This is a genomic window from Lichenicola cladoniae (genome assembly GCF_013201075.1).
GTDB classification, from domain to species: domain Bacteria; phylum Pseudomonadota; class Alphaproteobacteria; order Acetobacterales; family Acetobacteraceae; genus Lichenicola; species Lichenicola cladoniae.
In genome coordinates, this window is record NZ_CP053708.1 from 1717257 (window position 1) to 1829717 (window position 112461).

A 112461-nucleotide genomic window follows, 5' to 3' on the forward strand; every position below is an offset into this window, starting at 1 on the left:
GCGTGGACATGATCTCGATCGGCTGGCTCACCCACTCGGTGTCGGTGCTGGATATCGGGCTCGACTACGCGGCCTGAGCGCCGCTGACGGCCTGGGCAGGATGATCCTGCAGCAGCAGCGCCTGACTGATCAGCGCAACCTGCGTGAAGGCCTGCGGGAAGTTGCCGCGCTGCTCGCCGGTGGCTTCGTCGATCTCCTCGGCATACAGGCCGAGATCGTTGCCGCGCCTCAGCAACCGCTCGAACAGCTCGGTCGCCTCCCGGGTGCGGCCCATCATCGCCAGCACGCCCACCCGCCAGAACGAGCAGGCGGAAAAGGTCGCCTCCTCGCCGCGCAGTCCGTCATCCTTGCGATAGCGATAGATCAGGTCGCCATCGGCCAGCTCGCGTTCGATGGTCCGCAGGGTCAGGACCATCCTCGGATCATGCGGATCGATCGCCTTGAACAGCACCAACCGAAGCACCGAGGCATCCAGCGTGCTGCTGCCGTAGGCCATCGTGTAGGCCTGCCGTTCCTCGTTCCAGCTCCGGTCGAGATAGTCCGCCCTGACATCGTCCGCCGCCTGGTCCCAGCGCTCCAGCATCGCCGGGTCCATCGTGCCGATACGGCGTCCCATCGAGGCGGCGCAGCTGAGTGCGACCCAGATCATCGCCTGGCTGTGCAGCATGACCTCCTGGCCATCGCGCATCTCCCAGATCCCCTGGTCCGGTTTCCCGCGCAATGACAGGGCCTGGTTCACCAGGTTGGCCAGCGTTTCCGGCAACCTGTCATTGGTCTTCTGCGGCGGATCGAAGTCGACCGCGTTCAGGAAGTCGTGCAATGCCGCCATCAGCTCGCCGTAGATGTCGGTCTGCTGCTGGCCGGATGCGGCGTTGCCGATCCGCACCGGGTCGACGCCCCGCCAGCCTTCGAGGTGGGACAGCTCTTCCTCGTCCGGCGTATCCCCGGCGATTCCGTACATCAGGCCGAGATCGTTGCCGTGGGTCGGATCGGCATTCCGGAGGAACCGGAGGAATTCCGCTGCCTCCCGTGTGTAGCCGAGCCGCGCGAACGAGGACACGGTAAAGCTGGCATCCCGAAGCCAGGTCAGCCGGTAGTCGAAGTTGCGGTCGCCGGGCACCGCCTCCGGCAGGGACGTGGTCGGTGCCGCGATGATCGCCCCGGTCGGTGAATAGGTCAGCAGCTTCAGGCACAGCACGCTTCGAAGGACGGCCTCGCGATAGGGCCCGTCGTAGCGGCATCGGGCGCTCCACTGCTCCCAGTAGCGCTGCGTGTGCTCGAGACGGCCGATCGCATCGTCGACGCTGTCGAGCGGTGGCCGTTCGCCTTCGCCGTGGGTCAGCACCACCACGGCACGCTCGCCGGCCTGCAGCCGGAACGGCATGCGCGCCGACCGGCCCTCGATGGCCGCTCGCAGCGAACCGGCGGCACGGAGCTGGTCACTCCCGCCCTGGAACACCGCGCTGTCGCCCTGGAGCGAGACGGTGCACTCGACGCGCGCATAGTCGAAAGTCGGGCTGACCACGAAGCTGCCGGAGATCGATCCTTCCCTGCACACCAGGATGCGGATGATCCGGCTTTCGGTCTCACCATCCGGCCCCTCGTCGGGCAACGTCTCGGGCGGCTGCACCGGCATCAGGTCGGTCAGCACCCCGATGCCGGTCTCGGTCGGGAACCGGCTCTCCAGGATGTTGGTGCCGGGCAGGTAGCGACGCGACCGTCCGGTCCGGCCATCGAGCTCGATACGGCAGGCACCGCCCTTCTCCTGGTCGAGCAGCCGCAGGAACAGGGCGGGACTGTCATGACGGGGCCAGCACAACCAGTCCACCGACCCGTCGCGATCGATCAGGGCAGTGCTATGCGTGTCGCCTATCAGGCCGTAATCGGAGATTTGACTATACACGAAGGGTTCCTGACGGCAGCGATGGGGCGGAGGGGCGCCGGGTCCACGGTTGCGACAACGAGGTATCTGCGCACGTGGTCGAGCCGATCGCGTTCTCGTGATGCTGCCATCATAGGAAGGTCGCCCCGCTGCCACGGGTCTGCCTTAATCCAACCGTTGCATCTATCAGGCGGCTACAGCTGACGCGTGCATCCGTATCTGTAGCCGCCGCCGGCTTGTCGAATACCCGGTGGTTGCAACCTCGACGTCACGACCACGAGTTCGTTCAGTGGCTCCCGTCTAACCTGCTTGGGAATGCCCTGACACACGGCGCATCGACCAGGCCCGTGCTGGTGAGGGCAACCTCTCGCAGAGAGACATTCGAGCTCTCGGTAACGAACGGCGGCGAACCGATCCCGCCCGGGGCGCTGGCGACGCTGTTTCAGCCCTTCTTCCGTGTCATCGTGACGCCGAACCAGGGGCGCTTCGGTCTCGGCTTCTATATCGCCAAGGCGGATCGCGGCACGCTCGACGCGGCCTCGAGCCCACAGGAAACGCGGTTCACCTTCAGCATGCCGGCCGGCGTGTGACGAGCGGGGATTGCGCGATCGGGCCGGGTCGCGTCAGGAAGGCGGACTGCGCCGGTCGTCCAGGCGACGACCCCAAGGCCTGGCGCAGCATCAGGCCCGCTACGGCGGCAGTCGCGATCCGCGGCAGAAGGTTCGGCTGAGCCCGCAGGGCGGTGAGATCCCGCTCAACCGGTTTCGACATAGGCGCCGGCGTAGACCACGGCCGCGCAGCCCCCGACCGGTTTCAGCTCGCCGGACCGGACCAGTTCGTACCCCACGACGAAACTGCCATCCGACAGCGACAGCCGGACCGTCCCGTTCCCGGCCTCGAGTGCGCCGGCGGTGAGGCAGGCCGGAATACGCACCGTGGCCTGGATGAAACAGCTTCCCGGCTGGCTGCGGGCCACCGGACGGGTCGACCAGGCGACGCCACCGACCACGTCGAAGTCGAGATTATTGACGCTGAGGACGCCCGTCGACGATGCCATGCGCGGTCCGGACCGCAGCTTCAGGCGCATGGCATCCGCCCCGGCCTAGGCCGTCGTCATCAGGATGCGGATCCCTGGATGATGCCCTGGCGCACAGCCTGCAGCGCCTCTTCGGCGCGTCCGGCATCCGGGCCCCCTGCCTGGGCGAGCTCACGCCGGCCACCACCGCCCTTGCCGCCGACCGCGGCGCTGGCCTCGCGCACCAGCGTCACCGCGTCGAGACGCGCGGTCAGGTCGGGCGAAACCCACACCACCACGCTCGCCTTGCCGTCCGCCGTCGAGATCAGCGCCACCACACCGGATTCAAGCCCGCGTCCGATCTCCTCGGCGAGGCCCTTGAGCTCCTTCGCCGGGATCTCGCCCAGATTGCGGCCGGAGAAGGCGACGTCGCCGACCTGTTCGATCGTGGCCGCGCCCGCCGCGCCGGTGGCGATCTTGCGCTGCAGCTCCGAGATCTGCCGCTCGAGACCGCGGCGTTCCTCCAGCAGCACCGAGAGGCGGTCGACCGCTTCGGCCGCCGGCACGCGGAGCAGCCCGGCCACCTGGTTCAGACGGGCTTCGGTCAGCAGGGCCGCATGCTCGGCAGCACGGCCGGTGACCGCCTCGATCCGGCGCACGCCGGCCGAGACTCCACTTTCCGAGGTGATCCGGAACAGGCCGATATCGCCGGTGCGGCGGACATGGGTGCCGCCGCAGAGCTCGATCGAATAGGCATTCTTGCCAGCGTCGATCGGCTCGCCCATCGAGATGACCCGCACCTCGTCGCCGTATTTTTCGCCGAACAGCGCCATCGCGCCCTGGGCGACCGCCTGCTCCGGAGTCATCAGCCGGGTGGTGACCTCGCTGTTCTCGCGGATCTTCTCGTTCACCTCGGTCTCGACCAGGGCGAGTTCCTCGGCGGTGATCGGACGCGGCTGAGCCACGTCGAAGCGCAGGCGGTCGGGCGCGTTCAGGCTGCCCTTCTGGTTCACATGCGTGCCGAGCCGGCGCCGCAGCGCCTCGTGCAGCAGGTGGGTGGCCGAATGATGGGCACGTATGTCCCCGCGCCGCGCGTGATCCACCAGTGCGGTCACCGCCGCGCCGACCATGGCCGTTCCGTGCGTGACCCGGCCGACATGCACGAACAGCTCGCCCAGCTTCTTCTGGGTGTCGGTGACGGCGATGGTGAAGTCCTGGCCCGAGATTATCCCGGCATCGCCGACCTGTCCGCCGCTCTCGGCATAGAACGGGGTCTGGTTGAGCAGCACCATGACCTCATCGCCTTCGCCGGCCTGGGTGACCGACGTACCGCCGGCGACCAGGGCGAGGATCTGCGCATCGGCCTGCTCGGTGGCGTAGCCCAGGAACTCGGCGTTGCCGACCTGCTCGCGCAGCTCGAACCAGACCTGTTCGGTGGCGGCATCGCCCGATCCGGCCCAGGCGGCGCGGGCGCGGGTGCGCTGTGCATGCATTGCCGTCTCGAACCCGGCCAGATCCACCGACCGGCCGCGCTCCCGCAAGGCGTCCTGGGTCAGGTCGAGCGGGAAGCCGAAGGTGTCGTAGAGCTTGAAGGCGACGTCGCCGGGAAGCGCCTGGTCTTCGCCAAGGCGTTCGGTCTCGTCGGTGAGCAGCGACAGGCCGCGCTCCAGCAGCGCCTTGAACCGGTCCTCCTCGAGCCGCATCGTCTCGCGGATGAGCTGTTCGGTCTGCACCAGCTCGGGATAGGCGGCACCCATCTGGCGTATCAGCGTCGGCACCAGCTTGTAGAAGACCGGCTCGGTGGTGCCCATCATGTGCAGATGGCGCATGGCCCGGCGCATGATCCGGCGCAGCACGTAGCCGCGTCCGTCCTTGGCCGGCAGCACCCCGTCGGCGATCAGGAACGAGGATGAACGCAGATGGTCCGCGACCACGCGGTGGCTGGTCTTGAACGGCCCGTCGGGATCCTGTCCGGTCGCCTCGGCGGATGCCAGGATCAGCGAGCGCAGTGTGTCGGTGTCGTAGTTGTCGTGCTTGCCCTGCAGGATCGCCGCGAAGCGCTCGAGCCCCAGGCCGGTATCGATCGAGGGGCGCGGCAGCGGCGTGCGGGTGCCCGGCGGGTCCTCGAAATACTGCATGAAGACCAGGTTCCAGATCTCCACGAACCGGTCGCCATCCTCGTCGGGGCTGCCCGGCGGGCCGCCCGGGATATGGTCGCCATGGTCGAAGAAGATCTCGGAGCAGGGACCGCACGGGCCGGTATCGCCCATGCGCCAGAAATTGTCGGAGGTGGGAATGCGGATGATCCGGCTGTCGGGCAGTCCGGCGATGCGTTTCCACAGCAGGGCGGCCTCGTCGTCCTCGGAATACACCGTCACCAGCAGCCGGTCCGCCGGCAGGGCGAACTCCCGGGTCAGCAGGTTCCAGGCGAACTCGATGGCAAGCGGCTTGAAGTAGTCGCCGAACGAGAAATTCCCGAGCATTTCGAAGAAGGTATGATGCCGGGCGGTGTAGCCGACATTGTCCAGGTCGTTATGCTTGCCGCCGGCGCGGACCACCTTCTGTGCCGTCGCGGCACGATTGTACGACCGGGTTTCCTGGCCGGTAAAGACGTTCTTGAACTGGACCATGCCTGCGTTGGTGAACAGCAGGGTCGGGTCGTTGCGCGGCACCAACGGACTGCTCGGCACCACCTGATGGTCGTGGCGCGCGAAGTAGTCGAGGAAGGTGGCGCGAATGTCGTTGCTGGAAGCCATGGCGGGCGGTGAACGATCCTGGACGTGACACCGACCACTAACCCAGGCGCCGCCCGCGCGGAAGGCCGGCGTTCTCGTACCACGAGATTACCGGGACCAGCTGGTGGTCCTACTCCGGTTCGACTAACCCCCAATGGCGCCGCACCTCTAGGACTCCGCCGATGCAATTCGCCTACTGGATGCTGCTGCTCGCGGCGTTGCTACCCTACATCCTGACCGGCATCGCCAAGGCCGGGACGGCCAGCGACAACTCGGCGCCGCGGCTCGATGCCGAGCGCCTGAAAGGATGGCGGCAACGCGCGGAGTGGGCACACCGCAACCATTTCGAGGCATTCCCGGCCTTCGCCGCCGCGGTGCTGGTCGCCGAACTCGCCCATGCCGCCCAGAACCGGATCGACTGGCTGGCCGGTATCTTCGTCCTGCTCCGGATCGGATACAGCGTGGCCTACATCGCGAACCGGGCGTCGCTGCGATCGGCCTGCTGGGCCGGCGGCATCGTCTGCGTGATCGCGCTGTTCTGCATCGGCGCCTGAACCGTCTTCGTTCGGTCTGAATGCGATCCCGACCTCGATCGATCACCGGCGGACCGCCGCCGTATCCGAGCAGCCGTCGCCGGCCGAGGTGCCGTTCCTGCGCGTCCGGATCTCGATGCCGGAAGATGACCGCCCCGCTTCCATCCTGAGCGCGCGCGGCATCCTGCGCATGCGCGCGTTCACCCTCGGGCTTCGTTCCCGGTCCTTGAGCGTTGGTCGTTGCGAGGCCCAGACTTCGGCCGCCAGACTTCGGCCGCCAGACTTCGGCCGCGAGACTTCAGCTGGGTGACGGCCACGGCCTATGGCGTTCAGGAGGGTGTTCCGCATGATTGAACCGGGAGAGGCACTGGCGGCGATCGGCATGCTGCCCGACGTCGAGATCGATCCCGGCCCTGCGGCGATACAGCTGGCCCGGCTCGACGCATCGGGCAGCGACTGGCATGCGGCGTCCGAGCATCTGTCCGTCCTGGCGCGCGACGCGGTCGCTGTCGGGGCCGTCATGTCGGGTCGTTCCCAGGAGGCTCGCATCGGCGCCCTGGCCGGGCTCATCCATGCGCATCATGGCTACCGTGGCGACATCGAGCATTATGACGACCTGGACAATGCCAATCTGGTCAAGGTCATCGAGCGGCGTCGCGGGCTGCCGGTGGCACTCGGCGTGCTCTGGCTGCACTGCATCCGCGCTGCCGGCTGGGACGGGCACGGCATCGATTTCCCCGGCCACTTCCTGGTCGCTTTGGTCGCCGGCTCGGATCGTGGTGCGGACGGACGCCACGATTCCGGGACCGCCACGCGGCATTCACGCCAGCAGAGGCGCATGCTGATCGATCCCTTCGGCAACGGGGCCTCGATCGGTAGCGTCCAGCTCCTGTCGATGCTGCCGCAGAGTGGCGGCGAGGACATCCCGCTCCAGCCGGGAATGACCAGGGCGATGGCGACCCGCGACGTGCTGCTCAGGCTGCAGCGCAACCTGGTGCAGCGCCGCCTACTGGCAGGCGACCTGAAGGCGGCCCTCCGCTCGCTCGAGGGCATGCTGCTGATCGCCCCGGACGTCATGTCGAGCTGGCTCGACGCGGCCGAGCTCAACCATGGGCTGGGTCGGGTTTCGGAAGCCCGGAACTGCCTGGAACGGGTAGTCGACAAGGTGCCGGGGAGCGATGCGGCCCGCCATGCCCAGGCCCGGCTCGATGCGTGGAGACGGTCCGGGGATTGATCGGCCAAACCGTGTCCGGGGCCTTGGCCAGGTGGCTCCGACGCCCGACATAAGGCTGCATGCCAACCGACCGAAACTGGATCCCGAAGCGCGTGCTGGTGACGCCGGCAGCCCTCCGGTTCGCGCATGGCGATGCCATGGTGGAACGTGCCGCCGCCGCCGGTGCCGAGATCGTCCGGCTGTCAGCCGATCGCCTGTCCGGACTGCCCGACAGCTACCGCGATGCCAAGAGCACCATGGCGGTGGTGGTGGCCTCGCCGAGCCGTCGCAAGCCGCAGCCGATCCCGCCCAGCGCCGACTGGCGCTTCGACTTGGCGGAAGGCTGCCCGGCTCATTGCCAGTACTGCTATCTCGCCGGCTCGCTCAGTGGCCCGCCGATCATCCGCGCCTATGCCAACCTGCCGGAAATCCTGGCCGAGCTGACGCCGCTGCTCGGCGCCGGCACCATCACGTCCCGGTCGGAGCATCGTGCCGCCGAGGGCACGACGTTCGAGTGCTCCTGCTACACCGATCCGCTCGGCATCGAGCATCTGACCGGTAGCTTGGCTGCCTGCATCGGTCATTTCGGCATGTGGGACTCGCCGGTGCAGCTCCGCTTCACCACCAAGTTCGATGCGGTCGCGCCGCTGCTGTCGCTGCCGCATCGCGGCCGCACCCGGATCAGGTTTTCCCTGAACTCGAAGGGCGGCGAGCGATACGAGGGCGGGGCGCCACGCATGGACCGTCGCCTGGCGGCGCTGCGCGCGGTGGCGCAGGCGGGCTACCCGGTCGGGCTCACGATCGCGCCGATCCTACCGCTTCCGGGCTGGCGCCTGGAATACGACCAGCTGCTGGCGGACGTGGCGGCGGCGCTCGACGGGATCCCGACCTCCGACCTGACCGTCGAGCTGATCACCCACCGGTTCACCGACAAGTCGAAGTCGGTGCTGACAGGCTGGTATCCCGGCACCAGCCTGCCGCTAGACGAGGCCGACCGGACCCGGAAGCTGACCAAGTTCGGCACCGGCAAGTGGGTGCTGCCGCGTGCCGAGATGACCACGATGCGCGGCGTGATTACCGATGCGCTGGCGCAACGCCTGCCGGAAGCGCGAACGCTCTACTGGACCTGAGCGCCCGGCTACGACGCAGCCGTTTCCAGGGTCGCCAGCGCCTGCGTCAGGTCGGCGATCAGGTCGTCCGGATGCTCGATGCCGATGCTGAGCCGGATCAGCCCGTCGCTGACCCCGGCACTGCGGCGGATCTCCGCGGGAACACCGGAATGGGTGGTCGAGGCGGGATGGCTGACCAGCGACTCGGTGCCGCCGAGGCTGACCGCAAGCTTGAAGATCACCAGCGCGTTCAGCACCCGGAAAGCCTCCGCCTGGCCGCCGGCGATCTCGATGCTGAAGGTCGAGCCCGGGCCGCTGCATTGCCTCGCATAGAGTTCGGCCGCCGGATCGCCGGCGCGGGCCATGCCCAGCGCGAACACGTGCTCGACTCGCGGGTGCCGGTCCAGGAATGCCGCGACCTTGTCCGCATTGCGCGCGGCCTGGTGCATCCGCAGCGCAAGGGTTTCCAGCGACCGGCCGATCATCCAGCAACTATGGGGATCGAGCTGGGTGCCGATCGCGCCGCGCAGCAGCCTGACCGGGCGAAGCATCTCCAGCGAGCCGACCGCGGCGCCGCCGATCAGGTCGCTGTGCCCGCCGACATACTTGGTGAGCGAATAGATGACGATATCCACGCCGTGCAGCAGCGGCGCCTGGAAGATCGGCCCCATCATGGTGTTGTCGCACATCAGGACGGGACGATGGCCCTGCCGCTCGGCGATCAGGTCGCGCACCGAGGCGACCAGGGCCAGGTCGACCAGGGTGTTGAGCGGGTTGGAAGGCGTCTCGACCATGATCGCCGACACCCGGCCGGCCTGCATCGCACGTTCGGCGGCCTCCTCGATCGAGGCGCGATCCAGCCCGTTGAGGAAGCCGATGGTCCCGATGCCCCAGGCCTTGAAGGTGCGGGTCAGCAGGGTCTCGGTGCCGCCATAAAGCGGCTGGCTGTGCAAAATTACGTCGCCCGGACGCGTCGTCGCGAGCAGGCAGGTGGAGATCGCAGCCATGCCGGCGCTGAACAGGAGTGCGGCCTCGGCGCCTTCCTGGATCGCCATCCGGTTCTCGACGATCTCGCTGTTGGGATGGTTGAAGCGGGAATAGACCAGCCCCGCCCCGCCCGAAGGAGCGGGCTTGCGACCGGCAACCACATCGAAATAGTCACGGCCTTCCTCGGCGGACCTGAATACGAAGGTCGAGGTCAGGAACACCGGCGGCTTCACCGCACCCTCCGAAAGGGCAGGGTCGTAGCCATAGCCAAGCATCAGCGTTTCGGGATGCAGTACGTGACTGCCGATCGTACGCTGGCGGCTGCGGTCGTCGCTCATGATGGTCTCCAGGACGCGCAGACGCGTCGCGACGTCCATTCCTGCGCGTCGGGCTAGCGGAACACCAGTCTGCGCGACAGGGTGAAGTTCGCGCACATGCCGGCCAGCGACCCGGCGGCCAGGGCGACGACCGGATAGGCCAGGCAGAACGGGATCGACCAGGCGAGCGCGAATACCGTGCTTCGGTTCAGTACGAAGCCGAAACCGTTGGCGCCGAGGAAGTTCAGCCACTGCCTGAACAGGCTGTCCTGGCTGCCGCGGCCGCGGAAGGTCCAGAGCCGGTTGAGGACCCAGTTCATCGTCGCCGCAATGAAGTATGCGGCGAAGGTGGCTGCGACGAAGCCGATGAACGGTCGCAGCGCATACACGGTCGACGCATCCCACAGGAACCCGAATGCCCCGACGGTCCCGAACTTCAGGAACTGTGTCGCGATCGGAAGCAGCCCGCCCTTTTCGGGAAGGCTCGCAGCGAGCACCGCATCGACCGACACCGCGTCGGGCGCCGGAGGCTCGCCCGGCAGGGATGGCTCGAACAGGTTCAGGACGGTCTCGCTCACGGCGTTTCGCTAAGCTTGGCGGTTGGGACAATACCGGAAACGTCCACACAACAAAAAAAGGGTGCCCTGAGGCACCCTTTTCCGAAGTCTGTCCGAGGAGACGGGATCAATAAAGGCTGGTCCCGTCTCGACGTTATCGAAATCAGTGAAGGATGATTTCGACGCGACGGTTCTGCGGCTCGCGGGTGTTCGGTCCGGTCGCAACCAGCGGATGGCTCTCGCCGTAGCCGTGGATGTCGATCGCCGTGCCGGGCACGCCGTCGCGGATCAGTTCGGCCTTCACGCTGGTGGCGCGACGGACGGAGAGGCCCTGGTTGTAGCGAGCGCCACGAGCGCCGCCATGGATGGACGAGGTGTCCGTGTAGCCGTTGACTTCGATGCGGGTGGTCTGCACGTGGGTCGACGCCTGCGCGGCCTGGGCAACGATCTCGCGAGCGCGGCCGGTCAGCTCAGAACGATCCCAGTCGAAGAAGACCAGGTAGGTGCGTGCCTCGGCCGGCGGAGCTGCCGGGACGACCGGAGCAGGCGGCGGCGGCGGCGGCGGGGCGGTGTTGAATGCGTAACGAACACCCAGCATGAAGCTGTGGTTGAACTGGTCGTTGAAGTCCGCATTGCCCTTGTGGATGCCACGCGGCGTGTAGGACGTCGACTGATAGGCCTCCTGATCGAGCTGGCCGAGGAAGCGATACTCGGCGGTCAGCGCCAGGCCGGGGACCGGGGCGATGTTGTAAGCCGCACCGACGATACCCTGGTAGGCGAACGAACCGTTGGTGCCACCGGTACGATCAATGTTGCCATTGGCATACTGGGTGGTGAACGGCGACAGGTGGTTCCACATGTAGCCGGCGCCGACGCCGACATACGGGGTGATCGGAACAGCCAGGCCGAAGCGGGCCAGATCGATGTCGTACAGCACGTTCACGAGGGCGCCGTAGCTCTCGGCGTGACCGGTGGTGGTGCCTGGAGCGACGGTGCCGCTGCGGTGGTTCACGTTGTTCATGTAGTAGGCGCCCTGAAGCTCGGCGCGGAGGCCGTTGCCGAAGCCCCAGCCAGCTGAACCGGAACCATCGAAGCCGTCACCGAAACGGAACGTCGACTTGGAGCCGCCGGCGCGGCCGTTCGAACCGTCGGCAACCGTGCCCGGGCTGTAATGAGCGCCCTGGCTCTGGCGCAGGTTGTAGCCGGCGCCGAGGCTGACATACGGGCCGACGATCGGCTGAGCCATCGCGGCGACGGAGCTCGCCGCCAGTAGTGTTGTTGCAAGTAGTGCAGTGCGCAGACGCATTGTCTCGTCCTTCTAGATCCGTTCGACCCGCCACCAACCATCGGCGGCACAGGCTCATCGGGAGGCATAAGCACCGTATAGTTCCTTCGGTTGCTGTTGGAGAGAGGAACAGCAGCACCGCAAGACATTCGACGAGTTAACCGTGTTCTGGAAGACACAGTTCGATCCGTTTTGCTAACGACATCGTCGGAAGTATATAAATTCCAATGATTTAGGCACCACAAGCCAATTTTCGACGGTCACTGAGAAGAGTCGCGCTGATGGTTGTGGCCGATTGGTTACGGTTTTTTTAACCTAAGTGACATGTTTTCAACAATACAGCCTTGCGACTGCAACAACTCTATTACCGCTGATGACGCAATGTCGCGCGAGGTGAATGCCTGTCCAATTCTATGGACAAGAACGAACGATATCCGGCCGTCGCGCATCTTTTTGTCACGCTGCATATGCGCTGCGAGCGCCGACGCCGAGAGGGCGCAGCCGCAATCGTCGATGGTCGTTTTCATGCCGAGCCGGCGCAGATGCGCCTCGACCCGGTCCGCATCCGCTGCAGGACACAGGCCCAGCCGCACCGAGAGCCTGAATGCCAACAGCAAGCCGATCCCGACCGCCTCGCCATGCAGCAGGCGGCCGTCGAACCGCATTTCCGCTTCCAGCGCATGCGCGAAGGTGTGCCCGAGATTGAGCAGGGCCCGGCCGTTATCCGGTTTCTCCTCGCGCTCGTCGTCGCCGACCACGCCGGCCTTGAAGCGGCAGGCCCGGCGGACCGCGTCCGCCTGGATCGCCGGATCGCCTGCCAGTACTGCGGCACCGTTCGCCTCGCACCACTCGAACAGGTCCGGATCGGCGATCAGCCCGGCCTTGAGGATCTCGGCGTAGCCGGCACGCAACTCGCGAATCGGCAGGGTGGCGAGCATGTCGGTGTCGGCCACGACCGCGATCGGCTGGTGGAACGCACCGAGCAGGTTCTTGCCGGCACTCGTGTTGATCCCGGTCTTGCCGCCGACGCTCGAATCGACCTGGGCCAGCAAAGTGGTCGGAATCTGCACGAACGGCAGACCGCGCATCACCGAAGCGGCCGCGAATCCCGCGAGATCGCCGATGACGCCGCCGCCGAGCGCGATCACGGCGGTTCGCCGCTCGATGCCCAGAGCAAGCAGGCGATCGGTCACCATGCCGAAGCAGGCGAGGCTCTTCGACCCCTCCCCAGGCGGGACGATGATCGACTCCGCGTCGATCCCGGTCTCGGCGAGGGAGGCCAGCAACGTCGGCAGGTGGAGTGCAGCGACAGTCTCGTCGGTCACCACCACGACGCGCTTCTGCGGCAGCACTGGCGTCAGGAGCGCGCCTGCCCGTGCCACCAGCCCGGCTCCGACCATCACGTCGTAGCGCGCGTGCGACAGCGAAACCTCGACCCGTTCCGGCGGCACCCGGCCGGTGACCGCCCGGTGTACGAGGTCGGTAGTGCGTTCAACGCCGTCGTCGTTGCAATCCACGATCAGGTCAGCCTCGGCATAAACGGGGTGGCGGCGCTCGATCAGCGCCGAAAGGATCTCGCGTGGGCGGCCTTCAGCCAGCAGCGGACGGTGGCCGCGACCGCTGACCCGGCGCACCAGCACCTCCAGCGGGCAGCGCAGCCAGACGCTGACTGCGTCTCGGCGGATGGCATGGCGGGTGACCGGATCCATGAAGGCGCCGCCGCCGGTCGCCAGCACGATCGGCGGTCCGCTCAGCAGGCGGCGGATCACGCCCTGCTCGCCGCGGCGGAACTCGGCCTCGCCGTAACGCGCGAACAACTCGGCAATGGTGAACCCGGCAGCCAGCTCGACTTCGGCATCGGCATCACGGAACGGCAGCCCGAGCCGGCTGGCCAGCCGGCGTCCGACAGTGGTCTTGCCCGCACCCATCAGCCCGACCAGGACGATCGATCGTTGGGGTGCCGCCGGGCCCGAACTGTCGGGCGGTTGCGGCAATTCACCCGGCCGGGCCGCAAGGCAGCCGGCCTCGACGCCGGACGGCCAGGTGACGTCCGCGGCAGGCGAAGGCAGCGTTTCGAGCGGGCGTGACATGGTCGTCAACCTAACATACAGGCAGCAGAGCAGCCATGCCGCCGCTGCCTGAGTGGCGGGCACGGCACTGTAAAGGGAGTAGGCATGCGCCTGGTATTTGGCATCATCTTGGGGCTTGCGGTCGTCGTGCTCGGAGGCGGTTTCCTGTCGCTCGGCGCGTTCCCGCCGAAGCCGCCGCAGCACGCGATCCATCAGGTGCTGGCCGCCGACAAGCTGGGCGCCCAGCCCCAGTAATTTCTTGGGGGGCGGGCGGCGATGACCCGGGCCGGACTATCCTCGGACGGACGTCACCATGAAGCGTTTCTCGAGATGCTGTCGGCCGAACGCGGCGCTGCGCCGAACACCCTGAAGGCCTACCACGCCGACCTGACCGACTTCGCGGCGCACGCCACTGCAGCCGGCGAGAGCGCGTCGGGCGCATCGGCAAGCACGCTGGCCTCCTATATGGCAGGACTCGCCCGGGCCGGGCTTTCGGCACGGACGGCGGCCCGGAGATTGTCCTGCCTGCGACAGTTCCACCGCTTCCTGGCGCGCGAGGGACTGCGGGAGGATGATCCGACCGCGAAGCTGGAAGCGCCGCGGGCCGGCCAGACCCTGCCGCGCTTCCTGAGCGAAGCCGAGGTGGCGGCCTTGCTGCGCGCCGCCGGTCCGTCCGGCGGCCTGCCCGAGCGGCGGCAGAAACTGGCCCTGGCGGCACTCGAGATCCTTTACGCGACCGGGCTGCGTATCTCGGAGATGCTGGCGCTCCGCCGCGACGCGCTCTCCGGCGATGGGCAGGTGCTGCTGGTGCGCGGCAAGGGCGGGCGCGAACGGATCGTGCCGTTGTCCGACGAGGCGCGGAAGGCGGCGCAGGAGCTGGTCGCGAGTCGCGTTCCTTCGGCGCCGGGCCGGGTCGATAGACCGTACCTGTTCGCCGGCCGCGACCCGAAACGGGCGATGACGCGACAGGGGTTCGACCTGGTCCTGCACGAGACGGCGATCAGGGCCGGGCTGGATCCGCTCCATCTGTCGCCGCATGTGCTGCGACACTCGTTCGCCAGCCACATGCTGGCGCATGGCGCCGACCTGCGCAGCCTGCAACGGCTGCTGGGTCATGCGGACATCGCGACCACGCAGATCTATACGCATGTGCTGGCGGAACGACTGCAGCGCCTGGTCGAGCTGCATCATCCGCTCGCGGTGGCCGCACGGAGCCAGGCTTCGAATGGCGGCGCTTCCACGGGTGGGACTTCGCAACCACCGGAACTGTGCTAAAGCCCGGCGGCAATGCGCCAATTCCTCGATTTCGAAAAGCCCATCGCCGAGCTCGAGAACAAGATCAACGAGCTTCGGCAGATGTCCCTGTCCTCCACCGATCCGGATCACCCGCAGGGTGAAGCTGGCGGCCTGTCGATCGCCGACGAGGTCACCAAGCTCGAGGAAAAGGCCGAGAAGCAGCTTCGGGCAACGTACGTGAAGCTGACCCCTTGGCAGAAGGTCCAGGTGGCGCGCCATGCGCAGCGGCCGCATGCGCTCGACTACATCAGCGCCCTGATCACCGACTACATGCCGCTGGCCGGCGACCGCGCCTTCGCCGAGGACGAGGCCGTGGTCGGCGGGCTGGGCCGGTTCGAAGGCCGTTCGGTGGTGGTCATCGGCACCGAGCGCGGGTCCGACCTCGACACCAGGCTGCGGCATAATTTCGGCATGGCCCGGCCGGAGGGTTACCGCAAGGCGGTCAGGCTGATCGATCTCGCCAGCCGGTTCCGGCTGCCGATCCTGACCTTCATCGACACGCCCGGCGCGTTCCCCGGAATCGATGCCGAGGCGCGCGGCCAGGCCGAGGCGATCGCCCGGTCGATCGATGCCTGCCTGTCCGCACCGGTGCCGATCCTGGCGACGGTGATCGGCGAGGGCGGTTCCGGCGGCGCCATCGCGCTGGCAGCCGGCGACCGGGTGTTCATGCTGGAACATGCGATCTACTCGGTGATCACGCCCGAGGCATGCTCCTCGATTCTCTGGCGCGACACCACGCAGGCAACGGTGGCAGCGGAAGCGCTGCGGCTGACCGCGCAGGACCTCAAGCAGTTCAAGCTGATCGACGAGATCATCCAGGAGCCGCTCGGCGGCGCCCAACGTGACCCCAAGCTCGCCATCGAGTCTGTCCGTCATGCGCTCGCGGCCGCACTGCCGGGCCTGTGCCTGCTCGATCCGGCGGCCCTCAAGGTGCAGCGCCGGGACAAGTATCTGGCGATGGGGCGGCTGGGGTCGAACTGACCCCTCCCGCCCGGCCTGCTACGGAATGAAGTAGAACGGGTTCGGCAGCAGGAAGCCGCGCATCGCGTGGCCGCCGAGCAGGTCCGAACGCTGGTCTCCGACAGTCGCGAGTATGGTGTAGCCGCGCGCCTCGATCGTGGCCCGGACCGGCGCCTTGAAGTCGACCGCGGACGCGAAATGGCTACCTTCCGGTTCGAGCGACAGGCCGGCCCAGTCATGATAGCCGGCGCGCAGCAGGTTCGCGGCAGTATCGGCCTTGGCCGGATCGTGACGCCCGGTGATGAAGAACACGGCGACCCCGAGTGTGCGGGCGATCGCGACCAGGTCCAGCGTCGGAGCCAGTGCCGTTGCCCTGCTCTCGCGCTGCCAGGCGGTGAAGCCGCACGGACCCTGCGGCAGATGGTCGCAACTGCCGCCGGAAAAGAAGCCGAACCCGTTCGCCTTGATTTCCTCCCAGTTGGACAAGGCGGTTTCGTCGATGTCGAGCACCAGCGCGGGCTTCGAGACGCGCGGCGCCTGGGCCCGGAGCCACGCGGCGACCTGGTCGTCGACAGCGGCGAAGTCTCGCAGGTAGGCGCCATCGTGATAGGCGGTCGCCTGCAGTTCGAGCCGGCCGATGTTCGCGGGCTGGGTCCAGCTTGCCGGCGAGGGCGCGATCACCGTCCGTGCCGGATCGGCGTGAGCAGCCTGGATGCCGAACAGGCCCGCGACGAGAAGCGCCGCGAGTCCGCATTTCACCGTTGCGCGGCTCATTGGGTACGGGGCGGCGTGTAGGTGGTTCCGGCGGAGATCCGGGTCACGTTCGGGCTCGTCCAATCTCGTTCGAAAATGCGGGTCAGGGTCGCGGCCGGGCCTTTGCCGTGCACGAACACCGAGGCGTCCACGGTCGTGGCGAAGTAGCTCCATTCCCAGTTGCCGGTGCCGACATAGACGCTGTCATCGTCCGCCACGGCATACTTGCAGTGCTCGACCCGCGCATACGGGATGAAGCCGGACGGCGCCTGCGGAATGCTGCTGAACTTCACGGTGATGCCGGGAAAGACCGCCAGGCTCTTCAGGTAGGACTGCATCGGCTCGTGCAGCGCCCAGTCGGCGACGATGATCTCCACCGACACGCCCCGTGCTGCCGCGTCGCGGAATGCGGTGTCCAGTCCGGGCCAGAAGCCTTTCGGCCCGTACGAGTGGATCGCGCTGAGCGTCATCACCTGAATACGCACGGTGTGACGCGCGGCATGGATCATCTCGATCAGCGCCGGTTCCTCCGATGTCAGCCAGGCGGGGACCATCGGCGGCGGGCTGAACGCCGGGAAGGCGACCAGCGGATCGTCGCCGGCGCGATCGAGAACGACCGGATCGGCGCTGGTGACCGGCGCGAAGTCGGGCGGCAGCACGGACCGTTTCTGCGCCTTCGGCAGGTCGGGATCGGCGCCGAGTGTCCAGAGCTCCTCGAACGCCGCCTCGAAGCTGCGGGCAAACCGCGCGTCGGTGATCTCGGCACCGATCTCATGGATTTCCTCGAGCGCGCGCCAATCCCAGTTCTGGCTGCCGACGAACACCTGGGTCGCATCGACGATCATGTATTTGGCATGCAGCACCCCGCCGGTGAGCTGGCCGGTCGGCAGGATCTCGATGGTGAGGTTCGGCACGCCCTGCAGTCGCGCGGTGCTGGGGCCGGTATCCTTCATGAAGGATTTCTCGACCAGCAGCCTGACCGCCACGCCGGCGCGGGCCCGCTCGACCAGCGCATCGAGCACCGGTGCCAGCGCATGACCCGGTTTGTCGGCGACGTAGAAGGCCGCGATGTCGATCGAATGCCGGGCATGCCGGATCATCTCGAGCCATACGTCCTGGGTCCGCGCCACGCCGGGTTCGCCGTAGATGCTGGCCTCCGGAACGCTCTCGACGATCCGGAACGACGGCGACGTGTCGGCGGCGGCCCGGGTGCCGGCCAGCAGCGGCGCCACCAGCAGCAGGGCCCGTGCGGTCCGGCTCAAGCGGGCGGTTCTCCATCGATCGGCGTGCGGTCGAGACTGACGATCAGCGCCACGATCTCCGCCCTCGCTGCCGACAGCGACGCGTCGTCGGTGCCCTTGGCGAGCAGGGCGACGCCGCGTCGTCCGTCCGGGCGCTCGTAGGGATAGGACCCGACATCGAGGTCCGGGTGGGCGTCCTGGATCCGCTCCAGGCCCGCGGCCAGCGCGCCCTCGGCCAGTCGCTCGGCATGCACCGTCGTCGAGCGGACCGGGGTGCCTCCGCCGAGGCTCGGCGCCAGGCTGTCGAACATGGCGCGCATGATGCGCGGCACGCCGGCCATGACGTGCACGTTGCCGATCGAGAAGCCGGGCGCCACCGAGATCGGATTCTCGATCGGAACCGCGCCCCGTGGCAGCGTCGCCATGCGCTGGCGGGCGGCGTTGAACTGGCCCGGTTCGAAGTGAGCGGCGAGAAGCGTCATGCTCGGCTCATGCTGCTCCCACGGCACGCCGAACGCCTCGGCGACGCAGGAGCTGGTGATGTCGTCATGGGTCGGCCCGATGCCGCCGGTGGTGAAGACGTGGTCGAAGCGGGCGCGAAGCTCGTTCACCGTCTCGATGATGGTGCGGGCGATGTCGGGAATCACCCTGACCTCGCGCAGCCCGATCCCCATCGAGCCCAGCCGCGTCGCCAGGAACTGGACGTTCACGTCCTGGGTCCGTCCGGACAGGATCTCGTTTCCGATGACAATGATACAGGCGGTGGGGTTCGTCATGCTGTGGCGGCTCCGGTCGGCACCTGCTGCAGTAGGCAGAGGTGCGCCGGCGTGCAACAGCTTGGACCATGAGCATGTTTCCCAAGCCCGACTGTAACTGGAACCTCAAGGCTGGACTGGGCGAGGGACCGGTCTGGTCCGAGGCCGAGCAGGCGCTGTATTTCGTGGATATCGTCGGCTGCCTGATCCATCGCCTGAAGCCCGGTGGCAGTGGCGATGCGCAGACGAGCTGGGTGGCGCCGGCGCGCGTCACCTTCATCGTGCCGGTCGAGGGCGGCGGCTTCCTCTGCGGCTGCGAGGATGGGCTCCGGATGTTCGCACCGGAGACCGGCCTGTTCGGTCCATTGCATCAGGTCGAGGCCGATCTCGGCGAGAACCGGCTCAACGACGGTTATGTGGACGAGGCCGGACGCCTCTGGTTCGGCACCATGCACGATCCCGAACAGGCCGAGACCGGCGCGCTGTACAGGCTGCAGGGGTTCGGCGACCACCCGATGCCGGTGCTGATGGATGACGGCTATACCGTCAGCAACGGCCCGACCATCGATCCCGCGCTGAAGCGCCTCTACCACAGCGACTCCTCGAAACGGCGGATCTACGCGTTCGATATCGATGCCGATGGCGGACTTGGGAAGCGGCGGCTGTTCGCCCAGCTCGAGCACGGCTATCCGGACGGCATGGCGGTGGATGTCGAAGGCACGCTGTGGGTGGCGTTGTATGCCGGTGGCGGGATCGCCCGGTTCCGTGCTGACGGCACCAGGGACGGAACGATCGACATGCCTTGCGACAACATCACCAAGATCGTGTTCGGCGACGATGATCGCCGGACCGCCTACGTGACGACCGCGCGCAAGGGTGTTGCTGAGGACGTGCTCGCGGCGAAACCACTGGCGGGCAGGTTGTTCCGGTTCCGGGTGGAGGTACCGGGCCTGAAGCAGAACCTGTTCAGGGCGTAGCGCCTGATTGACGGATCAGCTGGCCCGGTTTCACAGGATTGTCATCCTCAGCGACAGCATGCCATGTAACTAAATATTTCTCGATGTCGGCCGACTGATTACGGTGGGGAGCCGGGTGCCACACGGCGATCGCGGCAGACACCGAAAGATATTGCATGACATTCAAATCCGCATCACTCGATAGAGCCCGTCGTCTGCTGTTCGGTTCCTGCGCGGCGGTATCGCTCGCAGGCTTTGCCATGCCGGCATTTGCAGCCGCACAGCCGCCGTTGCTGCTTCCGTCGCCCGACCCGACTGCGAACGGTAACTATCAAGTTGCGGAAAGCGAGTATCGTCTTCCTGCCGCAGTCGATCCCCTCGTCGATACGACGGTCGTCACCGAGATCTGGGCCGAGGTTTACCGTCCGGTCGACACCGCCGGCAAGCCGCACCCCCTGCTCGTGCTGCTGCATGGCAACCACGCGACCTGCGGCCATTATGTTGCCGGCACCATCGGACGCGTGGACAACAACTCGCAATATACCACCACCGGAACCTGTCCGGACGGCTATGTCGTCGTGCCCAATCATCTCGGGTACGAATACGTCGCAACGAAGCTCGCCTCGCTCGGCTACACGGTGGTGTCGATCAACGCCAACCGCGGCATCAATGCCGGTGCCGGCGTCACCGACGACCGCGGGCTCAACCTCAGGCGTGGTCGCCTGGTATTGCGCCACCTGCAACTGCTCGCGCAATGGAACCAGAGCGGCGGTGCCCCGAACTCCCTGGGCTACGACGTGAAAGGCACGATCGACTTCAACCATGTCGGCCTGATGGGTCATTCGCGCGGCGGCGAGGGCATGCTCGCGGCCTATAATTTCTATAATGATCCAGGCAGCACCTGGCCGGCCCTGATCGGCACCAAGGTCAATTTCGAAGCATTGTTCGAACTGGCGCCGGTCGATGGACAGACCAGCCGGACTTTCGTTGCGAACAATATTCCCTGGACGGTCCTGCTGCCGGCCTGTGACGGCGACGTCTCCGACCTTCAGGGCATGAAGGTCTATGATCGGACCCTCGAATCATACAGCGAGACTGTTCCGAGAAAGAAGTCGATCTATACAGTCTGGGGCGCGAACCACGACTTCTTCAACACCCAGTGGCAGACCTCGGACTCGATGGGTTGCAGCGGTGCCGACAACACCCCGATCTTCGATCTTCCTGCCGCCAACTCGACCGCGCAGCAGACCGCGTCGACGTATGCGATGATGGCGATGTTCCGTGCCTATGTCGGGCCGAATGCCAACCCGTACTGGGCGGGGCTGCTCAACCCGGCGTTCGCGCTGCCCAAGCCGCTGGCAGCCGTGACGAGCTTCGAACGTGCCTCGAGCGACTCCGCCAATCTCGGCGAGACCCTGCCGCTGGACGACTTCAACACGCCGGGGACCAGCGCCGCCGGATTTCCCGACGTGATCAGCGGCGCGACCGTGTCGTTCGGGCTGGTCCCCAATCATGACACCACGCTGCAGGCCGCGCAGATCAACTGGACCCGGCCTGTCGCCAACGGCGTGGCCCCTTATGCGGAGATCAACTTCGCAAGCAGCGGCAACGGCTATGACCTGCTCTCCAGCTACAAGACGCTCGAGTTCCGGATTGCCCAGCATTGCGTCACCGCAGCCGGGGTCACCTTCACCTGCGCCGCACCGGATCCGCTCAACACAGCAGCGGCGACCGATCTGTCCGTTGCCTTCGTGCGGCCCGATGGCACCCTGACCCGATCGCTGCCGCTGTCGGCGTTCGCCAACGTGCATGCGCCGGTGGGCGGGTTTGGACAGAACCTGCATCCGATTCTCCAGACGGTGCGCCTGCCCGGCGTATTATTCGCCGACTACCCGGGCGAGATGGTGCGAGGCGTCCGCTTCATCTTCGATCGCAGCACATCCGGGGCCATCTGGGTCACCAATGTCCGGGTGGCGAAGAACCTCGATGCACTGCTGCCGTTTTCGGCCAGCGGTGGCGGCTTCACGCTGGCATCGGACCGGCACTCCTATCAGACGAGCGCCGCGTCGGCCGCCGCGTTGCCAGCCCTCGCGGCCGGGCGCATCGCGTCGATCCGTCGCGCTGCGAGCGAGACGTCCAGCGTTGCTGGTCGTGTGGCTGCGACGGATGTGGCAACAGCGGCGACCGATGTCGAGATCGAGGTTGCCAGCAGCCAGCCGATCCCGGTCAGGGATGCGTTGCTAACGCTCGACGTCGGTGGCACTCCGCTGACCCAGAGCCGTTTTACGAGCGATGGCACGACGAGCCATGCCGTCTTCACCATGCCTCGCGCGCAGTTCGACGCCCTGCACGATGGTGCCGCATTGACCCTGGTGGATGGCGCTGAGTCGCAGGGTTTCGGAAGCCTGGACAAGAGCGTGATGCAGTAACCTCGGTCCGAAATGAAGGGGAGCGTGGGCAGTCCGCCCGCGCTCCCGGTTGACTGCACAGGAGACGACCGCGATGCGTATCAACAAACTGGGCCGGACCGGCCTGTTCGTTTCCGAACTCTGCCTCGGCACCATGACCTTCGGCGGCGGCGAGGGAATATGGAGCAAGATCGGGGCACTTCAGCAGTCGGATGCCGATCGCCTGGTCGGTCGGTCGCTCGATGCCGGCATCAACTTTCTGGACACCGCCGACGTGTATTCCGATGGCGTGTCGGAACAGATCACCGGCCAGGCACTGCGCAACCTCAATATCGCGCGCGACGATGTCGTGGTGGCGACCAAGGCCTACGGCAAGACCGGAAACGGCCCCAACGGCGGCGGCAACTCGCGGCTGCATATCCTGAGTGCGGTCAAGGCGAGTCTGAAGCGGCTGCAACTCGACCATATCGACCTGTACCAGATCCATGGCTTCGATCCGGCGACGCCGATCGAGGAAACCGTGCGGGCACTCGATATTCTCGTGCAGCACGGCCACGTGCGCTATGTCGGGGTGTCGAACTGGGCGGCGTGGCAGATCGTCAAGGCGCTGGGCATTTCCGAGCGTCATGGACTGGCCCGGTTCGAGAGCCTGCAGGCCTATTACACGGTTGCAGGCCGGGATCTCGAGCGCGAGATCGTGCCGATGCTGCGCAGCGAGGATGTCGGGCTGATGGTCTGGAGTCCGCTCGCCGGCGGACTGCTGAGCGGCAAGTATGAGCGTGACGACAGGACGGCCGGCGAGGGCAGGCGGGTCGAGTTCGATTTCCCGCCGGTCGAGCGCGACCGGGCGTTCGACTGTATCGACGTGATGCGGCCGATCGCCGAGCAGCGCGGCGTATCCGTGGCCCAGATTGCGTTGTCCTGGCTGCTGCACCGGCGCGTGGTCAGCAGCGTGATCATCGGCGCCAAGCGCATCGAGCAGCTCGACGACAATATCGCAGCGACCGCGATCGAGCTGACCGAGCCGGAAATGGACGCACTCGACAAGGTCAGCATCCTGCCCGCGGAGTATCCAGGCTGGATGTTCGAGAGACAGGCTATGCGCGCCACGCAACTTGCCGGAGCCGGCCGCAAGACCGCCCGCTAGCACGTGCAGTCCCGCCGATAGCCGGGAACGCGCCTGGCCGCAGGTCAGGCGCATCATGGCTCCGTTTCGGAGGGCGATCGTTCGGATCATGGCGACAAGCCAGCGTTTCGGGAGCGGTCGGCGATGTTCGGACAGCTTCGATAATCCGCCCGGGCCCGTATTCAGTTGCGTGGGCGGCTCATGAAGCGCCAACTGCGCGCCGAGCCGGGCATCGCTGCAGGCCTTCTACACGCGGCTTCGGACTGGCACTGACTGTCACTGGTCCGGGCCAGGGTATTTCGAACCGAAAATTGTGATTTCGTCGCCGCGTAGCAAAACCACCCGGCACCACTTGCACATGCTGCCAACTGCGCCATTATCATACCGATCGGTATAATAAGGAGCTGACATGAGCAAGCTTGATGGTAGAGTGGCGATCGTCACCGGGGCGTCCAAAGGCATCGGCGCGGGGATCGCGCTGCGGCTGGCCGCCGACGGTGCGAGCGTCGTCGTCAATTACGCGCGGAGCGCGGATGCCGCCGAACGGATCGTGACGACGATCACCGAAGCTGGCGGCCATGCCACGGCGATACAGGCCGACGTGTCCCAGCCGGACGAGATCAAGGCGCTGTTCGCCAAGGCGATCGCAGCGTTCGGACATGTCGACATTCTCGTCAACAATGCCGGCATCTACGAATTCGGCGATCTGGCCGGCATCACGCCGGACTCGATCGACAGGCAGTTCGGGCTGAACGTCAAAGGCCTGATCCTCGCCACGCAGGCTGCGGCGGAGGCTTTCCCGGCGACTGGCGGCGTCGTGGTCAACATATCGTCGGGCGCCGGCGTCACGCCGATCGCGCAGGCGCAGGTCTACAGCGCGACCAAAGGCGCCGTCGACAGCCTGACGCGCTCGCTGGCGCTGGAGCTTGGGCCACGCAAGATCAGGGTGGTCGGGATTGCCCCTGGCCTCGTCGCCACGGAGGGCACAAGCGGCATGGGCGAGGAAGGGGCTGCCCCGTTCGTCGCCCGCACACCGCTCGGCCGTATCGGCCAGCCCGCCGATATCGCTGCCACGGTCTCGTTCATCGTGTCCGAGGACGCCGGTTGGGTCACCGGCGAAACACTGCAGGTCGGCGGCGGCCTGCGGCTCTAGCACGCCGATGGGCTCCGGCACCCGGAGCCCATCGCTCTACGGCTTTATCGGACTAAGAGGCTCGCCGGCATCATCCGGCCGGCCCCAACCCGATCGCTTTGCCAGTCAGGCCCGGGCGACGACTTCGCCGCACGAGGCATGGATCCGCGTCTCGCCGCCATCGAATTCCAGGAACGGCGGCTCGAACCCGGCCTGAACCAGGGCGGCAACGGTCAGGTCGATGAAATGACGCTCTCCGGCCGGGCTGGCGATCACGATCCTGCCGTGGTGGTCGAGCGAGCGGATCGCCTGGTTGATCACCGGGTTTATGGTCGCCAGCGTCACGTGCGGCACCAGCACCAGGTCGGCGGACTGTGTCTCGGCATGCGCATCGGGTGTCCGGGCCTCGGCCTTGCGGCATTCGGTGTGCATCAGGGCACAGAGCGTGTCGGCAGCGGATGTTCCGAGAACCAGGACGCGCAACCCCTCCAGGTCGGACGTCTCGCCCACCAGGGCGATCGAGCATTGCCGGGATTGCAGGATCGTCCTTGCATAACGCAAACGGCGATCGCGAAGTGTACCACTCATTGCCATCGGTCTCCACCAGGGACATGGACTGTCACCGGATGCCGAACAGTGAGCCGAACCCGCATAAAGGATCGATGCGTTTCAGGGGGCCGCGGGATAAAATCTAGCTAAATGCGGGTTCGCTGCACCGGTCTTTATGCGGTTTTTATGCGTGCAGCTGATTTCGCCATCGAGACTTTATGCCGGTCGTCTCCAGGGTGCCGCCGATACAGCTTGGATACCGTTCAGTGATCAGGACACGAGTTTCTATTTTCCTCGCAGGCGCCTCCTTGCTTGCGACGGGCGCGTCGGCGCGCGCCCAGACTGCCGCACAGGCCCTCTCGACCGGCACGCCCCCCGCCTCGGCGAGCGTGAACGGGACGGCCGCGACCGCCACTCCCGCCGCTGCGGCGCCGCCGAAGACCTGGGCCGAGGGCATCACCTATGGTGCGCAGGTCGAGGGTGGCGTCACAGGCAACTTCGACCGTCCCGCGGACGGGCTGAATTATGGCCGCCTGTTCGACGACAAGGCCAATACCGCGCTGCTGAACTCGGTGCAGCTGACCGCCACGCGCGCCATCGATCCCACGCTGTCGACCTTCGATTTCGGCTTCATGCTGCAGGGCACCTACGGTTCCGACGCCCGCTACACCCACTATCTCGGCGAGTTCGGCCACGTCACCAACGATCGCAACCAGTTCAGCATCCTGCAGGCCAACGTCACCATGCATGCGCCGGTGCTGTTCAAGGGCGGCATCGACTTCAAGCTCGGCCAGTTCGCCACTCTGATCGGCTACGAGACCATCGATCCCAGCACCAACCCGTTCTACTCGCACTCGTACAACTTCAACTTCGGGCCGTTCGAGCATACCGGCCTGATCGCCGAGGCGCATATCAGCCCGACCGTGGACCTGTATGGCGAGATCGATACCGGCGAGAGCACCACCTTCGGCAGCGGCGACAACAATGCCGAGCCGGCTGGGCTGGTCGGCGTCGGGCTGAACAGCCTGGCCGGCGGCAAGCTGACCGTGCTGGCGTTCCTGCATCTCGGTCCGGAGGACGCCACCAACGCGATCGGCGGCGCGGCCAACAGCTCGATGCGCTACGAGGGCGACGTGGTCGCCACCTACAAGGCGACCGACAAGCTGACCCTGGTGGCCGAAGCCCAGTGGCAGCACGACGATTTCTACGGCGCGGACTCCTATGGCCTCGCCGGCTACGCGTCCTACGCGCTGACCCCGACGCTCACCGCCAACTTCCGCGGCGAGGTGTATCGCGACAATGCCGGCTTCTTCGTCGCGGCCTTCCCGGGCAACACCGATGCGTATCGCGGCCTGAACGGGCTGAGCACCACCGCGTTCGGCGCCGGGCGGCAGACCTACAGCGAGTGGACCTGGGGGGTCAGCTACAAGCCGGTGATCCCGCACGTGGCGCTGCTGGCGTTCCGGCCCGAGATCCGCTGGGACAAGTCGTTCAGCGGCGGCCACCCGTATAACGCCCTCACCAACACCGGAAACTTCACCCTCGCAGCCGACGTCATCCTCGGGTTCTAGAGGATAAAGTCTGCAGCTACTTTTTGCGGGTTGGTTGGTGAGGTTCCGGGTCGGGGTAGGCGGTGCCAAGGCGCCGCTACCACCGATCTTCCAGCAATGCATCGGACGACCTGCTTGGATCGTGTAGATCCGCGAATCACGCACCGATATGGTCGTGTTCCCTGAGTTATAGATCCTGTCAAAAACGTTTTGCGTGAGCGCCGCGTTCTCGACGCCGGTCGTCGTCCACTGCCTCCGGTGAGCCTTGGTGACGGTGATCGGCGCCTGCGACTGACAGCAGAACAACGCGATCCATTATCGGCAGGCGGCCCGAGTTCGGGCGCGCGACTGGTCGCCATACGCCGCCACGGCATTTTTTATGGCTTCTTTATGCCGGAGCACGAACCACGAATGTCTTCTTTATGCGCACTCGCAGTAGATCGGCGCATCACGCAACGAGGCGTATCATGCTTGACATTCTCCTGCTTTTCGCAGGCGTCGCGACCATCCTGATGATGGATGGCTACGCCGCGCTGTGCGCACGGATCTAGACAATGACGCTCGATCTGATCCTCGCCGGGGCCGTTTCGGTCGGCCTCCTGATCTATCTCGGATGGGCGCTGATTCGCCCTGAAGATTTCTGAGGAGGTATCCGCCATGACCTCATTCGGCATCCTGGAAATCGTGCTCATCCTGGCTGCGACGTGCATCTTCGCCGTTCCGGTCGGGAATTATCTCGCCGCCGTGATGGAGGGCCGATCCACGCTCCTGGCACCCGTGCTTGCTCCGGTCGAGCGCGGCTTCTATCGCCTGTCCGGCATCGATCCGTTCCACGGCATGAGCTGGCGCAGTTATGCGACTGCATTGCTGCTGCTGAACGCGCTGCATTTCGCCATGCTGTACGCGATCCTGCGGCTGCAATTCTACCTGCCGTTCAATCCGCAGGCGGTCGTCGGCATGCCGCCGTCGATCGCCTTCAATACCGCGATCTCGTTCGTGACCAACACCAACTGGCAGGCGTACGTGCCGGAAAGCGGGATCTCGAACGGCGCGCAGATGTTCGGCCTGACCGTGCATAACTTCCTGTCCGCGGCGACCGGTATTGCCGTGGCGGTTGCCGTGATGCGGGCGCTGGCCGCCGGCGGTCTCAAGACGCTGGGCAATTTCTGGTCGGACCTGACGCGGGCGACGCTCTATGTGTTGCTGCCGCTCACCTGCGTGTTCACCATCCTGCTGATGGCGAGCGGTGTTCCGGACACGCTCCACGCCTTCGCTCAGGTGACCACTCTGGAGGGCATCAAACAGACCATTGCGCTTGGCCCGGTCGCCTTCCAGGAAGCGATCAAGGAACTCGGCACCAACGGCGGCGGCTTCTTCAACACCAACAGTTCCCACCCGTTCGAAAATCCAACCGCGCTCACCTGCGGGCTCGAGACGTTCATGCTTCTGCTGATCCCGTTCGCGCTGCCGATCGCCTTCGGGCGGATCGTCAAGGAGCCTGCTCAGGGCCGCGTGCTCCTGGCGACGATGGTCGGCATCCTGGTGATCGGCGTGTTTTGTGCGTATGGCGCGGAATCCGGCGGAAACCCGATCCTGCATGCGCTGGGCGTCAACCAGGCTCAGGGAAACCTGGAGGGCAAGGAAGTCCGGTTCGGTACCGCGCTGACCGCGCTGCTCAATGTCGGTGCCACGGGAACCTCGACCGGCGCCATCGCCGGTGCCACCGACAGCTTCATGCCGCTCGGCGGGCTGGTGCCGCTGTTTCTCATGCAGCTCGGAGAAGTCACTCCCGGCGGCATCGGCTCCGGGTTCTACTTCATCATCGTGTTCGCCCTGCTCTCGGTGTTCGTGGCCGGGCTGATGGTCGGCCGTACGCCGGAATATCTCGGCAAGAAGGTCCAGGCCCGGGAGATCAAGCTCGCCATGCTGGCGTTGCTGATCCTGACCCTGTGGATCCTGTGTGGCGCCGGGCTGGCACTCGTCCTTCCTGCCGGTCTGGCGGCTCTCGCCAATGCCGGTCCGCACGGTCTGACCGAGATGCTCTACGCCTGGACCTCGGCGACGCAAAATAACGGCAGCGCCATGGCCGGCATCACCGCCACCGGGCCGCTGATGGCCTACGGGCAGGGCTTTGCGATGCTGTTCGGTCGTTTCGCCGTGCTTATCCCGGTTCTCGCGATAGCCGGATCCCTGGCCGCCAAGCCGAAGCTCAAGATGACGGCTGGCACCTTCCCGACCACCGGCCTGCTGTTCTGCGGCCTGCTGGCGGGGGTGATCGTCATCCTGGGCGGGCTGCAATTCCTGCCGGCCGATGCGCTCGGACCGATCGCTGAACATTTCGTGCTCCTTAGCGGCACGACATACTGAGGACCCTGATGATGTCCGCAACAACCAACAACTCGGGTGAGGGCGCTTCGGCGCTCTCACTCTTCGACTCCCGGATTGCATCGCGCGCCGCCCGGGACGCCTTCACCAAGCTCAACCCGCGCCGGCTGATGCGCAATCCGGTCATCTTCGTGACCGAGATCGTCGCGATCCTGACCACGTTCATCGGCGTGGAAGACCTGTTCACGCATGGAGCCCACCCGGCCTTCGCACTCGCGATCGCGGTGTGGCTGTGGATGACCGTGCTGTTCGCGACCTTCGCCGAAGCCATGGCGGAAGGCCGCGGCCGTGCCCGCGCCGAAAGCCTGCGCCGCGCCCGCAACGAGATGATGGCCAAGCGCGTGCCGAATCCCGACGACCCGGCGCTGTACGGCACCGTGTCCTCGACCGACCTGCGCCTCGGCGACGTGGTGCTGGTCGAGACCGGCGACCTGGTCCCGCTCGACGGCGAGATCATCAAGGGCATCGCTTCGATCAACGAAAGCGCCATCACCGGTGAATCCGCACCGGTGATCCGCGAGGCCGGCGGCGATCGCTCGGCCGTCACCGGCGGCACCATGGTGGTGTCCGACAGCCTGCTGGTCCGTATCACCGCCGAGCCCGGCCATACCTTCATCGACCGGATGATCGCGCTGGTCGAAGGTGCCTCACGCTCGAAAACCCCGAACGAGATCGCGCTCGACATCCTGCTCGCCGGCCTGACCATCATCTTCCTGGTCGCCGTCGCCACGCTGGTCGGCTTTGCGCACTACTCCGGCACGACGCTTTCGGTGCCGGTGCTGGCCGCCCTGCTGGTCACGCTGATCCCGACCACGATCGGCGGCCTGCTGTCGGCGATCGGCATCGCCGGCATGGACCGGTTGGTGCGCTTCAACGTGGTGGCCACGTCCGGCCGCGCGGTCGAGGCCGCCGGCGACGTCGATACGCTGCTGCTCGACAAGACCGGCACCATCACCTTCGGCAACCGCATGGCCGCCGCCTTCTACCCGGTGCCGGGCATCGACGAAGCCCGCCTGGCGGAGGCCGCCGCGATGGCTTCGCTCGGCGACGAGACGCCCGAGGGTCGCTCGGTGCATGTGCTGGCACGCGAGAAGTTCGGCGTGCTGCCGGTGGCGCCCGCCGGTTCGATGCCGGTGCCGTTCTCGGCCAACACCCGCCTGTCCGGCCTCGATGCCGGCGAGCACTCGTGGCGCAAGGGCGCGGTGGATTCCCTGCTCGCCGCCGTCGGTGAAGCCAGGCCGCCGCTCGCCTTCACCGCCGCGGTGGAACGTATCGCCCGTTCCGGCGGCACCCCGCTGGCTGTGGCCGAGGATGGCCGCCTGCTCGGGGTGATCGAGCTCAAGGACGTGGTCAAGCCGGGCATACGCGACCGGTTCGCCGCACTCCGTCGCATGGGCATCCGCACCGTCATGGTGACCGGCGACAACCGGATCACCGCGGCGGCGATCGCCAGCGAGGCCGGCGTCGATGATTTCGTGGCCGAGGCCACGCCGCAGGACAAGCTCGACTATATCCGCGCCGCCCAGGCCGAGGGACGACTGGTGGCGATGTGCGGCGACGGCACCAACGATGCGCCGGCGCTGGCGCAGGCCGATGTCGGCGTGGCGATGCAGACCGGCACGCAGGCTGCACGCGAAGCCGCTAACATGGTCGATCTGGACAGCGACCCGACCAAGCTGATCGAGATCGTCGAGATCGGCAAGCAACTGCTGATTACCCGTGGCGCACTCACCACCTTTTCGATCGCCAACGACATTGCCAAGTATTTCGCGATCCTGCCGGCGATCTTCGTGGTGGCCTATCCCGGCCTGTCGGCGCTGAACGTCATGCATCTGTCGACACCGCAGAGCGCCATTCTGTCGGCGGTGATCTTCAATGCCGTGGTGATCATCGCGCTGGTGCCGCTGGCACTGAAGGGCGTGGCCTTCAAGGCGATCAGCGCGGCCTCGCTGCTGCGCCGGAACCTGCTGATCTATGGCCTCGGTGGCATCCTGGTGCCGTTCGCCGGCATCAAGATCATCGACATGCTGCTCACCGCCTTCCACATCTTCGCGTAGAGGAACCGCGTCATGCTCACCCATCTGCGTCCCGCGTTTTCACTCGTCGTCCTGTTCACGCTGCTGCTCGGGCTGGTGTTCCCGCTCGGCTTCGTGGGTGTCGGTGCGGTCGTGTTCCCGTTCCAGGCGAACGGCAGCCTGATCGTGCGTGACGGCAAGCAGGTCGGCTCCGCCCTGATCGGCGAGAACTTTACCAGCGACCGCTTTTTCCACGGCCGGGAGTCGGCGATTTCCGGCACCGATCCGAAAGATGCATCCAAGACCGTGCCCACCCCCTACGATGCCAGCACGTCCACAGCGTCCAACCTCGCCCCGACCTCGAAGGCGCTGCATGATCGCGTTGCCGGCGATGTCGCGACGCTGGTGAAACAGGGCGCAACCGCAGGTACCATTCCCATGGATTCCGTCACCAGTTCCGGTTCGGGCCTCGATCCCGACATCTCGCCGGACTATGCCGCCCTGCAGGCGCCGGTGGTCGCGGCCGCGCGCCATGTGCCGGTCGAGACGGTGCGCCAGCTGCTCGCAGCCCACACGCAGGGCCGCATGCTCGGCGTGTTCGGCGAGCCGAGGGTCAACGTGCTGCGGCTGAACCTGGCACTGGAATCACTGTCGCGCTCAGGCGCTGCGCCGGGCAGTGCCAACAAGGTGCAGACGAGCAGCAACTGATGCGAAACGAGCCGGATCGTCGGCCTGATCCGGACGCACTTCTGGCGGCGCAGGCGAAGGCATCGCGTGCGCCGCTGAAGATATTCCTCGGCGCGGCGCCGGGTGTCGGCAAGACGTTCGAGATGCTGGCCCAGGCGCGCCGCCTGCAGGCCGAGGGCAAGACCGGCATCCTGGCCGGGCTGATCGAGACGCACGGGCGGGCCGAGACCGAGGCTCAGCTCGGCGACCTGCCGGTGCTGCCGCGCCTGCAGATCCCGTATCGCGGGCAGATGCTGGAGGAGTTCGACCTCGAGGAGGCGCTGGCGCTGCGCCCGTCGCTGCTGCTGGTGGACGAACTGGCGCACAGCAACGCGCCCGGCAGCCGTCACGCCCGACGCTGGGAGGATGTGGCGGAGCTGCTGGTCGCCGGCATCCCGGTCTGGACCACGCTCAACGTCCAGCATCTGGAGAGCCTGAACGACACCGTGCTGCGCATCACCGGCATCCGGGTCAGCGAGACGCTGCCGGACCATGTGCTGGAGCTGGCCGATGAGATCGAGCTGATCGACCTGTCGCCGAACGACCTGCGCGCCCGCCTGGTGCAGGGGCGGATCTACCGTCCCGACGTGGCGACCCGGGCGCTGGGCGGGTTCTTCCGCGAAGGCAACCTGCAGGCGTTGCGCGAGATCGCGCTGCGTCGTGCCGCCCAGCACGTCGATGCCGGCCTGCTCGACTACATGCGGCTGAACGCGATCGACGGACCCTGGCCGGCCGGCGACCGCGTGCTGGCCCTGGTTGGGCCGGAGGCCGGAGAACCGGTGCTCCGCGAGGCCAAGCGTCTTGCCGACGCGCTGCATGCGCCGTGGCTGGCGCTGCATGTGGAGCCGGCCGGCGAGGTACCGCAATCGACGCAGGCGGTGTCGCGCATCATGGCGCTGGCAGCCGAGCTTGGCGCGGAGACCGAAATCCGCGCGGTCCGGAGCGCGCGGGAAGGGATCGTCGGCATCGCCCTGGACGTGGCGCACGACCGCAACGTGACGCAGATCGTGGTCGGCCGCATGCAGCAGCGCACCCTGCTGCGCCGGATGGTGGCTGGACGCTGCCTGCGTGGAAACCTCGCGGCCACGCTGCTGTCCCGGGCTCCCGAGCACGCGGTGCATGTGGTGCCGACCGGCGCACCCGCCCTGCGCCGTTTCGGCCTCCGGGCAAGCCTGCCGGACGGATGGCAGCCATGGGTGGTGTCCTCCCTGCTGGTGGCGTGCACCCTGGTTCTGGCCGAGATGCTGCGTGGCCTGATCGAGCCGGACGCGCTCGGGATGCTTTTCCTGGCCTCGGTGGTCGGCGCGGCGGCGCTCTATGGGCTGGCGGTGGCGCTCTGCACCGCGCTGGTGTCGTTCCTGGCGTGGAACTTCTTTTTCATCCGGCCCCTGTACCAGTTCACCATCGACGAGCCGCGCGACCTGATGGCGATCGTCGTGTTCGGTACGGTCGCCGGCGCCACCGGCCTGGTCGCCAGCCGCCTTGGCGCCTCGGCCCGCGCGGCGCAGGGCCGGATCGAGGGATTGCGGCGGATCGGGGCGTTCTCGCGTGCTCTCGGCGGTCCGGTCACCGAGAACGAGCTGCAGGACGAGATTGCGCGTCAGGCAGCCTCGATCGCGGCCCGCGCCATGGTCCTGGCCGGACGGGACATCGATGGCGAGCTGGATATCCGGGCCGCGGTACCGCCGGCGGACACCATGGACGAGGGGTCCTGGGCCGCGGCGCTCTGGGCCTGGCGCCATGGCGAACCGGCCGGCCGCGGCACCGCGACGCTGCCCTCGGCTCCCTGGCGTTTCCTGCCGATCGGGATCGCCGGTGCCGGCCCTGAAGCGGGCACCAGCGGATTGCGTGGATTGCTGGCGGTGCAGCCGGCCACGGCGCTCGATGCGCCGGCCCTCCAGGCGCTGCAGGCCCTGGCCGACCAGGCGGCGGTGGCGCTGGAGCGGGTGCGGCTGGTGCGTGGAGCCGCGGACGCGACGGCGCGCAACGAGACCCAGAAGCTACGGACCGCGCTGCTGAACTCGCTGTCGCACGACCTGCGCACCCCGCTGACCGGCATACGCGGCTCGGCCGAGACACTTCGCACCGCGTGGAGCCGTCTGACCCCCGACACGCGCGACGACCTGCTGCTGGCAATCGAGGAGGATACGCTGCGGATGACCCGCTTCCTGGCCAATATCACCGACATGACCCGGCTCGAAAGCGGGGCCGTGGTGCCGAAGCTGGTTCGCGTGGACCCACAGGGCGTGGTGCAGGATGCGATCGCGCGCTTCGAAGGTCCGGGCCTGGTTGCGATCAGCAAGCTCGGCATGGTGCCGGCGGTGCTGGCCGATCCGCTGCTGCTGGAACAGGTCGTGTTCAACGTGCTGGACAACGCGCTGAAATATTCCCCTACGCCGGCGCCGGGGCCCGCACCGGGCACCGCCTCGGTCCAGGTCGTGCTGGCACTGGAGGCGGGCAACGTCGTCATCCGGATCGCCGACGCCGGGTCGGGTATTCCGGAAGCCGACCTGCCGAATGTATTCGACAGCTTCTACCGGTCCCAGCACGGCGACCGGGTGGTGCCGGGCACCGGGCTCGGGCTTGCGATCGCGCGCGGCCTGATCGAGGTGATGGGCGGGAGCATCTCGGCAAGCAGCCCGGTGCCGGCGGGCGTGCCGGGCATCGTGTCCGGCATCGGGCGCGGCACGCTGGTCTCCATCGTCATGCCGGCGATACGATGAACGCCAACGATACCGCGCTGGTGCTGATCGTCGATGACGAGAAGCAGATCCACCGCTTCCTGCGGCCTGCCCTCGAGGCGGTCGGCTATCGCACCCTGTCGGCATTCGACGGAGCGGAAGGGCTGCGTCTCGCAGCTTCGCAGACACCCGATATCGTCCTGCTCGATCTCGGGCTGCCGGACATGGACGGCAGGATCTTGCTCGTCCGGCTACGCGCCTTCTCGCAGGTGCCGATCATCGTCCTGTCGGCGCGCGATCGCGAGGCGGAGAAGGTGGCATCGCTGGATGCGGGTGCCGACGACTATGTCGAAAAGCCGTTCGGCCTCGGAGAGCTGCTGGCGCGGCTGCGGGTGGTGCTGCGGCGGCATGAACAGCCGCCGGATACCAGGCAGGACGAAACGCTCGCCTGCGGGCCCATCACGCTCGACCCGGGCCGTCACGAAGTGCGGGTGGATGGCGAGAAGGTCACGCTCAGTCCGCGCGAATACCAATTGCTGGCGATGATGATGCGCCATGCCGACAAGGTGCTGACCCACCGGCAATTGCTGACCGCGTTATGGGGACCGGCGCACGGCGCCAACGTGCAGTATCTTCGCGTCTATATCGGCCAGCTCAGGCACAAGCTCGGATCGGCGGTCGCCAAGATGATCGCGACGGAACCCAATGTCGGCTACCGGCTGATCTGCGTGCCGGCCTGAACCAGGCGACGGGCACGACGGAGACTGTGCAGAGCCTATCGAGCGGTCTGTCCTCCGGCGCCGTCGATGCTGAACCGCGGGCGTCCCTTGTCGATCGACAGGCCCAGCCCGCGGTATCTGACCAGGTAGCGGATGCAGACCATCGCGGCGCCCAGCCCGGACGCGGCACCGATTGCCAAAGCCCAGCGCGGACCGAAGCGGTCGGCCACCCAGCCGACGATCGGCGCCCCGATCGGTGTGCCGCCGAGTGCCACCGCAAGCAGGATCGCCATCACCCGGCCGCGCATGGCGGGTTCGGTCGCGAGCTGGACGGTGCTGCTCGCGGTGGTGGTGAGAGTTTGTGCGGATATCCCGATGATCAGCAAAGCGAGGCCGAACAGCCAGTAGCTCGGCATGCACGCGGCCAATACGAAACCGAGGCCGAACACCGCAGCGCCGACGAACAGGAACGCCACATGCGGTTGCGCGCGTTTCGCGGCGAGCAATGCGCCGATCACCGATCCGACCGCCATCATCGAGGTGAGCAGGCCGTAACGGCCGGCGCCGACATGAAACACCGTGACCGACATCGTTGAAATGAAGATCGGAAAATTCAGCCCGAACGTTCCGATCAGGAACAGCATCAGCAGGATCGCGCGCAGATCGTGCCGTTTCCAGACGTAGCGGAACCCCTCGGTGAAGCTCCCGGGCGTACGGGCCGCTCTGATGTTGGCGTGCAGGCCAGCGGTCCGGATGATGCCGAGCGACGCCAGCACGGCGATGTACGTGGCTGCGTTGATCACGAAGATCCAGCCGGAGCCGACGACCGCGATCAGCAGGCCGGCGATGGCCGGGCCGATCATTCGCGCCGCGTTGAACGACGTCGAGTTCAGCGCCACCGCGTTCGGCAGGTCGGTGTCGCCGACGAGCTCGGATACGAACGTCTGGCGCGCCGGCAGGTCGATCGCCGTCACGCAGCCGAGCAGGAACGCGAAGACATACACGTGCCACAGCCGGACCAGCCCGGTCACGGTGAGGATGCCGAGCCCGAGTGCCAGCAGTCCCAGGGTCGCCTGGGTCACCATCAGCAGCCGTCGACGATCGAAATGATCGGCGGCGAACCCGGACAGCGGCAGCAGGAGCAGTTGCGGCCCGAACTGCAGCGCCATGACGATGCCGACCGCGGTCGCGTTCCTGTGCGTCAGCTGGGTGAGCACCAGCCAGTCCTGTGCGGTGCGCTGCATCCACGTCCCGATGTTGGACACCAGTGCGCCACCGGCCCAGACCCGGTAGTTGAAGCCCGCCAGCGAGCGGAACATGCCTGTCGGCGTCGTCTCCGGCGGGCCCTTCGCCTTTGCAGCCGGCGTGGTCACACGGCAACCTTGTCGAGCAGGGCGATGATCTCGGCGGCGGTGCCGGTCTCGCCGAGCCGCGGGAAGATCCGGGTGACGCTGTTATCGTGCGCGTCGATGTTCCGGTCGGTCATCGCGTCGACCGCGAGCGTGACGTTGAAGCCGTTCTCGCTGGCATGACGTGCGGTCGATTCCACTCCGATGCTGGTGGCAACGCCGGCGATCACCAGTTGGGTGACGCCGAGGCCGTTCAGGTAGTCGGCAAGTCCCGTGCCGGTAAAGGCACCCCAGGTCCGCTTGGTCACCAGGTGATCGCCCGGTTGCCGGTTCAGTTCCGGAACAAGCTCGGTCCACCCGGCCGGAAGCTGTCCGATCCGCGGCGGCTGTTCGGTGCGGCCCGGTGCCCCTCCGGCGACATTCACCAGTACGACCGGCCGGCCGTGACGGCGGAAAGCGGCAGCCAATGCGGCGGCCCGCTCGATGACCGGGCCGACCGGATGGGCCGCGGGAAGGCTGACGATGCCTGTCTGGAGGTCGATGACGATCAGTGCGCAAGCGAGGTCGAGTGTCGTTACGGGCATCGGATGCTTGGCCTCCATTGGAACAACGGTCGATCAGGAATCGACGATCCTGTTGAGCAGCACGACGACCTTTGCGAGGTCCTGCTGTTCGTGCGCGGTGAGGGTGTTCCGGATGGCGCCGGCGAGCCAGTCCTGCCGCGCCGCCCGGTCCGCCTCGATCCACTCGATGCAGGCGGGCGTGGCGGACAGGATCGTCTGCCGGCGGTCATTCGGGTCCGGCGTTCCGCTGATCAGCCCCGCCACCTCCAGGACCGAGATGTTGGCGCCCATCGATTGGGGCCGCATGCCCTCGGCTCGGGCGAGGGTGGTTACCGTTGCCGGGCCGTCACGTTCCAGTCGGCTGAGCACCAGCGCCTGCGAGACAGTCAGGTCGCCGAAATGCGTCTGCCCCCGCAGGCGCCGCTTCATCCGGCCGACCAGCACACGAAGCTCGGTCGCCAGCCTGCCGGCGCTCTGGATGTCCGGATCGCCCGGCTGCTCGTTCATGCACGCAGCCTAGCAGATCTGAAGGTGAACTACCAAGTCTTTCTTCGTATCTGGACGCGGGACTGTGCCGGTCGCGCCCTTGTTGCGGGGCCAGAGGCGCCGATCAGGGAGCCGCTTCCCGCGTGATGAGGGCGCGCTTGCGCTCGATGCCCCACGCATAACCTGACAGGGCCCCATCGCTGCGCACCACCCGGTGGCAGGGAATGGCGACCGCGATGGCGTTTGCGGCACATGCGCCCGCCACTGCGCGGACGGACCCGGGCGATCCGATCTTCGCAGCAAGTTCGGTGTAGGAGATCGTGCATCCCGCCGGGATCCCGCGCAGCGCCTGCCAGACACGCTGCTGAAAGGCGGTTCCTCGCACATCGAGCGGAAGACCGAGACCCAGGCTGGGCATTTCCACAAAGCCCACCACCTGCGCCACGAGCTGCTCGTAATCCCGGTCATCACCGATAAGGCGCGCATTGGGAAAGCGATCCTGCAGATTCTCGGCCAGCGCATCGGGTTCGTCCCCGAGCAGGATCGAGACGACGCCCTGTTTGCTGGACGCCACCAGGACGGCGCCGAGCGAGGACTGACCGATCGCGAAACAAATGTCCTCGTGCTGTCCTCCCGCTTTATAACGCGCCGGCGTCATGCCGATCATGCTCGTCGACTGCGCGTAGAACCGCCCGCTCGAGTTGAAGCCGGAACCATGGATCGCCTCGGTGATGCTGCGATCGCCGTGCAGCCCTTCGCGAACCCGGCTGGCCCGGTGGCCGACAGCATAGGCCTTGGGGGTCAGGCCGGTGAGCGTCTTGAAGAGCCGATGGAAATAGCCGGCGCTGAGGCCGACCGCGCCGGCCAGTTCTGTGAGCGAGGGAAGCTCGTCGCTCTGCTCGATCAGACGGCAGGCCTTGGCGACGATCGCCGCATTCCCCGCCTCGGCCGACGGGCCGTCGGGATTGCAGCGCCTGCAGGCACGACACCCGGTCGCGCGTGCGGCGTCGAGTGTGTCGTGCAAACCGACATTCTCGGGCTTGGCCGCACGCGACGGGCAGGACGGGCGGCAGTAGATGCCGGTGGTGGCCACCGAATACCAGAACTCGCCATCGGCGGTCCTGTCGCGCGCCAGCACGCGTCGCCAGCGCGGGTCGGTCGTCGTTTCCACGGTCATGTCCATGATCGGTCCCTCATCGGCCAGCATGTCACGACCCTGGCCGACATGTCCTGACAGGACATCCCGGTTCCTGCTTTCAAATCCAATTACCCCGGCGTGGAGACGATGGTGAACGGACCGGCGGATAATCCGGTCGTCTATTTTGCAGAACATCGGCCGGCACACTGGATGATCGGATTGCCGACGGGGGATGGCGATTACGACGTCGATACCTGAACATGACCATCATCCGGATCGATCCCGGCGGCGCTCCCAAAGCTGCTTTCGGCATCTTCCTGCCGGCAAAGCCGTTCCTGGCTCTGCGGGCCTTGATGCGATCCTTACGTGAAGGTCCCCTGATCCATATCGAAGTTTTACGTGGCACGCGCGACGTTCGGCTGTGCGGCGTCCAGTCCGGACTCCGCACAGGCTATCGAGGGTGCTCATGCTCATTCAAGGCAAGTTTCGTCCGCCGGTCCCGCGTCCGGCCGTGTCTCCGGATGAAGCGGCCCACGCGTATGACGTGGCAGGGCGGAGCTACCGCGACTACGCCGACGGCGATACCGACGGACTCTTCGACTTCTCCAGCCGCTACAGCTTCGCCGACCGGCAGATCTGGCATCGTCTCGACGCCGTGCTGGTGGGCATGGCGGCCGAGGGGCGTCGGAGCGTCAGTATTCTGGATGTCGGCTGCGGGCCGGGAACCTGGCTGCAGCGGATCATCATCCGGGCCGGCAATCTCGGGTTTACGCGGATCACCGCCCGGGGCTTCGACATATCGCCGGCGATGATCGAACTGGCGCTCTCCGGGACTAGGGCCGCCGCATCGACCCTGGCACCGGGCCAGGTGCGCCTGTCGATCCAGCTCGGTGACGCGTGCCGGGAGCTGCAGGAGCCGGACCGTTCCGCCGATCTCTGCCTGTGCCTGTATGGCGTTCTCAATCACCTCCCGCGCGAGGCGCTGCCCGAGCTTGCATCCGAACTGGTCCGGGTCACGGCGCGCGAACTCTTCGTGACGGTGCGTGCAGCGGGCAGCCTGCCGACGATCTACGTCGACAGTCTCGATCGGGCCCGCGACTTCCGGCAGGACAACGACGCCGACCGCATGGAAATCGACCTGCTCGACGGGCGGCATCTGAGTTTCCGCTCGCACCTGTTCCGGGCCGCCGACCTGCGGGCGCTGTTCGCACCGCATGTTCCGGCCCCGTGCCTGACCGGCCTGGACCTGTTCCACAGCCGGTTTGCAACCGATCCGAGATGGAACCCCGACGCGCTGGCGACCGAGCCGGTGTTCGCGGAGCGACTCGCGCGGCTGGAGCAGTTCTGTTCGTCGGATCCGGGTTTCATCGACCGCGCCGCCCACATCATGCTGCAGGCGAGCATCGGGGCGGTTCAGCCCAGCAGCCGGCCGATGACGCGGGCGGTATAATCAACGACGGGGATGATCCGCCCGTAATTCAGCCGTTGCGGGCCGATCACCCCGATCGCACCGACGATGCGATTGGCCTCGTTGCGGGCAGGGGCCACCACCATAGAGATGCCGGACGCACCGAACAGCCCGCTCTCGGCGCCGATGAAGATGCGCACCCCGTCGCTCTGCTCGGCGAGGTCCAGCAGCCGCAGCATGGTCTCCTGCGTCTCCAGCCGGTCGAACAGCGCCTGGATCGTCGAGAGCCGCTCGATCTGCGTCACGTCCGACAGCAGCTTGGACTGCCCGCGCAGGAACAGCGCGCCACCGCGACCCTCGCCGCCCCATATGGCGAGGCCGGATTCGACGACACCCGCGGCGACCTGGTCCAGCTCGGTCTGGTTGGCGGCCATCTCGTCATCGACGTTCCGGCGCAACTCGGCGAGCGACAGCCCGCGCAGCCTGGCATTGAGGTAGTTGCCGGCTTCCACCAGCGACGAGGGCAGGATGCCGGCCGGGGTCTCGATCACCCGGTTCTCGACTTGGCCGTCGGTGCCGACAAGGATCACCAGGGCACGCCCCGAACCCAGCGCCACGAACTCGATATGCTTGATCTGGCCGTCGCTCTTCGGCGCGAGCACCAGGCCGGCGGCCGAGGACAGGCCGGACAGCATCGCCGATGCATCGGCCAGCGTGTCCTGCAGCGAGCGACCGCGCGTTTCAAGCGTGCGGACGATCGTCTCGCGCTCGTCGTCGGTCAGGCTGCCGAACTGCAGCAGTCCGTCGACGAACAGGCGCATGCCCTTCTCGGTCGGCATCCGTCCGGCGGAGGTATGCGGCGCGAACAGCAGGCCCGCTTCGGTCAGGTCGGCCATCACGTTGCGGATGGTCGCCGGCGAGAGCGGCTGGGGCAGGCGCCGTGACAGGGTGCGGCTGCCGACCGGATCACCGGTCTCGACATATTGCTCGACGATCTCGCGCAGAATTGATGCCGCACGCGGGTCAAGTCCGGGTGGCAGCGGCGACCGCGGCGGTATCAGTCGATCGATCATGCAAGCTCCACGCCGTACAAGGTAGGAACCTGGGTGCTGCAACACAACAGAAACCGGCTCCGGCCGGTCTGGCGCGTGCGAGGCCGGCCGGGCTATCAGCCGGCACCAGTTGAGAAGGACACCTCCCGCATGCGCCCATCAGGCCGCGCACCCGACGCGATCCGCAGCGTCTCGATCGAGCCCGGTTTTTCATATCATGCCGAGGGCTCGGTGCTCATCCGGATGGGACGCACCGAGGTGCTGTGCGCAGCCAGTGTCGAATCACGCGTGCCGCCGTTCATGCGCGGCCAGGGGCTGGGCTGGGTCACCGCCGAATACGGCATGCTGCCGCGTGCCACCCATTCCCGTGGCGAGCGCGAGGCGGCGCGTGGCAAGCAGTCCGGCCGCACCCAGGAGATCCAGCGGCTGATCGGCCGGTCGTTGCGGGCGGTGGTCGACCGCAAGGCGATGGGCGAGATGAGCATCACCGTCGATTGCGACGTCCTGAATGCCGATGGCGGCACACGCTGCGCCGCGATCACCGGCGCCTGGGTTGCCCTCAGCCTGGCCTTCAACACCCTGGTGGCCAAGCGCGTCATGGCGACGGTACCGCTCACCGGGCAGGTAGCGGGCATTTCCTGTGGCCTGACCGACCTGGGTGCCGTGCTCGACCTGGATTATGCCGAGGACCGCAACGCCCATGCCGACGCCAACTTCGTGCTGACCGAGACCGGCGGCATCGTCGAGATCCAGGCCACCGCGGAGCAGGCGCCGTTCAGCGAAGCCCAGCTGCACGAACTCATGCGCCTGGCCCGGCTTGGAACCGGGACGCTGTTCGAAGCTCAACGCGCTGCAATTAGCGGCGCCCTTGCGAAGGTTGCCAGCCGATGAACGAGACCTTGCCGACACTCTCGAAGGGCGACCGGCTGGTGCTGGCCAGCCACAACCGGGGCAAGCTTGCCGAGTTCGACGCGATGCTCGCCGGCCACGGCATTACCCTGGTGTCGGCGGCGGACCTGGACCTGCCCGAGCCGGAGGAGACCGAGGACAGCTTCGAGGGCAATGCGCGGCTCAAGGCCCATGCCGCCGCGCGTGCGTCGGGCCTGCCCGCCCTGGCGGACGATTCCGGCTTCTGCGTCACCGCCCTCGATGGCGCGCCCGGGATCTATTCCGCGCGCTGGGCCGGGCCGGCTAAGGATTTCGGGGTGGCGATGCAGCGGGTCCATGACGAGGGCGGTGCCGCCCTGCTCACCGATCCGCATGCCTGGTTCGTGTCGGTGCTGTGCCTGGCGATGCCGGACGGGCGCGAGGCGGTGTTCGAGGGACACATCAACGGACAGTTCGTCTGGCCGCCGCGTGGCACCGGTGGGCATGGCTACGATCCGGTGTTCATGCCGAACGGCGATGGCCGCAGCTTCGCCGAGATGCTGGAGGCCGAAAAGAACGCGATCAGCCACCGTGCGCGGGCATTCGCGCTGTTCAGCGACGCCTGCCTCCCACCCGCCTGAACGGGTGCTCGCCGGTCGCCTCAGCGACCGGTGAGGATCCGCTCCATCAACTGCTTCACGGTCGGGATGAAGCCGTTCGAGTAGAATGGGTCGGTGCCGAAGCGATAGGCATTGTGGCCGCTGAACATCAGGTTCTGCTCGGTCGCCTCGATGTCGTCGTCGGCGGCGTGGCTGATGCTCTGCAGCGTCTTCTGGATGCAGAACGAGCGCGGGTCGGCCTTGTGCCCGTTGCTGTAGCTCGGAGCCTTCTGGCTCCAGCTCGAGAACCGGCACTCGGACAGGCACCCCATGCAGGCCGCCTGGTCGGCGGTGATCTGCGCCGTCTGGGCCTTGGTATCGAAAACCAGGGTCGAGTCCGGTGTGCGGAGCGCCTCGACATAGCCTTCGTGCTCCCAGGCCTGGGCTCGGACCAGATCCGGCTGGGTCAGGTAGACCAGCCGGCGGCCACCGATATAGTAAGGCGCCACGTGATCGCCGACCGGGTCGGCACTGAACGCCACCTGGCGCTCGCTGCGGCCACGCAGCTCCCGCAGGAAGTCGTTGCTGACCGCGGACGAATAGAAACCGGTCGGGCTGAACTTGTTGAGGTAGATGTCGCCTTCCTGGAGATGCAGCAGCCGCTGCTTCCAGGCGCTCGGGATCGGGCTTTCCCGGGTCAGCAGCGGGCGGGTTCCGAACTGGAACGCGATCGGGCCGAGATCGGGATTGTCGATCCAGTCCTCCCACTCCTCGAGCCACCAGACGCCGCCCGCCATGATGATCGGGGTGTCGTTGAGGCCGAAGGTGCGCATCAGCCGGCGCAATTCGAGCACGCGGGCGAACGGCGCTTCCGGCTTGTCCGGCGATTCGCTGTTCGACAGGCCGTTATGGCCGCCGGCGAGCCAGGGATCCTCGTAGACGACGGCGCCGAGCAGTTCCGCGGTCTTGGAATAGGCCCGCTTCCACAACGCGCTGAAGGCGCGGGCGGAGGACACGATCGGGTAGTAGTGGATGCCGTAGCGCGCCGCGATGTCGGACAGGCGATAGGGCATGCCGGCGCCGCAGGTGAGGCCCTGGATCAGTCCGCGCGCTCCTTCGAGCACCCCGGTGATGACCCGTTCGGCGGCACCCATCTCCCACAGGATGTTGGCGTGTACCCGGCCCTGGCCGTCGGCGAGCTCGTGCGCCTGCTGGGCCTGGCTGATGCCGCCGGCGATGGCGAAGTTCACCATCTCTTCATGGCGGTCGCGACGCGTCCGGCCGGTATAGATCTGGGGGACGACACGGCCGTCGGAATCGTAGCTGTCGGCGTTGACGACGCTGATGGTGCCGGCACCTCCGGACGCCGCCCAGTGACCGGAACAGATCCCGGTGGAGACCGAAACGCCCTTGCCGCCTTCGACCAGTGGGAGGAGCTCGGTTCCGCCCATCCGGATCGCATTGATCGTCTTCATCGCCAGCCGTCGTCGCCTTCAACGCTTGATCCGGCACCAAGACGATGCCGTGTCGTTGCTCAGATTGCAGGCCCGGCCCGAACTCGCAAGAGCCGGACCGGTATGCTCGTCAGTCCGCCGCGTCAGTGCGACGTTCCGGACGCGGGCCACGCGGCCTGTCCTCACGCCGACCTTCGGGACGACCACCGCCCTCGTCGTCACGTCCGCCGCTCTTGCCGCCGACCGCATCGGTGATGTCCGCACCGGTTGCCTGGTCGACCACACGCATGGACAGCTTCACTTTGCCACGATCGTCGAAGCCCATGACCTTCACCTTCACGGCATCGCCGACCGAGACCACGTCTGCGGTCTTGGCAACTCGGCCCTGGGCCAGCTCGGAGATGTGCACGAGACCGTCGCGGGCGCCGAGGAAGTTCACGAACGCACCGAAATCGGCGGTCTTGACCACCTTGCCGACATAGATCGCACCGAGCTCCGGCTCGGCCACGATACCGCGGATGCGGTCGATCGCCTTCTGCGCCTGCTCGTCGGACGAGGCGGCGATCTTGATGGTGCCGTCGTCGCCGATGTCGATCTTGGCGCCGGAGAACTCGACGATCTCGCGGATCACCTTGCCGCCGGTGCCGATGACGTCGCGGATCTTTTCCTTCGGCACGTTGATCACGGTGATCTTCGGGGCCGTGGCGGACACGCCGGTACGGTTCTCGGTCAGCGCCTTGGCCATCTCGCCGAGGATGTGCAGGCGGCCGTCACGCGCCTGCTCGAGCGCGATCTTCATGATCTCGGGCGTGATCGAGGTGATCTTGATGTCCATCTGCAGGGCGGTGATGCCCGCTTCCGAACCGGCCACCTTGAAGTCCATGTCGCCCAGGTGATCCTCGTCGCCGAGGATGTCGGACAGCACCGCGAAGCCGCGATCTTCCTTGATCAGGCCCATGGCGATGCCGGCCACCGGACGGACGAGCGGAACGCCCGCATCCATCAGCGCCAGGCTGGTGCCGCAGACCGTCGCCATCGAGGACGAGCCGTTGCTCTCGGTGATCTCGGACACGACGCGAACCGTGTACGGGAACACTTCCTTGGTGGGCAGCAGCGGATGGATGGCACGCCATGCCAGCTTGCCATGGCCGATCTCGCGACGACCCGGGGACCCCATGCGCCCAGCTTCGCCAACCGAGTAGGGAGGGAAGTTGTAGTGCAGCATGAAGTTGGAGCGGTACTCGCCCTCGAGCGCGTCGATGATCTGCTCGTCCTGGCCGGTGCCGAGCGTGGTGACGACCAGCGCCTGGGTCTCGCCGCGGGTGAACAGCGCCGAGCCGTGCGCGCGCGGCAGGATGCCGACCTCGGACACGATCGGGCGCACGGTCTTGGTGTCGCGGCCATCGATGCGCAGGCCGGTGTCGAGCACGGAGCCGCGGACGATGTCGGCCTCGAGCTCCTTCAGCAGCGGCTTGGCCTTGTCGGCATCCAGGCCCTCGGCCTTCAGCGCGTCGAGAACGACCTTCTTGGCAGCGCCGACCTTCTCGGTGCGGGCCTGCTTGACGCGCTCCAGGTAGGCGCTGGCGATGCTCTCGCGGCCCAGCGTGTCGATGCGGGCCTTGAGGGTGGTCTCGGCCTCGGTCGGCTCGGCGAGCGTCCAGGGCGTCTTCGCGGAATGCTCGGCAAGCGCGATGATGGCCTCGATGACCGGCTGGAACGCGGCATGGCCGAACGTCACGGCGCCGAGCATGACTTCCTCGGACAGCTCGTGCGCCTCGCTCTCGACCATCAGCACGCCTTCGGTGGTGCCGGCGAGCACCAGGTCGAGCTGGCCTTCCTTGGCTTCCGCCAGGGTCGGGTTCAGCACGTAATGGCCGTTGGCATAGCCGACGCGGCAACCGGCGATCGGGCCGAAGAAGGGAATGCCGGACAGGGTCAGGGCGGCCGAACAGCCGATCATGGCGACGATCGCCGGATCGTTCTCGAGGTCATGGCTGAGCACGGTCGCCACGACCTGGACCTCGTTGCGGAAATTATGCGGGAACAGCGGGCGCAGCGGCCTGTCGATCAGGCGCGAATTCAGTACCTCCGCCTCGGACGGACGGCCCTCGCGCTTGAAGAAGCCGCCCGGGATCTTGCCGGCGGCGAACGCCTTTTCCTGGTAGTTCACGGTGAGCGGGAAGAAGTCCTGGCCCGGCTTCACCGACTTGGCGCCGACCGCGGTGCACAGGACGATGGTGTCGCCGTAATAGACCATGACGGCGCCGTCGGCCTGGCGGGCGATCTTGCCGGTCTCGAGGCGGAGCGTGCGGCCGCCCCATTCCAGTTCCTTGGCATAAAAATCGAACATGAGCTGTTCCTTGTCTTATTCGGGGGTCTGGCCGGACAAGGCGGGCGGCAGCGTCTCGGACGGCATGGAGGGGGACCCCATGTGGCCTGAAACGCTGTGGACTGTCCCGCCGTTGCCGGCTTGGTGGTTCTGCGGAACGAGGAGGTCCGGAGCGTCGCCCCGGACCTCGCCCGGTTTAGCGACGGAGGCTGAGGCGACCGATCAGTGTCAGGTAGCGCGACTGGTCCTTGCGCTTCAGGTAGTCGAGCAGGCGGCGGCGGCGGCCGACCAGCATCAGCAATCCACGACGCGAATGGAAGTCCTTCGCGTGGATCTTGAGATGCTCGGTCAGGTTGGTGATCCGCTCGCTGAGCAGGGCCACCTGTACTTCGGGCGATCCGGTATCGGTTTCGGCGTTCTTGTAATCGCCGATGAGCGCGGTGCGGCGCTCTGCAGTAATCGACATCGTGGTTCTCCAGGAACGAGGGTTACAGAAGGCGTTCCGGACGCAGCCACCCGTCTTCGAGTCGGCAGAGCCCGATCACGCGCCCCCCGTCCATGGCCCGTGCCACCCCGCCAGCGGGGTCTGCAGAGTCAGGAATCCGGCCCATCAACTCGACCAGGCTGATTGCCTGGCCGTGCGAGAGGCTTGCCGCTTCACTTGAGGTCAAGGCCAGCGCCGGGATGTCGGCCAGCGCGGTCGCAACCGGCAGCAGCAGCTCCGGTGAGGCAGGCGCGTTGTCCTCGCTCGACAGTATCTTGTCCAGGGAAATCGCGTCCTTCTCCAGGAACGGCCCCACCCGCAACCGCCGCAATGCCGACACATGCCCGACCGTGCCGCAGGCAACCGACAGGTCGCGGGCGAGCGAACGCATATAGACGCCCTTGCCGGACTGGACCTCGAATACCGCCGTATCGGCGTCGATCCGCTCGATCAGCTCGAACCGGTCGACGCGGGCCGGCCTCGGCTCCAGCACCGGCGGGCGACCCTCGCGCGCCATGTCATAGGCCCGCTCGCCGGCCACCTTGATGGCGGAGAAGATCGGCGGGATCTGCATGATGTCGCCCTGGAACGCACTCAGCGCCGCACGGAACTGCTCGTCGGTCGGCCGCACCTCGGAGGTGGCGATCACCTGTCCGTCGGCATCGTCGGTATCGCGTGCCTCGCCGATCCGCAGCGTGAAATGATACAGCTTGGTGCCGTCCATGATGTACGGGACCGTCTTGGTCGCCGCGCCGAACGCCACCGGCAGCAGCCCGGTCGCCAGAGGGTCCAGCGTGCCGCCATGACCTGCCTTCTGCGCATCGAAGCCGCGCCGGACGCGGTTCACCACGTCGGTCGAGGTCATGCCGGCCGGCTTGTCGACGATCAGCCACCCGTCTAGGGCGCGTCCGCGCTTGCGTCGCATCAGTCCAGTCGCCTCAAAGTCTGCCCGTCCGCGGCCCGTCCGCGGGGGAGGCAGGCTTTAGACGAGGGGACCCGCCGGAGCAAACCGGCCCGTGCCGCTCCGCTAGAGAAAGTCGCGCAGCAGCGGCACCAGCGGCTTGTCGGCGTCCGGCATGCTGTAGCTGTCCAGCGCCTCCGAGGTCACCCAGGCCAGGGTCTGGCCCTCGTGCGCAACCGGCATGCCCTTCCAGCGACGGCACACATACAGCGGCATCAGCAGATGGAAATCCTCGTAGGCGTGGCTGGCAAAGGCGAACGGCGCCAGGCAGGCCTCGGAGATATCGATGCCCAGTTCCTCCCGCAACTCGCGCACCAGCGCCATCTCGGGGGTCTCGTCCGCCTCGATCTTGCCGCCGGGGAACTCCCACAGCCCGGCCATCGCCTTGCCCTCCGGGCGTCGTGCGAGCAGCACGCGGCCATTGCTGTCGACCAGTGCGCAGGCGGCGACCAGCACGGTCCGCCGCCGCACCGGGCCCGGAACGACCGGCGGGGCCGTGATTGCCGTACCGGCCGGCTCGGCCGGGCTGAAGAGGTCGCCGTGCCTCGCCTCGAACATCAGCACCGGATGCTCGCCGCCGCGCGCCAGGAAGGGCTGCTTGCCGACGCCGATCTCGCGGAAGCCGATCCGCCGCAGCACCGAGGCCGAGGCGGGATTGTCGGTTGCGACCTGCGCGGTCAGCCGTTCGATCTCGAGGTTGGCCAGCGCCCAGTGGGCCAGGCGCCTTGCCGCCTCGCCGGCGACGCCGCCGTTCCAGAAGCTGCGCCCGACCCAGTAGCCGAGATCGCCGCTGCGGGTGGCTGCCTCGATCCGGATGCCGAGGCAGCCGAGCAGGCGCTCCGGACCGGATTCCCGGTCGATGATCGCGAAGTGCCAGGCCCGGCCATCCTGCATCTGGGTCGCGGTGCTGGCGATCCACTCGTCGGTGAGCTGGCGTGGATACGGGAACGGCAGGCGGCTGAGCATCCGCACCACGCCCCAGTCGTTCACCAGCCTGTGGATCGCCTCGGCATCGGTGCTCCGCAACGGGCGCAACGTGAATCGCGCCGTCGTCAGCACCGGGCCGGAGTCCGGCAGTCCATCGTGCGCGTCCGTCACCGTGTCCGGTGCCGGCGGCAGACTGTCCGCTACCATGCCGTCGGCGAGGGGGCGGTCAGGAGACGGGGACGCTGCTGTCTACGCCACAGGACATCAGGAGCGAGCGCAGGGACCGGATCACCGGAAACACTTCCTGGTTCCAGTCATGGCCCTGCGCGTCGTGTGCGGCCTGCTCCATCTCGACGATCTCGCGGTCCTCGCGGAAGATCCGCTCGGTGAACAGCACCAGCAGCGGCCACGCGACATTGAGGATGCCGGGGATCTTCGGCTTCCTGACCGACAGCAGCCCGAACACCCGGTTGGTTTTCTGCTCGCGATCGAGCGGCACATAGACGATCCAGAGGTCCATCACCGGGTCCTCGTCGCCTGTCTGGATGCGCAGCGTCTGGTAGGGATATTCGGTGCGGATCGTCATGATGTCGCGCTCGGCGTGGTTCTGGTCGCCGCTGCGCCGTTCGCCGAAAATTACCGCCTCGCCGAGCGGCTGTTTCCCGCCGGTGCGCTTGAAGCTGTATTTCACCTCGACCCAGTCGTCGCCGCGGGCCTGGCCGAGCACGCGCGGCTTCATCTGGCCCATCTGCTTCGAGTGCATGAACTGATGGTTCATATCCATCAGGTTCTCATGCATGAAGCTGTAGTGGCAGCCGACGGTCTTGCCGAACCGGCGCGTCTTGTATTTCGGGTTGGCGACCGAGCCGAGGCCGGGGAACGCCACCGAGTCGGCCAGCGACGCGTCGCCCGGGAACACCAGGATCAGCCCGTCGGCCTCGCGGCACGGATAGGCACGCACCCCGTTCGGGAGCTTGTCCTTGCCGAGATACGGCACGTCGACGCACTTACCCGAAGCCTCGTACGCCCAGCCATGATAGCAGCAGCGCACCGCGCAGCCATCGACGGTGCCCTTGCTGAGCGGCACCTGGCGATGCGCGCAACGATCCTCGAGCGCGAACACCGGGCCTTCCTTCGGCCGCACCAGCACGATCGGCTCGCCGGCGAACGAGACCGCCAGCGTGCCGCCGGGTTTCAGCTCGCGCGACCAGGCCATCGGATACCAGTGATCCGGATGCGCCTGGATGCGACGCAGGTCGGGAGAGGAAGGCACGGACGGATCGGGCCGCAGGCTGTCCGGCGTGACGGTCTGGTTCATCGTTCCTCGGCTTGGCAGTGCGTCGCGTCCGTCCGGGCGCAACGAAACAATGTGCAATGAACGCTATAAGGCACCTTCGATGTGATGCCATGCAACACTCGAACCGTAACCTCGCAGGCCTGTGTGGCCTACAGCATCGGCGGCGGCTGGAAGGCGAATATGTCGTTCGGGCGCAGGTGCATCACCAGCGTGTCCGCCATCACGTCGTGCAGACCCTGCTTGCGCCGGGTCCACCCGACCATCAGGAAGCCGATCCCCAGGATGAAGGCCGAAACGAACTTGCCGAGATAGCGCCCGAGCGCCCTGGGAATACTGATGCGACGTCCATCGAGATCGGTTACGCGCAGCTTGCACACCCGCTTGCCCACGGTCGCCTGCCAGTGCGACGATTCCATCAGGACGAAATAGCCGATGGTCAGGATCAGCCCGAGCAGCGATAGCCCGCCGCCATGCAGATGCCAGGCCGACGGCGAGTAGTGGAAGCTGGTGTAGGCGATATCCGACACCTGACGAACCGACTGGTCGTCCTTGTCGATCGTGAGCCCTACATGCCGCAGCCCGGTGACGATCCCGAGCCCGAACTCGGCGGCGGCCAGCACCATCCAGTCCACCAGCCATGCCAGCACGCGCCACCAGAAGCCGGCGTAGCTCCAGACCTGACCCGGCGCGGATGCCAGGGAAGGGCCGGGTCGAAACGCCGGCGGAAGGGCCATGGGATCCGGCATGTTCAGCTCCGGTAGCTGCCGTTGATGTCGATGTAGCCGTGCGTGAGGTCGCAGGTCCAGGCGCGCCCGGCGCCCTGGCCGAGGCCCAGGTCGATCGCGATGTCGAGCTCGCTGCCCTTCATGTGGGCAACCACGGGCGCCTCGTCATAGCCCGGAACCACGGTCCCCTCGCGGGCCATCCAGGTCCCGCCGACGCCGATCGAGAGCGTGTCGCGGTCGGCCGGCTCGCCGCTCTTGCCGACCGCCATGACGATGCGGCCCCAGTTGGCGTCCTCGCCGGCGATCGCGGTTTTCACCAGCGGCGAGTTGGCGACGGCCAGCGCCACCTGGCGTGCCGACTGGTCCGAGACCGCGCCGGATACCTCGATGCGGACAAGCTTGGTGGCACCCTCGCCGTCCCGGACGACCAGCAGGGCGAGCTCCAGCAGCAGCGAATCGAGCGCCTCGGCGAAATCGGCCAGCGCCGGGTCCGCGTTCCCGGCGACCGGCGGGTTGCCGGCGGTCCCGGTCGCGAACAGCAGCACCGTGTCGCTGGTGGAGGTGTCGGAATCGACCGTGGTGCAGTTGAAGCTGCGGTCCACCGAAGCCGCCAGCAGCGTCTGCAGGACCGCCTGCGGCAGTGCCGCATCGGTCGCCACGAAGCACAGCATCGTCGCCATGTCGGGCGCGATCATGCCGCTGCCCTTGGCGATACCCTGGATCGTGACGGGCGTGCCCGCGATGGTCACCGTCCGGATGGCGCCCTTGGGGAAGGTATCGGTGGTCATGATCCCGCGCGCCGCGGCTTCCCAGCCGGTCGGCGTCAGGCCGGTGGCCAGGGCGGGGAGGGCGCGGGTGATGCGCTCGTGCGGCAGCACCTCGCCGATCACGCCGGTCGAGGCGAGAAAGATTTCCGATTGCCCGCACCCGAGCAGACTAGCGGCGGCGGCGGCAGTCGCGTGCGTCGTTTCGCGACCGGCACGACCGGTGAATACGTTGGCGTTGCCGGCATTGACCACCAGGCCACGCGCCGTACCGCCGGCCAGCGCCTCGCGGCACCAGTCGATCGGCGCGCCGGGACAGGTGTTGCGGGTGAAGACGCCGGCGACGCTGGTGCCGGCTACGAAATCCATCAGCACCAGGTCGGTGCGGCCCTGGTAGCGGATGCCGGCGGCAACCGTGGCCAGCCGTACACCGCCGATCTGGCCCATCGCCGGAAACGGAACGGCGAGTGGCGAGACGGCGAGCGGCTTGGCCATGCGGGCGGATATTCCTGCAAGAGGAGGCACGGACGCCCGGCACGATCACCGGGCGCTGTCTTTTACTCGCCGGAGGGCGGGGTCGCGCCGGGAGTTGCAGGCGCCGCAGCCTGGGCCGGAACCGGCGATGCACCGGCTGCCGCGGCGGCGGCGGGCGGCGCCGGCTTGTCGGTCACCGGCGTGCCGTCCGGGTTGTAGCGGACCACCTTGACCTGGGCGACCGCCTTCTCGACGACGGCGCGGACATCCGTCTGGATCAGCTTCTGGCGGATCTGGTCATGCACGGTCGCGAACGCGGGTGCGGTCGAGGTGCGGGTATCGAGCACCTGGATCACGTGCCAGCCGTAGCGGGTATGCACCGGCTTGTCCGAGACCTGGCCCTTGGTCATTGCGAAGGCGGCAGCGGAGAAATCGGGCAGCATGTCGCCCTTCTTGAACCAGCCGAGATCGCCATCGGCAGCAGCGGACCCCTTGTCGGTGGAGTCCTTCTTGGCAAGGGCTGCGAAATCGCCGCCGGCCTTGAGCTGCTTGATGATGTCGTTGGCGGTCTTCTCGTCGGCGACCAGGATGTGGCGCGCATGCACCTCCTTCTCGCCGGTCTTGCCCGCGTAGTCCTTGGCGTACGCCGCCTGGATTGCGTCGTCGGTGATCTGCGGCTCGACGGCGCGGCTCAGATAGACGTTCTGCAGCGCCTGGTCGGCCGCGGCCTGCATGGTCTTCTGGACCTCGGGGTCCTTCTGCAGGCCTTCCTTCTGTGCCTCGATCAGCAGCGCCTTCTGATCGACGAGCTGGTTCACGATCATCGGGAACAGCATCTGCGGCGGCATCCCGCGCATCTCGTCGGGCAGCGTCTGCGCGGTGGCGCGGACACGATCGAGGTGGATCGGGTCACCGTTCACCGAGGCCACGATCGGGTTGGCGGGCTTGGCGTCGCCGGAAGCAGGGGCTGCGGCAGCCGGCGTGGTGGCAGCCTCCTTCTTGTGAGGGGCCGCATAGGCCGAGAGCGGCGAAAGGGCGGAGGCAGAAGCAAGCAGGGTCGCTGCCGTGATGGCAGCAACCGGGCGGGAAAGCCGCATTGGACGAAAACCTCGAATGATCCGAGGCCCGACAATGCCAAAAGCCGGAGGTCCTCACAAGCAAGCGAGTTCGAGGCATGTTCGGACGTGCATTGACCGGTGGCGGCGGCGGTCCTATCCCGGACCGGCGCGATGCCGGCTCACGCGGGGCCGAACCACCACCAGCGTGCCGAGCCTTGGTCGTATCCGGGGGCATGGCCATATCCGGTGGACGCAGAGCGCCATTCGGAAGGCCTTCATGTTCGCAAGTCTCGCCCGCACCCTGTTCGGCTCAGCCAACGATCGCTCGCTCAAGGCGCACCAGCGCCGGGTGCCGGAGATCAACGTGCTGGAGCCGGCGATCCAGGCGCTCGACGATCAGGCCCTGGCCGGCAAGACCCAGGAGTTCCGCACCCGCATCGCCGGCGGCACCAGCCTCGACGAACTGCTGCCCGAGGCGTTCGCGGTGGTGCGCGAGGCCTCCCGCCGCGTGCTGGGCATGCGCCATTTCGATGTGCAGCTGGTCGGCGGCATGGTGCTGCATTCCGGCCGCATCGCCGAGATGCGCACCGGCGAGGGCAAGACCCTGGTCGGCACCCTGCCGGTGTATCTGAACGCACTCGCCGGCAAGGGCGTGCACGTGGTGACCGTCAACGACTACCTGGCGCGGCGCGATTCCGAGGAGATGGGGCAGCTCTACGCCTTCCTCGGCCTGTCGACCGGGGTGATCGTGCCGAACGTGCCCGACGAGGAACGCCGGGCCGCCTACGCCGCCGACGTCACCTACGGCACCAACAACGAGTTCGGCTTCGACTACCTGCGCGACAACATGAAGTACCGGCTGCAGGACATGGTGCAGCGGCCGTTCAACTACGCCATCGTCGACGAGGTGGATTCCATCCTGATCGACGAGGCGCGGACCCCTCTGATCATCTCCGGTCCGGCCGAGGACAGCTCCGACCTCTATCGCAGCGTGGACCTGCTGGTCGCCGAACTGGCCAAGGACCCGGCCACCTTCGACAAGGACGAGAAGTTCCGCAGCGTCATCCTGACCGAGCACGGCACCGAGACCATCGAGGAGATGCTGCGCCAGGCCGGCATCGTCACCGAGGGCGGGCTGTACGACGTGTCCAACATCTCGGTGGTGCATCACGTGCAGCAGTCGCTGCGGGCGCACACGCTGTTCTCGCGGGACGTCGACTACATCGTGCGTGCCGGCAAGGTGGTGATCATCGACGAGTTCACCGGCCGCATGATGGAGGGCAGGCGCTACGGCGACGGGCTGCACCAGGCGCTGGAGGCGAAGGAGCACCAGGAGATCCAGCAGGAGAACCAGACGCTCGCCTCGATCACCTTCCAGAATTATTTCCGCCTCTATCCGAAGCTGTCCGGCATGACCGGCACGGCGATGACCGAGGCCGACGAGTTCAACGAAATCTACAAGCTCGACGTGGTCGAGATCCCGACCAACGTGCCGGTGATCCGGCTCGACGGCGACGACGAGGTCTATCTCAGCGAGACCGACAAGTTCAATTCGGTCACCACGCTGATCGAGGAAGTCACGAAAACCGGCCAGCCGATCCTGGTCGGCACCACCTCGATCGAAAAGAGCGAGCAGCTTTCCGCGCTGCTGCATGAACGCAGGATTCCGCACAACGTGCTGAACGCGCGCTTCCACGAGATGGAGGCGACGATCATCGCGCAGGCCGGCGCGCCCGGCGCGATCACCATCGCGACCAACATGGCCGGGCGCGGCACCGACATCAAACTCGGCGGCAACGTCGAGATGCGTGTGCGCCAGGAGCTGCACGATCTCGAGGAACCCGAGCTCACGGCACGGGAGATGGCGTTGCGCGAGCAGGTCGCCGGCTTCCATGGCGTGGTCAAGGAAGCCGGCGGACTGTTCGTGATCGGCACCGAGCGACACGAGAGCCGCCGCATCGACAACCAGCTGCGTGGACGTTCGGGACGCCAGGGCGATCCGGGCGCGTCGCGGTTCTTCCTGTCGCTGCAGGACGATCTGATGCGCATCTTCGGCTCCGACCGTATGGCCGGCATGCTGCAGAAGATGGGCCTCAAGGCCGGCGAGGCGATCATCCATCCCTGGATCAACCGGGCGCTGGAGAAGGCACAGAAGAAGGTCGAGGCGCGCAACTTCGACACCCGCAAGAACCTGCTGAAATACGACGACGTGAACAACAGCCAGCGCAAGGAAGTCTATGCGCAGCGCAAGGAGTTCATGTCGTCCGAGGATGTCTCCGACATCGTCACCACCATGCGCAACGAGCTGGCCGACCAGATGGTGCGGGCCCGCATTCCAGAAAAGGCGTTCGCCGAGCAGTGGTCGAGTGCCGAGCTCGCCGAGGACCTGAAGCGCGTCCTGTCGCTCGACCTGCCGATCGAGGCCTGGGCGAAGGAGGACGGCATCGGCCTCGAGGAGGTGATGCAGCGGGTCGAGCAGGCGGCGGCACAGGCGGCGGCTGCAAAAGCCGCCAATTTCGGCCCGGCGGTGATGCGCTACATCGAGAAGCAGCTGCTGCTGAGCACCCTGGACACGGTCTGGAAGGAGCATCTGCTGCTGCTGGACCAGCTTCGCCAGGGCATCAGCCTGCGCGCGTACGGCCAGAAGGACCCGCTCAACGAGTACAAGAACGAGGCGTTCTCGCTGTTCAACGTCATGCTCGACGAACTACGCGAGCGGGTGACGGCGATGCTGTCCCGCGTCGAGGTGATGCCGCCGGCCGACGATCCGTTCCCGGGCCAGACGCTCGACGGGCTGGTCGCCGTGCATCCGGAGCCGCCCGGTGCGATCGAGGCGATGCATCCGGGTCCTGCCATGTTCTCCGATAGCGGGATGGGCAGTGCCAGCCTCCAGGAAACGATGGAGCCGCCGCCGGAATCCGTCCGGCTGGCCCCGTCGCATCCGCACCTCACCGCCGATCCCGCGACCTGGGTGGATACACCGCGAAACGCGTCCTGCCCGTGCGGGTCGGGCAACAAGTACAAGCATTGCCACGGCCGCGTCGCCTGATTCGCGCCGCGGCTGATTAGAGAAGCACCATGGCGGGTCATTCCCAGTTCAAGAACATCATGCACCGCAAGGGCGCGCAGGACGCGCGCCGGGCGCGGTCGTTCGCCCGTGCCATCCGGGAGATCACCGTCGCGGCGCGCTCCGGCCTGCCGGACCCGAGCACGAACTCGCGTCTGCGTGCCGCGATCTCGGCCGCGCAGAAGGTGAACATGCCCAAGGACACCGTCGAGCGGGCGATCAAGAAGGCAGCCGGGTCCGGCGGTGGCGACGACTATGTCGAGGTCCGCTACGAGGGCTACGGACCGGCGGGAGTCGCGGTGATCGTCGAGACGCTCACCGATAATCGCAATCGTACCGCGTCCGACGTACGCACGGCGTTCTCCAAGCATGGCGGCAGCCTCGGAGAGACGAACTCGGTATCGTTCATGTTCACCAGGCTCGGCGTGGTGAACTACCTGCCCGGTGCCGGGTCCGAGGACGACATGCTGGAGGCGGCGATCGAGGCCGGCGCCGACAATGTCGAAAGCGGCATCGAAGGCCACGAAATCACCTGCGCCACCGAGGCGTTCTTCACCGTGCGCGATGCGCTGGAAGCCCGGTTCGGCCCACCGGACAGCGCCAAGCTCGACTGGCGACCGAGCATGGTGGTGACGCTCGACGAGGAAAAGGGCGCCACGCTGCTCAAGCTCATCGATGCGCTCGACGAGAATGACGATGTGCAGGCGGTCTATGCCAATTTCGACCTGCCCGATGCGGTGGCCGAACGCCTGTCGGCATGACGCGCCTGCTGGGCATCGACCCCGGCTTGCGGTTCATGGGCTGGGGCATCCTGGAAATCGACGGCAACCGGCTGCGTCACATCGCCGACGGGGTGATCGCAACCGATGGCGAGCAGCCGGTGCCGCAACGGCTCAAGACGCTGCATGACGGGCTGGTCCAGCTTTTCGAGGCCTACCGCCCCGAGGAAGCCGCGGTCGAGGAAACCTACGTCAATCGCAGCGGCTCATCGACGCTGAAGCTCGGCTATGCTCGCGGCGTCGCTCTGCTGGCGCCGGCGCTGGCCGGGATCGCGGTGTCCGAGTACGGCGCGATGGAAGTGAAGCGCGCCGTGGTCGGCACCGGTGCCGCGACCAAGGACCAGGTCGAGATGATGGTGCGCCGCCTGCTCCCCGGCGCCACCATCCGCCGCGCCGATGCCGCCGACGCCCTCGCGGTGGCGATCTGCCACGCGCATCACCGCCAGAGCCGGTTGAGGGTCGCGGCCGGAACCCGGATGGCCTGAAGCAGCCGCCTGTTCGGCCGCGGCCTTTCCCCCCGACATCTCAGGCGGCCGGCAGACCAACGCGCAAGGCTCAGAACCTGCCGAGAACGCCTGACAGAACCGCCCGATCTGTTTGAAACGGATGAAGGCAGCCGAGGATGTTGAAGGCCAGGAAGATGTCGGCACGGCGCGCGTAGCGCACGCTCAGGCATCGAAAGCGGTTCAGCCAGGCATGGGTGCGTTCCGCCACTTAGGAATAGCACCCGAGACGATGGCTGTTGTCCACGCCACGCCTGGCGATACAAGCGCGACGCCACATATACGACACTCCTGTCGACAGCCGCGGTAGTCGAAGCCTCTACCTGCGTGTCGCTTGTTGGGCCGTCGTCGTCGGCCGCGCTTCCCGTTCCTTCCGAAGAAAGAGTATCCAGCGTCGGCACCACCATGCGGCCGTCATGCTGGCCAGCCACGATCAGTCGGATTTGGCCGGCTCGCATCATCCCCTTTTTTGCCTGAATAGACGCGCTGCCCAGCGCTGCACGGGGCCAGTCAAACTATCCTGCCGCGTGCAAACGCCCGAGCAGCACTCATGCAAAGCTGCCAGGACTTCCGCATCGTGCAAGTCGCGGAGACGTCGCTTGCTGCTCATGCCTGAGCGGCATCCCATCTCGGCTGCCACCATCCCCCAGGGCACACCCGATCCAGCACGAACAGGATGCCGCTCAGAGCCGCGCGGTCGATTAAGATAATTCAGAACCGGGTAAGGTCGCTACAATCAAGACAAACGATTGCTGGCTACAGTCAAAAATCGATACGAACGGTTTCTGCAACAGCCACTGTAAGCCACGACAAAGCTCATCCGACACGATACAGGAAATCAGATGCCTCACCTTAAGGCTGTCTCGTTGGTTTACGTTTCCAGCAGAGTATCCAGCTATGGCCTTGGAGCCTGTAGCCATCAGAAAATCACCGTCTAATAATAAAAATGTCATGATTGACAGCACGATCGTACGTGCTCATCAACATCGCACGTAAGGCCTAGAGAAATCTGGCTAGACCAGGCCGTCGAACGCTTCCAAGGAAGGCTGAGAATGGAAATCCATTCCAAGTTCTATGCCTTGCGCAATCCGGTGAGGCTCCTCCCGACCGGAAGACAGGCTGACGATCTTATTGTTGCCAATCATCTGCTACCGCGCATGGACGCAGACATTACGATCCCTGACAAAGCTGCCAACGTCAACGAGTTACCAAAGATCATGATCCGGAATTCTCTATGGCAAGTGCCCTGGCCCAAGATTCTTTATCCGAACTCGAGCGGCCCCGGTCCCTACTAACCGACATGAAAAAATCGAAAGCGAAGATCGAACAAGATCCCCGAGCGCACGAAGGATTCGCGCTTCGCGATCCTCAAGATCACTGTCATCCGAAAGCCATGCGAAGCACCTAAATCTCCTTGTCATTGAGTAAATCGGCACATCAAGCTTGCAAACAAGATCTCACACGTGTCAAAGCCACCTATAGGTGGCACAATAGCACCGTGGACTTGGAAAAATACATTGATATGACAAGTAAAAGGCAAAGATGTTACTTCGCCCCCGGTCTTGCGATGCTGATGTGCGTCATTGGGACTTTTGACTGCGCACGAGCTCAGACCACAGCACCGCAGCAGTACGTGATTATCTACGGTGAACTGGCAGCAAAGCTCAATGCCCAGGGCGAGGGCGAGCTACTACTTACTCAGCAGTCGGTGATATAAGCTACACTTGCCACTCTGAAGAATGAGCGCACCAGCTTGGGCATACGTTTGAGTTTGGCAAGCTGACCCTCGATCTTCTCGCCCAAGCTATCGCCCTTCCGCAATGGTGTTCTGGCTACACCGGTACGCTTGATGTGGCTCCACACGAGCTCGTCCGGGTTAAGATCGGGAGCGTAGCCGGGAAGAAAGTGAAGCGTCAGCATCCCGTTGGTTGATTGGATGTAGGCGTTCACGAGCTTTGTCTTGTGGGCTGGAAGACCATCGACTACGAGATGAACAGGCTTGCGGCGGTTACGCATCATCATCTTCAGTAGGACGATAAACAGCTCCGCGTTGAGGCCGCCCTGGTAGGTGCAATACCAGAACGCACCGCGAGCGTTGACGGCTGATGCCGCGCTGATCGACTGCCGTTGACCCGGGCGCTCGACAACCGGTGTTTGTCCCTTCTTGCCCCAGGTCTTCCCATGCACCGTATCGGCACGGAACCCCGATTCGTCCCAGAAGTAGATCTCGCCGCCCTCGCTTTTTGCTCTACTGGCAATAGAAGGAAACGTATCACGCTGCCACGTCTGGATGGCTTCAGGGTCGCGTTGATAAGCCCTCTGCAACGGCTTCTGCGGCGTGAGCTCCAGCCTCGCCAGTAGGGTGCCGACTGCCGTCAAGCCAATTTTGATGCCGAACTTCTCCTCGATCAAAGCGGAGATCATGGAGCGCGTCCAAAGACCGAAATCCAGACCATACTGACGAGGATCTTTCCCATTGACCCAAAGGAACACCTGCTGCTCCTGACTTGGCGTCAGACTGCGCGGCGGGCCCAGAGACTTTGTCGAATGCAGCGCCTCATCTCCCAGTTCAGGCGTTGACGCTGCTCTGAGCCATTTGTAGATCGTGGTCCGGCAGAAGCCATACGACGCTACGACAGAGGACGGCCGTTCACCGTCGCGAACGCGTTCAACTGCCATCAGCCGTATGGCTTCCAGCGTCCCATGATCAAAAGTTCGGCCATCTCTCTTCATGCCTGACCGTATCAAATGGCAGATACTAGTACAAGGGATTGTAGCCTATGTCACCGACTTGTGAGTAAACAGCTAGCCGAAATAGCCAAGCACCGGTTCGGTGCGGAATATTTTACGGTTAATTTCGAACTTGGCCGGCCAAGTGCTTTCAACATTACTGAGGTCTGGAGAGATGCCGAGGCATACGCTAACTTTTCCGGTTCTGGCAGCGTGCGGAAATTTACTACCATTTTGACCCCTATATTGCTCGCACCACTAGACGAGCGGGATGGAAACCCAGTCGCGCAATAAGACAGGAACTATCATTGGTAAGGTGATTTTATGATAAAAGTAATGTTCGTAGCGCTGATAGCATCGATCGGCGGATTCAAGTTCCGGAGCGAACACCCACGCCGAAGACTTTGTTTACACCAGCCTGCCCGGCCAGCAACATGCTGAATTGCTCGCTTGGCGTCGCGTAGTCGAGCGTCTTTCGAGGACGGCTATTCAGGCTGTCGGCAACGATGTCGAGATCGTCCTGATCCAAGCCCGACAGAGCCGTGCCTTTCGGGAAATACTGGCGCAGCAGACCATTGGTGTTTTCGTTGGAGCCACGCTGCCAAGGTGAGTGAGGGTCGGCGAAGAAGATCCTCATGCCAGTGCTCAGCGCCACGCTTTCGTGCTGTGCCATTTCCTTGCCTTGGTCGTAGGTCAGCGTCTTGCGCAAAGATGCGGGAATGGCATTCAGCGCGCCGGAGAAAGCGCTCGCCACCACATCGGACTTGCGCGTAGGCATGTGCACCAGCACCACAAAGCGGCTTGTCCGCTCGACCAACGTGCCGATGGCACTCGCTCCGCCGGTGCCCAGAATAAGATCGCCTTCCCAATGGCCCGGGACCAGCCGGCCCTCGATTTCCTCAGGTCGTTCCTTGATGTTGGTCATGTTGCAAAGTTTGCCGCGGCGTTCGCTGCCCTTTGGCTTGCGGCCGCGCATTGGCTTGTCCTGTCGCAAATACGAGATCAGCTCACGGCGTAGTTCACCGCGCGGCAAGGCGTAAATCGCCGTGTAGATTGCCTCGTGCGATACCGACAGACCAGGTGGCTGCTCCGTTCCCGCCTCCATCCGCTTACGCCTGCCCGATATCTGCTCGGGGGACCAACCCAGACGCAAAAGCCCCGCCACACGGCCGAACAGCTCACCATCATGCGCCAGAACAGGCCTGCGTCCAGTCAGGCGACGATCTGCCTCGGCCTGCGTCGCCGCAGCCTGCGCCCGGTAGGAGGTCGCGCCGCCATGCCGATTGATCTCGTCCGAAATCATGCCCGCAGAGCGATCCAAGTCGCGTGCAATCGCCCGCACGCCCCAGCTATCACAAAGGCGAACCTCGATCATCGATCGATCAAACACCGTTAGCTTACGTCGTTGCCCTGCCATCCCACCACCCTACACCCGTTGGCCCGGCGTGGGTGTTCGCTCCGGAACTTGAATCCGCCATCATATTATCCAACCCCGCGCTTGCCGCGCCGGATGGACCAGTCCTGGTGGTCGCGCACGTGGATTTAACGCCGGATGGCCTAGCCCAGGGACTGCCTATCCTCGAGCAATTCGCGCAGCAGAGCAAAGCCGACAGGGGCGTAGAGTCATTCGAGTTGATCACCTGGGCAAAAACAAACAATCATTTTCAAGTGATTCAAATTTACAGCTCACTCCAAGCCTTCGACAACCATGTTCGAGCTTCACATACTGTAAACTTTCGCAGTGCGCTGCAGCCGTTCATCGGTGCACCTTATGACGAACGGCTTTATTTACCCTCGAATTCTGCATCGAGATAATAACAGGACGCGTGGTGACGTGGCGCCCGGCATGAACGAGGCTATTGGCAAAATCCTCCGGCGGCAGCGTGAGCTCCATAGCTTCCTCGAGCCGCTGGTTCTGCTGGTCCAGGCGTCTGGTTGCTAAACCAGGCGCCGATCTACCAAGTGCCTCAGATATGGATGCCGCCCGCGACCTCGATGCGCTGAGCATTGACCCACCGGAACTCGTCGGAGAGCAGGGCGGCAATGACCGGCCCGACATCCTCGGGGTGGCCGACGCGGCCAAGTGCCGTATTCGCGGCGAGCGCCTTCCCGACCTCAGGATTGTCCCGCACCATGCCGCCGCTGAAGTCGGTGGCGATCGGGCCGGGTGCGACGACATTCACCGAAATCCTGCGTGGCCCGAGCTCGAGGGCCATGTAGCGCGACAACGCCTCGACCGCGGCCTTCATCGGGCCATAGACGGATCGTCCGGCGAACGCGAAGCGTGCCAGGCCGGACGAGATGTTCACGATGCGGCCGCCATCCACCATCAACGGCAGCAGCTTCTGGCTCAGCAGGAACGGCCCCTTGAAGTGGACGGCATACTGCTCGTCGAGCTGTGCTTCCGTGGCCTCGGTGAATGTCGCGGCCGATGAGGTGCCGGCGTTGTTCACCAGATAGTCGAAATGCTCGGCCCCCATTTCTGTAAGCGTATGACGCACGCTCGAAACGAAGCCGTCGAAGGATGCGGCTTTCCCGACATCGAGCTTCAACGCGACCGCCGGTGCGCCAGCCTCTCCGGCGAGGGAAACGACCTTGTCGGCTTCGGCGCGATTGGTGTTGTAGGTGAGGATCGAGCGAACGCCGCGCGCTGCAAGACGCAGGACGGTGTCGCGCCCGATGCCGCGGCTGCCGCCGGTGATGAGTGCGATAGAAGATTGCATGGGCATGGGGCCCTCCATTCGTTGACGACAACCAGTTAAGGCGGTTCCACGACCGGATTTAGAGGGGCATTGCCGTCATCACTGTTTTGCGGCACGGAACAATCATCATGGATCGTTTCGACAGCCTCCGATTGTTCGTCCGCATCGTCGATCGGGGCAGCTTCAGCGCCGCGGCCGCCGACCTGGGCATCTCGCGCCCGGTCGCGACCGCGACGATCAAGGGGCTGGAAGAGCGGCTTGGCACGCGGCTGCTGCAGCGCTCCACGCGCCACGTCCAGCCGACCGTCGAGGGAGATGCCTACTACCGGCGCTGCATGGCGATCCTCGCCGACATCGAGGATGCCGACCGGGCGGCAAGCGGGGCAGTGACCGGGCTGCTGCGGGTCGACCTGGTCGGCTACGTCGCCCGCACGATTTTGCTCCCGGCGCTTCCCGGCTTCCTCGCGCAGCATCCGGCACTGGTCGTCCATCTTGGCGAGGGTGAACGCTTCGTCGACCTGGTCCGCGAGGGCGTCGATTGCGTGGTACGCGCAGGCGCCCTCGAGGATAGCGATATGGTGGGGCGGCGGCTGGGGATCATGCATGAGGTCACCTGCGCCAGTCCCGCCTATCTCGCCCGGCATGGCGTCCCGACCGCGCCTGATCGGTTGGACGGCCATGTCATGGTCGGCTTCGTGTCGTCGCGCACCGGACAGGTGATGCCTCTGGAATTCACCGTGGACGGGCGAATGGTGGAGGTGACGCTGCCAGCCCGGGTGCTGGTCAACTCCACCGATACGAGCGCGGCGGCGGCCCGGCTCGGGCTGGGCCTCCTTCAGGCGCCGCGCTACCGTTTCAGGAACGATCTCGCCTCGGGCGCCCTGGTGGAGGTGCTGGCCGAGTTCCCGCCGGCTCCGACTCCTCTCTCTGTCCTCTACCCGAGCAATCGCCAGCTTTCCCATCGTGTCAGGATATTCGTCGACTGGCTGGTCGATACGCTCGAGCCGTTATTCACCGACGAAAAACCGAAGCGTTGACCCGAACATCTGCCGTGCCGGATCGTGCACGCTACTGTAATGTTGTATCGGCAATCTCGAACGATCCCGTCAGTCAGACCGGTTCCGACTGCGTAACGGAAGACACTTGTTTGAGTATCCACCGTCGCCGGCGTCCACTGCTTGACCCGGACCAGCCTCGGGCGCCGCAGGATCGTTACGGATCGCCCGGCCATACGCCCGCCGCGGTTCCGGCATCCATTTGAAACCACCGCCGTCTGATGCAGGGCGGCTGGTTCGTCCCGGGGGGACCGCGCGATGGCCGAGCCTATCATCGAGACCGCCCGGCTGCTGATGCGGCCACCCCGCGAGTGCGACCTCGATGGATGGGCGGCGTTCGGAGCTGACGAGGTCGCCACGCGGTATCTCGGCGGCGTGCAGGGTCGGCCCGAGGCCTGGCGCAGCCTGGCAGGTGCGGCCGGGAGCTGGTCGCTGCTGGGGTTCGGCGTCTTCTCGGTCATCCTCCGCGAGACCGGACAATGGATCGGGCGGGTCGGACCGCTACGACCGGAGGGCTGGCCGGCCGCCGAGATCGGCTGGGGCCTGCTGCCGGCGTTCTGGGGCAGGGGTTACGCGATCGAGGCCGCGACCGCCGCCGCATCGTTCGCCTTCGAGCAACTCGGCTGGGATGCGATCGGCCACGTCATCGACCCGGCCAACCAGGCCTCGATCGTCGTGGCTCGCGCCCTCGGCTCGCACCTGATCGGCCGGACGCAACTGCCCGAGCCCTACACCAAGGACCATGTCGATCTCTGGGGCCAGAGCAGGGCGGAGTGGCGGGCGCGTCACGCCACGATACCGGCACGCCCGTCCGATGGCTCCGTGTTCACCGTGTCCAACTCGGTCGATGCCGAGACCGAGGCGGCGATCGAGCATGGGCTGGATGGCTACAACCAGTCGCAGGTCGGACCGGAGTCCCGCCGCCCGCTCTGGGTCACCTGCCGTGACGCCGGGGGCAGGGTCATCGGGGGCGCCCGATGCGTGGTGCTGTGGCAGTGGCTGCTGGTGAACTGGCTCTGGGTCGAGGAGGCCCATCGTCGGTCGGGCCTCGGGTCGGACCTGCTGCGCCGTGCCGAGCAGGCGGGTATCGCCGAAGGCTGCACCGGCGCGATGCTGAACACGTTCAGTTTCCAGGCACCGGATTTCTACCGAAGCCACGGCTACGCGGTATTCGGCAAGCTGGGCGACTTCCCGGTTCGCCACACGCGTTACTGGATGTCGAAAGCCCTGGCCCCGACCGTCGATTGAAAAAGCCCCGGATCGTGCTGCGACGGCCGACGTCGCCGAGGGGCCTGCAAAGCGGGGTGTGAACTGTCATGGTGGGGCGGACGGGCGCGACGGCGCCGGCAGCGAGGAGAACGACGATGGACATCAAACGCAGCGGCTCGGTCCCGTCCGTGGCGGGACCCGCGGACTGGTTCACCGGCGCGGTCCGGATCGATGCCCGGTTCCAGGCCACCGAGCCGGCGCGCGTCGGCGGCGCGACCGTGACGTTCGAGCCCGGAGCCCGCACGGCCTGGCATACCCATCCGCTCGGCCAGACCTTGATCGTTCTGTCCGGGCTGGGCCTCGTGCAGCGCCAGGGCGGCGCGATCGAGGAGATCCGCCCCGGTGATATCGTCTGGTTTCCCCCGGGCGAGAAGCATTGGCACGGTGCGTCGTCCGCGGTCGCCATGAGCCATATCGCGATCGCCGAATCGCTGGACGGCAAGGCGGTCGACTGGCTGGAGAAGGTGACCGACGACCAGTACGGCGCCGGCAGCACGATGTCGTAGCGGACGGCCCCGCGGATATCCCTCCCGCCCCGGTCAGGAACCGACGCATGCGTACCATCAGCAAGGACACAAGGCTCTGCATGTCGTTGTCGGCACGGCCGGGCAATTTCGGGACGCGGTTCCAGAACCACCTCTACCAGGCGATGGAGCTGGACTTCATCTACAAGGCCTTCACCACAACGGACCTGCCGGGTGCCGTCGGCGGGATCCGGGCACTCGGCATACGCGGCTGCGCGATCTCGATGCCGTTCAAGGAAGCCTGCATCCCGATGCTCGATGGGCTCGATCCCTCGGCGGCGGCGATCGGTTCGGTCAACACCATCGTCAACGATGACGGCGTGCTGCGCGGCTTCAACACCGACTACATCGCCATCGACCGGCTGATCGACCGCCACGCCCTGTCCGCCGGAAGCACGCTGCTGCTGCGCGGCAGCGGCGGCATGGGCAAGGCGGTCGCGTCCGCCTTCCGCGACCGCGGCTTTGCGAACGGTACGATCGTGTCCCGCAACGAAAGCGCCGGCCGTGTCCTGGCCGAGAGTTGCGGCTGGGAGTGGCAAGCGGAGCCGGAAGGGTTGCAGGCGGACCTGCTGGTCAACGTGACCCCGCTCGGAATGGCCGGCGGCGCCGAAGCCGATACGCTGGCGTTCCCGGAGTCCGTGATCCAAACTACAACGATCGTGTTCGATGTCGTTGCAGCACCTGTCGAGACACCGCTGATCCGTGCCGCGAGGAGACTGGACATCCCGGTCATCACGGGCGATGCGGTCATGGTGCTGCAGGGCGTCGAGCAGTTTGTGCTCTACACGGGCGTGCGCCCGACCGATGCACAGCTCCAAGCAGCGTCCAAGGCGGCACTGCGCTAGTCGGCAAGTCTGGTGCTCGCTGCGTCTGCTGCAGGTCAGCTTGGTGTGGCCACCGGACGCACGTCCTCAACTCGTCAACAGCGGCTATGCGCCAGAACCAGAAGTTCCAGCGGCAATAACCGTCTCTCGTTAGCGGACATAGAAGCGACCAGCCGCAGAAAGTGTTTATCGCTCTAATGCTCCAGCCCAATTTGCATCCCAGGCCTTCAGGGCCTGAGTGATCGCTGCACCGAAGGCATCCGCCGCAACGCCGTCTCGGGCCTGGATCGAAAGTCCCACAAGAACCCCTTCGAAGAGGGTGGACAAACCCGTAACGTCCGTCTCTGGGCGCAACAATCCATCGGCGACACCGGCTTCGACGCAGGCGAAAATCGCCGCTCGGTTTGCAGCGCGTTCGGCGGCTGTCACTGCTCGCACCGACGTACCGCCCGTCGAGCAGATCGTCGAGGACAAGGTCACCATGCAACCCGCTGGGTGCGCAGCTCCGGTCTGCATCACTGCGGAACGGCGCAGCGCCTGCTCAAGACGCGCCCGTGGGGAAAGACTGGTATCGCGCAGAGCCTCGACCACCCGCCCGTGGATGCTGAGGTAGCGGCTCAGAGCCTCCCGGTAGAGCGCCTCTTTAGCTCCGAACGCCGCATAGAAGCTCGCCGACGAAATCCCACCCATCGCCTGGCGAAGCTGATCCAGAGAGACCCCTTCGTAACCATGCTCCCAAAACAGGTGCATCGCCGTGCCGAGTGCCTCGTCACGATCGAAGTTTCGCGGCCGACCGGTGCGCGCCATGTTCCTCTCCTCAAGTTATTTATGAAGTAGTCGGTCCAGAAGTCATTGACAACGGCCCCTAGGAGGTAACTTATGGAACGATCGGTCCGTAAGTGAGGCGCAGCATGTCAGCAACTACATCGGTCGATATACATGACGAACGGGACGTCCTGCCGCTAGCGGCTCTCCTGGCGCTCGCAATGACCGGCTTCACGGCCATTCTGACCGAGACGTTGCCCGCTGGTCTGCTGCCACTGATGGCTCATGGTCTTAACGTTTCCGAAGCGCTGGCAGGCCAAAGTGTCACGGCTTACGCGGTAGGCACGCTGATCGCCGCGATTCCACTCACGGCCTGGACGCAAGCTCAACGACGCAAGCCGACCCTGCTGGCCGCGATCGCAGGCTTCCTGTTGTTCAACACGATCACCGCCGTCTCCGCGAACTTCTGGATGACGCTCGGAGCCCGGTTCTTCGCCGGCGTGGCCTCAGGTCTCGCCTGGGGCATCTTGGCAGGCTATGCGCGGCGGATGGTGACCGGCCGTCTGAAGGGCCGCGCACTTGCGGTGGCCATGGTGGGAACGCCGATCGCCTTGTCGCTCGGAGTCCCGGTCGGCACCTTCTTGGGCGCGGCACTCGGGTGGCGCGCGGCCTTCCTGGCGATGTCCGCCACCACGATCGTGCTGATCCTCTGGGTAATGTGGAAGGTGCCTGACTTTCCCGGGCAGGCCTCGCATCAGCGCATGTCGATCCACGCCGTGTTCGCGACGCCGGGCATCCGGCCAATCCTGGCGGTGATCTTCGCGTGGATGACCGCACACAACATCCTCTACACCTACATCGCACCTTTCGCGCGGCTGGCTGGATTGCAGGCGCGCGTCGACCTTCTCCTCCTCGGCTTTGGCCTGTCGGCGCTTGCCGGGATCTGGGTCACCGGCGTGCTCGTCGACCGCATGCTGCGCCGCTTGGCGCTCGTCAGCCTGATCGGCTTCGTCGTCGTCGCACTCGCGCTCAGCCTATTTCCGACGAACCCTGTCGTCACGATCGCAGGCGTTCTCGTGTGGGGTCTGTCGTTCGGCGGCGCTGCGACTCAGCTCCAGACCGCGTCGGCCGACGCGGCCGGAAACGGCGTCGACCTCGCCAACGCGATGATCACCACCGTGTGGAACGGCGCCATCGCAGCGGGCGGCATCGTCGGCGGCCTGTTGCTTGAACATGCGGGTGCCAACAGCTTTCCCTGGGCGGTCCTCGCCCTGTCCGCCGTCGCCTTCTGCATCGCGTCGATCGCGCGCGGGCACGCCTTTAAGCCTGGCCCGCGCAGTCACGCCTGAACCCATTCCTCCATCGAAGGACATCGTCATGCTGACCTCCCTGCTGAAGCGAAGCGCCATCGCGCTCGCCCTGACGACCACACTTTCGGCACACGCAGCGCCTGCCGCTCACGCGCAGCCACCGCACGAGGAGTTTCCGATCCCGGCGGGCTTCTCGCCCAGCTATCGGGAGGTCGACGGCATTAGACTGCACTACGTAAAGGGTGGCGCCGGCCCGCTCGTCCTGCTCGTCCACGGCTTCGGCCAGACCTGGTATGAGTGGCATCAACTCATGCCGCTGCTGGCAAAGAACCACAGCGTGATCGCGGTGGACCTTCCCGCACTTGGCTTGTCGGACGCACCACGTTCCTATGCCGGCCAGGACGTGGCACCTGTACTCTACGATTTCGCGAAAAGCTTCAGCCCGAAAGCGCCGTTCGACCTAGTCGCGCATGACATCGGCATCTGGAACACCTATCCAATGGCAGTCGCACACCAATCCGATATCCACAGGCTGGTCTATATGGAAGCTCCAATCCCGGACGACAGGCTCTACCAGTTCCCCGCCTTCACGCCGCGGGGTGAATCACTCGTCTGGCACTTCAGCTTCTTCTCTGCGAACGACGATCTAGCCGATCGACTGGTGACTGGCCACGAACGCTTCTTCATCGAGCACTTCATCAAGGTGCACGCCACCAACAAAGACGTCTTCACGCCGAAGCTTCTCGACCTCTACGGCCACTCTTATGCGAAACCCCAGACACTGCACGGAAGTTTTGAATACTATCGCGCGCTGAACGAGACTGTGCGCCGCAACAAGCCGCTTGCGGCGACCAAGCTAACCATGCCGGTGCTCGCCATCGGCGGGGGCGGCAATGGGGGTCTGGGCAAGTTCGAAGGCGATCAGCTCCGCGACTACGCGACGAACGTGCAAGGGGAAGTTCTGCCCGGATGCGGTCACTGGTTACCGGAGGAATGTCCCGCCACACTTGACCCGATGGTCGTCAACTTTCTGAACGCTCGATAAGAGCGGGATGATCAGAAGTCTGGTCGCGTTGAACATTGGCTCCTCACCCAATTTGCCCGAAAGCGGACCAGCCGCTTTCGGCCAGTTGACGACACACCGACTTTTTGATTGCATTATCGTGTCGACCGGCTTCGCGTTTCAGGAGCGAAGCCTTCTGCAACGCTCGGAGACGTCGACGTGCTGGCAACCTCGAACCATTGGACTTGGCCTCGCTCGACTGCGGCGGAGCGTCTTCAACTGGGAAAGCCATGAAGGTCGTTCACCGTGACCTGGCACGTCTTGCCGTCGCAAGCTTGGCGATACTGTCGGCCTGCGCCTTGCAACCGCCGGCTTGGCGTAGCGCCGCGCTGACGGTTTCCGCGAAGGACGATGACGGGTCGGCTGTTCAGCTCGTTGGAAAGGTCTGCCGACCAGCGGCAGATGCCAAGAGCCCGGTCGTGATCATCAACCACGGTTCTCCGCCCTCAGCGCGACAACGTCTCACGGAGGCCATGGCGGCCTGCGACGACGAGGCGCTGACCTGGTTCTTGAGCCGAGGCTTCGTGGTTGTTCAGGTGCTCCGACGCGGCTATGGGGAGAGCGGTGGCACATGGGCCGAGGATTACGGCCGTTGTTCAAATCCTGACTTCGTGACCGCGGGCCTTGAGACGGCGAGCGATATCGACGCTGCGGTCAAGGCGGCCACAGCGCTCCCCTACGTCGATCCAAGCCATGTGGTTGTGCTTGGCCAATCCGCGGGCGCCTGGGGGACGCTGGCCTATGGCAGCCTCGGCCCCTCGGGCGTAGCCGCCCTTGTAGCCGTAGCGCCCGGTCGCGGCGGCCACAGGAGTGATATTCCTAACCGCAACTGTAACCCGGAGCATCTGGTCGCGGCGGCCGGACGCTTTGGAAGCACCTCACCGATGGAAGTTCTGTGGCTGAACACAAGGAACGACAGGTATTTTGCACCCAAGCTCGTGTTGAATATGCAGCAGGCCTTCACCCGGGCGGGTGGAAAAGTTACCGTAGTAAATCTCGGTTCTTACGACGATGACGGACATCAGATCTTTTTCGGCGACGGCGGCAGCGCGATGTGGGGGCCAGTGGTCGCGGCCTATCTCACCCAGAAGCACGTACCGATGGCGCTGCCCGGACCAGAAGTCCGCTGATCGAGGGCGTCGGTGCAGGAGCGTGGCCTCGGGCTGACTGAAAAAATTAGAACTTGCCTAAGCTCAGCGAGGTCGTTGAGCCGCTCGGAAGCGGAACAGCCGGTCCCGGGGAGATCCAGCCGGACGGATCGGCGCAGCAGGTGCCGGCTGGTCGAGAGGGCTATGCTGAGAGGTGTCGAGCATCGGATTAACCCGGAACGATCCGGCCCCTGTCATGAGGCCGGACGGGCCGGCCATTCCCGCGCGAGCATCGCGAACACAAATTCGCTGCCGTACGTGCCCTTGAAATAGACATGCTCGACGAAGTGCGCTTCCTGCCGAAAACCCAGTCGGCGGAACAGCCCGACTGCTGCATGATTATCTGCATCGGTAATCGCGAACACGCGATGCTTGCCGAGTTCGTCGAACAGATACACCAATACCCGTCGTACCGCTTCCGCGCCGTAGCCCTGTCGCTGATGCGACCGGGACAGGGTGATGCCGAGTTCCACCTGGTTCGTGTCGCTCTCCAGGAAATGCAGCCCGCAATCCCCGACCATCATGTTCGACGCAGTCTCGATAAGCGCCAGTTGCAGCCAGGTGCCCGGAAGATCCGGTTCCAGATCCTCCTGTTCGGCAATCAGCGCGATCGCATCCGCCTCGTCGAAACCGGTCCAGGACTGGTATCGTGCGACCTGCGGATCCGATCGGTAGCCGCACAGGCCGGCCGCGTCCGACGCGAGCAACGGCCGCAGGATCAGGCGTTGCGAGGTCAGGCCGGCGAACATTCGTGTCATCGCCCGAGCCTAGGCGTGTCCCGACGCCGGCCACAAGAACTCGCGCCAATGGCGTGCTACCCTGGTTCGCGACAGCCACCCCTGCGGGAAATCCTCGTGTTGCTCCTGACCCATCCGTCTCGCCGCTGCCGCTCGCCGGCAGGCTCGCCTTGATCGCCCAGCTCACCGGCCTGATCGCCCATATCGACGGGGATCGCTGCATCGTCGACGTCAACGGCGTCGGATATCTGGTGCAGGCCTCCACCCGCACCCTGTCGGCGCTACCGCACCCGCCGGAGGTGGCGCGGGTGCTGGTCGAGACCGTGGTGCGGGAGGACGCGATCCTGCTCTACGGGTTCGCCGATACCGCCGAGCGCGACTGGTTCCGGCTGCTCACCACCGTGCAGGGGGTCGGCGCCAAGGTGGCACTGGGCGTGCTGTCGGCGCTGTCGCCACGCGACCTGATCGCGGTCATCGCCGCCGGCGATCGCTCCAGCCTGACCAAGGCGCCCGGCGTCGGCGCCCGCCTCGCCGAGCGCATCCTGAGCGAACTCAAGGACAAGGCGGGCGGGATGCCGAGCAGCACGGCGGGCGGCGGCATCTCGGTGTCCGGATTGTCCAGCGGCGGCGTCGAGGGCGATGCGCTGGCGGCACTCGCCGGGCTCGGCTTCCGTCGCGTCGAGGCGCATCCGGTGGTGGTCCGCATCATCGACCGGCTGGGCAAGGATGCACGGCTCGACGTGGTCATCCGCGACAGCCTGAAGGAGCTCGCCCGATGAGCGATTCGCGGGACAGCCGCACCATAGACCCGAAGCGCGCGGACGAGGATGCCCCCGAGGCCTCGCTGCGGCCGCAGGTGCTCGCGGAGTTCGTCGGCCAGAAGGCAAGCCGGGAAAACCTGTCGATCTTCATCCAGGCGGCACGCGGCCGCGGCGAGGCGCTGGATCACGTGCTGCTGCATGGGCCGCCCGGCCTCGGCAAGACCACGCTGGCGCAGATCGTCGCGCGCGAACTCGGGGTCGGGTTCCGGGCCACCTCCGGGCCGGTGATCCAGCGATCGGGCGACCTTGCCGCGATCCTGACCAACCTGCAGCCGCGCGACGTGCTGTTCATCGACGAGATCCATCGCCTGCAGCCGGCGATCGAGGAAATCCTGTATCCGGCGATGGAGGATTTCCAGCTCGACCTGATCATCGGCGAGGGCCCTGCAGCGCGGTCCGTGCGGATCGACCTTTCGCCGTTCACCCTTGTCGCCGCCACCACCCGCGCCGGCCTGCTGGCGACCCCGCTCCGCGACCGCTTCGGCATCCCGCTGCGGCTGATTTTCTATACCCACGACGAGCTGCGGCTGATCGTCGCCCGCGGTGCCGAGAAGCTGCGGTTCGCGCTGACCGACGAGGGCGCGCAGGAGATCGCCATGCGGTCGCGCGGCACCCCACGCGTCGCCGGCCGGCTGCTGCGCCGGGTGCGGGATTTCGCATCGGTCGGCCGCACCGGCAGCGGTCCGGTCGATCGCGCGCTGGCCGATGCGGCCCTGTCCCGGCTCGAGGTCGACGCGCTCGGGCTGGACGCGATGGACCGGCGCTACCTGAAGCGCATCGCCGAGCATCATCACGGTGGTCCGGTGGGTGTCGAGACGCTGGCGGCGGCGCTGGCCGAGGCACGCGACACGCTCGAGGACGTGGTCGAGCCGTTCCTGATCCAGGAAGGTCTGGTGCTGCGGACCAGCCGGGGCAGGGTGCTGGCCGATCGTGGCTGGAAGCATCTCGGCCTGAAGCCGCCACCGGCGGACCGGCTCGGCCAGTTCGACCTGCTAGCCGAGGATTAGACGCGATGGCGGCGCACCATGTGCAGTTCCGCGTCTATTACGAGGATACCGACGCCGGCGGGGTGATGTACCACGCGCAGTATCTCGCCTTCGCCGAGCGCGGCCGCAGCGAGGCACTGCGCGATGCCGGAGCGTCGGCGGCGTCCCTGCTCGAGCAGCACGGCATTGCCTTCGTGGTCCGCCGGGCATCGCTCGAATATCTCCGGCCGCTGCGACTCGACGATCTCGTAACAATCACCACAGAGGTTGCCGAGTGTCGCTCCGCAAGCGTGCGTCTGCGACAGACTTTGTCACGCGACGGGGTGGTGCACGCCACGATCGACGTGACGCTCGCGACCATCCGGATGAGCGATGGCCGACCCGTACGCATGCCCGAGCCATGGGCTGGGATAATGGCGTCGCTCGTCGCATCCGGCGAGACGGCCATCGCGTGAGCCGAAGCCTGCCCGCGCATTAAAACGTGGCCACATGCAACAGGCTACGGGACAAAGCTTCTGCTTCGGTTGAAAACCCTCTAGGTAGGCGCGGCGAAGTGGCAGCCTCAGGCACCGAAGTTCGATTTCGGTGCCCGATGCTGTCCGAACGGCGGAATGGAGGCGCGTTTGGATCGGGCGGTTGATGCGGCGAATCTGGCTGCGGCCTCGGGTGGGGATCTGTCGCTCTGGGGCCTGTTCGTGCAGGCTTCCTTCGTCGTCAAGCTGGTGATGCTCGGGCTGATTGCCGCCAGCATCTGGGTCTGGGCGATCATCTTCGAGAAGACCATCTCGGTTCGCCGCGCCAACAAGCAGGCGGCCGGCTTCGAGGATCGGTTCTGGTCCGGCGGCAGCCTGGACGATCTGTACGAGACCGAGGGCGCCAAGCCGTCGCATCCGATAGCCGCCGTGTTCGGTGCCGCGATGGGCGAATGGCGACGCAGCGCGCGTGTCGCGGGTGCGGACCTCAGCCGCGGCAGCGTCAGCGAGCGGGTCGATCGTGCCATGGCGATCACCGTCACGCGCGAGCTGGAACGGCTGGAGCGCTGGATGATCTTCCTCGCAACGGTCGGTTCGACGGCGCCGTTCATCGGACTGTTCGGCACGGTCTGGGGCATCATGCATTCGTTCTCGGCGATCGCGGCGATGCACAACACCAATCTGAGCGTGGTCGCCCCGGGTATCGCGGAGGCACTGTTCGCCACCGCGATCGGCCTGGTCGCGGCGATCCCGGCGGTCATCGCCTACAACAAGATCAACAGCGACCTGGCGCGGTTCGCCGCCCGGCTCGAGGCGTTCGGCACCGAGTTCGGCGCGATCCTGTCGCGTCAGTCCGAAGAGAGGGCCTGAACCATGGCGATGCAGCTTGGCGGCGGCGGACGTGGTCGCGGACGCAGCCGGTACCGGCCGATGTCCGACATCAACGTGACCCCTCTGGTCGACGTCATGCTTGTGCTGCTCATCATCTTCATGGTGACGGCGCCGCTGATGACCAGCGGCGTGAATGTCGACCTGCCGAAGACCAATGCATCGCCGGTCAATGCCGATACCAAGCCGATCACCCTGACCATCAAGTCCGACGGCTCCCTCTATCTGGGTGACGACGTGGTGACCAACGACGAGCTCGTGGCGAAGCTGCAGGCGGCGGCGCAGAACGATTCCGCCCATCGGATCTTCGTGCGCGGCGACCAGCACATCGACTACGGGCGCGTGATGCAGGTCATGGGCACGATCACGTCGGGCGGCTTCACCCATGTGGCACTGCTCGCCGAGCAGCCGACCGGCGGCAAGTGAGACAGGCGGATCTCTCCTGAGCGTGGCGACCATGGCCCGTACACGACGTGACGATAATCATGGACTGAAGCGGGCTGCCCTGATTTCGGGCGGCATCCACCTGCTGTTGCTGCTGGCGTTCATCATCGTGATCCCGCCGGTCACCAAGCCGCCCGAGCCGCCCGAGCAGCCGTCGGTCGAGATGGACTTTGCCGGTCCGCCCGCCAAGGCGCGCAAGGGCGACCAGCCGACACCCAAGCCGGTGCCGGCTCCGTCGCAGGTGGCCAAGGAAGCCCCGGTCTCGCCGACCCCGCCCGAGCCGGTCCCGGTCGAGGAGCCGCCGCCGCCGCCGCCACCACCGACCCCGGTGCCGCCGCCGCCGGACGCGGTACAGACGCCGGTGCCGCCGATCGATATCCCGCCCAAGATCCAGGCGCCGTCGCCGGATCCGGTGAAGGCCCCGCCGCCGAAGCCGGCCCCGCCGGCGCCGAGCCATGCGGTGTCGCCGCCGGTGCCGCATCCGCAGCCCGAACTGCCGAAGATGACGATGCCGTCGCACATGACGCAGCCCAACAAGACCACCAACGCCACGCCGGACACGCATTCCCTGCTGGCGACATTGGAGAAGTTCAGGGCCGATCAGCCGCAGACCCATCCGCCGAAGTCGCGCGCTAACCCGGACCAGGGCGGCTCGCCGTCGCGGGCCGGCGACGTGACCGGGTCGCTCAGCGCCGGCGCGCAGAAGGCCATCGGCAGCTCGGTGCGTCGTTGCTATTCTGAAGACACCGAAGCCAAGAACTACGCGCAGTTCACCGCGCATCTGCTGGTGACGGTCGATGCGAGCGGCGAGGCGCGCCTCGTGAACTTCAAGCCGGATACCGCCGCGCGCATGGCAGCCGACCCGGGCTACCGGGCGTTGGCGGAACGCGCCCGCGACGCGGTGCTGAACCCGACCTGCTCGCATCTGCCCATCCCCGCCAACCTGCTGGGCAAGACCCAGCAGCTCAGTTTCGTCTTCCGCCCGTGACGGGCCAGAGCATGGAGAACGCGATGTCGATCATCACGTCTGACACACACGGCCCGGCCCATCACGGCATGACCCGGCGTGGCCTGATCGGCGGCACGATCGCCGGCGGCATCATCGCATCCCCGCTGGCGGCATTGGCCCAGGACGCGCCGGGCGCTGCCCCGGCCGGGCCGGCCGGCAACCAGCCCGGCGAGGCGGAAATCACCGTCGACCAGGCGCGGACGGCGCCGATCCCGATCGCCATCCCGTCGTTCGGGCCCGGGATCGGCCAGCAGATGACCCAGGTGATCAGCGACGATCTCGCCGGTTGCGGGTTGTTCCGGCCTCTGGGCGATGCGGCGTCGGCCGGCGGGCCGGGGGTGCCCAACTTCGACATGTACAAGAGCATGGGCGCGCATGCTCTGGCGCAGGGCACCACCTCCGGCTCCGGCAGCAGCGTCCGTGTCGAGTTCCGGCTGTGGAACACGCTGAGCGGGCAGCAGCTGCAGGGCACCGCATACACCACCAGCGGCGGCAACTGGCGCCGGATCGCCCACATCATCGCGGACGTCATCTACGAGCGGATGCTGGGCGACAAAGGCTATTTCGACACCCGCCTTGCCTACATCGCGCGGTCGGGCCCGCGCTCGCACCAGATCACCCGGCTGGCGATCATGGACCAGGACGGCGCCAACAGCCGCAACCTGACCGGCGGCGAGTGGCTGGTGTTGACGCCGCGCTTCCATCCGACCCGCGACGAGATCGCGTTCATGAGCTACGCCAACGACCGGCCGCGCGTGTATCTGTTCGACCTGAGCAGCGGTCGCCAGCAGGTGCTGGGCGAGTTCGCCGGCATCAGCTTCGCACCGCGCTTCTCGCCGGACGGCAACTCGGTGGTGCTGTCGGCAACGCGGGGCGGCGGCTCGGATATCTACACCGTCGATCTCGGCAGCCGCAGCCCGCGCCGGCTGACCAATTCGGGCGCCATCGACACCAGCCCCTGCTACAGCCCGGATGGCTCGCAGATCGCGTTCAACTCCGACCGTGGTGGCAGCCCGCAGCTCTACATCATGGGCGCCGGCGGCGGCGGGGCCAGGCGGATCAGCTACGGCTCCGGCCAGTACGGCTCGCCGGTCTGGAGCCCGCGCGGCGACCTGATCGCCTTCACCCGGATCGGCGCCGGCGGCTTCTCGATCGGGGTGATGGCGCCCGACGGCACCGGCGAGCGCATCCTGACCAAGGGCTTCACGGTTGAGAGCCCGACCTTCTGCCCGAACGGCCGGGTGCTGGCCTATTGCCGGCAGAGCTCCGGCGGATCGAACGGCTCCGGATTCTCGTCGGCCCTCGGACAGATCGATATTGCCGGGTTCAACGAGCGCGTCATCCACACGCCGGGGGGCGCCTCGGACCCGGCCTGGTCGCCGCTGAAGGGCTGACACCATCGAAAATGCTGGCAGTAATGCCGCGCCGGTCAGAAACTTTGGTCCGGACACGCATCGTAATGCCTCTGAACACGTTGTCAGCTTGACCGGAACCGAAACGACGCAGTAATCGGCGATTGGCTCTGACCGTTGGTTACCGCTGCGCTCGCGTTCTCTGCTTCGAAAATGGTCGGAATGAACCCCGGCCAGCTGCCTTGCCTTCACCCGAACCGTTTCCAGGAACGAAACCATGAAATTGAAGCTTCTCGGGGCACTTGCCCTCGTCGCGGCCCTCGCCGCGTGTTCGGACGACAAGGCAGCCAACACCGGTTCCGCTTCCGGCCTCGGCGCCACTTCCGCACCGACCGGCAGCGCTGCTCCGGGTAGCGAAGCCGACCTGGTCGCCAATGTCGGCGACCGCGTCTATTTCGACCTGGCGCAGAACTCCCTGTCGAGCGAGGCCCAGGCCACTCTCGATCGCCAGGCTGCATGGCTCGCCCGCTATCCGCAGGTCACCATCCAGCTCGCCGGAAACTGCGACGATCGCGGCACCGAGGAATACAACATCGCGCTCGGCAATCGCCGTGCGAACGCCGCACGCGACTACCTGGTCGCCAAGGGCGTCTCGGCCGAGCGTATCTCGACCATCAGCTACGGCAAGGATCGTCCGGCCGCGACGGGCGACGACGACCAGTCCTGGGCGCAGAACCGCAACGCGATCACCGCGGTTCGCTGATCAGGCGGCTTCGGGTCGCCCGCCTCGGACAGAGGCGGACACGAGGCAGCTTCGGCGCCCTGGGAGGAACACTCCCAGGGCGTTTTTTTGTTTGGGGCACCGCGGCTTTCAGCATGCCGGTCCATGCTCTAGCGTCCGTCCTGCTGATGTCGAGGATCACGATGCGTCCTGTTGCTTTCCTATCCCTCCGTGCCGCGCTGCTGCTGGGCGTCGCCATGACCGTGGCGATGCCGGACCGCGCATCGGCCCAGATGGCCAGCCGGGAAGGGATCTCGTTGCAGAACCAGATTCTCGAGCTTCGTCACGAGGTCGAGGCGCTCGGCGGCGGTAGCGGTGGCGGCGGCAATGGGTCGCCGGTCGCACCGCCGATCGGCGGCGGCCGGTTCCAGGGCAACACCGGCAGCGGCGACGGGAGCGGACTGACGCCGCAACTGCTCGACCGGGTGCAGACCCTGGAGGACGAGGTGCGGACCATGCGCGGCGAGCTCGACCAGCTTACCAACCAGGTCCAGCAACAGAACGCGACCGTCACCAAGCAGCTCGGCGACATGAACTTCGCGCTGCAGCAGGGGCATGGCGGTTCGCCGGCACCGGGTGGATCGTCGCCCGACGATGCAGGGCCGGGTCCGAACATGCCGGCAGCCAGTGCCGCCCCGCCTGCGGCACCGCCGGCGCAGGTCAAGCGGACGCCCGAAAGCTCGCTGGCGGCAGGCAACGCCGCCCTGGCACATCGCGACTATGCCGGCGCCCAGGCGGCAGCACGCGACGTGCTCGCGGGACCACGCAGCCCGAGGCAGGTGGACGCGCAGTATCTGCTCGCCCAGTCGCTGGCCGGCCAGAAACAGTATCAGCAGGCTGCGGTCGCCTATTACGACACCTACAACCGCGCACCGCGATCCGCCCGCGCGCCGGACGCTCTGCTCGGCGTCAGCGCCTCGCTGATCGCGCTCGGCGACAAGCCGTCCGCCTGCCAGGCCCTCAACAAGGTGCATGCCGAATTCCCGTCGCCGGCGCCGCGCGTGCGTGCCGCGACCACGGCGCTGCGCAGCCGTGCCGGTTGCCGCTGACGCAGTAGACGACGCAAGCCCGCTGAGCAGGCGGCGGCTGCAAGCGGACGAGTTCGCCGCACTGATGGCGCCGCTGGGTCCCTGGCCCGCAGCCGGGGCCGCGACGCCGATCGCGGTGGCGGTCTCGGGTGGAGCGGACAGCACGTCGCTCGCCCTGCTGGTCCGCGATTGGACGGCAGTGCGTGGGCTTCGCCTGCTCGCGCTGGTGGTCGATCACGGCCTGCGCGCCAGTTCCGCGCAGGAGGCGGCGGAGACCGTCGCCCGGCTTCAGGCCACCAACATACCGGCACGCCTGCTCAGGGTGGATGGACTGCAGCCCGGCCCATCTGTCGCGGTGCGGGCGCGGATGGCTCGCTACGAGATCCTGAGCCGTGCCTGCAGGGAAGCCGGCGCGATCGACCTGCTGCTCGGGCATCACGCCGGCGACCAGGCCGAGACGGTGCTGATGCGCACACGGTCCGCCAGCGGCCCCGATGGGCTGGCGGGTATGGCCGCCCTCGTCGAGACCCGGGATGTGCGGCTGGTACGGCCGCTGCTGTCGGTCTCTCGGGACCGGCTCCGCGCAGTGGTCGAGGCCAGCGGGATCGGGTGGGTCGAGGACCCGTCGAACCACGATCCGCGCGCCATGCGGACACGGCTCCGCACCGAACTGCGCCAGTCGGATGCCGGCATGGCGCACAGGCTTCTCGACGGTGCGTTGGAGCATGGAGCCGGACGCATGGCGCGCCAGCAGGACGTTGCGTCGCTGCTCGCGATCGGCGGGTCGCTGCGTCCCGAGGGGTTCGCGTTGCTGCCGCCGGGCCTGCTGCCCGCACACGCGATGGTGGCGTTGATCCGCACGGTCGGGGGGGCCGCCTATCGGCCGCAGTCGTCCCCGATCGACGCCCTCTTGCGACGGCCGCACGCGATGACCCTGGCCGGGACACGGCTGATGCCGGCCGGGCGGCTTGGCCCCGGCTGGCTGCTGCTGCGCGAAGCCGCATCGATCGGACCGGACCGGGATGCAGTCGATGGTGCGATCTGGGACGGGCGCTATCGGCTTGATGTCGGTCGCAGTGCACCGGTGAGCCTGGCCGGCGTGGTCGTGTCGGCCCTGGGCGCCGGACCTGTGCCTCTGCATATCCGATCCCGGCTGCCGGCTGCGGTGCGGGCGACGCTGCCGGTCATTCGTTGCGGAGCAAGGCTGCTTGCGGTGCCGCATCTGTCCTGGTCGGCCGGGCCCGAGTGGGCCGGGGTGCGATTCCGGTTCCAGCCTGCATTGCCTGCGTCCGAGGCTGCGGTGTTCGCGCCTGCCTAATTGCACCGGAGCAGGATGCCGGCACTTACTCCGGCGTTCGATCGTCCCAATCTAGTTGCGGAGTGTGGTGTTTTGGCAGCACGGTCGTCTATGGTTAGCGGAGCCGCAGGAATGCGGGAAAGTAGCCTCGATCGTGAGTCGAGCGTGGAATTGTAAGGCGACATGAGCAATTTTGGCCGGAACCTGGCCCTCTGGGTCATCATCGCATTGCTGCTGGTACTGCTGTTCAGCGTCTTCCAGCCGGGCGGCAACCAGCATGCAGCGCAGCAGCTGGCCTATTCCGACTTTGTCGGCGATGTGAGCGCTGGCCGGGTCCGTTCGGTGGTCATCCAGGACCACAACGTCTCTGGCGTGCTGACGGATGGGACCAGCTTCGAGACCTACACGCCGGAAGATCCCAACCTGGTGACCCGCCTGACCGACAAGGGCGTCGAAGTGGTGGCCAAGGCACAGGATGCCGATGTCAATCCGCTGTTCCGATACCTTCTGCAGTGGGCTCCGCTGCTGCTGATCATCGGCGCATGGTTCTTCGTGATGCGGCAGATGCAGTCCGGTGGCGGCCGTGCGATGGGCTTCGGCAAGTCCCGCGCCAAGCTACTGACCGAGAAGCAGGGCCGTATCACCTTCGACGACGTGGCCGGCATCGACGAGGCCAAGTCCGAGCTCGAGGAGATCGTGCAGTTCCTGAAGGACCCGCAGAAGTTCCAGCGCCTCGGCGGCAAGATCCCCAAGGGCGTTCTTCTGATCGGACCGCCGGGAACCGGTAAGACGCTGCTGGCACGCGCCATCGCCGGTGAAGCCAACGTGCCGTTCTTCACCATCTCGGGTTCGGACTTCGTCGAGATGTTCGTCGGTGTCGGCGCCTCCCGCGTGCGCGACATGTTCGAGCAAGGCAAGAAGAGTGCGCCCTGCATCATCTTCATCGACGAGATCGACGCGGTCGGCCGTCATCGTGGCGCCGGGCTCGGCGGCGGCAATGACGAGCGCGAGCAGACGCTGAACCAGATGCTCGTCGAGATGGACGGCTTCGAGAGCAACGAGGGCGTGATCCTGATTGCGGCGACCAACCGCCCCGACGTGCTGGACCCAGCGCTGCTCCGGCCGGGCCGCTTCGACCGCCAGGTCATGGTGCCGAATCCCGACGTCAACGGTCGCGAGAAGATCCTGCGCGTGCACATGCGCAAGGTGCCGCTGGCGTCCGACGTCGAGCCGAAGACCATTGCGCGCGGCACCCCGGGCTTCTCCGGTGCGGACCTTGCCAACTTGGTGAACGAGGCGGCATTGCTCGCCGCACGCCTGGGCAAGCGCACCGTGGCGATGCTCGAGTTCGAGAGCGCCAAGGACAAGGTCATGATGGGCGCCGAGCGCCGGTCGCTGGTCATGAGCGACGAAGAGAAGCGCATGACCGCGTTCCACGAGGGCGGCCATGCCCTGTGTGCGATCCGTACCCCCGGCTGCGACCCGGTGCACAAGGCGACCATCATTCCCCGCGGACGTGCGCTCGGACTGGTGATGAGCCTGCCGGAAGGCGACCGCTACTCCAAGAGCAAGTCCAAGCTGCTCGCCGAGCTGACGATGGCGATGGGCGGCCGTGCCGCCGAGGAAATCATCTTCGGTGCCGAGAACGTCTCGAACGGCGCGTCGGGCGACATCAAGATGGCGACCGACCAGGCTCGCCGGATGGTCAGCGAGTGGGGCATGAGCGACAAGCTCGGCATGATCTCGTACGGCGACAACGGCCAGGAAGTTTTCCTTGGCCACTCGGTGACGCAGAACAAGAATGTGTCCGAGCAGACGATCCGGGAGATCGATGCCGAGATCAAGGCGATCATCGACCAGGCCTACATCAACGCGCGGACCCTGCTGACCGACAATATCGACGAGCTGCACAAGCTCGCCAACGGCCTGCTGGAATACGAGACATTGTCCGGCGACGAGATCCGGACCGTGCTGCGCGGCGAGCCTGTCGAGCGCAAGGTGGTCGACGATCCGATGATCGAGAACCGCCGCGCCTCGGTGCCGAGCACACGCAAGCCGGAACCGATCCCGCCGGTCACCGGCGGCCTGGACCCGGCGCCGCAGCCGGGCTGACCGCCGCCGATAGTCTATGGCCGACCCGACCAACGAGCCCTGCGAAAGCGGGGCTCGTTTCGTTTAGGGCCGGCGTTCAGGCGGCGGTGGGGTAGTCGATATAGCCCTCGGGACCCTGGCTGTACCAGGTGGCCATCACGTCCGCGTTCAGCGGCAGGTCGTGCTGCAGGCGGTGCGGCAGGTCCGGGTTGGCGATGAAGGGGCGCCCGAAGGCGATAGCGTCCGCGGTGCCGCTCTCGAGTGCACCGTGTGCCTTGGCCGTGTCGTAGTCGGAGTTCAGGACCAGGGGCGGGCTGAACACCTTGCGGATGAACGGGGCCACCGGTGCCACCTCGGCCGCGCCGAAGGTGCCGTTGAAGTCGGGCTCGCGAAGTTCCAGGAACGCGATGTCGAGCGCCGAGAGGCCGGCCGCGGCGGCGGTGAACAGGCCGACGGCATCGCTGTCGTCGACACCCTGGGTATTGCCGTTCGGCGACAGGCGTACCGCGGTACGACCGGCGCCGGCGACCTCGATGACGGCTTGCGTGACCTCGGTCAGCAGCCGAATGCGGTTCCCGATCGGGCCGCCATACGCGTCATCGCGGAAATTGCTGTTGTCGCGCAGGAACTGGTCGATCAGGTAGCCATTCGCGGCGTGGATCTGCACCCCGTCGAAGCCGGCGGCGAGCGCGTTGCGGGTGGCGATGCGATAATCCTCGAGCAGCCCGGGGATCTCGTCGAGACGCAGGGGACGCGCTTCCTGGTAGCGCTGCTTGCCGTCGTAGGTATGTGCGTCACCCGGGCCCGTGGTGGTCGAGGATGAAACAGGTTGTGCGCCGCCGAGGAAGCTCGGATGCACCAGCCGTCCCATGTGCCAGAGCTGGACCATGATCCGCCCGCCGGCCTTATGTACCGCGTCGGTCACCGGCTTCCAGGCCTCGACCTGCCCGCTGCTCCACAAGCCCGGCGCGTATGGCCAGCCAAGCCCCTGCTGGCTGATACCGGTGGCTTCGGTGATCAGCAGGCCGGCACTGGCCCGCTGGGCGTAATATTGCGCCATCATCGGCGTCGGCACGTGAGCGCGCGTGGCGCGACCGCGGGTGAGCGGCGCCATGAGGATACGGTTCGGCGCCTCGATGGCACCCAGTTGTATGGGGTCGAACAACGTTGGCATGAAGATCTCCAGATAGGGCGAGCCGGACCTGCCAGGCAGGCCGGGCTCCGAGAGGCGAATATGGTGACGATGACGGCGCGACTGATCGAACCTCTCGGCCTGCTCCACGGGATACAGGGCCGCTTCGCTTGCGAGGCGGGGTTGGCGCTGCCGCTTGCCGGGGGACCGGCCGCGTTCAGCCTCTGCGCGCTGATCGACGAGACCGGCCGGCGCATCGTCCCTGTGCATGACATCCCCGGCGACTGGGCCGAGCCATTGTCATGGATCACCACGCGCCTGCCGGAGGCAGGCCTGCCGCCAGGCGTGCTGGTGATGGGCATCCTGAACGTCACCCCCGACAGCTTCAGCGACGCCGGCCGCCACGAGCACGCTCCCGAGGCGCTCGCCGCCGGATACCGGATGCTGGACCAGGGCGCGACGCTGATCGATATCGGCGGCGAGAGCACCAGGCCTGGTGCCACCCCGGTCACGTCGGATGTCGAGCAGGCGCGCATCCTGCCGGTGGTGCGCGAACTGTCGGCGCGGGGTGCTGCGATATCCATCGATACGAGGCATGCCGCGACGATGCACGCCGCACTCGGCGCGGGCGCGCTGGTCATCAACGATGTCTCGGCCCTGGCGCACGATCGGCTGGCGCGCGGCGTGGTAGCCCAGGCGGAGTGCCCGGTGGTGCTGATGCATATGCGCGGCACCCCGGACACCATGGCCGGGCTCACCGGCTACGGCGACGTCGCGGTCGATGTCGTGCGCGAGCTGGCCTGGTCGATCGAGCAGGCGACGCTGGCCGGGATTGCACGTGACCGGATCATCGTCGATCCGGGGATCGGCTTCGCCAAGACCGAGGCACAGAACCTGGAGCTGCTGCGACGGCTGCCGATCCTGGCCAATCTCGGCTGCCGCGTGCTGCTGGGCGTGTCCCGCAAGGGCTTCATCGGCAGGGTCGGCGGCGCATCGTCGCCCACCGATCGGCTGGCCGGCTCGATCGTGGCGGCGTTGCCCGGCCTGGCTTTCCCGGACACGATCCTGCGGGTGCACGACGTCGCGGAGACGGTGCAGGCGGTGCGACTCTGGCAGGCCATCCATGGCTGAGCTAGATCAATGGGTTCGGGCAGACAGCCTGGGGGTTCGGGCAGACAGCCCGGCGACAAGCCGAAAGTACGTGCGATGAGTGGTCCCAGGAAGCTGTTCGGAACCGATGGTATTCGGGGCACCGCCAATACCGACCCGATGACCGTCGAGGTGGCCCAGCGTCTCGGACAGGCCGCCGGCCTGCGCTTCATGCGCGGGACGCACCGGCACCGGGTGGTGCTGGGCAAGGACACGCGGCTGTCCGGCTACATGATCGAGTGCGCGCTGGTTTCGGGCTTCCTGGCGGCCGGCATCGACGTCACGCTGGTCGGCCCGTTGCCGACCCCGGCGATCGCCCTGCTGACCCGCAGCCTTCGGGCGGATCTCGGGGTCATGATCTCGGCATCGCACAATCCGTTCGAGGATAACGGCATCAAGCTGTTCGGACCGGACGGCTTCAAGCTGTCCGACGACGTGGAGGCCGAGATCGAGGCGCTGATGGCGTCGGACATGTCCAGCCGGCTGGCGAAGCCGGACATGATCGGCCGCGCCTCCCGGCTGACCGACGCGGCCGGGCGCTACGTCGAGAGCGCCAAGGCGAGCTTTCCGCGCGGCCGCCGGCTCGACGGGCTCAGGATCGTGCTGGACTGCGCCAACGGCGCCGCATACCGGGTCGCACCGACGGCGCTGTGGGAACTCGGCGCCGAGGTGATCCGGATCGGCTGCACGCCGGATGGGCTGAACATCAACCACCAGTGCGGCTCGACCAGCCCCCGGGCGCTGAGCACCGCGGTGCTCGAGCATCGCGCCGATCTCGGCATCGCGCTGGACGGCGACGCGGACCGGCTGCTGCTCTGCGACGAGCGCGGCCAGCTGATCGACGGCGACCAGATCCTGGCCCTGATCGCGCGATCCTGGGCGGCGAGCGGCCGGCTCGAAGGCGGCGGCGTGGTGGCGACGGTGATGTCCAACATGGGACTCGAGCGGCTGCTGGTCGGGGATGGACTGAAGCTGGAGCGGACGGCGGTCGGCGATCGCTACGTCGTCGAGCGGATGCGCGAGCTCGGCATGAATGTCGGTGGCGAGCAGTCGGGCCACATGGTGCTGTCCGATTTCGCCACCACCGGCGATGGCCTGATCGGCGCATTGCAGGTGCTGGCGGTGCTGGTCGAGCGCGGCCGGCCCGCCAGCGAGGCGCTGCGCATGTTCACGCCGTTCCCGCAGCTGCTCAGGAACGAGCGTTTCGTCGGTCCGTCGCCGCTGCTGAACCCGGCGGTGCAGGAGGCCAGGCGCTGGGCCGAGGACGAACTCGGTACCACCGGCCGCCTGCTGCTGCGCGAAAGCGGCACCGAGCCGGTGGTCAGGGTGATGGCCGAGGCAGAGGACGAGGCCTTGGTGGCGCGCGTGGTCGCCGGGGTCTGCGACGCGATCAGGCGCGTGTCCGTGGCGGCCTGAGCGCCGCATCGTGACGGGTCCGGAGCGGGGCGCCATGCATGGCCGGGTGCTGATCGTCGCCGGGAGCGATTCCGGCGGTGGTGCCGGCATCCAGGCCGACATCAAGACCGTGACCGCGCTGGGCGGTTTCGCGATGACCGCGATCACCGCGCTGACCGCGCAGAACACCCTGGGCGTGCAGGGGGTGATGCGGGTGCCGCCGGAGTTCCTGCGGCTGCAGATCGACTGCGTGATGGACGATCTCGGCGCGGACGCCTTCAAGACCGGGATGATGGACACCGCGGAGATCATCGAGACCACCGCGGACTGCCTGGGCCGGTGGCCCGGGATGAAGCTGGTGGTCGATCCGGTGATGGTCGCCAAGGGCGGCCAGAAGCTGCTGCAGGCGGACGGGATTGCCACCCTCAGGCGCTGCCTGCTGCCGATCGCGACGGTGCTGACGCCGAACCTGCCGGAAGCGGAGGCGTTGTGCGGCATCCCAATCGAGAGCCTCGACGACATGCATCGCGCTGCCAGGTTGCTCCTGGGGCTCGGGGTGCCGGCGGTGCTGCTCAAGGGCGGCCACCTGCCGGGGGACACGGTGATCGACCTGCTGGCAACCCGGGACGGGTCCGAGAGCTTCGCTGCACCCCGGATACCGACCCGCCACACCCATGGTACCGGGTGCACACTCGCCAGCGCGGTCGCCGCCGGCCTCGCGCAGGGAATGGGACTGCGGGATGCGGTGATCCGTGCACGTCACTATGTGAGGTCCGCGATCGAGACAGCACCGGGATACGGCGCCGGCGCGGGCCCGCTCAATCACGCCGTCACGTTCTGCCCGAACCCTTAGGTGCGACCGACCGGCGCCGACTGCCCGGATCGCCGGCAGGAATGAAGCCGATGCCGGGGCTCCGCATGGTCTGTCTGGTGCTGCTGCCGCTGCTGGCCGCAGGATGCGCGGGCTCCGGGGATGGCTCGGCTGGCTGTGTCATGCGCGAGGTCGCCGAACTGCCGGTGCTGAACCAGGCGGGGGTGCCGATCGTCAGGGCCGCAATCAACGGAACCCCGGTGGCGTTCATCGTGGACACCGGCGCCCGCGCCTCGATCATCGGTCGCACCAGCGCCGACGCGCTCCGGTTGCCGGTCAGCTTCGAGAACCATCACGTCATTATCGGGATCGGCGGTGCGACGTTTGCGCCCGACGCGACGGTCGACCGGCTGTCGCTGGGCGACGGTGCCGCACGCAACGTCACCTTCATCACCGCCGGGGAGTTCGGCCAGCAATCGGATGGGCTGCCGGTCGTCGGGCTGTTCGGTGGTGACTTCCTGGCAAACTACGACGTCGAACTCGACCTGCCGGCGCATCGGATCGGGCTGTATGACGAGCAGCATTGCGGCACCCACTTCCGCCCATGGGCCGATGCGTTCTACGAGCAGAAATTCAGCCTGAACAACGCGACGGAGATCGACCTCGACGCCAGCCTCGATGGCCGCGCGATCACCCTGCAACTGGATAGCGGAGCACAGCACACGGTGCTGGATCTGGCTGCGGGAGTGACCGGCGGCGCCCGGTCGGGAGCCATGGCGGGCGATCCGAAATCGAGGCTGATCGGTGTCGATGGCAACCCGGTTACCGGTCACGCGCATCGCTTCGGCATGCTGTCGATCGGACCAGAGCAATTTGCCTCGATCCGGCTCACCGTGGCCGATCTACCGAAGAGCCTGCTCGGCAGCGACTTCCTGCGGTCACACCGTGTCTGGATCTCCTACCCGCACGAGATGCTCTACATCCATCGTGCCGCACCCGGCGGCTGACGAGGGGGCTCTAGGCCGGCTGGGTTGCCATGGCATCCTCGCTCTCGATCGCGACGGCGACGGCATGCACCACCGAGGCGATCCGGACCGCGGCCTGCACCTGCTCGGTGGTCAGTCCATGCGCACGCACGGTCTTCTCGTGGCTTTCGATGCACATGCCGCAGCCGTTGATCGCCGATACCGCAAGCGACCAGAGCTCGAAATCGACCTTGTCAACCCCGGGCTTACCGATGACGTTCATCCGCAGGCGCGCCGGCAGGTTTGCGTAGTCGCCGCCGGCGAGATGCACGAAGCGGTAATAGATGTTGTTCATGCCCATGATCGCTGCAGCCGACTTCGCGGCGGTCAACGCCTCGGCACTGAGCTTCGGGCCGAACTCGGCCAGGATGCTTACGATGACGGTCGCGTTCCGCGATGCCAGAGCGGACACGATGAACGTTCCGGCCAGCTGCTGCGGCGAGAGCACGGTCTCGTTTGCCAGCGAGCCGAGATTGAGCTTCAGGTCCTTGGCATAGTCGGGAATGCGGGCCTTGAGCGCGTCGATCGACATCGGGCGGTACTTTCTGTGCGGGAGGGTCCGTGCGGAATAGGGCGGCTCCAGCGGAGCCGCCCTATTCCGTTCAGCTTTGTCCTGAAGCGGGATGGGTTCAGGCAGCCGGGCGCAGGTGCTCTTCGCCCTTGCTCCAGTTGCAGGCGCACAGCTCATCGCTCTGCAGCGCGTCGAGCACGCGCAGCACTTCCTGCGGATTGCGGCCGACCGACAGGTCGTTCACCGCGGCGTAGCGGATGATCCCGTCCGGATCGACCAGGAAGGTCGCACGCATCGCCACGCCTTCCTCGCGCGACAGCACGCCGGTGGCACCAGCCAGCTCGCGCTTGATGTCCGCCAGCATCGGGATCTCAAGGCTGTTGAGGTCCACGTGATGCAGGCGCCAGTTCATGTGGACGAATTCGCTGTCGGTCGAGACGCCGTAAACGACGGTGTCGCGGTCGGCGAAATCCTCGTTCAGCTTGCCGAACGCCACGATCTCGGTCGGGCAGACGAAGGTGAAATCCTTCGGCCAGAAGAACACGAGCTTCCATTTGCCGTGGTCGGTCTTGTCGGTGATCCGCGTGAAGGCGGTCTTGAGGTCGAGGCCGGCGGCTCCACCCTTGACTGCAGCGAGGTCGAAGGACGGGAACATGTCGCCGACTGTCAGCATGATCGATCTCTCAAATATCTGTCGGTGCCGACCGCGTCCGGATGAATGCAGCCTACACGGTCCTCTATCTTATGCTGCAACGCGGCATTTCAGGTCAACATGCGCTGCGCCGCCTTGCCGCCTCTGATGGTTGGAGCGTTGGCAGGCAGGAACGCACCGGGCTCGGGCGTATCGCGCTGCTATGCGCCGATGAACTGCCGGACGGCTTCGCGGCGCACGGGCGGCTCGACAGAAAGCCCTGGAAGCGGCTCAACACGAGCAAGGCGCGCAGCCTGAGATGACTGCGCCGTCGGACATGCGTCGTGGCGTGTCCGCTCGAGCCGGCAGTGCTCGGTACCATTGGGTCGACCCTACCTTGGTTGCCCGCCTGGTCGGGTCGTGACATGCCTTCGCGACCGGGGTGTCAGCCGTGTCGGAGGCGTCTGATCCGGCTCCGGAAGGCTGCCGGAGCGTGTCGTTCGGTGCCTCGTTATTGACACCCGTCTGGCGCGCGGTTATTCGCCCCCTCTTTGCGGTGCTCCGCCGCTCTCGAAGGTCGGACCATGAAGATCAGAAACAGCTTGAAGTCGGCTAAGACGCGCGACAAGGACTGCCGCGTCGTGCGCCGCCACGGCAAGGTGTATGTCATCAACAAGAAGAACCCGCGCATGAAGGCCCGCCAGGGCTGATGCGGCTGCCGGGCGCGGGCAGGGGCGACTAGTCGCCGATGTCCATGCGCCTGGCAGGTGTTCTCTGTGCGGTGGCGGCGGCCTGTGCCTCCGTGCCTGCGGCCGGGGCCGATCCGTCTTTGGCGGCGATGCAGAAATCGTTGCTGGAAGCTCCCGATGCTGCCCGTGCCGCATTGATTGCTGACAGGCTAGAGGCAGCCCGGCAGGCTGCGCTATCTCCGACGACCCGCCTGATGCTTCACCGCGGCCAGCGCGAGCTGGCGGCAGGCGAATTGCGTGCGTCCCTGGACGATCTGAGCGATGCCGTCGAGCTACAGCCCGACCAGGCATTGCTTTGGCGTGAGCGGGCTGCCGTCAGAGCCATGCAGGGTGATCAGGACGGCGCGATCCAGGATCTCGGTGGCGCGCTGAACCGTGACCCGGGTGATGTGGCGGCATGGTCGAGCCTGTCGGTTATCGAGGAACATCACGGCGACGCCGCCGCGGCCTATGCGGCGTGGGAACACGTGCTTCGCCTCGATCCGGTGATCGGCGGCGGCGCCAGCCGGCTCGACCACCTGCGACACCAGATGGTCGGAGACCCCACGTAAGCACCGCCGGCCAAGCCTTTGTAGATACAGCTTACCGGTCGGTCAGGCGCAGCTCGATGCGACGGTTGCGAGCAAACGCCTCGGGCGAGGTTCCATCGTCAAGCGGCTGATATTGCGAGAAACCCGTCGCCGCCAGGTTCTGCGGCTTGATGCCGTCGGCCATCAGCAGCTTCACCACCGTGATCGCCCGCGCCGACGAGAGCTCCCAGTTGGTGGGGAACGCACTGTTGGAGATCGGCTGCCGGTCGGCATGACCATCGACCCGGAGAATCCAGGGCAGGTCGGCCGGAATCTCTGCGGCGATCTGCTTCAGCGTGCCGGCCAGCGTATGCATCTGCTCGCGTCCGGCTTGCGACATCTCCGCACTTCCAGGCGGGAACAGCACTTCGCTCTGGAACACGAATCGGTCGCCGACGACACGGATGCCGGGATGATTGGCGAGGAGCTGTGACAGCCGGCCGAAGAATTCGCTGCGGTAGCGCTTCAGCTGCTCGACCTTGTCGGCCAGCGCCAGATTGAGCTTGTTGCCGAGATCGGTGATCTTGATGTCGCGGTCCTTGAGCCCGGTCTGCGAGATGTCCAGGGCCTGGGTGATCGCCGCCAGCTGCTTCTGGAGCTCGGCCAGCTGCTGGTTCAGCAGCGTCACCTGAGACTGGCTGTCGGCCGAAAGCTTGTCCGCCGTCGCGAGCTTGGCGGTGTCGCCGGTCAGCTCGGCCGTCAGCGCCGTCGTTGCAGCCAGATCCTTGTTGCGCTGGGCGGTCAGCGAAGCGACCGAGAACTCCAGCTCGTGGCTGTGGCCCTTCTCCATCGACAGCAACTGGTTGAGCTGGCTCATCTCGCGGGTCAGCTTGTCGAGCGCGCTTTGCCGTCCGTTCAGGGCGACCGACAGGAACGCCTGCGCCAGGACGAACACCAGCAGCACGAAGATGATGACCATGAGCAGCGTGGACAGCGCGTCCACGTAGCCGGGCCACGCATCCAGCCCGTTGTTGCGGACGCCGCGGCGCCTCATCGCGAGGAGCGTCCCGACGGATCGCTGGGGCTATTGAACGAGGGCGTTGCCGGGTTGCCCGAGGAGGCCGCAACGGTCCGCGTCAGCACACGGAGCTCGTTGCGCAGCTCGTTGGTAGCCTGGCTGCGGCCCTGCTCGTTCTCGCTGAGCATGCGCTGCAGCAGCCGTTCGATCGCGCGCAGCGGCTCGCGCATGTCGTGACCGCCGCCGTCCATGCCGCCCTGGTCGGCCATCCGCTTGAGCGCCGGCATCATCGCCGACTGCGACTCCGCCACGCGCAGCATCAGCTGCTGGTTGGCACGCAGCATCTCGGTCAGCGACCCGAGCCGGTCCGACAGCGTTTCCATGGTGTGGTTGTAGGTCTGGCGGCCATCCTCGCCGCGGGCGAGCACGGTCTGCAGCCCGTCCAGATTCTCGGCGGTCTGCTCGAGCAGTGCCTGCACGTAGGCTGGAATCGGTGCCTCGCCCTCGCCGCCGCCGGCGTAGCCGGACGAGAAGCGGGTGATGCCGGCGAGCCATTCCTCGAGCTCGTTGAAGAAGCGGTTCTGTGCCTGGCCGGCGGTCAGGTCGAGGAAGCCGAGCACCAGCGAACCGGCGAGACCGAACATCGAGGCCGAGAACGCGGTGCCCATGCCGCGCAACGGCTCGGACAGGCCGCCCTTGAGCTGGTTGAACATCTGGTTCACGTCGCCGGAGCCCACGGAAAGATTCTCGATCACCCCGCCGATCGAATGCACCGTCCGCAGCAGGCCCCAGAACGTCCCGAGCAGTCCCAGGAATATCAGCAGCCCGGTCATGTAGCGCGACAGCTCGCGGCTCTCGTCCAGCCGCGAGGACAGGCTATCGAGCAGCGAGCGGGTCATCGGCGTCGACAGCACCAGCCGGTCGGCGCGGTTGCGCGTCGCCAGCATCGAGGCCATCGGCGCCAGCAGGCGGGGCGGGGCCGGCGGTGCCAGGCCGGCGCGCGGCTGGCGCAGCGTCTCGATCCAGCGCACCTCGGGCGACAGCCGCAGCACCATCACCAGGTTCCAGATGATGCCGAGCAGCAGCACCGCCAGGATCAGCCCGTCGAGCACCGGGTTGTTCTGGAAGGCGGCCGCCAGCGTCGGGAACAGGAAGGCCGAGGCGCCGGCGACGAACACCAGGAAGAGCAGCATGCGCAGGACGTAGGTGGTGGGGCGGGTCATTGGCCCGTGGCTCCGGATACGGCGGGAGCGGCGGCAGGAGCCGGAGAGGCGGCGTCGGCCGGCGCGTTTGCGGGTGCAGGAGCGGGCGCCGCTCCGGGCGACTGCGAGAGGCGCATGTCGACCCGGTCGGACGGGGCGGCAGCGTCTGCGGATTTGGTGGCGCCGGTCGGCTGGCCGATGACGCGCACGTAGATCCGCGTCGACGGGATGCCCTCGTTGATCAGCACGGCGCGTGATGCCAGCCCACGCGACAGGGCCAGCCGACGCGGTGTCGACGGATCGTCGGCGGTGCCGGCGCCGTAGGCGTCGAGATCGGCGCGCGACTGCGGATCGGCCTTGAGCCGCGTCGCGAAGGTCTGCAGCGCCTGCATGGTGGCGGGGTTCAGGTCGGCGCTGCCGCCACCGAAGGTGATCCGGGTGCCGTTATCGATTGCCGTCGCAGCGCCGGCCGCATCCTGCACGACCGGGACCGGTGGTGGCGGCGGTGGCGGGTGCAGCGGCACGTTGATAACCGGCGCCTTGAACACCGGCGGCGGTGGCGGCCCGGCTGGGATCGTCGCCGCCGGGGAATGGGCGCCCGGCGGTTTGGCGGCTGTCTTGTGGCTGGTGTGGGCGGACGGCTTCGCGGTGGCGTGGGACGCTGCATGCGCCGGCCTGGAGGCATGATGAGAGGCGGTGGCATGCTGGGCCTGATGACCGGAGCCTAGCGCATCCAGCGCGCCCTGGTTGGTGGTCACCTGGCCCATGGCCGGTTCGACGACCCCCGCGCACAGCAAGGTCAGGGTCGCGACGATGGGGAAACCGGGGAGGGTGCGCATTGCGCCGGACCGTAGACGAGCAGTGCCCTGTGCTCAACTGCCGGAACCGCCGTGGCTCCGGCGAAGTCTGCTAGCTCGGGTGGGCTTCGACCGCATCCGCATCGAGCTCGGTCACCGGTGACGACGGCGCCAACGGCGGCGGCGGCGGGTTGGCCGACATCCCGTTGAGTACGATCTCGCGCAGCTTGGGGTGCAGGTAGGTATTTCCCGCCACGATGTTGCACTCGCTGCCCATCGCCTGGACTTCGTTGTTCTGGGGATCGGTCACGAAGCCGCCCGCCTCGCGGACGATCAGGATGCCGGCGGCGCAATCCCATGGCTTCAGGCCGAGTTCCCAGAAGCCGTCATAGCGGCCGGCCGCGACCCAGGAGAGATCGAGCGCCGCCGACCCGAAACGACGGATGCCGGAGACCTGCGGCATCAGCGCCCCGAGGGTGCGCGCGAACGGCAGGCGGCGCTGTGCCGGACCCGCGGCGAACGGGATGCCGGTGGCGAACAACGCATCCAGCATGTCGCGTCGTGCCGAGACGCGCAGGCGTCGCTCGTTCAGGTAGGCACCCGCACCCTTCTCGGCCCAGAACATCTCGTTGCCGGCCGGGTTGTAGACCAGTGCTGCCGCAAGCTCGACGTTGCCGTCGGGCGTCCGCTTCTGCAGCCCGATGCTGATCGCCCAGTGCGGGATGCCGTGCAGGAAGTTGGTCGTGCCGTCGAGCGGATCGACGACCCAGCGCCAAGTCCAGTTCTCGGAGCCGGACTCGCCGCTTTCCTCCATCAGGAACGCGTAGCCGGGACGGGCCCGAAGCAGCTCCTCGCGGATCGTCGCTTCGGCGCGCAGGTCGGCCTGGCTGACGAAGTCGCCCGGACCCTTGATGCTGACCTGAAGCTGCTCCACCTCGTTGAAATCGCGCAACAGCCGGCGCGCCGCCTTCTGCGCCGCGTTCTGCATCACCGTCATGACAGGAGAAAGACGCAGGGCCACAGGCAAGCCTCAATCAGCAAGGAGGTTGAAGCGAAACCCGGTAGCCCGGATCAGCTTTTGGCGCGCTCGACGTAGCTGGCATCTTCGGTGCGCACGACGATTCGTTCACCGGCCTCGATGAACGGCGGCACCATGGTCTTGACGCCGTTCGAGAGCTTGGCCGGCTTGTAGGAGGAACTGGCAGTCTGGCCCTTCACGACCGGATCCGCCTCGATAATTTCCAGGGTCACGTGCGGCGGCAGATCCATGCCGACCGGATCGCCTTCGACCAGCTTGACGTTGACCACCATGTTGTCCTGCAGGAAGGCCACGCCCTCGCCCAGGATGGCGGTCGGGATCATCACCTGCTCGAAGGTCTCGGGGTCCATCAGCACCAGGTTGTCACCGTCGGTATAGGAGTACGTGAACTCCTTGTCCTCGGTCATCAGCCGCTCGACGGTATCGGCGGTCCGCCAGCGCTCGTTGGTCTTGTTGCCGGTTTTCAGGTCGCGCATCTCGACCTGGATGAAGGCGCCGCCCTTGCCGGGGGTGATGATCTGCTGCTTCAGAATCGTCCAGCGGCGGCCGTCATGCTCGATCACCTGGCCGGCACGGATCAGGTTGGCCTGCTGCTTCATCGTCGCGCCTTACTGTGTCGGCCCCAGGGGTGGGGGCCGAAGAGTGCGGGCTTCTAGACCTATAGGTTCCCAGCGGCAAGAACGTGCGGTATCCCGTCCGGATCGCGTACCGTGCCTGCCGCCGGATCGAGGTAGTCCGGTCCGATCGGCACCTTGCCGTGGCCGCCGGGGATATCGAGCACGTAGGTCGGCCAGGCGAGGCCGGTCACCCGGCCGCGTAGCGACGCCATGAGCCGCCTTCCTTCCGCGATCGGCACATGGAACCGCGCCGTGCCGGGGGCCGGGTCGAGCTGGTGGAGGTAGTAGGGTTTCACCCGCGCCCCGACCATTGCCCGGAACAACGCTTCCAGTGCCTCGCTGCTGTCGTTGACACCACGCAGCAGCACCGACTGGCCCAGCACCGGAATGGCCCGCGCCTGGATGCGCCGGAGCGCCGTGCGCGCCGCCGCGGTCAGCTCGGTGGCATGGTTCGCGTGCACCACCAGCCACATCGCCTTCTCCGTCTCCAGCGTGTCGAGCAGCGCGTCGGTGATCCGGGCGGGATCGGCGACCGGCACGCGGGTGTGGAGGCGGATGGTGTGCACATGCGGTATCGCATCCAGCCCAGTAACGATGTGGCCGAGGCGGCGTGGGGACAGCATCAGCGGGTCACCGCCGGTCAGGATCACTTCGCCGATCGCCGGATGGGCGCCGAGCCAGTCGAGCGCGCGGGCGAGGGCGGCGTCATCGAGCAGCCCGCCATCCGGACCGACATGTTCGCGGCGGAAGCAGAAGCGGCAGTAGAGCGGACAGATCAGCAGCGGCTTGAGCAGCGCCCGGTCGGCATAGCGATGCACGATGCCGGGCACCGGCGAGAACGCATCGTCGCCGATCGGATCGGCCAGCTCGTGCGCGGCGGTGTCGAGCTCGGCCGGGTGCGGGATCACCTGCAGGCCGATCGGGTCGTCCGGATGATCGATCAGCGCACGGAACGCGACCGGGATCGCGGTCGCGTAGCGGGCTGCCACGGCATCCAGCGCGGAACGGTCGCCGGCCACGGCAAGGCCTGCGTCGATCAGCGCATCGACGCTGCGGATCGCGCCCGGCGCCGGCTGATGGTTGCACCCGTCCATCGCCGCGCTGTACTGCCTGGGCCGCTCCGCATGCAACCCGCCCGGTGCGCCAGGTATGCGATCGGAACCAGCCCCATGACCCAGCTAACCGCAAGCCTGGCCGACCGGCTGCCGCTGTTGCGACGGCGCGGCATGATGGTGCGCGGCCTGCGCGCCTTCTTCGAGGCACGTGGGTACCTGGAGGTGGAGACACCCTTTCTCGTTCCGACCCCCGGCGAGGAGGTGCATCTGCGGCCGTTCCGTACCCGGATCGAGCGACCGGACGGGCACGATGGCGATCTCTGGCTGCACACCAGCCCCGAATTCGCAATGAAGCGCATCGTCGCCGGCATCGGGCTGCCGGTGTTCCAGCTGGCCAGGGTGTGGCGCAACGGCGAGGCCGGCGCGCTGCATGCGCCTGAGTTCAGCATGCTCGAATGGTACCGTCCCGGCGCCGACCTCGCGTCGCTGATGGACGAGACCGAATGCCTGCTGCAGCGGCTGTTGCCGCCGGTGGTGCGCTGGAATGGCGTCACGGTCAGGATCGACGCGCCGTTCGAGCGTCTGAGCATGGCGGAGGCCTTCCGCCGATATGTCGGAGCGGACGTGCTCGGGACCGGCGGCGATGCCGCTGCACTGGCATCCCAGGCCGGCGTCTCGCTGCGAGCCGGGGAGGACTGGGAGGACCTGTTCTTCCGGCTGCTGCTGGAGCGGGTTGAGCCGCATCTCGGCCGCGACCGCCCGACCTTCCTGACCCACTGGCCTCGCGCGCAGGCGGCACTGGCGCGTCGCGATCCCGCCGACCCGCGCGTGGCGCTGCGGTTCGAGCTCTATGCCGCCGGGCTGGAACTGGCCAACGCGTTCGACGAGCTGACCGACCCCGTGGAGCAGCAGGAGCGCTTCGAGGCCGATCGGGCGCGTCGGTCGGCACTGCGCCCGGATGATCCCGATGCAGCCTGGCCGATGGACCATGCGTTGATCGCGGCACTCGGCCGGTTGCCGGAATGCGCCGGGATCGCACTCGGTTTCGACCGGCTGGTCATGCTGGCCACCAGTGCAGCACGGATCGGCGACGTGCTGTGGATGCCCGCGCCTTGAAAAACCGGCATAAAGATTTGTAACGTCGTGTGCTGCCGCATCCATCCCCGGTCGATGGATGCTTATATGCGACGACCGCGCTTCACCCGAACATCCGGTATCCTAGCTCATGGACGTCAAGAAACTGATCCCGCTGGCTGCCTTGCTGGCCCTGTCGGCGTGCGAGGTGCCCAGCCCGGCACAGCGCAAGATGCTCGATTCGATGATCGGCAGATCCGAGACCGACCTGGTTCGCAGCCTCGGTGTCCCGACCCGGAACTTCGCCACCGGCGGTCATACCTTCCTCGCGTACGTCGATAACGAGAGCAGCTACTCGCCCGGCTCGCCCGGTGTCGGCTGGGGATGGGGCTGGGGCGGCTGGGGCTGGGGCGGCGGCGGGTTCGGCGGTGGCTACGGTGGCGGCTTTGGAGGCGGCTATGGCGGCGGTTTCGGCGGGCCCTGGGGCGGTGGCTACGGTGGCGGCTTCGGGCCGAGCTACTACCAGAGCAGCTGCACCACCACCTTCGAGGTCAATGGCGGCAGGGTCGCCTCCTGGAACGTCCGTGGCGATGGCTGCTGACCGGGTGAACCGCGCCGCATGATCGTTGCCGGCTTGCACCGGCCGGATGCAGCCGATATCGAGACGAAGGATGTTCGGACGGTCCTTGGGGACTGGCGGGCCGCAGGAGAACTCGGATGAACCATCGGACGCGTGCGGTGTGGCCGCTGGTGCTGGCAGTCGTGATGCCGGTCGTGCTCGCCGGCTGTGAAAGCACGGCACGCCAGGACCCGCTGTTCGTCACGCCGAGTGCCGATACGCTGGTGTTCCACGACACCGCCCTGTTCCGCGACCGCACCATCGACGAGAGCGTGCGCGGCTCGCTCGAGTTGGCCGACTACAGCACCGCGCTGAGCCTGACCGGGCTGCTGACCGAGCTGCAGCGGCCGGTTCCCTACACGGTATTCGCGATCCCGAACGAGCCGCTCGAGGCGGCACAGGCCGCGCAGGGCGGCCGCCTGCTCGATCCGGCCGCGCTGCCGTCGCTCCGGCGCCTGATGGCCTATACCGTGGTGCCCGGCTTCTATCCGGTGGCCACGTTGCGGCAGATGATCGCCAAGCAGGGCCCGGTCGGACTGCGCACGATCGACGGCGACGTGCTGACGGTCTCGGTGGAGCAGGCCACCGGCGAACTGATCCTGAGCGATGCGCAGGGGCACTCCAACCGGATCTGGCTGTCGAGCATGCCGCAGTCGAACGGCGTGCTCTACGCCACCCAGTCGATGCTGACGCCGGGCGTCGCCGCGGCTCCGGCTGCGCCGGTCGTCGCGCGCTGAACCGGCAGCGGCAGCGGCATCAGCCTCGGGCGATGGCCGCGTTCATCGCCTTCACGCCGGCGGCAGGGCCGTCGGCGTAGCTCCACACCGCGCTGACGACGGCAAGAAAGTCGGCGCCGGCCGCAACGAGTGGCCCGCAATTATCGGCGGTGATCCCGCCGATCGCGACGACCGGCAACTCCATCATCTCCGACCACCAGCGCAGCAGGTCCGGATCCGCGCGGATCGCGGTGTCCTTGGTGCTGGACGGGAAGAAGGCGCCGTAGGCCACATAATCGGCGCCCGCCTCGCCGGCCACCATGGCGGCGTCGCGGCTGTCGTAGCAGGACACCCCGAGCTGAAGGTCGCCCAGCAGGGTGCGCGCACGGGTCACGTCCATGTCTTCGGCGCCGATATGTGCGCCGTCGCAACCCGACTGCACGGCCAGGTCGGGGCGGTCGTTCAGGATGAAGGCGACGTCGCGGGACTGCACGATCGGCCGCAGCAGGTCGATCATGCGCAGGATCTCGTCGTCGCCGGCGTGCTTGAGACGCAGCTGCACCGCGCCGACATCCCCGCCATCGAGCGCCTCGGCGAGCAGGCGCGCGAAGGCGGCCGGCTCGAAGGCCGGCGGCGTCACCAGATAGAGGCGGCAGGCGTCAACCACGGCCGGTATCGCGGGATATCGTCCAGGGCAGGGTGATCGGCAGGAAAATCGACATGGGCTCCGGTCCGGCAGGCCGCGTGACAGGCCGCCCGATTAGCCGACAGGCCCGGTCTTGTCACGGCCTGCTCCGGACGTGCCGGCCAGCCATCCGTGCAGCTTTCGTCCGGCACCGTGCTGGGCCAGATCGAGCGCCGGTGGCCGGATAGTCGCGATGGTGGCGCCGGTGGTGACGGCCCGCTCCAGCACTGCATCGAACTGTGGACATGCGGGGTCGACGATCAGCCGCCTTTGGCCGAGGCGCAGGGCCTGCATCGCCCACCCGGCGGCATCGCCGCAATCGAGCACGTCGATCAGCGCGTCTGGTCGTCCGGCCGTTGCGGCGTGAATCAGCGCCCGCCACCAGCCGGCACCCATGAAGCAGGCCGCTTCCGGCGCCGAGAGCAGCATGACGGGCAGGGCACCCGCGGCATCGAGCACGAGGCGCGCGTCCGCAAGACTGTGGATCACCACGGATGGTGGTTCGGGCAGTCGATCGGGCGGGCCGGACTCGGGGTTCATGCTTGACGTTCAAGTCGTTGCGGGCGAACAGTTCAAGTACGATCTGAGCGAGGATATGGGTGCCGGTGGCGCAGCAGGACCAGTGGCAGCAGGACATGTTGGACCAAACGGATGGCGGGATCACCCGACTCCAGGCGGCGCTGGCGCGAATCGCCGCGGCTGTGGGCCGCAAGCAGGACGAACTCCGTGCCGCCGAGCTGACTGCGCTGGCCGCGCAGCACGAGGCCGACCTGCTGGCACTCAGCCACGCGGAAACCACCGCGAGGCTGGCTGCGGCCGCTTCCTTTCCGGCGCAGCCGGCTCCGGGCCTGTCGCTCGACGAGATGCGATCCCTGTCGGCTAGACTGGATTCGATGATTGCGTCGGTGCAGGCGGTGATCGCGCCTGACGCGCTTTCGGCGGCCGACGACCGTGCAAGCCCGTCGCCGGATCGACGTTAACAGCTGAAGACGATACCGGGGCCTGGGTCCCGGGCTGATGGCAGGAGGTAGCGGTGGCGCAAGTAACCGTGAAGATCAACGGCTACGCCTACGCGGTCGGTTGCGAGGATGGGCAGGAGCCGCATCTGCAATCGATGGCCCAGCAGGTCGAGCGGCGCATCGAACGGATCAAGTCGATCGGTGGCCAGAGTGGCGAGGCGCGCCTGCTGGCGCTGGCGGCACTGCTGATGGCCGATGAGCTGCATGACCTGGCGGCGGACCGGCTGCCCTCCGGCACGACGGATGCGCTGGCGGAGGGTGAGCAGGCCCGGGTAATCAACCTGCAGCGGGAGCAGATGGTGATCGGCCTCGCCGAACGTGCGGAAGCCATTGCAGCGGCGCTCGAGCGTGACTAGGTTGACGGTGCGGGGCTACCCGGTTCGTCAGGCGATTCATCCCCTGAGCCGATAAGCACTCTCTCGGGGACTGGCACTGTCGTGATCCTGGTCACGGTACCTGGTTCCCACCTGCACTAGCGGGTTCTGGGAGGCTGACAGTCCAACGGCCATGGTGGCTCCGCACTTTCCCTCCCCCCCATGTCGCTGACCGAGCCGCGAGACGCCAAGCGCTCGCTGCGTGCGTTGATGCGCGCACGCACGGCCGCGTCCGCGCATGCTCTGATCGACGCGGTGCTGGCCCTGGCACTTCCCGCGGACGCCATCCTGGCCGGCGTGATACCGCTTCCCTCCGAGCCCGACCTGATGCCGGCGTGGCATGAGCTGCACCGGCGCGGGCATGTCGTTGTGTTTCCAGAAACCACCCCGGCCGGCAAAGCCCTGCTGTTCCGGCATTGGCAGCCGGGCTCTTCCCTGCTGGCAGGCCGGTTCGGCACCGTTCATCCCGACGGCCTTGAAGCCGTCCCGGACATCGTGTTCGTCCCGTTGCTGGCCTGGGATCGGCGCCTAGCGCGGATCGGCTATGGCGGCGGCTATTACGACCGTACCCTGGCCGGATTGCCCGGGGCGGTGGCGATCGGCTTCGGTTTTGCACAGCAGGAGGTCGCTTCGGTGCCGACAGGGCCCTATGACGTGCCACTCGATGCGATGGTCACCGACCGGGGCGTCGTGACGGCGGGGGATCGAAGTTTTGCGGATACTGTTTCTGGGCGACATCGTCGGCCGCAGCGGTCGTGACGCCGTCGAGGCGCGGCTGCCGGAGCTGCGCCGTCAGCTTCGCGTCGATCTGGCCGTCATCAACGCCGAGAATGCCAGCCATGGCTTCGGGCTGGCGCCGGCGATGGCGGACAGCCTGTTCGCCGCCGGCTGCGACGTGCTGACCCTCGGCAACCATGCCTGGGACCGCAAGGAGCTGATCGGCCATATCGGCGGTGCACCGCGGATCGTCCGGCCGCTGAATTTCCCCCCGGGCACGCCGGGGCAGGGCAGCGTGATGATCACCCTGGCGGATGGCCGCAAGGCGATGGTCGCCAACGTCATGGGCCGGCTGTTCATGGACGCGCTGGACGATCCGTTCCGCGCCACGCAGGAACTGCTGTCGCGCCAGCGGCTCGGCACCACGGTGCAGGCGATCGTGGTCGACTTCCATGCCGAGGCCACCAGCGAGAAGGCCGCGTTCGCACACTACGTCGATGGGCGGGTATCGCTGGTGGTTGGCACCCATACCCATACCCCGACCTCGGATCATCGCATCCTGGTCGGCGGCACCGCGTTCCAGGCCGATGCCGGCATGTGCGGCGACTACGACAGCGTGATCGGCATGGGGAAGGAGGGGGCGATGGCCCGTTTCGTCCGCAAGATGCCGGGCGAACGGCTGCAGCCGGCGGACGGCGAGGCCACGGTCTGCGGCCTGTTCGTCGAAACCGACGACCGCACCGGCCTCGCCCGCACCGTGGCTCCGTTGCGCCTCGGCGGCGCATTGAGCCAGACGATGCCTGACCTCGCGGCCGTCTGATCGGCTATGCTGCGCCAAGAGATCGAAATCCTGGCAGGAAGATCATGCAGACTTCGGTAAGCCACCTCTTGTCCGCCGTCGCGCTGGAAAAGCTTCCTGCCTTGTGCCGCGCGCATCGTGTACGGAGACTGGACGTGTTCGGGTCCGCGGTAACCGACACGTTCGACGACGTACGCAGCGATATCGATCTGCTGGTCGATTTCGAGGATCTTCCCCTGGCTGGGCAGGCGGACCTCTATTTCGGTCTGCATGATGCATTGCGCGCCTTGTTCGGCAGGAATGTCGATCTGCTCACCGAACGTTCGATCGAGAACCCGTATCTGCGCCGGTCCATCGAGGCAACGCGCCAGCCGCTGTACGCGTCGCCGTGAGCTCGGGTAAAGCAGCAGCACTGCTCTGGGATGCCGACCGCGCCGTCGATCGGATCTTTCGTTTTGTCGCCGTACGGTCATACGACGATTATATCGGCGACGAGATGCTGCGAAGCGCCGTCGAGCGGCAACTCGAAATCGCTGGCGAAGCTCTGGCCGCACTGCGACGAATCGATCCAGACCTGGCATCGACTATCCGGGAATTGCCCCGCGCTGTCGGTCTGCGAAATACGTTGATCCACGGATACGCGACGGTCGATCACACCATCGTCTGGGACGTGATCCAGAACCATCTGTCCGACCTCCGCACAGCACTCGGTAGCGCCCTGCGGACACGCGAATAAAACGCGCCGACGACCCGCGTCGTACACGCGTTCGTGGTTCCGGATCGACTAGCAGAGACGGACGCCCGGGTGTGTGCTCCGGGCATGCGGCCGGTAGCGCATCGGACCGCCCGGGGAGGATTGCATGGGCGATAACAGAGGCGTCGTTTATCTCGGCCCGAACAAGGTCGAGGTGCAGGATATCGACGATCCGAAGATGCAGTCGCCGGATGGCAGGAAGATCGAGCACGGCGTCATCCTGAAGGTCGTCTCCACAAATATCTGCGGCTCCGACCAGCACATGGTGCGCGGACGCACCACGGCCGCGCCCGGCCTCGTGCTCGGGCATGAAATCACCGGCGAGGTGTTCGAGATCGGCAGCGACGTCGAGATGGTGAGCAAGGGCGACCTGGTCTCGGTTCCGTTCAACGTCGCCTGCGGCCGCTGCCGCACCTGTCGCGAACAGAATAGCGGCGTCTGCCTGACGGTGAATCCGTCACGCCCCGGTGGCGCCTACGGGTATGTCGACATGGGCGGCTGGATCGGCGGCCAGTCGCGCTACGTGCTGGTGCCGTATGCGGACTTCAACCTGCTGCGGTTCCCCGACAAGGCGCAGGCGATGGCGCGAATCCGCGATCTCACCATGCTGACCGACATCCTGCCGACCGGCTTCCATGGCGCGGTCACCGCCAAGGTCGGCGTGGGCTCGACGGTCTATATCGCCGGCGCCGGCCCGGTCGGCCTGGCCGCGGCGGCGTCCGCCCGCATCCTGGGTGCCGCCGTCGTCATGATCGGCGACATGAACCCGGCCCGGCTGGCGCATGCGAAGAAGGTCGGGTTCGAGCCGATCGACCTCACCCAGCATGACCGGCTGGGCGAGCTGATCGAGCATGTCGTCGGCATCCCCGAGGTCGACAGTTTCATCGATGCGGTCGGCTTCGAGGCCAAGGGCCACGGCGGCGCCGAGCAGCCGGCGGTGATCCTGAACCAGGCGATGGCGGTGACGCGGGCCGCCGGCGCGATCGGCATTCCCGGCCTGTATGTCACCGAGGACCCGGGTGCCGTCGACGAAGCCGGCAAGACCGGCAATCTCAGTCTCCGCTTCGGCCAGGGCTGGGCGAAGAGCCAGTCGCTGCACACCGGCCAGACCCCGACGTTGCGCTACAATCGCCAGCTGATGCAGGCGATCCTGCATGGACGGCTGCCGATCGCCGACATCGTCAATGCGACGGTGATCTCGCTCGAGGATGCGGCGGCCGGGTATGCCGACTTCGACAAGGGTGCTGCCAAGAAGTTCGTGCTCGACCCGCACGGCCTGCTCGGCGCCGCCGAAGCCGCCTGACGGTTCCTATCTGAACGGCGGCTCGTCGAAGCCGCGCAGCTTGCGGGAGTGGAGGCGGTCGACGCCCTGCTCCCGCAGCGACCGCATGGTCTCGATGCCGATCTTGAGGTGCTGGTTGATGCGCTCGCGGTAGAAGCTGCGGGCCATTCCGCGCAGCTTCAGCTCGCCATGCAGCGGTTTGTCCGACACGCACAGCAGCGTGCCGTACGGCACCCGGAAGCGGAACCCGTTGGCTGCGATGGTCGCACTTTCCATGTCCACCGCGATCGAGCGGCTCATGTTGATCTGGCTGAACAGCGCGTTGTAGCGAAGCTCCCAGTTGCGGTTGTCGGTGGTCATCACCGTGCCGGTGCGCAGCCGGGTTTTGAGCTCAGCGCCTGAAAGCCCGGTGATCCGGGTGGTGGTTTCCTGCAGGGCCACCTGCACCTCGGCGATCGGCGGCACCGGCACCCAGGGCGGCAGGTCGTCGTCGAGCACGTGGTCGGCGCGGACATAGCCGTGCGCCAGCACGTAGTCGCCAAGCCGCTGGGTGCGGCGCAGGCCGGCGCAATGGCCGACCATCAGCCAGCAATGCGGACGCAGCACCGCGACATGGTCGGTGATGGTCTTCGCGTTCGACGGGCCGACGCCGATATTGATCAGCGTGATGCCATCGCCGTCCGGACGGATCAGATGATAGGCCGGCATCTGCGGCAGGCCGGCAATGGGCTCCGATCCCGGCTGGTCCTTGCGATGCACGATGTCGCCCGGCTCGACGAACGCCTCGTATTCGCCGCCCTCCTGCACCTGCGCGCGCCCATAGTCGCGGAACTCGTCGACGTAGCGCTGGTAGTTGGTGAGCAGCACGAAGCGCTGGAAATGCGCGGGCAGGGTGCCGGTGTAGTGGTGCAGCCGGGCCAGCGCATAATCGACGCGCTCGGCGGTGAACAGCGACAATGGCCGGGGCAGCCCGGGATTGGGCTGGAACTGGCAGTTGGCGATCACGTCGTCGGTGCTGGACAGGTCGGGCAGGGCGAACCGCTTGCCCAGCCGGCGCAGATCGTCCTCGGTGATGTCGGTGACGCTGTCCTCGATCACGTAGGGCAGCGGAATACGGCGGAGCGACCGTCCGACCAGTACCGGGCGGTCGTAGTGCTGCAGCAGCAGGCCGATCTGCTCGCGCAGGTAGTTGGCGAACAGCGACGGCCGGGTCAGCGTGGTGCCGTAGAAGCCGGGCTCGAGCAGCACGCCGTAGGGAAAGCGGTCGTCGGTCAGCAGTGCCGCGCCGTCGACCTCGATCGCCAGATACGGATAGACCGCCCCCGACGCATCGATGGCGGCGGAGCGGGACAGGAAGGCATGCCGGAGCAGTGCCACGCTCTCCTGGTAGAGCTCGACGATCCGCTGGACCGCCGCCTCCGCCTCGGTGAACGCCTCGAAATCGCGTCCGACCTGGTCCTTGATGGCCGGGACGAGCTCGGGACTGGGCGGAGTCGGTGACTGGCTCATGGTCGTGTTCCTCGATGAGGGCCCTCGGCTCCAGTTTGCCATCTGCCGGGCGGTTTGACACCTTCGCGCGACGATCCGGGAGAAGCGCATGCACGTCGCCACCACCATTTTGCTGCTGCTGTTCATCACGACGCTCAGTCTCCCGCTCGCCCGCGTCGTCCGGATCCCGCTGCCGCTGGTGCAGATCGCGCTCGGCGTCGCGGCGGGGTTCGCCGGCATCCATGTGAGCTTCGAGCCGGACGTGTTCCTGCTGTTGTTCATCCCGCCGCTGCTGTTCGCCGACGCCTACCTGATGCCGATGCGCGAGTTCCTGGCGTTGAAACGGATGATCCTCATGCTGGCGCTGGGGCTGGTGCTGTTCACCACCATCGGCTGCGGATACTTCGTCCACTGGCTGATCCCGCCGATACCGCTGGCCGCCTGCTTCGCCCTGGCGGCGGTGCTATCGCCGACCGACGCGGTCGCGGTCGCCGGAATGATCGAGGGCCGGCCGGTACCGCGCCGCTTCATGCATATCCTGTCCGGCGAGGCCCTGCTGAACGACGCATCGGGGCTGGTGTGCTTCAAGTTCGCGGTTGCGGCCGCGGTCACCGGCTCGTTCTCGTTCGGCCATGCCGTCGGCGCGTTCGTCCTGATGTCGTGCGTCGGCGTGCTTGCCGGCGCCGCGCTGGCCGCCGCCATGTCGATGATGATCCGGCTGTTGAACTGGCGCGGCTTCGACAACGTCATGGCGTTCGTCACCATCTCGGCGCTGCTGCCGTTCGCGGCCTACCTCGCCGCCGAACATCTGGGCGGGTCCGGTATCCTGGCGGCGGTATCGGCGGGACTGACCCTGAAGCAGATGCGGGCGTTGAACGTCGCCACCGGCGAGACCAGGCTGGGCGCCTCTGCGGTCTGGAGCCTTCTCACCTTCAGCTTCAACGGGCTGATCTTCCTGCTGCTCGGCCTGCAATTGCCGGCGCTGATCCGAAGCGGCCTGGCCCTGGTCCGGAATGCCGGGGTGCCGGCATGGCGGCTGCTCTGGACGATCGTCCTGATCACCCTGGCGCTGGTGCTGTTGCGGTTCATCTGGGTCACCACGTCGCTGCTGTTGCGGCAGGCGGTGCAGCAGCTGCGCAAGGCGCTGCCGGGAAAAACGCCCAGCCCTCCGACGCCGCCGTCGGCACGGCTGGTGGTGGCGATGTCGGTCGCCGGCGTTCGCGGTGCGATCACTCTGGCGGCGGTACTGTCGCTGAGCCCCGACTTCCCCGAGCGGGACCTGCTGGTGACGCTGGCGGCGGGCGTCATCGTGGCGTCGTTGCTGCTGGCCGCCTTGACGCTGCCCGCATTGCTGGCCGGGCTGGTGATGCCGGACGTAGACCCGATGCAGGCAGAGGCGGATCGTGCGCGCCTGGCGATCGCGCAGATCGCGGTCGAGGCGGCGGAGCGCGAGTTGGCGCTGCCCGACGAGCATCCGCATCCCGAGGAGCGCGAGGCAGTGGTGTCGGAAGTGCTGGCCGGGCTCAGGGCCAGCGAACTGCTGCTTCGGGGGGCGCTCGATCCGAACGAAGCCGAGGATGACGATGACGAACGGCGGCTCCGGCTGCGGCGTAACCGCATGGAGACGGCATTCCGGTTACGGATATTGCGGATCAAACGTGATGCGCTGACCCGGATGAGCCGATCGGCCGAGATCAACGACGAGACCGAACGCACACTTGCACGCGAACTCGATTACCAGGAGGAGGTGCTGTCGGCGGTCGCACGCTCGCTGCCCCGACATGTCCGGGAGGATGTCGCATGAGTGTGGACGCAGGCGCGGCCGGACCGCCCATCGTGGGTCTGGCGGCGGCGCCCCGCCTGCATGCAGCACCGCTTCCGGGCCGCGACTGGCTGATGCTGGGGCTGCTGTCGTTCCTGTGGGGCGGATCGTTCTTTTTCTACAAGCTGCTGGCGCCGGTGCTGCCGCCCTTCACGCTGGTGCTGGGACGGGTGCTGATCGCGGCACTGGCCCTCCACCTGGTGCTGCTGCTGCGCGGCCAATCCCTGCGCCTGACGCCGAAGCTGATCGGCTGGTTCCTGCTGCTGGGGACGCTGAACTGTGCGTTGCCGTTCTGCCTGTTCGCCTGGAGCGAGGCGCGCCTGACCAGCGGCCTCGCCGCGATCCTGAACGCGCCGACGCCGATCGCGACCGCACTGGTCGCTCACTTCGTCACACGTGACGAAAAACTCACCACGCGGATGGTGATCGGGGCACTCTGCGGGCTGGCCGGCATCGCGGTGCTGATCGGGCCGGACCTGATGCACGGCCTCGCCTCGGCCAACCTCACCGCGGAACTCGCCTGTCTTGCTGCTGGCGTCGCGTATGCCTTCGGCGGAGTATTGTCTCGCAAGGTTCACGGCGTGCCGCCGCTGCAACTCGCCACCGGACAGCTGAGCGGCGCCACGATCGTGATCCTGCCGTTCGCCGTGATCGGGGACCGGTTCTGGACGCTCCCGCCGCTGCCGGTCTCGGGCTGGGCAGCTCTGGTCGGGATCGCGCTGTTGAGCACGTCGCTGGCCTACCTGATGTATTTCCGGATCCTGGCGTCCAGCGGCGCCACGCGGGCGGCGCTGGTGACGTTCCTTGTGCCGATCAGTGCATTGCTGCTGGGCGGCGTATTTCTTGGTGAACAGATCAGCCTGCGCGCCATAGCCGGCATCCTGACGATCGGCCTCGGCCTGGCGGTGATCGACGGACGGTTGCTGCGCCTGTTCCGGAACCGGACGGACGCGACATCGCGGGCATGAATGCGGCATCCCAGGACTTGTTGTCGGTCCCTCACAAGAAGAAAGACCGCAACTCGGCGGCGACTGCATCGGGCTGTTCTTCGGGAAGAAAATGACCGCAGGCCATGATGTTGCCGCCGCGCACATCCTCCCCGAAGGCGCGAAGCGGGGACGCCATATCGGGAATGGATCCGTGGTCTGAGCCAAGCGCCAGCAACGGCATCTTCAACTTGCCCCTGGAAGACAGCTCACGGTTCTGCTGTGCAGAAACCGCTGCAGCCCGGTAGTAGGCAAGACCTGCACGGAGACCGCCATCCTTCCTGAACACCCGGAGATATTCCTCAAGGTCCGCATCGGAAAAGGCCTCCGGGTTCGCCGTCTTGCGCCGGAGAAACCAGTCGAGATACTCCCGCTCGCGTCCCGCAATCAGCAGCTCGGGGAGATCCGGGAGCGCGTGGAACGCAAAATGCCAGGTGCGCCACGCCCGGTCCGGAGACGTCGGCAATGCGTCGGGCAAGGTGATGCCGGGGATGCCGGCATCCAGTAGGGCGAGGCCGCGCACCTCGTCTCCGAATAGCGCCGCCAGGGGATAGGCAACCCACGCGCCGATATCATGGGCCGCCAGGAAATACTTCCCGACGCCGAGCTGCTGGAGAAGGCCGTGCACCGCCATGGCCAGTGTCTGGGTGTCGTAGCCACCGGCCGGCCTGTCGGAATCTCCCTGCCCGGGCAGGTCCGGCGCGATGATCCGGTAGGTAGCGGCAAGCCGCACCATGATCTTGCGCCAGGCAAACCAGCTTTCCGGAAAGCCGGCAAGCAGGACCAGTATGTCACCGTGGGGATTGCCGCCGCTGACGTAGTGCAATCTGACGCCGTCCACTGTCGCGAAACGATGCTCGAAACCGTGGAGATCGACGTCGGGTCGCGAGCCCGGGTTCGCCTTGATCATTCGGACCGAGGTCTTGCGCAAGGATGCCGTTTCAGTGCTGCTCATGGCAGGTTCCTTTCGATCGTGGAGGATTGGGATGCCGGCAGAAAGGCGCCGGGCGCATAGCGGGTGCCGCCGAACGCGTTGCAGGCAGCGCCGCTGGTTGAGGGGGACAGCTGGATCATGCGCAACATCGCCCGAATATGGAAACGTCCATTACCCAATTAGACGATCAGCGAAGCATGCGCAGGGCCTGCTGCGCCGCCGCCAGCATCTTTGCGCGATCCTGTCCGAGTTTGCCGATAACCCGAAAGCCCTGCAGCAAGGCAAGCAGGGTCTGGGCCATGACATCCGCATCGATCTCGGCGGAAACAGAGCCGTCGGCCTGACCGATCCGGAGCAGGCTTCTTAACGTGGTCTCGACGCGGCGCAGGGCAACCGCCACGCGACCGGCCATTTCGTCGTCATAGCGGGCAAGTTCCATGGTGCTACCCGCGACGAGACAGCCACTCCGTCCTTCTGCGCCATGCGAAGTCTCGGCATAGAAGCGAAGCATGGAAGCGAGCTTGTCCAGCCCGGTCGTCTCGCGCTTCAGCAACGGCTGCAGCTGGGCAGTGCGAAGTTCGATGTAGCGATCGAACGCCGCCAGAAAGATCGCCCGCTTGTCGCTGAAGGCCTTGTAGATGCTGCCGGTGGTCAGGTTCATGGCGGTGCCGAGATCGCTCATCGACGCCGCCTGGTAGCCGCGCTCGCGAAACACGAGCAGTGCGCCATCGAGTGCGGCGTCCATGTCGAATTCCCTGGGACGCCCCACGGCACGACGGGATGGAATAGGAGTGGATAGCGACGGCATGCCTCCTATTAGGGAACGAACGCTTCCGAATCAAGTCCGAATATTTGGTTGTGGGCGAAAGCATGCCGGTTGGGGAGCCGGCACTTGCCCCCCAGCGCGGCATCTTCGGAGAACGGCAGGCTAGGACCGCGCGTGTTCGACCGCGGCACTCCGGACGAAGTCGATCAGGCCCGGCGCGCGGGACGGGAGCTCCGGTTCGTTGTAGCGCGCAGCCAGGAGCCCGCGGCAGAGCATCCCGTTGAACTCCATGTTCACCACGATGGTGCGCAGGCTCGAGAGATGCGCGCCGAAGCGCTCCGGATCGATCGGGCCGCCATTGACGTCGACGAAAGCGGGCGCATCCGGACCGTCGTTCCCGGCCAGTGACCGGCGGTCGAGGTAGCGCTCAACCTCCTCCGGCCAGGGCAGGGCGTGCAGCCCGGCCATGGTGAGCGCCAGCAACCGGCCGGTGCTCCAGTCGGCCCGCTGCAACTGCTCGATCAGCGCGAGCTGCCGCCGACCGAACGCCTTGCGGGCAAACAGCTCGCGTATGGTATCCAACGACTGCCCGTCGGCCTCGGCGCCGAACGCGTCACGAAACGACCCGCCGTCGGCGATCGTACTGTTGATCTGCTCGGCGAACATATGCTCGTCCAGGGTCAGCCGGACCTGGGCAACCCAGGGCAGGGCAAGCACGGCGTCGCGCATGTCCTCGGCCATGATCCAGGCGAAGTTGGCGCTGCACCAGTAGGTCGGCAGTCGGTATCCGATCGACACGATACTCCTGTCGTCGATCGTCACGGCCGTGACGAAGCCGAGCGAGATCACAGACTCGTCCAGTTCCGGATCGGTCACCCGGTCCAGCCGGGCGATGATGTCGGCATTGCGGGGATCGTTCGGATCGGCATGCAGCATCGCGGTTACTCCGCCGCCATCGAAGCCGATGCATCGGCGGCATGGAACTCGCGGCTGTCGCGGAACACCGCCTTCTTGGCTTCGACATCGACATCGTAGAGCCGCGCCATGTTGAGCCCGAGGATCTTGCGCTTGCTCTCCAGGGTGAAGTTCACGCCCTTCTCCCGCGCGACCGCTTCCGGCAGCTCGAACGCGGCGAACTTCTCGACCAGCCACTTCGGCGACCAGATCCCGTAGTCGCTGCCGTAGCAGATCTTGTCCTCGCCGATCCAGAACAGCAGCTCGCCGAGGATATGCGCGAAATATTCGGGCCGCTTGTGGATGAACGGCAACGCCACCGCCAGGCCGGCATAGACATTGGTTTCCTGCGTGGCGATCCAGCAGAAATCGTCCAGACGCGGCAGGCCGCAATGCTCGACGATGAAGTTGAGGTCCTGGAAGGTCGTGGCCACGTCGTCCACGTCCGCGACATCGAACGCATCGCGATTGAGCGGCAGGATGGTCGGGCCCTTGTGCACGTGGATGTTCCTGACGCCCATCGATCGCGCCAGTTCGAGATAGCGGATGCACCACGGGTCGGTCAGCTTCCAGCCCTTGCTGTCGCCTTTCCACTCTCCGGTATACAGCTTGACGCCCTTGAGCTTGTACTTCTCGATCTCGGCTGCCAGGGTCTCCAGCCCGGCCTCGCCGTCGCGCGGATCGAACGAGCCGTTGGTGATGAAGCGCTCCGGATGCGCCTTCTGCAGTTCGTAGTTCCGCTCGATGGTGTTAAAGCCGGTCTTGTAGAATTCCTTGAGGTTGGTGGTCTGCACCACCGCCATGTCGTCATGTCCCGACACGAACAGATCGTCGTACAGCGCTTTTTCGCCGTAATGGTAGAACTTCTCCCGTGGCCACAGATACTCGTCCGGGCTCATCTGGTGGTAGCCGTAGAAGCAGTCGATGAACTGCCTTCCGTGGACGTTCTTCTGGTTCTCGACCGAGGCATCCCAGTTGTGGATATGCCCGTCGAGGACGAACAACTCTTCGCCGTTCGGCATCTTGTACATCAGCGTTCCTCCGATTTCGTGTCGTGCTCAGGCGAACTGGATGCCGCCATCGATCATCACCGATTGCCCGGTCATGTAGTCGCTGTCCGGCGACGCCAGGTAGGATACGAACTTGGCGACATCCTCGGGCACCGAGACGCGTCCGAGATGGATCGATTCCGCATATTTGCGTAAGGCGCCGCCACGCTGGATGCCTTCCTCCTCGGACAGCTTCTCGTCGATCAGGTCCCACATCGCGGTGCCGACGATACCGGGGCAGTAGGCGT

General features: G+C 66.6%; 113 protein-coding genes and 1 other RNA gene (2 of these 114 running past the window's edge). 65 read left to right on the top strand and 49 right to left on the bottom strand.

All coding sequences use genetic code 11. The features are described 5' to 3' along the window. Nucleotides 1-77: the 3' portion of a carboxylating nicotinate-nucleotide diphosphorylase gene (nadC, locus tag HN018_RS07905; protein ID WP_171835048.1), read on the top strand. Its footprint begins 769 nt before the window's first position; 77 of the gene's 846 nt are visible here — the last part of the coding sequence; the start codon falls outside the window, past its left edge; the stop codon is at nt 75-77. Here nadC and HN018_RS07910 read toward each other — a convergent pair. Beyond that, nucleotides 65-1903 (bottom strand): glycoside hydrolase family 15 protein, encoded by a 1839-nt coding sequence (locus HN018_RS07910; RefSeq protein ID WP_171835047.1) that lies wholly within the window; start codon nt 1901-1903, stop codon nt 65-67. The genes nadC and HN018_RS07910 overlap by 13 nt on opposite strands. 233 nt (nt 1904-2136) lie before the next feature. Here HN018_RS07910 and HN018_RS07915 point away from each other — a divergent pair, with 233 nt between their 5' ends. Continuing rightward, nucleotides 2137-2472, top strand: coding sequence for a sensor histidine kinase (locus HN018_RS07915; RefSeq protein ID WP_204259696.1), 336 nt, complete (start codon nt 2137-2139; stop codon nt 2470-2472). Between the two features lie 164 nt (nt 2473-2636). On the opposite strand, the gene HN018_RS07920 is transcribed toward HN018_RS07915, so the two are convergent. After that, complete coding sequence (locus HN018_RS07920) at nt 2637-2939, bottom strand: hypothetical protein (protein ID WP_171835046.1); 303 nt, start codon at nt 2937-2939, stop codon at nt 2637-2639. A 59-nt stretch (nt 2940-2998) separates the two neighbouring features. Continuing rightward, on the bottom strand, nt 2999-5653 hold the full coding sequence (gene alaS, locus HN018_RS07925) for an alanine--tRNA ligase (RefSeq protein WP_171835045.1): 2655 nt from the start codon (nt 5651-5653) through the stop codon (nt 2999-3001). 161 nt (nt 5654-5814) lie between these two features. On the opposite strand from alaS, the gene HN018_RS07930 reads away from it, so the two are divergent. After that, nucleotides 5815-6186 (top strand): MAPEG family protein, encoded by a 372-nt coding sequence (locus HN018_RS07930; RefSeq protein WP_171835044.1) that lies wholly within the window; start codon nt 5815-5817, stop codon nt 6184-6186. Between the two features lie 42 nt (nt 6187-6228). On the opposite strand, the gene HN018_RS07935 is transcribed toward HN018_RS07930, so the two are convergent. Then, a complete protein-coding gene (locus HN018_RS07935) occupies nt 6229-6513 on the bottom strand; it encodes a hypothetical protein (RefSeq protein WP_172443463.1) in 285 nt (94 codons plus the stop codon). On the opposite strand from HN018_RS07935, the gene HN018_RS07940 reads away from it, so the two are divergent. Together HN018_RS07940 and HN018_RS07945 are read left to right on the top strand one after the other, a co-directional pair. Continuing rightward, nucleotides 6512-7399, top strand: a complete 888-nt coding sequence (locus tag HN018_RS07940) for a SirB1 family protein (RefSeq protein WP_171835043.1) — start codon at nt 6512-6514, stop codon at nt 7397-7399. The two genes, HN018_RS07935 and HN018_RS07940, sit on opposite strands and share 2 nt — an antisense overlap. Before the next feature lie 59 nt (nt 7400-7458). Beyond that, nucleotides 7459-8508 carry a spore photoproduct lyase family protein gene (locus HN018_RS07945; RefSeq protein ID WP_171835042.1) on the top strand — a complete coding sequence of 350 codons (1050 nt, stop codon included), beginning with the start codon at nt 7459-7461 and terminating at the stop codon, nt 8506-8508. Between the two features lie 8 nt (nt 8509-8516). Here the strand turns inward: HN018_RS07945 and HN018_RS07950 are convergent, their stop codons facing one another. The 4 genes from HN018_RS07950 to aroB form a co-directional block, all read right to left on the bottom strand. Next, on the bottom strand, nt 8517-9812 hold the full coding sequence (locus tag HN018_RS07950) for a cystathionine gamma-synthase family protein (RefSeq protein ID WP_171835041.1): 1296 nt from the start codon (nt 9810-9812) through the stop codon (nt 8517-8519). A 53-nt stretch (nt 9813-9865) separates the two neighbouring features. Continuing rightward, nucleotides 9866-10369: a GtrA family protein gene (locus HN018_RS07955; protein WP_239479137.1), complete on the bottom strand. Its 504-nt coding sequence runs from the start codon at nt 10367-10369 to the stop codon at nt 9866-9868. A 142-nt stretch (nt 10370-10511) separates the two neighbouring features. Beyond that, nucleotides 10512-11654, bottom strand: coding sequence for an OmpA family protein (locus HN018_RS07960; protein ID WP_171835040.1), 1143 nt, complete (start codon nt 11652-11654; stop codon nt 10512-10514). Nucleotides 11655-11932: 278 nt separating this feature from the next. Beyond that, the gene (gene aroB / locus HN018_RS07965; RefSeq protein ID WP_171835039.1) at nt 11933-13723 is read right to left on the bottom strand and encodes a 3-dehydroquinate synthase; all 1791 of its coding nucleotides are present in this window, start codon (nt 13721-13723) and stop codon (nt 11933-11935) included. An 84-nt stretch (nt 13724-13807) separates the two neighbouring features. Between aroB and HN018_RS07970 the strand changes: the two genes are divergently transcribed. Genes HN018_RS07970 through HN018_RS07980 form a run of 3 tightly spaced genes read left to right on the top strand, consistent with a single transcriptional unit; the run spans nt 13808 to nt 15979 of the window. Then, nucleotides 13808-13957 (top strand): hypothetical protein, encoded by a 150-nt coding sequence (locus HN018_RS07970; protein WP_171835038.1) that lies wholly within the window; start codon nt 13808-13810, stop codon nt 13955-13957. A 21-nt stretch (nt 13958-13978) separates the two neighbouring features. Beyond that, nucleotides 13979-14977, top strand: a complete 999-nt coding sequence (locus HN018_RS07975; RefSeq protein ID WP_171835037.1) for a tyrosine recombinase — start codon at nt 13979-13981, stop codon at nt 14975-14977. Nucleotides 14978-14989: 12 nt separating this feature from the next. Next, complete coding sequence (locus HN018_RS07980; protein WP_171835036.1) at nt 14990-15979, top strand: acetyl-CoA carboxylase carboxyltransferase subunit alpha; 990 nt, start codon at nt 14990-14992, stop codon at nt 15977-15979. Nucleotides 15980-15997: 18 nt separating this feature from the next. On the opposite strand, the gene HN018_RS07985 is transcribed toward HN018_RS07980, so the two are convergent. From HN018_RS07985 to HN018_RS07995, 3 genes are read right to left on the bottom strand one after another with little or no spacing between them, the layout of a single operon-like run. Further along, nucleotides 15998-16717 carry an HAD family acid phosphatase gene (locus HN018_RS07985; protein ID WP_204259697.1) on the bottom strand — a complete coding sequence of 240 codons (720 nt, stop codon included), beginning with the start codon at nt 16715-16717 and terminating at the stop codon, nt 15998-16000. A gap of 11 nt (nt 16718-16728) precedes the next feature. Beyond that, nucleotides 16729-17973: a phospholipase D-like domain-containing protein gene (locus tag HN018_RS07990; protein ID WP_204259698.1), complete on the bottom strand. Its 1245-nt coding sequence runs from the start codon at nt 17971-17973 to the stop codon at nt 16729-16731. Next, the gene (locus tag HN018_RS07995; RefSeq protein WP_171835034.1) at nt 17970-18728 is read right to left on the bottom strand and encodes a competence/damage-inducible protein A; all 759 of its coding nucleotides are present in this window, start codon (nt 18726-18728) and stop codon (nt 17970-17972) included. The genes HN018_RS07990 and HN018_RS07995 overlap by 4 nt, the downstream gene beginning before the upstream one ends. A 74-nt stretch (nt 18729-18802) precedes the next feature. Between HN018_RS07995 and HN018_RS08000 the strand changes: the two genes are divergently transcribed. The 4 genes from HN018_RS08000 to HN018_RS08015 all read left to right on the top strand — a co-directional run bounded on the left by HN018_RS08000 (nt 18803) and on the right by HN018_RS08015 (nt 24350). Next, complete coding sequence (locus tag HN018_RS08000; RefSeq protein WP_171835033.1) at nt 18803-19684, top strand: SMP-30/gluconolactonase/LRE family protein; 882 nt, start codon at nt 18803-18805, stop codon at nt 19682-19684. Nucleotides 19685-19839: 155 nt separating this feature from the next. Beyond that, a complete protein-coding gene (locus HN018_RS08005) occupies nt 19840-22092 on the top strand; it encodes an alpha/beta hydrolase (RefSeq protein WP_171835032.1) in 2253 nt (750 codons plus the stop codon). Nucleotides 22093-22165: 73 nt separating this feature from the next. Further along, entirely contained in the window at nt 22166-23218 is a 1053-nt protein-coding gene (locus HN018_RS08010; RefSeq protein WP_171835031.1) for an aldo/keto reductase, read from the top strand. A gap of 388 nt (nt 23219-23606) precedes the next feature. Then, entirely contained in the window at nt 23607-24350 is a 744-nt protein-coding gene (locus HN018_RS08015) for an SDR family NAD(P)-dependent oxidoreductase (RefSeq protein ID WP_171835030.1), read from the top strand. A 105-nt stretch (nt 24351-24455) separates the two neighbouring features. Here the strand turns inward: HN018_RS08015 and HN018_RS08020 are convergent, their stop codons facing one another. Next, nucleotides 24456-24917, bottom strand: coding sequence for a hypothetical protein (locus tag HN018_RS08020; protein WP_171835029.1), 462 nt, complete (start codon nt 24915-24917; stop codon nt 24456-24458). Between the two features lie 269 nt (nt 24918-25186). Between HN018_RS08020 and HN018_RS08025 the strand changes: the two genes are divergently transcribed. The 7 genes from HN018_RS08025 to HN018_RS08055 all read left to right on the top strand — a co-directional run bounded on the left by HN018_RS08025 (nt 25187) and on the right by HN018_RS08055 (nt 34975). After that, complete coding sequence (locus tag HN018_RS08025; protein WP_172443464.1) at nt 25187-26449, top strand: outer membrane beta-barrel protein; 1263 nt, start codon at nt 25187-25189, stop codon at nt 26447-26449. Nucleotides 26450-26982: 533 nt separating this feature from the next. Next, on the top strand, nt 26983-27072 hold the full coding sequence (locus tag HN018_RS08030) for a K(+)-transporting ATPase subunit F (protein WP_171837609.1): 90 nt from the start codon (nt 26983-26985) through the stop codon (nt 27070-27072). A gap of 13 nt (nt 27073-27085) precedes the next feature. Next, nucleotides 27086-28795, top strand: coding sequence for a potassium-transporting ATPase subunit KdpA (gene kdpA / locus HN018_RS08035; protein WP_171837608.1), 1710 nt, complete (start codon nt 27086-27088; stop codon nt 28793-28795). An 8-nt stretch (nt 28796-28803) separates the two neighbouring features. Then, entirely contained in the window at nt 28804-30870 is a 2067-nt protein-coding gene (gene kdpB, locus HN018_RS08040; protein ID WP_456307012.1) for a potassium-transporting ATPase subunit KdpB, read from the top strand. Between the two features lie 12 nt (nt 30871-30882). Next, on the top strand, nt 30883-31536 hold the full coding sequence (gene kdpC, locus HN018_RS08045) for a potassium-transporting ATPase subunit KdpC (protein ID WP_171837607.1): 654 nt from the start codon (nt 30883-30885) through the stop codon (nt 31534-31536). After that, on the top strand, nt 31536-34277 hold the full coding sequence (locus HN018_RS08050; RefSeq protein WP_172443465.1) for a sensor histidine kinase: 2742 nt from the start codon (nt 31536-31538) through the stop codon (nt 34275-34277). Before kdpC ends, HN018_RS08050 begins: the two co-directional genes overlap by 1 nt. Further along, nucleotides 34274-34975, top strand: coding sequence for a response regulator (locus HN018_RS08055; protein ID WP_171837089.1), 702 nt, complete (start codon nt 34274-34276; stop codon nt 34973-34975). The genes HN018_RS08050 and HN018_RS08055 overlap by 4 nt, the downstream gene beginning before the upstream one ends. Before the next feature lie 35 nt (nt 34976-35010). Here the strand turns inward: HN018_RS08055 and HN018_RS08060 are convergent, their stop codons facing one another. The 4 genes from HN018_RS08060 to ada form a co-directional block, all read right to left on the bottom strand. After that, nucleotides 35011-36327, bottom strand: a complete 1317-nt coding sequence (locus HN018_RS08060; protein ID WP_338034013.1) for an MFS transporter — start codon at nt 36325-36327, stop codon at nt 35011-35013. Beyond that, nucleotides 36324-36887, bottom strand: a complete 564-nt coding sequence (locus HN018_RS08065) for a cysteine hydrolase family protein (protein ID WP_171837090.1) — start codon at nt 36885-36887, stop codon at nt 36324-36326. The genes HN018_RS08060 and HN018_RS08065 overlap by 4 nt, the downstream gene beginning before the upstream one ends. A 33-nt stretch (nt 36888-36920) precedes the next feature. Next, nucleotides 36921-37373 carry a MarR family winged helix-turn-helix transcriptional regulator gene (locus tag HN018_RS08070; protein ID WP_171837091.1) on the bottom strand — a complete coding sequence of 151 codons (453 nt, stop codon included), beginning with the start codon at nt 37371-37373 and terminating at the stop codon, nt 36921-36923. A 103-nt stretch (nt 37374-37476) separates the two neighbouring features. After that, nucleotides 37477-38559 (bottom strand): bifunctional DNA-binding transcriptional regulator/O6-methylguanine-DNA methyltransferase Ada, encoded by a 1083-nt coding sequence (gene ada / locus HN018_RS08075; protein WP_171837092.1) that lies wholly within the window; start codon nt 38557-38559, stop codon nt 37477-37479. A gap of 397 nt (nt 38560-38956) precedes the next feature. Here ada and HN018_RS08080 point away from each other — a divergent pair, with 397 nt between their 5' ends. Then, entirely contained in the window at nt 38957-39940 is a 984-nt protein-coding gene (locus HN018_RS08080; RefSeq protein WP_172443466.1) for a class I SAM-dependent methyltransferase, read from the top strand. Here the strand turns inward: HN018_RS08080 and hrcA are convergent. Next, a complete protein-coding gene (hrcA, locus tag HN018_RS08085) occupies nt 39904-40971 on the bottom strand; it encodes a heat-inducible transcriptional repressor HrcA (RefSeq protein WP_171837094.1) in 1068 nt (355 codons plus the stop codon). The two genes, HN018_RS08080 and hrcA, sit on opposite strands and share 37 nt — an antisense overlap. 129 nt (nt 40972-41100) lie before the next feature. Here hrcA and rph point away from each other — a divergent pair, with 129 nt between their 5' ends. Further along, nucleotides 41101-41841, top strand: coding sequence for a ribonuclease PH (rph, locus tag HN018_RS08090; RefSeq protein WP_171837095.1), 741 nt, complete (start codon nt 41101-41103; stop codon nt 41839-41841). Further along, nucleotides 41838-42458 (top strand): RdgB/HAM1 family non-canonical purine NTP pyrophosphatase, encoded by a 621-nt coding sequence (rdgB, locus tag HN018_RS08095; protein ID WP_171837096.1) that lies wholly within the window; start codon nt 41838-41840, stop codon nt 42456-42458. The genes rph and rdgB overlap by 4 nt, the downstream gene beginning before the upstream one ends. 20 nt (nt 42459-42478) lie before the next feature. On the opposite strand, the gene HN018_RS08100 is transcribed toward rdgB, so the two are convergent. The 9 genes from HN018_RS08100 to HN018_RS08140 form a co-directional block, all read right to left on the bottom strand. Beyond that, a complete protein-coding gene (locus tag HN018_RS08100; protein ID WP_171837097.1) occupies nt 42479-43891 on the bottom strand; it encodes an NAD(P)H-dependent flavin oxidoreductase in 1413 nt (470 codons plus the stop codon). Nucleotides 43892-44000: 109 nt separating this feature from the next. After that, complete coding sequence (gene pnp / locus HN018_RS08105) at nt 44001-46220, bottom strand: polyribonucleotide nucleotidyltransferase (RefSeq protein ID WP_171837098.1); 2220 nt, start codon at nt 46218-46220, stop codon at nt 44001-44003. A 175-nt stretch (nt 46221-46395) separates the two neighbouring features. Further along, the gene (rpsO, locus tag HN018_RS08110; RefSeq protein ID WP_171837099.1) at nt 46396-46665 is read right to left on the bottom strand and encodes a 30S ribosomal protein S15; all 270 of its coding nucleotides are present in this window, start codon (nt 46663-46665) and stop codon (nt 46396-46398) included. A 22-nt stretch (nt 46666-46687) separates the two neighbouring features. Continuing rightward, nucleotides 46688-47608 carry a tRNA pseudouridine(55) synthase TruB gene (gene truB / locus HN018_RS08115; RefSeq protein WP_171837100.1) on the bottom strand — a complete coding sequence of 307 codons (921 nt, stop codon included), beginning with the start codon at nt 47606-47608 and terminating at the stop codon, nt 46688-46690. Between the two features lie 102 nt (nt 47609-47710). Continuing rightward, a complete protein-coding gene (gene mutT, locus HN018_RS29070; RefSeq protein ID WP_408886789.1) occupies nt 47711-48721 on the bottom strand; it encodes an 8-oxo-dGTP diphosphatase MutT in 1011 nt (336 codons plus the stop codon). A 76-nt stretch (nt 48722-48797) separates the two neighbouring features. Beyond that, nucleotides 48798-49889 (bottom strand): aromatic ring-hydroxylating oxygenase subunit alpha, encoded by a 1092-nt coding sequence (locus HN018_RS08125; protein ID WP_171837102.1) that lies wholly within the window; start codon nt 49887-49889, stop codon nt 48798-48800. 128 nt (nt 49890-50017) lie between these two features. Beyond that, nucleotides 50018-50614 carry an RDD family protein gene (locus tag HN018_RS08130; RefSeq protein WP_239479139.1) on the bottom strand — a complete coding sequence of 199 codons (597 nt, stop codon included), beginning with the start codon at nt 50612-50614 and terminating at the stop codon, nt 50018-50020. Nucleotides 50615-50616: 2 nt separating this feature from the next. Continuing rightward, complete coding sequence (argJ, locus tag HN018_RS08135) at nt 50617-51852, bottom strand: bifunctional glutamate N-acetyltransferase/amino-acid acetyltransferase ArgJ (RefSeq protein WP_171837103.1); 1236 nt, start codon at nt 51850-51852, stop codon at nt 50617-50619. 62 nt (nt 51853-51914) lie between these two features. After that, nucleotides 51915-52928 (bottom strand): peptidylprolyl isomerase, encoded by a 1014-nt coding sequence (locus HN018_RS08140; RefSeq protein WP_171837104.1) that lies wholly within the window; start codon nt 52926-52928, stop codon nt 51915-51917. A gap of 238 nt (nt 52929-53166) precedes the next feature. On the opposite strand from HN018_RS08140, the gene secA reads away from it, so the two are divergent. From secA to HN018_RS08160, 4 genes are all read left to right on the top strand, one after another. Then, nucleotides 53167-55938: a preprotein translocase subunit SecA gene (secA, locus tag HN018_RS08145; RefSeq protein ID WP_171837105.1), complete on the top strand. Its 2772-nt coding sequence runs from the start codon at nt 53167-53169 to the stop codon at nt 55936-55938. Between the two features lie 29 nt (nt 55939-55967). Continuing rightward, nucleotides 55968-56717, top strand: a complete 750-nt coding sequence (locus HN018_RS08150) for a YebC/PmpR family DNA-binding transcriptional regulator (protein WP_171837106.1) — start codon at nt 55968-55970, stop codon at nt 56715-56717. Then, nucleotides 56714-57220: a crossover junction endodeoxyribonuclease RuvC gene (gene ruvC, locus HN018_RS08155; protein WP_171837107.1), complete on the top strand. Its 507-nt coding sequence runs from the start codon at nt 56714-56716 to the stop codon at nt 57218-57220. Before HN018_RS08150 ends, ruvC begins: the two co-directional genes overlap by 4 nt. Before the next feature lie 1070 nt (nt 57221-58290). Further along, complete coding sequence (locus HN018_RS08160; RefSeq protein ID WP_171837108.1) at nt 58291-58533, top strand: hypothetical protein; 243 nt, start codon at nt 58291-58293, stop codon at nt 58531-58533. A gap of 403 nt (nt 58534-58936) precedes the next feature. On the opposite strand, the gene HN018_RS08165 is transcribed toward HN018_RS08160, so the two are convergent. Continuing rightward, entirely contained in the window at nt 58937-59971 is a 1035-nt protein-coding gene (locus HN018_RS08165; protein ID WP_171837663.1) for an IS630 family transposase, read from the bottom strand. Nucleotides 59972-60338: 367 nt separating this feature from the next. Continuing rightward, complete coding sequence (locus HN018_RS08170; protein WP_172443453.1) at nt 60339-61385, bottom strand: IS30 family transposase; 1047 nt, start codon at nt 61383-61385, stop codon at nt 60339-60341. A 32-nt stretch (nt 61386-61417) separates the two neighbouring features. On the opposite strand from HN018_RS08170, the gene HN018_RS08175 reads away from it, so the two are divergent. After that, nucleotides 61418-61783: a putative quinol monooxygenase gene (locus tag HN018_RS08175; RefSeq protein ID WP_172443467.1), complete on the top strand. Its 366-nt coding sequence runs from the start codon at nt 61418-61420 to the stop codon at nt 61781-61783. 152 nt (nt 61784-61935) lie between these two features. Here HN018_RS08175 and HN018_RS08180 read toward each other — a convergent pair whose 3' ends face one another. Further along, entirely contained in the window at nt 61936-62697 is a 762-nt protein-coding gene (locus HN018_RS08180) for an SDR family NAD(P)-dependent oxidoreductase (protein WP_171836019.1), read from the bottom strand. Nucleotides 62698-62798: 101 nt separating this feature from the next. Here HN018_RS08180 and HN018_RS08185 point away from each other — a divergent pair, with 101 nt between their 5' ends. From HN018_RS08185 to HN018_RS08200, 4 genes are all read left to right on the top strand, one after another. Further along, on the top strand, nt 62799-63707 hold the full coding sequence (locus tag HN018_RS08185) for a LysR family transcriptional regulator (RefSeq protein WP_171836018.1): 909 nt from the start codon (nt 62799-62801) through the stop codon (nt 63705-63707). A 276-nt stretch (nt 63708-63983) separates the two neighbouring features. Continuing rightward, a complete protein-coding gene (locus HN018_RS08190) occupies nt 63984-64973 on the top strand; it encodes a GNAT family N-acetyltransferase (protein ID WP_171836017.1) in 990 nt (329 codons plus the stop codon). Between the two features lie 116 nt (nt 64974-65089). Further along, nucleotides 65090-65500, top strand: a complete 411-nt coding sequence (locus HN018_RS08195) for a (R)-mandelonitrile lyase (protein ID WP_171836016.1) — start codon at nt 65090-65092, stop codon at nt 65498-65500. Between the two features lie 47 nt (nt 65501-65547). Further along, the gene (locus HN018_RS08200; protein WP_171836015.1) at nt 65548-66363 is read left to right on the top strand and encodes a shikimate 5-dehydrogenase; all 816 of its coding nucleotides are present in this window, start codon (nt 65548-65550) and stop codon (nt 66361-66363) included. A gap of 165 nt (nt 66364-66528) precedes the next feature. Here HN018_RS08200 and HN018_RS08205 read toward each other — a convergent pair whose 3' ends face one another. After that, entirely contained in the window at nt 66529-67149 is a 621-nt protein-coding gene (locus HN018_RS08205) for a TetR/AcrR family transcriptional regulator (protein ID WP_171836014.1), read from the bottom strand. A gap of 104 nt (nt 67150-67253) precedes the next feature. Between HN018_RS08205 and HN018_RS08210 the strand changes: the two genes are divergently transcribed. From HN018_RS08210 to HN018_RS08220, 3 genes are all read left to right on the top strand, one after another. Then, the gene (locus HN018_RS08210; RefSeq protein ID WP_204259700.1) at nt 67254-68456 is read left to right on the top strand and encodes an MFS transporter; all 1203 of its coding nucleotides are present in this window, start codon (nt 67254-67256) and stop codon (nt 68454-68456) included. A 28-nt stretch (nt 68457-68484) separates the two neighbouring features. After that, complete coding sequence (locus tag HN018_RS08215) at nt 68485-69462, top strand: alpha/beta fold hydrolase (protein ID WP_171836012.1); 978 nt, start codon at nt 68485-68487, stop codon at nt 69460-69462. 248 nt (nt 69463-69710) lie between these two features. After that, nucleotides 69711-70610: an alpha/beta hydrolase family protein gene (locus HN018_RS08220; protein WP_171836011.1), complete on the top strand. Its 900-nt coding sequence runs from the start codon at nt 69711-69713 to the stop codon at nt 70608-70610. Nucleotides 70611-70822: 212 nt separating this feature from the next. Here HN018_RS08220 and HN018_RS08225 read toward each other — a convergent pair whose 3' ends face one another. Next, nucleotides 70823-71386, bottom strand: coding sequence for a GNAT family N-acetyltransferase (locus tag HN018_RS08225; protein ID WP_171836010.1), 564 nt, complete (start codon nt 71384-71386; stop codon nt 70823-70825). Between the two features lie 149 nt (nt 71387-71535). On the opposite strand from HN018_RS08225, the gene ruvA reads away from it, so the two are divergent. The 11 genes from ruvA to ftsH all read left to right on the top strand — a co-directional run bounded on the left by ruvA (nt 71536) and on the right by ftsH (nt 82556). Beyond that, nucleotides 71536-72144 carry a Holliday junction branch migration protein RuvA gene (gene ruvA / locus HN018_RS08230; protein ID WP_171836009.1) on the top strand — a complete coding sequence of 203 codons (609 nt, stop codon included), beginning with the start codon at nt 71536-71538 and terminating at the stop codon, nt 72142-72144. After that, nucleotides 72141-73193, top strand: coding sequence for a Holliday junction branch migration DNA helicase RuvB (ruvB, locus tag HN018_RS08235; RefSeq protein WP_171836008.1), 1053 nt, complete (start codon nt 72141-72143; stop codon nt 73191-73193). The genes ruvA and ruvB overlap by 4 nt, the downstream gene beginning before the upstream one ends. A gap of 5 nt (nt 73194-73198) precedes the next feature. Then, the gene (ybgC, locus tag HN018_RS08240) at nt 73199-73627 is read left to right on the top strand and encodes a tol-pal system-associated acyl-CoA thioesterase (protein WP_275434260.1); all 429 of its coding nucleotides are present in this window, start codon (nt 73199-73201) and stop codon (nt 73625-73627) included. Between the two features lie 156 nt (nt 73628-73783). Continuing rightward, on the top strand, nt 73784-74515 hold the full coding sequence (tolQ, locus tag HN018_RS08245) for a protein TolQ (RefSeq protein ID WP_171836007.1): 732 nt from the start codon (nt 73784-73786) through the stop codon (nt 74513-74515). A 3-nt stretch (nt 74516-74518) separates the two neighbouring features. Next, a complete protein-coding gene (tolR, locus tag HN018_RS08250) occupies nt 74519-74959 on the top strand; it encodes a protein TolR (RefSeq protein ID WP_171836006.1) in 441 nt (146 codons plus the stop codon). Between the two features lie 31 nt (nt 74960-74990). After that, entirely contained in the window at nt 74991-75965 is a 975-nt protein-coding gene (locus tag HN018_RS08255; protein ID WP_171836005.1) for an energy transducer TonB, read from the top strand. Between the two features lie 23 nt (nt 75966-75988). Then, complete coding sequence (tolB, locus tag HN018_RS08260) at nt 75989-77380, top strand: Tol-Pal system beta propeller repeat protein TolB (RefSeq protein ID WP_171836004.1); 1392 nt, start codon at nt 75989-75991, stop codon at nt 77378-77380. A 235-nt stretch (nt 77381-77615) separates the two neighbouring features. Then, nucleotides 77616-78101, top strand: a complete 486-nt coding sequence (gene pal, locus HN018_RS08265; protein WP_171836003.1) for a peptidoglycan-associated lipoprotein Pal — start codon at nt 77616-77618, stop codon at nt 78099-78101. 161 nt (nt 78102-78262) lie between these two features. Beyond that, complete coding sequence (locus tag HN018_RS08270; protein WP_171836002.1) at nt 78263-79168, top strand: tetratricopeptide repeat protein; 906 nt, start codon at nt 78263-78265, stop codon at nt 79166-79168. Continuing rightward, nucleotides 79152-80465: a tRNA lysidine(34) synthetase TilS gene (tilS, locus tag HN018_RS08275; protein WP_171836001.1), complete on the top strand. Its 1314-nt coding sequence runs from the start codon at nt 79152-79154 to the stop codon at nt 80463-80465. Before HN018_RS08270 ends, tilS begins: the two co-directional genes overlap by 17 nt. Before the next feature lie 162 nt (nt 80466-80627). Further along, nucleotides 80628-82556 carry an ATP-dependent zinc metalloprotease FtsH gene (gene ftsH, locus HN018_RS08280; RefSeq protein WP_171836000.1) on the top strand — a complete coding sequence of 643 codons (1929 nt, stop codon included), beginning with the start codon at nt 80628-80630 and terminating at the stop codon, nt 82554-82556. A 76-nt stretch (nt 82557-82632) separates the two neighbouring features. On the opposite strand, the gene HN018_RS08285 is transcribed toward ftsH, so the two are convergent. Further along, nucleotides 82633-83709: an alkene reductase gene (locus HN018_RS08285; protein WP_171835999.1), complete on the bottom strand. Its 1077-nt coding sequence runs from the start codon at nt 83707-83709 to the stop codon at nt 82633-82635. Nucleotides 83710-83769: 60 nt separating this feature from the next. Here HN018_RS08285 and folP point away from each other — a divergent pair, with 60 nt between their 5' ends. The 4 genes from folP (at nt 83770) to HN018_RS08305 (ending at nt 88029) form a co-directional block, all read left to right on the top strand. Beyond that, complete coding sequence (gene folP, locus HN018_RS08290; protein WP_338034014.1) at nt 83770-84798, top strand: dihydropteroate synthase; 1029 nt, start codon at nt 83770-83772, stop codon at nt 84796-84798. A 75-nt stretch (nt 84799-84873) separates the two neighbouring features. Then, the gene (glmM, locus tag HN018_RS08295) at nt 84874-86232 is read left to right on the top strand and encodes a phosphoglucosamine mutase (RefSeq protein WP_171835998.1); all 1359 of its coding nucleotides are present in this window, start codon (nt 84874-84876) and stop codon (nt 86230-86232) included. 34 nt (nt 86233-86266) lie between these two features. Then, nucleotides 86267-87064 carry a bifunctional hydroxymethylpyrimidine kinase/phosphomethylpyrimidine kinase gene (gene thiD, locus HN018_RS08300; protein WP_171836047.1) on the top strand — a complete coding sequence of 266 codons (798 nt, stop codon included), beginning with the start codon at nt 86267-86269 and terminating at the stop codon, nt 87062-87064. Nucleotides 87065-87114: 50 nt separating this feature from the next. Next, nucleotides 87115-88029: an aspartyl protease family protein gene (locus HN018_RS08305; protein ID WP_172443468.1), complete on the top strand. Its 915-nt coding sequence runs from the start codon at nt 87115-87117 to the stop codon at nt 88027-88029. A gap of 10 nt (nt 88030-88039) precedes the next feature. Here HN018_RS08305 and HN018_RS08310 read toward each other — a convergent pair whose 3' ends face one another. Together HN018_RS08310 and HN018_RS08315 are read right to left on the bottom strand one after the other, a co-directional pair. Next, entirely contained in the window at nt 88040-88579 is a 540-nt protein-coding gene (locus HN018_RS08310) for a carboxymuconolactone decarboxylase family protein (protein WP_171835996.1), read from the bottom strand. Between the two features lie 97 nt (nt 88580-88676). After that, entirely contained in the window at nt 88677-89231 is a 555-nt protein-coding gene (locus HN018_RS08315; RefSeq protein WP_171835995.1) for a peroxiredoxin, read from the bottom strand. A 41-nt stretch (nt 89232-89272) separates the two neighbouring features. Here HN018_RS08315 and HN018_RS08320 point away from each other — a divergent pair, with 41 nt between their 5' ends. From HN018_RS08320 to HN018_RS08330, 3 genes are all read left to right on the top strand, one after another. After that, nucleotides 89273-89512, top strand: a complete 240-nt coding sequence (locus HN018_RS08320; RefSeq protein ID WP_171835994.1) for a hypothetical protein — start codon at nt 89273-89275, stop codon at nt 89510-89512. Nucleotides 89513-89773: 261 nt separating this feature from the next. Further along, complete coding sequence (ykgO, locus tag HN018_RS08325) at nt 89774-89899, top strand: type B 50S ribosomal protein L36 (protein ID WP_171835993.1); 126 nt, start codon at nt 89774-89776, stop codon at nt 89897-89899. A gap of 38 nt (nt 89900-89937) precedes the next feature. After that, nucleotides 89938-90489, top strand: coding sequence for a tetratricopeptide repeat protein (locus HN018_RS08330; protein WP_171835992.1), 552 nt, complete (start codon nt 89938-89940; stop codon nt 90487-90489). A 31-nt stretch (nt 90490-90520) separates the two neighbouring features. On the opposite strand, the gene HN018_RS08335 is transcribed toward HN018_RS08330, so the two are convergent. The 6 genes from HN018_RS08335 to HN018_RS08360 all read right to left on the bottom strand — a co-directional run bounded on the left by HN018_RS08335 (nt 90521) and on the right by HN018_RS08360 (nt 96214). Further along, on the bottom strand, nt 90521-91501 hold the full coding sequence (locus HN018_RS08335) for a peptidoglycan -binding protein (RefSeq protein WP_171835991.1): 981 nt from the start codon (nt 91499-91501) through the stop codon (nt 90521-90523). Continuing rightward, the gene (locus HN018_RS08340) at nt 91498-92688 is read right to left on the bottom strand and encodes a flagellar motor protein MotA (RefSeq protein WP_171835990.1); all 1191 of its coding nucleotides are present in this window, start codon (nt 92686-92688) and stop codon (nt 91498-91500) included. The genes HN018_RS08335 and HN018_RS08340 overlap by 4 nt, the downstream gene beginning before the upstream one ends. After that, the gene (locus tag HN018_RS29075) at nt 92685-93506 is read right to left on the bottom strand and encodes an OmpA family protein (protein ID WP_275434261.1); all 822 of its coding nucleotides are present in this window, start codon (nt 93504-93506) and stop codon (nt 92685-92687) included. The genes HN018_RS08340 and HN018_RS29075 overlap by 4 nt, the downstream gene beginning before the upstream one ends. Before the next feature lie 70 nt (nt 93507-93576). Next, nucleotides 93577-94485, bottom strand: a complete 909-nt coding sequence (locus HN018_RS08350) for an inositol monophosphatase family protein (RefSeq protein WP_171836045.1) — start codon at nt 94483-94485, stop codon at nt 93577-93579. 50 nt (nt 94486-94535) lie between these two features. Next, a complete protein-coding gene (gene efp, locus HN018_RS08355; protein ID WP_171835989.1) occupies nt 94536-95102 on the bottom strand; it encodes an elongation factor P in 567 nt (188 codons plus the stop codon). A 59-nt stretch (nt 95103-95161) separates the two neighbouring features. After that, entirely contained in the window at nt 95162-96214 is a 1053-nt protein-coding gene (locus HN018_RS08360; RefSeq protein WP_171835988.1) for a lysine-2,3-aminomutase-like protein, read from the bottom strand. 75 nt (nt 96215-96289) lie between these two features. Between HN018_RS08360 and epmA the strand changes: the two genes are divergently transcribed. The 3 genes from epmA to HN018_RS08375 all read left to right on the top strand — a co-directional run bounded on the left by epmA (nt 96290) and on the right by HN018_RS08375 (nt 98605). After that, the gene (epmA, locus tag HN018_RS08365) at nt 96290-97291 is read left to right on the top strand and encodes an EF-P lysine aminoacylase EpmA (RefSeq protein WP_171835987.1); all 1002 of its coding nucleotides are present in this window, start codon (nt 96290-96292) and stop codon (nt 97289-97291) included. A gap of 109 nt (nt 97292-97400) precedes the next feature. Continuing rightward, entirely contained in the window at nt 97401-97850 is a 450-nt protein-coding gene (locus HN018_RS08370) for a hypothetical protein (protein WP_171835986.1), read from the top strand. 116 nt (nt 97851-97966) lie between these two features. Next, nucleotides 97967-98605, top strand: coding sequence for a fasciclin domain-containing protein (locus HN018_RS08375; RefSeq protein ID WP_171835985.1), 639 nt, complete (start codon nt 97967-97969; stop codon nt 98603-98605). Nucleotides 98606-98624: 19 nt separating this feature from the next. Here HN018_RS08375 and thiE read toward each other — a convergent pair whose 3' ends face one another. Both thiE and HN018_RS08385 read right to left on the bottom strand, forming a co-directional pair. Further along, nucleotides 98625-99251, bottom strand: a complete 627-nt coding sequence (thiE, locus tag HN018_RS08380; protein WP_171835984.1) for a thiamine phosphate synthase — start codon at nt 99249-99251, stop codon at nt 98625-98627. Nucleotides 99252-99344: 93 nt separating this feature from the next. Beyond that, a complete protein-coding gene (locus tag HN018_RS08385) occupies nt 99345-99809 on the bottom strand; it encodes a hypothetical protein (protein WP_171835983.1) in 465 nt (154 codons plus the stop codon). Nucleotides 99810-99874: 65 nt separating this feature from the next. On the opposite strand from HN018_RS08385, the gene HN018_RS08390 reads away from it, so the two are divergent. From HN018_RS08390 to fdhA, 8 genes are all read left to right on the top strand, one after another. Next, on the top strand, nt 99875-100249 hold the full coding sequence (locus HN018_RS08390) for a hypothetical protein (protein WP_171835982.1): 375 nt from the start codon (nt 99875-99877) through the stop codon (nt 100247-100249). A 53-nt stretch (nt 100250-100302) separates the two neighbouring features. Next, the gene (locus tag HN018_RS08395) at nt 100303-100644 is read left to right on the top strand and encodes a cell division protein ZapA (RefSeq protein WP_171835981.1); all 342 of its coding nucleotides are present in this window, start codon (nt 100303-100305) and stop codon (nt 100642-100644) included. 9 nt (nt 100645-100653) lie between these two features. Then, nucleotides 100654-100809, top strand: a non-coding RNA gene (gene ssrS / locus HN018_RS08400) — 6S RNA. A 15-nt stretch (nt 100810-100824) separates the two neighbouring features. After that, the gene (locus HN018_RS08405; protein ID WP_171835980.1) at nt 100825-101421 is read left to right on the top strand and encodes a 5-formyltetrahydrofolate cyclo-ligase; all 597 of its coding nucleotides are present in this window, start codon (nt 100825-100827) and stop codon (nt 101419-101421) included. Further along, on the top strand, nt 101375-102199 hold the full coding sequence (locus HN018_RS08410; protein WP_171835979.1) for a TIGR00282 family metallophosphoesterase: 825 nt from the start codon (nt 101375-101377) through the stop codon (nt 102197-102199). The genes HN018_RS08405 and HN018_RS08410 overlap by 47 nt, the downstream gene beginning before the upstream one ends. Before the next feature lie 44 nt (nt 102200-102243). Then, nucleotides 102244-102570, top strand: a complete 327-nt coding sequence (locus tag HN018_RS08415; protein ID WP_171835978.1) for a nucleotidyltransferase family protein — start codon at nt 102244-102246, stop codon at nt 102568-102570. Beyond that, complete coding sequence (locus HN018_RS08420; RefSeq protein ID WP_171835977.1) at nt 102567-102914, top strand: HepT-like ribonuclease domain-containing protein; 348 nt, start codon at nt 102567-102569, stop codon at nt 102912-102914. Before HN018_RS08415 ends, HN018_RS08420 begins: the two co-directional genes overlap by 4 nt. A gap of 124 nt (nt 102915-103038) precedes the next feature. Further along, entirely contained in the window at nt 103039-104235 is a 1197-nt protein-coding gene (fdhA, locus tag HN018_RS08425) for a formaldehyde dehydrogenase, glutathione-independent (RefSeq protein WP_171835976.1), read from the top strand. A gap of 6 nt (nt 104236-104241) precedes the next feature. Here fdhA and HN018_RS08430 read toward each other — a convergent pair whose 3' ends face one another. Beyond that, a complete protein-coding gene (locus HN018_RS08430) occupies nt 104242-105723 on the bottom strand; it encodes an AMP nucleosidase (RefSeq protein ID WP_171835975.1) in 1482 nt (493 codons plus the stop codon). A gap of 88 nt (nt 105724-105811) precedes the next feature. On the opposite strand from HN018_RS08430, the gene HN018_RS08435 reads away from it, so the two are divergent. Both HN018_RS08435 and HN018_RS08440 read left to right on the top strand, forming a co-directional pair. After that, complete coding sequence (locus HN018_RS08435; RefSeq protein WP_171835974.1) at nt 105812-107506, top strand: Na+/H+ antiporter; 1695 nt, start codon at nt 105812-105814, stop codon at nt 107504-107506. After that, nucleotides 107503-108492, top strand: a complete 990-nt coding sequence (locus HN018_RS08440) for a DMT family transporter (protein ID WP_171835973.1) — start codon at nt 107503-107505, stop codon at nt 108490-108492. The genes HN018_RS08435 and HN018_RS08440 overlap by 4 nt, the downstream gene beginning before the upstream one ends. 31 nt (nt 108493-108523) lie before the next feature. On the opposite strand, the gene HN018_RS08445 is transcribed toward HN018_RS08440, so the two are convergent. From HN018_RS08445 to HN018_RS08465, 6 genes are all read right to left on the bottom strand, one after another. Next, nucleotides 108524-109465 carry an alpha/beta fold hydrolase gene (locus tag HN018_RS08445; protein WP_239479142.1) on the bottom strand — a complete coding sequence of 314 codons (942 nt, stop codon included), beginning with the start codon at nt 109463-109465 and terminating at the stop codon, nt 108524-108526. Continuing rightward, complete coding sequence (locus HN018_RS29080; protein WP_275434263.1) at nt 109462-109584, bottom strand: hypothetical protein; 123 nt, start codon at nt 109582-109584, stop codon at nt 109462-109464. The genes HN018_RS08445 and HN018_RS29080 overlap by 4 nt, the downstream gene beginning before the upstream one ends. 47 nt (nt 109585-109631) lie before the next feature. Further along, on the bottom strand, nt 109632-110189 hold the full coding sequence (locus HN018_RS08450; protein ID WP_171835972.1) for a TetR/AcrR family transcriptional regulator: 558 nt from the start codon (nt 110187-110189) through the stop codon (nt 109632-109634). 183 nt (nt 110190-110372) lie between these two features. Continuing rightward, complete coding sequence (locus HN018_RS08455) at nt 110373-111146, bottom strand: iron-sulfur cluster assembly protein (protein ID WP_171835971.1); 774 nt, start codon at nt 111144-111146, stop codon at nt 110373-110375. Between the two features lie 5 nt (nt 111147-111151). Beyond that, complete coding sequence (locus tag HN018_RS08460; RefSeq protein ID WP_171835970.1) at nt 111152-112195, bottom strand: amidohydrolase family protein; 1044 nt, start codon at nt 112193-112195, stop codon at nt 111152-111154. A 27-nt stretch (nt 112196-112222) separates the two neighbouring features. Beyond that, on the bottom strand, nt 112223-112461 hold the 3' end of the coding sequence (locus HN018_RS08465; protein ID WP_204259701.1) for an SDR family NAD(P)-dependent oxidoreductase. 553 nt of this gene lie beyond the right edge of the window; only the last 239 of its 792 coding nucleotides appear in the window; the start codon falls outside the window, past its right edge; its stop codon occupies nt 112223-112225.

Coding starts and splice junctions, on each gene's coding strand:
- HN018_RS08125 (WP_171837102.1), bottom strand. CDS start 49,889: ATGAACCAGACCGTCACGCCGGACAGCCTGCGGCCCGATCCGTCCGTG.
- HN018_RS08220 (WP_171836011.1), top strand. CDS start 69,711: ATGAAGGTCGTTCACCGTGACCTGGCACGTCTTGCCGTCGCAAGCTTG.
- HN018_RS08440 (WP_171835973.1), top strand. CDS start 107,503: ATGAGTGTGGACGCAGGCGCGGCCGGACCGCCCATCGTGGGTCTGGCG.
- alaS (WP_171835045.1), bottom strand. CDS start 5,653: ATGGCTTCCAGCAACGACATTCGCGCCACCTTCCTCGACTACTTCGCG.
- HN018_RS07940 (WP_171835043.1), top strand. CDS start 6,512: ATGATTGAACCGGGAGAGGCACTGGCGGCGATCGGCATGCTGCCCGAC.
- HN018_RS08000 (WP_171835033.1), top strand. CDS start 18,803: ATGTTTCCCAAGCCCGACTGTAACTGGAACCTCAAGGCTGGACTGGGC.
- epmA (WP_171835987.1), top strand. CDS start 96,290: ATGACCCAGCTAACCGCAAGCCTGGCCGACCGGCTGCCGCTGTTGCGA.
- HN018_RS29080 (WP_275434263.1), bottom strand. CDS start 109,584: ATGATCCAGCTGTCCCCCTCAACCAGCGGCGCTGCCTGCAACGCGTTC.
- HN018_RS08455 (WP_171835971.1), bottom strand. CDS start 111,146: ATGCTGCATGCCGATCCGAACGATCCCCGCAATGCCGACATCATCGCC.
- HN018_RS08270 (WP_171836002.1), top strand. CDS start 78,263: ATGCGTCCTGTTGCTTTCCTATCCCTCCGTGCCGCGCTGCTGCTGGGC.
- HN018_RS08065 (WP_171837090.1), bottom strand. CDS start 36,887: ATGCCCGTAACGACACTCGACCTCGCTTGCGCACTGATCGTCATCGAC.
- fdhA (WP_171835976.1), top strand. CDS start 103,039: ATGGGCGATAACAGAGGCGTCGTTTATCTCGGCCCGAACAAGGTCGAG.
- HN018_RS08375 (WP_171835985.1), top strand. CDS start 97,967: ATGAACCATCGGACGCGTGCGGTGTGGCCGCTGGTGCTGGCAGTCGTG.
- HN018_RS08255 (WP_171836005.1), top strand. CDS start 74,991: ATGGCCCGTACACGACGTGACGATAATCATGGACTGAAGCGGGCTGCC.
- secA (WP_171837105.1), top strand. CDS start 53,167: ATGTTCGCAAGTCTCGCCCGCACCCTGTTCGGCTCAGCCAACGATCGC.
- HN018_RS08405 (WP_171835980.1), top strand. CDS start 100,825: ATGTCGCTGACCGAGCCGCGAGACGCCAAGCGCTCGCTGCGTGCGTTG.
- kdpA (WP_171837608.1), top strand. CDS start 27,086: ATGACCTCATTCGGCATCCTGGAAATCGTGCTCATCCTGGCTGCGACG.
- HN018_RS08430 (WP_171835975.1), bottom strand. CDS start 105,723: ATGAGCCAGTCACCGACTCCGCCCAGTCCCGAGCTCGTCCCGGCCATC.
- HN018_RS07960 (WP_171835040.1), bottom strand. CDS start 11,654: ATGCGTCTGCGCACTGCACTACTTGCAACAACACTACTGGCGGCGAGC.
- HN018_RS08215 (WP_171836012.1), top strand. CDS start 68,485: ATGCTGACCTCCCTGCTGAAGCGAAGCGCCATCGCGCTCGCCCTGACG.
- HN018_RS08320 (WP_171835994.1), top strand. CDS start 89,273: ATGAATGCAGCCTACACGGTCCTCTATCTTATGCTGCAACGCGGCATT.
- HN018_RS07920 (WP_171835046.1), bottom strand. CDS start 2,939: ATGGCATCGTCGACGGGCGTCCTCAGCGTCAATAATCTCGACTTCGAC.
- ruvB (WP_171836008.1), top strand. CDS start 72,141: ATGAGCGATTCGCGGGACAGCCGCACCATAGACCCGAAGCGCGCGGAC.
- ruvC (WP_171837107.1), top strand. CDS start 56,714: ATGACGCGCCTGCTGGGCATCGACCCCGGCTTGCGGTTCATGGGCTGG.
- HN018_RS08165 (WP_171837663.1), bottom strand. CDS start 59,971: ATGAAGAGAGATGGCCGAACTTTTGATCATGGGACGCTGGAAGCCATA.
- efp (WP_171835989.1), bottom strand. CDS start 95,102: ATGAAGCAGCAGGCCAACCTGATCCGTGCCGGCCAGGTGATCGAGCAT.
- HN018_RS07995 (WP_171835034.1), bottom strand. CDS start 18,728: ATGACGAACCCCACCGCCTGTATCATTGTCATCGGAAACGAGATCCTG.
- HN018_RS08445 (WP_239479142.1), bottom strand. CDS start 109,465: ATGAGCAGCACTGAAACGGCATCCTTGCGCAAGACCTCGGTCCGAATG.
- HN018_RS08450 (WP_171835972.1), bottom strand. CDS start 110,189: ATGGACGCCGCACTCGATGGCGCACTGCTCGTGTTTCGCGAGCGCGGC.
- argJ (WP_171837103.1), bottom strand. CDS start 51,852: ATGGCCAAGCCGCTCGCCGTCTCGCCACTCGCCGTTCCGTTTCCGGCG.
- HN018_RS08435 (WP_171835974.1), top strand. CDS start 105,812: ATGCACGTCGCCACCACCATTTTGCTGCTGCTGTTCATCACGACGCTC.
- HN018_RS08050 (WP_172443465.1), top strand. CDS start 31,536: ATGCGAAACGAGCCGGATCGTCGGCCTGATCCGGACGCACTTCTGGCG.
- HN018_RS07950 (WP_171835041.1), bottom strand. CDS start 9,812: ATGAGCGACGACCGCAGCCGCCAGCGTACGATCGGCAGTCACGTACTG.
- HN018_RS08160 (WP_171837108.1), top strand. CDS start 58,291: ATGGAAATCCATTCCAAGTTCTATGCCTTGCGCAATCCGGTGAGGCTC.
- HN018_RS07935 (WP_172443463.1), bottom strand. CDS start 6,513: ATGCGGAACACCCTCCTGAACGCCATAGGCCGTGGCCGTCACCCAGCT.
- HN018_RS08185 (WP_171836018.1), top strand. CDS start 62,799: ATGGATCGTTTCGACAGCCTCCGATTGTTCGTCCGCATCGTCGATCGG.
- ykgO (WP_171835993.1), top strand. CDS start 89,774: ATGAAGATCAGAAACAGCTTGAAGTCGGCTAAGACGCGCGACAAGGAC.
- HN018_RS08170 (WP_172443453.1), bottom strand. CDS start 61,385: ATGGCAGGGCAACGACGTAAGCTAACGGTGTTTGATCGATCGATGATC.
- HN018_RS07975 (WP_171835037.1), top strand. CDS start 13,979: ATGACCCGGGCCGGACTATCCTCGGACGGACGTCACCATGAAGCGTTT.
- HN018_RS08015 (WP_171835030.1), top strand. CDS start 23,607: ATGAGCAAGCTTGATGGTAGAGTGGCGATCGTCACCGGGGCGTCCAAA.
- HN018_RS08415 (WP_171835978.1), top strand. CDS start 102,244: ATGCAGACTTCGGTAAGCCACCTCTTGTCCGCCGTCGCGCTGGAAAAG.
- tolR (WP_171836006.1), top strand. CDS start 74,519: ATGGCGATGCAGCTTGGCGGCGGCGGACGTGGTCGCGGACGCAGCCGG.
- HN018_RS08360 (WP_171835988.1), bottom strand. CDS start 96,214: ATGGACGGGTGCAACCATCAGCCGGCGCCGGGCGCGATCCGCAGCGTC.
- HN018_RS07930 (WP_171835044.1), top strand. CDS start 5,815: ATGCAATTCGCCTACTGGATGCTGCTGCTCGCGGCGTTGCTACCCTAC.
- HN018_RS29075 (WP_275434261.1), bottom strand. CDS start 93,506: ATGCGCACCCTCCCCGGTTTCCCCATCGTCGCGACCCTGACCTTGCTG.
- HN018_RS08140 (WP_171837104.1), bottom strand. CDS start 52,928: ATGCGGCTTTCCCGCCCGGTTGCTGCCATCACGGCAGCGACCCTGCTT.
- kdpB (WP_456307012.1), top strand. CDS start 28,804: ATGATGTCCGCAACAACCAACAACTCGGGTGAGGGCGCTTCGGCGCTC.
- HN018_RS08070 (WP_171837091.1), bottom strand. CDS start 37,373: ATGAACGAGCAGCCGGGCGATCCGGACATCCAGAGCGCCGGCAGGCTG.
- HN018_RS08010 (WP_171835031.1), top strand. CDS start 22,166: ATGCGTATCAACAAACTGGGCCGGACCGGCCTGTTCGTTTCCGAACTC.
- pnp (WP_171837098.1), bottom strand. CDS start 46,220: ATGTTCGATTTTTATGCCAAGGAACTGGAATGGGGCGGCCGCACGCTC.
- HN018_RS08370 (WP_171835986.1), top strand. CDS start 97,401: ATGGACGTCAAGAAACTGATCCCGCTGGCTGCCTTGCTGGCCCTGTCG.
- HN018_RS08005 (WP_171835032.1), top strand. CDS start 19,840: ATGACATTCAAATCCGCATCACTCGATAGAGCCCGTCGTCTGCTGTTC.
- rpsO (WP_171837099.1), bottom strand. CDS start 46,665: ATGTCGATTACTGCAGAGCGCCGCACCGCGCTCATCGGCGATTACAAG.
- hrcA (WP_171837094.1), bottom strand. CDS start 40,971: ATGATCGATCGACTGATACCGCCGCGGTCGCCGCTGCCACCCGGACTT.
- rdgB (WP_171837096.1), top strand. CDS start 41,838: ATGAACGAGACCTTGCCGACACTCTCGAAGGGCGACCGGCTGGTGCTG.
- thiD (WP_171836047.1), top strand. CDS start 86,267: ATGCATGGCCGGGTGCTGATCGTCGCCGGGAGCGATTCCGGCGGTGGT.
- HN018_RS07970 (WP_171835038.1), top strand. CDS start 13,808: ATGCGCCTGGTATTTGGCATCATCTTGGGGCTTGCGGTCGTCGTGCTC.
- HN018_RS08225 (WP_171836010.1), bottom strand. CDS start 71,386: ATGACACGAATGTTCGCCGGCCTGACCTCGCAACGCCTGATCCTGCGG.
- HN018_RS08335 (WP_171835991.1), bottom strand. CDS start 91,501: ATGAGGCGCCGCGGCGTCCGCAACAACGGGCTGGATGCGTGGCCCGGC.
- HN018_RS08305 (WP_172443468.1), top strand. CDS start 87,115: ATGCCGGGGCTCCGCATGGTCTGTCTGGTGCTGCTGCCGCTGCTGGCC.
- HN018_RS07945 (WP_171835042.1), top strand. CDS start 7,459: ATGCCAACCGACCGAAACTGGATCCCGAAGCGCGTGCTGGTGACGCCG.
- HN018_RS08200 (WP_171836015.1), top strand. CDS start 65,548: ATGCGTACCATCAGCAAGGACACAAGGCTCTGCATGTCGTTGTCGGCA.
- HN018_RS08205 (WP_171836014.1), bottom strand. CDS start 67,149: ATGGCGCGCACCGGTCGGCCGCGAAACTTCGATCGTGACGAGGCACTC.
- HN018_RS08315 (WP_171835995.1), bottom strand. CDS start 89,231: ATGCTGACAGTCGGCGACATGTTCCCGTCCTTCGACCTCGCTGCAGTC.
- HN018_RS08210 (WP_204259700.1), top strand. CDS start 67,254: ATGTCAGCAACTACATCGGTCGATATACATGACGAACGGGACGTCCTG.
- HN018_RS08385 (WP_171835983.1), bottom strand. CDS start 99,809: ATGAACCCCGAGTCCGGCCCGCCCGATCGACTGCCCGAACCACCATCC.
- HN018_RS08100 (WP_171837097.1), bottom strand. CDS start 43,891: ATGAAGACGATCAATGCGATCCGGATGGGCGGAACCGAGCTCCTCCCA.
- HN018_RS08130 (WP_239479139.1), bottom strand. CDS start 50,614: ATGCCGGATCCCATGGCCCTTCCGCCGGCGTTTCGACCCGGCCCTTCC.
- HN018_RS08285 (WP_171835999.1), bottom strand. CDS start 83,709: ATGCCAACGTTGTTCGACCCCATACAACTGGGTGCCATCGAGGCGCCG.
- HN018_RS08180 (WP_171836019.1), bottom strand. CDS start 62,697: ATGCCCATGCAATCTTCTATCGCACTCATCACCGGCGGCAGCCGCGGC.
- HN018_RS08310 (WP_171835996.1), bottom strand. CDS start 88,579: ATGTCGATCGACGCGCTCAAGGCCCGCATTCCCGACTATGCCAAGGAC.
- folP (WP_338034014.1), top strand. CDS start 83,770: ATGGTGACGATGACGGCGCGACTGATCGAACCTCTCGGCCTGCTCCAC.
- rph (WP_171837095.1), top strand. CDS start 41,101: ATGCGCCCATCAGGCCGCGCACCCGACGCGATCCGCAGCGTCTCGATC.
- HN018_RS08030 (WP_171837609.1), top strand. CDS start 26,983: ATGACGCTCGATCTGATCCTCGCCGGGGCCGTTTCGGTCGGCCTCCTG.
- HN018_RS08460 (WP_171835970.1), bottom strand. CDS start 112,195: ATGTACAAGATGCCGAACGGCGAAGAGTTGTTCGTCCTCGACGGGCAT.
- HN018_RS08340 (WP_171835990.1), bottom strand. CDS start 92,688: ATGACCCGCCCCACCACCTACGTCCTGCGCATGCTGCTCTTCCTGGTG.
- HN018_RS08330 (WP_171835992.1), top strand. CDS start 89,938: ATGTCCATGCGCCTGGCAGGTGTTCTCTGTGCGGTGGCGGCGGCCTGT.
- ybgC (WP_275434260.1), top strand. CDS start 73,199: ATGGCGGCGCACCATGTGCAGTTCCGCGTCTATTACGAGGATACCGAC.
- HN018_RS07980 (WP_171835036.1), top strand. CDS start 14,990: ATGCGCCAATTCCTCGATTTCGAAAAGCCCATCGCCGAGCTCGAGAAC.
- HN018_RS08020 (WP_171835029.1), bottom strand. CDS start 24,917: ATGAGTGGTACACTTCGCGATCGCCGTTTGCGTTATGCAAGGACGATC.
- pal (WP_171836003.1), top strand. CDS start 77,616: ATGAAATTGAAGCTTCTCGGGGCACTTGCCCTCGTCGCGGCCCTCGCC.
- HN018_RS08190 (WP_171836017.1), top strand. CDS start 63,984: ATGGCCGAGCCTATCATCGAGACCGCCCGGCTGCTGATGCGGCCACCC.
- kdpC (WP_171837607.1), top strand. CDS start 30,883: ATGCTCACCCATCTGCGTCCCGCGTTTTCACTCGTCGTCCTGTTCACG.
- HN018_RS08080 (WP_172443466.1), top strand. CDS start 38,957: ATGCTCATTCAAGGCAAGTTTCGTCCGCCGGTCCCGCGTCCGGCCGTG.
- tolQ (WP_171836007.1), top strand. CDS start 73,784: ATGGAGGCGCGTTTGGATCGGGCGGTTGATGCGGCGAATCTGGCTGCG.
- HN018_RS08150 (WP_171837106.1), top strand. CDS start 55,968: ATGGCGGGTCATTCCCAGTTCAAGAACATCATGCACCGCAAGGGCGCG.
- tolB (WP_171836004.1), top strand. CDS start 75,989: ATGTCGATCATCACGTCTGACACACACGGCCCGGCCCATCACGGCATG.
- ada (WP_171837092.1), bottom strand. CDS start 38,559: ATGCTGGCCGATGAGGGACCGATCATGGACATGACCGTGGAAACGACG.
- ftsH (WP_171836000.1), top strand. CDS start 80,628: ATGAGCAATTTTGGCCGGAACCTGGCCCTCTGGGTCATCATCGCATTG.
- HN018_RS08055 (WP_171837089.1), top strand. CDS start 34,274: ATGAACGCCAACGATACCGCGCTGGTGCTGATCGTCGATGACGAGAAG.
- truB (WP_171837100.1), bottom strand. CDS start 47,608: ATGCGACGCAAGCGCGGACGCGCCCTAGACGGGTGGCTGATCGTCGAC.
- HN018_RS08195 (WP_171836016.1), top strand. CDS start 65,090: ATGGACATCAAACGCAGCGGCTCGGTCCCGTCCGTGGCGGGACCCGCG.
- aroB (WP_171835039.1), bottom strand. CDS start 13,723: ATGTCACGCCCGCTCGAAACGCTGCCTTCGCCTGCCGCGGACGTCACC.
- glmM (WP_171835998.1), top strand. CDS start 84,874: ATGAGTGGTCCCAGGAAGCTGTTCGGAACCGATGGTATTCGGGGCACC.